Origin of the sequence: Kitasatospora sp. NPDC059973 (assembly GCF_042737525.1) — a bacterium.
GTDB lineage: Bacteria > Actinomycetota > Actinomycetes > Streptomycetales > Streptomycetaceae > Kitasatospora.
Genome location: NZ_JBHWUI010000007.1, coordinates 1 through 99,721, shown reverse-complemented (window position 1 = coordinate 99,721; position 99,721 = coordinate 1). Strand labels below are relative to the sequence as shown.

The window sequence follows — 99,721 nt, the reverse complement described above, 5'->3', positions numbered from 1 at the left end:
ACCGGAGCCTCGTGGCCCGGCCGCGCCGCCGCCGTCGTGTTCCGCCCGGCCGCCCGGCCCCTGTCGTACGGTCGACACCGGACGAAAGGGGAGGACCGCCTTGACCACCGGACCGACCGACCTGCCGCCGCCCGGGCCGCGGCGGCTGCGGCTGCTCAGCTACAACATCCGCTCGCTCCGCGACGACCGGCACGCCCTCGTTCGGGTGATCCGGGCGTGTGAACCGGACGTGGTCTGCGTTCAGGAGTCGCCGCGTTACTGGCGCCCGCGGGGCCAGGCGGCCTGGCTGGCGCGGGCGACCGGCACCGAGGTGCTGGCCGGCGGCGGCCGGATCGCCGCGGGGCCGCTACTGCTCGGCGGCCCGGGCGTGGAGCTGCTCGCCGTCCACGACCGGCTGCTGCCCAAGACCCGCGGGCTGCACGCGCGCGGCTTCGCGAGCGCGCTGGTCCGGATCGCCGGCTCGGCGCCGTTCGGCGTCACCAGCTGCCACCTGAGCCTGGACGCCGAGGAGCGCCGCGGCCAGTTCGAGCTGCTGCTGGACCAGCTGAAGATCACCGAACTCGGCGTGGTGGCGGGGGACTTCAACGAACACCCGGACGGCGCCGGCTGGCAGCTGCTAGCCGGCCGGCTGCAGGACGGCCATCTCGCGGCACCCTGGGGCGGCACCTTCACGTCCGTCCCGGACAACCCCTACCAGCGGATCGACGCCGTCTTCGCGACCCCCGGCGTCCGGGTGCTCGCGTGCGGGGTGCCGCACGGCCTGCCCGGTGTCACCGAGGGCGATCTGCGGGCCGCCACCGACCATCTGCCGCTGCTCGCCGTCCTGGAGCTCCCGGCCGGCTGAACTCCGTGGCCGGGCCGGGGTGACCGGCTCGGCCCCGGGCCGCCGGTGCGCGGCCCTACACGACGGCGCCGCCGTGCGGGTCCTCCGGCTCGTCCTCGTCGCGCTCCTTCATCCGGACCACCAGGGTGACGAAGCCACCGAGGAAGGCGGTCACGCCGACCCAGGCCGGCCAGCCGGACACCTCGCGCCAGACCACCGCGTCGAACAGCAGCAGGGCCGGCCCGCCGAGCACGGCGAGCCAGGCGAACTTGGCGGTGACGTCGGCGGCGGGCAGCGGCGGCGGCTCCGGCGGGACGAAGTGGCCCTCGTCCGTCTCCTCGGTCAGCTCGAAGTCGCGCGGGCCCGATCCGGCGGCCGGCATCACCGGGCGGGTGGAGCGGGGCCGCGGCTGCGGTGCCAGGTCGGCGAGGTCGTCCGGGTCGGTGCCCTCCTTGAACCCGCCCTTGAGCTCGCCGCGCGCCCGGAGGTCCTCGACCTCCGGCCAGTCCGGGTTGTTGAGGTCGACGGGGTCGTCGAACTGGGCGACCAGCGCGGCGAAGATCTCGTCCTGCTCGGCCTGGCTGCGCTCGGGCGCGCGCCGCACCCGGGGCGCTTCGGGCGCCGGGGCGGCCTCACCCGAGGCGCCCTCGGTCTTCACGCCGTCGGTCTTGGCGCCCTCGGTCTTCGCGCCCTCGGTCTTCACGCCGTCGGTCTTGGCGCTCTCGGTCTTCGCGGCCTCGGTCTTCGCGCTCTCGGTCTTGGCGGCCTCGGTCCTCACGCCGTCGGCCTTGGCGGCCTCGGCCTTCGAGGCGTCCGCCTCGGTGTTCTCCGCGTCCTCGCGGGGCGCCTCGTCCCCGCCGCCCGCCGTGCTGCTCTCGTGCACTTCCGGCCCTTCAGCCTTGGTGATCGTCGGATTCTATCCGGGTGACGCCCGCCGCGTGCGCGGGAGCCAGCCGTCGGATGAAGTCCTGGCCGGCCGCGAATATTTCCGCCGCGTCGTGGTCCAGCGTCGCGACGTGGTAGCTGCGCTGGCACAACCGCTCCGTCACGTCGGTCGAGGATATCCGGGCCAGCACCAGTTCCGAGTTGGCCGCCGAGACCACGTGGTCCTGCGGGCTGTGGAAGAGCAGGACCGGCTGGGTCACCTGCGGCAGCCGGCGCTGCACGTCCTTCCAGAGCCGGGCCAGCGACCAGGCGGCGTGCAGCGGCGTCCGGTCGTAGCCGACCTCGACGGAGCCCGGGCGGGCGATGTCGTTGGCGATCCCGGGCAGGCTCGGCACCACGTGGCGCAGCACCGGAAGCAGCACACTCGCGGGGTTGTCGGAACGCACCGACGGGTTGACCAGCACCAGTCCGGAGACCACCGGGCCGTGCAGCGCGGCCAGCCGCAGCGCCAGCCCGCCGCCCATCGACAGCCCGAGGACGAAGACCCGCTCGCACTCGGCGGCCAGCGCCAGCAACTCCCGCTCGACCTCCGCGTACCAGTCCTCCCAGCGGGTCACCTGCATGTCCTGCCAGCGGCTGCCGTGGCCGGGCAGCAGCGGCAGCGAGACGGTGTACCCGGCCGCCGCCAGCTCCTCGGCCCACGGGCGCAGCGACTGCGGCGAGCCGGTGAACCCGTGGCAGAGCAGTACGCCCACCGGCCCGCCCCGGTGGCGGTACGGTTCGGCACCGGGCAGCAGCGGCATGACGGGCTCCTTCGCGGGCGGCGGCGCGTTGGGACGGGGGAGGGCGGAACGGCGGGCTGCGGAAACCGCATCGTCCCACGCGCCCGCACGCGTCGTACACCCCTGCCGGACACCCCGGCGGGGCGGGGCGGGGCGCGGGCGGTGGCCGCGGGGCATTAGGATCGACCGGTCCGCATAACAGGAGGCCCGGCGTTGTTCTACCGACTGATGAAGATGATCGTCGCGCCACTGCTACGGATCTTCTTCCGGCCGTGGATCGAGGGTGAGGAGAACATCCCCGCCGAGGGTGCCGCGATCATCGCGAGCAACCACCTCTCCTTCTCGGACTCCTTCTTCTTCCCCGCGCTGATCAGGCGTCGGGTGACCTTCATCGCCAAGGCGGAGTACTTCAACACGCCGGGCCTGAAGGGCAAGCTGACGGCCGCCTTCTTCAAGGGCGTCGGCCAGCTGCCGGTGGACCGCTCCGGCGTGCGCGGCGCGGGCGAGGCGGCGATCCGCAGCGCGATCGCCGTGCTGGACCGCGGCGAGCTGTTCGGCGTCTACCCGGAGGGCACCCGTTCGCCCGACGGCAAGCTGTACCGCGGCAAGGTCGGCGGCCTGGCCCGCGTCGCGCTGGCCACCGGCGCGCCGGTGATCCCGGTCGCGATGATCGACACCGAGAAGGTGCAGCCGCCCGGCCAGGTCGTCCCCAACTTCGGCATCCGTCCGGGCATCCGGATCGGCCGGCCGCTGGACTTCTCCCGCTACCACGGCATGGAGAACGACCGCTTCATCCTCCGTTCGGTGACGGACGAGGTGATGTACGAGATCATGCGGCTCTCCGGCCAGGAGTACGTGGACGTCTACGCGACCGCCGCCAAGCGGCAGATCGCCGACGACAAGAAGCGTGCCGACGCCGAGCGCAAGGCCGTCCAGAAGGCCGAGCAGGCCGCCGCCAAGGCCGAGAAGGCGGAGGCGGAGAAGGCGCAGAAGGCCGCCGAGCAGGAGCAGAAGGAGAGCGGGTCGGCCTAGGCCGGGAGGCCGGAGTCCGCCCGCAGGGGGAGGGGCACGGAGATGTCGGACGGGAACAGACCCGGATCGGTCGGCGCGGCGGTGGCGGCCGGCGGCATGTCCGTCGAACTGCCGCTCTGGCGGGCCATCTCGTTCTTCCGGGTGCTGGCGCTCTGTTACGCGGTGCTGCGCTACCTCGACTCGTACCTGGAGTTCCTGCACCCCGTCGCCGGCTGGATCTACCTCGGCGCGCTGACGCTCTGGACGCTCGCCAGCACCCGCGCCTTCGCCGGGCCGCTGCGCTGCACCTGGTACGTGCTCGGCACCGACCTCACCCTGGTCGTGACCGGCATCGTGATGAGCGGGATGACCGACGACCCGGCCCGGATCGCCCACGGCGCGCCCACGCTGCCCACCATCTGGGCGGCCGGCACCGTCCTGGGCTTCGCGGGCCGGGGCGGCTGGCGCTGGGCGGCGGCGGCCGGATCGGTGATCGGGGTGGCGAACATCCTCGGCCACGGCGGTCCGACCGGCGACAACATCCACAACATCGTGCTGCTGATGGTGGCCGGCTGCGCGATCGGCTACGTGATCGAACTGGCCCGCGCCAGCGAGGCGACGCTGACCCGGGCGCTCCAGGTCGAGGCCGCGAACCGGGAGCGCGAGCGGCTCTCCCGCGACATCCACGACGGGGTGCTCCAGGTGCTCGCCCTGGTCCAGCGCCGGGGCGGCGAGCAGGGCCCCGGCCGGGGCGCGGACTTCGCCGAACTCGGCCGGCTGGCCGGCGAGCAGGAGCGCGCGCTGCGGGCCCTGATGAGCGGCGGACCGCTGCCCGCGCAGCGCGCGCCGCTGGAGCCGCAGGACCTGCGCACCCTGCTCGGCCCCTACACGGACGAGCGGATCACCCTCTCCGCCCCCGGCACCCCGGTGCTGCTGCCCGGCCCGGCGGCCGGCGAGCTGGCGGCGGCCGTGGGCGCCGCGGTCGACAACGTCCGCCGGCACGCCGGGCCCGGGGCGCACGCCTGGATCCTGCTGGAGGACGAGCCGGAGGCCGTCACGGTCAGCGTCCGCGACGACGGTCCGGGCTTCGCGGCCGGGCGGCTCGGTGAGGCGGAACAGGCCGGCCGGCTGGGCGTCTCCCAGTCGATCCGCGGCCGGCTGCTGGACCTCGGCGGTACGGCCGAGCTGTACTCGGTGCCCGGGGAGGGCGTCGAGGTCGAACTGCGCGTCCCGAGGAGGGGTTCCGATGGCTGACCAGCCGATGACCGACCGGCCGCCGGTGCGGGTGATGGTCGTGGACGACCACCCGATGTGGCGCGACGCCGTGTCGCGCGACCTCGCCGAGGCGGGGCTGGACGTGGTGGCCACCGCCGGGGACGGCGAGGAGGCCGTCCGCCGGGCCCGTGCCTGCGCCCCGCAGGTGGTGGTGCTGGACCTCAACCTGCCCGGCCTGTCCGGCGCCGAGGCCTGCCGCCAGGTGGTCGCCCAGGATCCCTCGGTGCGCGTCCTGGTGCTCTCCGCCAGCGGTGAGCACACGGACGTGCTGGAGGCGGTGAAGTCCGGGGCGACCGGCTACCTGGTGAAGTCGGCCGGCCGTGACGAGCTGCTGGACGCGGTGCGCCGCACCGCCGTCGGCGACGCGGTCTTCACCCCGGGCCTGGCCGGGCTGGTGCTCGGCGAGTTCCGCCGGCTGGCCGCCGAGCCGGCCGCCCCGACGGCCCCCGCCGCGCCGCAGCTGACGGCCCGGGAGACCGAGGTGCTGCGGCTGGTCGCGAAGGGCCTGTCGTACCGGCAGATCGCCGACCGGCTGGTGCTCTCCCACCGCACGGTGCAGAACCACGTCCAGAACACCCTCGGCAAGCTCCAGCTGCACAACCGGGTGGAGCTGGTCCGGTACGCGATCCAGCAGGGCCTGGACGACGAGGCCTGACGCCCCGGGGCGGGGGCGCGCCGGACGGACGCGCGCACCCCGTCCGGGGTCTCAGCCGTGGACGGCGGCGGCCGACCGCAGCAGCCCGGCGACGATCCCGACGCCGTCCCGGGTGAGCACCGACTCCGGGTGGAACTGCAGCCCGGCGAACCCGGCGCCGCGCAGCGCGTGGACGTCGCCGGTCAGCCGGTCCCGGGAGACCTCGACGCCCTCGGCGGCGAGCCGGGCGGCGTCCTGGTCCGAGCAGCGCGCGGTGAAGGTGTTGTAGAAGCCCACCGTGTGCCGGGCGCCGAAGAGTTCGACCGTCTCCTGGGCGCCCTGGTGGGGCACGGCCTTGCGGGCCAGCGGCAGTCCGAGCCGCTCCGCGAGCAGCTGGTGGCTCAGGCAGACGGCGAGCAGCGGCGCGGTGCGGGCACCGGAGCGGACGGCGGCCAGCGCGTCGGCGACGATCGGGCGCAGGACGGCCATCTTGGGGTCGTCGGCGGCGGCCGGGTCGCCCGGGCCGGGGCCGAGCACCAGCGGGCCGGGGTGGGCGGCGACCCGCTCGCGCAGGCCGGCTTCGTCGAAGCGCGCCACGGTGACCCGGTGGCCGAGCGAGGTCAGCAGGTGGGCGAGCATCGAGGTGAAGGTGTCCTCGCCGTCCACCACCAGGGTCTCCTCGCTCCGGGTGACCGGGGCCGGCTCCTGCATCCGGAGCCAGAACGGCGCGAGGTCGGCCCGCCGGGCGTCCAGCGCGGCCTGGACCCGGTGGTCCTCGGCGAGCCGCGGGCCGGACGGGTTGGGGAGTCGGGCGGGGGCCGGGCGGGCGCCGATCGCGGTGAGCACCCCGGCGGCCTTGGCGTGGGTCTCGGCGACCTCGGAGTCCGGGTCGGAGTGGCGGACCAGGGTCGCGCCGACCCGGACGACCAGCCGACCGGTGGCCGGGTCGATGTCGGCGGTGCGGATGCAGATCGGGGAGTCCATCTGCTGGCCCCCGCTGGCCGAGCGGCCGATCAGGGCGAGCGCGCCGGCGTAGTAGCCGCGCCCGCCGCGCTCGTACCGGCTGATCACCCGGGTGGCGTTCTGGACCGGGCTGCCGGTGACGGTGGCGGCGAACATGGTCTCCTTCAGCACCTCGCGGACGTCCAGCGAGGTGCGCCCGCGCAGCTCGTACTCGGTGTGCGCGAGGTGGGACATCTCCTTGAGCCGGGGGCCGAGCACCTGGCCGCCGAGGTCGCCGACGGTGCACATCATCTTGAGTTCCTCGTCGACCACCATGGTCAGCTCCTCCAGCTCCTTGGGGTCGCGGAGGAAGGCGAGCAGGGAGTCGATGTCGGAGCCGCCCGCCGGATAGCGGTAGGTGCCGGAGATCGGGTTCATCACGACCGTGCCGCCGCTCTGGCGGACGTGCACCTCGGGGGAGGCGCCGACCAGGACCCGCTCCCCGGTGTGCACCAGGAAGGTCCAGTAGGCGCCGCGCTCCTGTTCGAGCAGCCGGCGGAAGAGCGTCAGCGCGAGCGCGGGGGAGTAGTCCTCCAGGGTGGCGGTGAAGTCCCGCCGGATGACGAAGTTGGCGCCCTCGCCCCGGCCGATCTCGTCCGCGATCACCCGGCGGACGATCCCGGCGTACTCCTGGTCGTCGATGTCGAACGCGCCGCCGGTCAGGGCGACCGGCCGCCGGGGGAGCGCCGGGAGCAGCTCGGCCAGCGGGAGGGCGTACTGCTCGGTGACCGAGAGCGCCTGCAGCGGGGTGGCGTCGTCGACGGCCTCGAAGCCGCGCTCGCGGATCTGCCGGAACGGGACGAGGGCGAGCAGGTCGTGCACCGGGCCGTCGGCCGGGACGCCCGCGCGGACCGGCAGGTCGGCCAGCCGTTCGTAGCTGTCGACGGTGCCCAGCAGGACCTCGACGGTGTCCGGCGCGAGCCGGGGGGCGCGGCGGTGCAGCAGGGCGAACGCCGGGGCGTCGGGGCCGGTGAGGCGGGCGAGCAGGTCGGCTGCGAGGTTCACGGTGCGGCTTCCTTCCGGGAGGGCGGGTGCGGTGGTTCGGGGTTCCGCTCCCGGGAGGGCCGTCTGCGCCGAAACGCCGACGGCCGCCCCGAGGGGCGGCCGTCGTGTTCGTCTAGGAACGCGCGATCGGTGGGCCACCCGAGGGGTCGGCCCACCACCAGGAAAAGGTGTGCGGCGCGTTCATGCGTCGAGCGTAGCGGATCCGGCGGGCGCCGTGAGCCGCCTCACACGATTGTCCACCTGGTGTCTCACCCAGCGAGCGGCGGTCACAATTCGGTTGTCCCACCCCGTAGCCTTGCCGTGTGACCGTGACGAATCCCCACCCCTGGCAGTCCCTGCCCGCGGCGCAGCAGCCTGAATGGCCGGACCACGAGGCTCTGCGCAAGACCCTTGCGGAGCTCGCCTCCTATCCGCCGCTCGTCTTCGCGGGCGAGTGCGACCAGCTGCGCGCCCGGCTCGGTGCCGTGGCGCGTGGTGAGGCGTTCCTCCTGCAGGGCGGTGACTGCGCCGAGGCCTTCGACGGTGTCTCGGCCGAGCACATCCGGAACAAGCTGAAGACCCTGCTGCAGATGGCGGCCGTGCTGACGTACGCCGCCTCCGTCCCCGTGGTGAAGGTCGGCCGGATCGCCGGCCAGTACTCCAAGCCGCGCTCCAAGTCGACCGAGACCCGCGACGGCGTGACGCTGCCGGTCTACCGGGGCGACTCGGTGAACGGCTTCGACTTCACTCCCGAGTCCCGGAACCCGGACCCGGAGCGCCTGAAGCGGATGTACAACGCCTCCGCCGCGACGCTCAACCTGGTCCGCGCCTTCACCACCGGCGGGTACGCCGACCTGCGCCAGGTGCACGCCTGGAACCAGGACTTCGTGCGCAACTCGCCGGCCGGCCAGCGCTACGAGCAGCTCGCCCGCGAGATCGACAACGCGCTGGCGTTCATGAACGCCTGCGGCGTGGCGCCGGAGGAGTTCAAGACCGTCGAGTTCTACTCCTCGCACGAGGCGCTGATCCTCGACTACGAGACCGCGCTGACCCGCGTGGACTCGCGGACCGGCGAGCTGTACGACGTCTCCGGCCACATGGTCTGGATCGGCGAGCGCACCCGCCAGCTGGACCACGCGCACATCGAGTTCGCGTCCAGGATCCGCAACCCGATCGGGGTGAAGCTCGGCCCGACCACCTCGGTCGACGAGGCGCTCACCCTGATCGAGAAGCTGGACCCGGAGCGCGAGCCCGGCCGGCTCACCTTCATCACCCGGATGGGCGCGGGCAAGATCCGCGAGCACCTGCCCACCCTGGTGGAGAAGGTCACCGCCTCCGGCGCCCAGCCGGTCTGGATCTGCGACCCGATGCACGGCAACACCTTCGAGGCCTCCAGCGGCCACAAGACCCGCCGCTTCGACGACGTGCTCGACGAGGTCAAGGGCTTCTTCGAGGTGCACCGCGGCCTCGGCACCCACCCGGGCGGCATCCACGTGGAGCTGACCGGCGACGACGTCACCGAGTGCGTCGGCGGCGGCGACGAGGTCCTGGTGGACGACCTGCACCAGCGCTACGAGACGGCCTGCGACCCGCGGCTCAACCGCAGCCAGTCGCTGGACCTGGCCTTCCTGGTGGCCGAGATGTACCGCGGCGGCAACTGAGCCGTCGCCCCCGGGCGGGCCCTGCGGCCGGCCCCGATGTGACGAAAGCCCCTCCGGATTCGGGATTTCCGAACCCGGAGGGGCTTTTTCATGCCCGGATCCCCGGGTAAGGTGAGGCTTAGTGAACTAAGGCATGCCTTAGTCAAGATCGATTTCGAGCCAGTCGCCTTCGCAGGGAGAGACCGCGATGTACGTGTGCATGTGCCATGCGGTCACCGAGGCCCAGGTGAAGAAGGAGATCGACGCGGGTGCCAACACCCCGCGCCAGATAGCCCGGGGCTGCAAGGCCGGTACCGACTGCGGCTCCTGCGTCCGACGGATCCAGGCGCTGCTCGGTGAGCACGGCGCACGGCCCTGCCCGACCGCCCGGCTGGCGGCCAAGCTGGGGCTGGCCGACGACCAGGAGGCCGAACCGCGGGACGGGGCCCAGGCGCCGGCCGTCCTGCCGGCCCGGCCGCTGCGCGCGGCCTGAGGGTACGGCCGGGGGTTCAGGACTCCGGCTGCTCGATCAGCTGGGCGAGGTAGAGCGCCTCCCCGAGCTTCTCCAGCAGTTCCAGCTGGGTGTCGAGGTAGTCGATGTGGTGCTCCTCGTCGGCCAGGATGTCCTCGAAGATGTTCGCCGAGGTGACGTCGTTCTTGGCCCGCATGACCACGATCCCGCGCTTCAGTCGGTCGATCGCCTCGACCTCGACCTGGCGGTCCGCCTCGAACATCTCCTTGACGGTCTGGCCGATCCGGACGTGGAAGAGCCGCTGGTAGTTGGGCAGCCCGTCCAGGAAGAGGATCCGGTCGGTGAGCACCTCGGCGTGCTTCATCTCGTCGAAGGACTCGTGCCGGGTGTACTTGGCGAGCTTCGTCCAGCCGTTGTTCTCCTGCATCTTCGCGTGCAGGAAGTACTGGTTGATGGCGGTCAGCTCGGCGGTGAGCTGCTCGTTGAGGAATTCGATGACCTCGGTGTCGCCCTTCATGGCGGTGCCTTCCTGCTTCGCGTCCGGGACTCACGGCCGTACCCTCCGGCTGCACGCATCCTGGCACCGCGCCGGGGCCGAATTCCAGTAAGTTCACACTCACTAGGACATGTGTCGGAATATCCGATTTGGTGGCCCAATGGGCCGTACGGGCGGGGCGCACGGCACCCGAAAGGGGCGCGCGCCAGGCGTTGTCCGCCGTCTGTCACCATGGAGCCATGGGTCAGTCCGAGCAAGAACCACCTCCGCCGTCTGACCCGAGACTCCCGCCGGGCCAGCGGACGCAACGCGGCTGGCCCGCCCTGCACTACGGCCCCGTGCCCCGCTTCAAGCCGCTGACCTGGGACTTCCAGGTGTTCGGCGCCACCGCCTCGGCGGCGAAGCACCGCTGGGACTTCGCCGGCTTCAACGACCTGCCCCGGGCGACCGTCCGCGCCGACTTCCACTGCGTGACCAAGTTCTCCGTGCTCGGCAGCGAGTGGACCGGCGTGTCGGCCTCCGAAGTGCTGGCCCGGGTGCCTCCGGCGCCCGGTGTCACCCATGTGATGGTCTGGGCCGAGTACGGCTACAGCGCCAACCTCCGGCTGGCCGACTTCGCCGACCCCGGGACGCTCTTCGCCACCCACCGCAACGGCGAGCCGCTCACCGCCGAGCACGGCTTCCCCGTCCGGCTGGTCATCCCGCACCTCTACGCCTGGAAGGGGCCCAAGTGGGTGCGGGCGGTGGAGTACATGCGGGCGGACCGGCGCGGCTTCTGGGAGGAGCGCGGGTACCACAACCTGGCCGACCCGTGGCGGGAGCAGCGCTACTCCTACCAGGAGGAGCCGGGCGACGGGCCGCTGCGGTAGCGGCCCCTCAGGGCCGGATGTTCTGGTTCAGCCGGAACAGGTTGCCCGGGTCGTACCGCCGCTTCAGTTCGGTCAGACGGGCGTAGTTGCCCCGGTAGTTGGCCTCGATCCGGTGCTGGTCGTCGTGGTCCATGAAGCCGATGTAGCCGCCCTCGTCGGAGTGCGGGGCGAGCGCGTCGTAGTAGCCGCGCACCCAGGCGGTGTCGGCCGCGTCGTCGGCCGGGTCGGTCCAGGCCGCGAGGATCACGGTGGCGAAGGTCGCCTCCCGGTGCGCGAAGGCCGTCGCGTCGGCGGGCACCCGGTGGCAGGCGCCGTTGATCGGGTAGATGTGCACCGCCGAGTGGACCGTCGGCACCCGTGGGCCGTGCTCGGTGTGCGCGGCGATCGCCGCGTCCGTCAGCTCGGTCGCGAAGGCGCCCTTCCAGTACTGCCGCAGGCCGGGCGGCAGCAGCGGGTCGAAGGCGGCGGCGAAGGCCGGGTACGGCACCGTGTCCACGCCCTCGGCGACCACCGGCGCGGCGTCCCGCAGCGGGGCCAGCACCGCCTCGGCCCGCTCCGGCGGCCCGGACCAGCACGGCACCAGCAGGATGAAGGAGTCGCCGACCCGGTCCTCGGGGAGGAACGGCAGCGGCGGCGCGACGTGGAAGCCGGGGAAGATGCCCAGCTCCTCGGGGGCCTCCCGGACGTACTCGCGGTAGAACCGCAGCACCTCGGCCGCGTGCTCCAGCTCGTAGACGAACGGCCCGGCGACCACGTCCTTGACCGGGCTCAGCCGGTACTCGAAGGACGTCACCACGCCGAAGTTGCCGCCACCGCCGCGCAGCGCCCAGAGGAGGTCCGGCTCCTGCTCCTCGCTCACCGTCCGGAACCGCCCGTCCGCGGTGACCACATCGGCCGAGACCAGGTTGTCGCAGCTCAGCCCCAGCCCCCGGGCGAGGTGGCCGAAGCCGCCGTTGAGGGTCAGCCCGGCGATGCCGGTGGTGGAGATGATCCCGCCGGTCACCCCGAGCCCGAAGGCGTACCCGGCGTCGTTGAGGTCGCCCCAGGTGACGCCGCCCTCGCAGCGCGCCGTCCGGCCCACCGGGTCGATCCGGACGCCGTGCCGGTCGGAGAAGTCGATCACCAGGCCGCCGTCGCAGGTCCCGTAGCCGGGCGCGCTGTGGGCGCCGCCGCGCACCGCGAGCTCCAGGCCGCTCTCCCGGGCGAAGTCGACGGCGGCCATCACGTCCCCGGCGTTGGCCACCCGGACGACCGCCGCCGGCCGGCGGTCCACCGTGCCGTTGTAGACCCGGCGGGCCTGCTCGTAGCCCTCGTCGGCGGGCGTGATCACCGCGCCCCGTACACGCTCCCTCAAGCCGTCGACGGCGGGTCCGCCCATGACGACCACATCCTCGGGTACCGGCCGCCGCGCAGCCCCGTCCGGAGATCCCGGCGCCGCAGCCCTCCTGGCCGTGGCAGGCGGGGCCGGGCAGGCCTGGTTCCACGCTACGTCGCGTGACCCCAAGGCTGGGCAAAATCCTTAGATGAACGGGAAGTTGACCGTGACCACGGTGCGCTGCGGGCGGCGCTCGCCCGGGGCCGGGGACTGGCTGGAGACCTTGCCGGTGCCGAACAGGTTGACCCCGCTGCTCTGCATGGCGAACCCGGCGGCCTGCAGTGCCTTGGCGGCGTCGTCCTTGGACATCCCGGTGACGTCCGGGACGGCCACCATGCCCTTGCTGACCACCAGCGAGACCGGGGTGTTCTCCGGCACCTGCTGGCCGGCCACCGGCGAGCTGCTGATCACCGAGCCCTCCGGCACGGTGTCGTTGTACGTCTCGGTGACGCCGCCGCGCGCCAGCTGGACGCCGCTCAGGGCGGCGGCGGCCTGCTCGGCGGGCCGGCCGACCAGCTCGGGCACGGCGATCCGCTTCGGCCCCCGGGAGACGGTGACCCCGACCGCGTCGCTCTTGCGCGCCCGCGCCCCGACGCCGGGGTCGGTGGAGATCACCTGACCGGCCGGGACGCTCTCGCTGTACACCTCGGTGAACCGCCCGTGCATCCCGGCGCCGTCGAGGATCCGCTGCGCCTCGCCGCGGTCCTTGCCGATCACGCCCGGTACCGACGTGTACAGCGCGCCGGAGAGCGCGTACGTGGTGCCGCCGACCAGCAGCACCAGCGCGGCCAGGACGGAGGTCCAGATCAGCGGCTTGCGCGGGAGCCGGCGCCACGGGCCGGGGCGGCGCCGGGTGCGCACCGGCGCGGGCTCGTCGTACGGGCGCGGTTCGGTGAGCAGCTGCTCCATCACCTCCGGCGGCACGTCCAGCACGCTGGTGCGCTCGACCGGGGGCGCGACCACGGCCGGCCGGATCACCGAGGTCGGCTCGTTGGTGGGGTACCGCGGGCTCGGCCGGGTGGAGGCCGGGGGCTCGGCGTCGAGCTGGGCGGGGGTGAGCGCGCGGCGGACCCGTTGCAGGGCGGCCAGCAGCTCGACCGCGTCGTACGGGCGGTCCCGCGGGTCGCGCGCGCAGGCCGCGGCGACTATCGCGTCCAGCTCGGGACCGACGCCCGGCACGGTCAGCGAGGGCGCCGGGACGTCCTCGTGCAGGTGGCGGTACATGACCTGGACGGGGTTCTCGCCGGTGTGCGGACGGTGGCCGGTGAGCAGCTCGTAGAGCAGGATGCCGGCGGCGTAGACGTCCACCCGCTGGTCGGTCCCGGCGCCGGGGCGGATCTGTTCGGGGGCCAGGTAGGAGACGGTGCCGAGGACGGTGCCGGTGGTCGCGGTGCCGGAGCTCGCCGCGCCGTCGGCGGCGTTCAGCAGCCGGACCAGGCCGAAGTCGGCGACCTTCACCAGGCCGCCGTCGGTGATCAGCACGTTCTCGGGCTTGACGTCGCGGTGGACGAGACCGGCCCGGTGGGCGGCGCCGAGCGCGGCGAGCACCGGCTCCAGGACGTCCAGGGCGGCCCGGATGGAGAGCGCGCCCCGGTCGCGCAGCAGGTCGCGCAAGGTCCGGCCGGGCACGTACTCCATCGCGAGGAACACGTGGGCGCCGTCCGCGCCCTGGTCGAAGACGTTGACGACGTTGGGGTGCGCGAGCCGGGCGACCGCCTTGGCCTCGCGGATGAACCGGCCGGTGAAGTCCTCGTCGCCGGCGAGCGAGGGGTGCATCACCTTGACCGCCACGACCCGGTCGAGCCGGGTGTCGGTGCCCCGGTAGACGGTGGACATCCCGCCGGCCGCGATGCGCTGCTCGACCCGGTACCGGCCGTCGAGCAGGGTACCGATCAGCGGGTCGTCCAGTGCCATGTCCACCCGGCGAGTGTAGTGGGGGCGCCCGGCACCGGCCCCGGGAGACACCGCTCCCGGGGCGCTCTGTGCCCGGCTTGTGACACCGCCTAGAACGCCGGGCGCTCGCGGGTGTCCAGCGCGGCCCGGCCGGCCATCGCCGAGGAGGCCTCGGCGTGGAAGCGGCGCGGGATCCGGCCCGCCCGGTGGGCGAGCCGGCCGGCCTCCACGGCGTGCCGCATCGCGTCGGCCATCAGTACCGGCTCCTGGGCCCGGGTCACCGCCGAGGCGAGCATCACCGCGGCGCAGCCCAGCTCCATCGCCAGGGCCACGTCCGAGGCGGTGCCGGCGCCCGCGTCCAGGATCACCGGGACGGTCGCGCTCTCCACGATCAACTGGAAGTTGTGCGGGTTGCGGATGCCCAGACCGGAGCCGATCGGCGAGCCCAGCGGCATGATCGCCGCACAGCCGACGTCCTCCAGCTTCCGGGCCAGCACCGGGTCGTCGTTGGTGTAGGGCAGGACGGTGAAGCCGTCGTCGACCAGTGTCTCGGCCGCGTCCAGCAGCTCGATCGGGTCGGGCAGCAGGGTCCGCTCGTCGGCGATCACCTCCAGCTTCACCCAGTCGGTGCCGAGCGCCTCACGGGCCAGCCGGGCCGTCAGCACGGCCTCGCCGGCGGTGAAGCAGCCGGCGGTGTTGGGCAGCACGCGGATGCCGTTGCGGGTCAGCACGTCCAGGACGGAGCCCTGGGTGGTGGCGTCGACCCGGCGCATCGCCACGGTGGTCAGCTCGGTGCCGGAGACCCGCAGCGCCTGTTCCAGGACGTCCAGGCTGGGGGCGCCGCCGGTGCCCATGATCAGGCGTGAGCCGAAGGCCGTCCCGGCGATGGTGAACACGTCGTCGGCCATGGTCAGCCTCCCTGGACGGCGGTGAGGATCTCGACCCGGTCGCCCGCGGCCAGTCGCGTCAGCGGCCACGAGCCGCGCGGCACCACGGCCTCGTTGAGGGCGGCGGCGACGCCGGAGTTGGCCCGGCTGAGGGTGGTCACCACCTCGGCCAGGGTGGTGGCGGCGGGCACCCGGCGGGGCTCGCCGTTGACGGTGAGTTCGATCTCGCTCATGCGGGGACCTTCGTGGTGAAGCGGGTGGGGGAGAACGGCTCGGCGAGCGCGGGCGTCGTGCCGGTGACCAGGTACTCGGCGAGCAGGTCGGCCGTCACCGGGGTGAGCAGCACGCCGTTGCGGTAGTGGCCGGTGGCGGCGACCAGGCCGGGCAGGGCGGTCGGCCCGAGCAGCGGCGCGTTGTCCGGCGAGCCCGGCCGCAGCCCGGCGGAGGTCTCCACCAGCGGCAGCTCGGTGATGCCGGGGACCAGCTCGTGGGCGTCGCGCAGCAGCTCGTACACCCCGCCGGCGGTGACGGTGGTGTCGTAGCCCTGCTCCTCGCTGGTGGCGCCGATCACCAGCTCGCCGTCCTCGCGCGGCACCAGGTAGAGGTGCTGGCCGCGCACCACCGCGCGGACGTTGCGGGAGAGGAACGGCCGGTAGGCCGGCGGGATCCGCAGCCGCAGGATCTGGCCCTTCACCGGGCGGATCGCCGGCAGCACACCGGCGGGCAGGCCGGGCAGCAGATGGCTGCGGGAGCCGGCGGCGAGCACGACCCGGTCGGCGGTCAGGGTCTCCCCGGTGCCCAGCCGGACGCCGACGGCCCGGTCGCCCTCGAGCAGCAGCTCGGTGGCCTCGGTGCGGTGCAGCCGCACGTCGGCCCGCTCGCAGGCGAGGACCAGCGCCGCGGCCAGCCGGCGGCCGTCCACCTGGTGGTCGTCGGTGACGTGCAGGCCGCCGCGGACGCCGGGGGCGAGCATCGGCTCCAGCTTGCGGGCCTCCCGGCCGGTCAGCCACTGCGAGTCGAGGCCGAGCCGCCCGTGGAAGGCGTGCAGCTCGCGCAGCTCCTCGCGGTCGTCGGAGTCGAGGGCGACGGCGACGGCGCCGCACCGGCGGTAGCCGGTGTCCCGGCCGCCGGAGGCCTCGGTGAGCTCGTCGGCGAAGGCCGCGTACCGCTCGTTGGAAGCCATCCCGAGGCGCAGCAACGGCTCCTCGCCGTACTGGAGTTCGGTGACGGGGGCCAGCATGCCCGCGGCCACCCGGGCGGCCCCGCCGCCCGGGTCGGGGTCGACCACCGCGATGTCCGTCAGTCCGCGCCGGGCCGCCCGCCAGGCGACGGCGAGGCCGATGATGCCGCCGCCGACGACCAGCACGTGGGCATGGGTACCTGCTGCCAAGCGTGTCAAAGTCGCTGCTCTCCCTTCGCCGGTATGACCCGGATCAGGTTCGGACGGTCGCAGGCCGTGCAAGCCCGCCTCTCAGCCCGGTCCGCCGGGCTCCCGTGATGGTGCCCCCACCATAACTCCGGGGGTCGCCGCCACCGAAGGCGCGTACGAGGGGCGGACGCGGGGCGCCCGAGGCCCTCTGGTGCCCCGGGCGCCCGCCAGTACAGTGACGGGCGTGGCAGAGCTGAGCGGGACGGATCAGGTGGTCGTGGTGGGGGCCGGGCTGGCCGGGGCGCACTGCGCCGCGGGCCTGCGGCAGGGCGGCTGGCGGGGGCGGATCGTGGTGGTCGGCGAGGAGCCGCACACCCCGTACGACCGGCCGCCGCTCTCCAAGGAGGTGCTGCTCGGCAAGGCCGACGCCACCCCGCTCGACCTCGACCTCGCGCAGCTCGGCGTCGAACTGCTCACCGGCCGCCGCGCCACCGGCCTCACCCCCGGCGTGCTGCGCACCGACGGCGGCGACCTGCCGTACGACGCCCTGGTGATCGCCACCGGCGCCGCCCCGCGCGCCCTGCCCGGCGCCGAGCGCGCCCACCTGCTGCACACCCTGGACGACGCGCTGGCGCTGCGCGCCCTGCTCCGGCCCGGCCTGCGCCTGGTCCTGGTGGGCGCGGGCTGGATCGGCGCCGAGGTGGCCACCGCCGCCCGGGCGGCCGGCTGCGAGGTCACCGTCGTCGAGGCGGGCCGGGCGCCCGTGCCCGGCGCGCTGCCGGCCGTGATCGGCCGGGCGATGGCGGCCTGGTACGCCGAGGCCGGCGTGGAGCTGCGCTGCGGGGTGGGCGTCGCGGCGGTCGAGCCCGGCGCGGTGCTGCTGGCGGACGGCTCGCACCTGCCCGCCGACGAGGTGGTGGTCGGCATCGGCGCCCGCCCGGCGACCGGCTGGCTGGCCGGCTCCGGGGTCGCGCTGGACGCCGCCGGCGCGATCCTGGTCGACGAGCGGCTGCGCACCACGCTGCCCGGCGTCCACGCGGCCGGTGACTGCGTGAGCTACCCGTCGGCCCGCGCCGGCGCCCGGCTGACCGTCCAGCACTGGGACCACGCGCTGCAGTCCGGTGCGGCGGCGGCCGCCGCCGTGCTCGGCGCGGAGGTGGCGTACGACCCGGTGCCGTACTTCTGGTCGGAGCAGTTCGGCCGGACGGTGCAGTACGCCGGGCGGCACGGCGAGGGTGACGAACTGCTCTGGCGCGGCTCCCCGCAGGACCCGTCCTGGGCGGTGCTCTGGCTGCGGGACGGCGTGCTGCGGGCCCTGCTGACGGTGGACCGCCCGCGCGATCTCACCCAGGGCCGCCGGCTGGTCGAGCGCGCCGCGGTGCTCGATCCGGTGCGCGCGGCGGACCCGGCGGTGGCCCTGAAGTCGGCCGTCGCCGGGTAGTCCGCGGGGCCGGTTGGTGCGCGGCGGGCCCCGGAGGTGGCAGTCTGGTGACGTGAGTGAGATCGAAAGCAAGATTGAATCCCTGGTCACCGACTGGATGTACCTGCCCGACATCTCGGAGCAGTGGGGGGTCCGGGTCACCGAGGTGCGCGACCTGGTCAAGAACGGCGGGCTGATCGCCGTCCGCCGCGGCCCGAACAGGTCGCTCCAGGTGCCGGCCGCCTTCATCGACGGCCCGGGCCTGGTCAAGCACCTGTCCGGCACCCTGACGGTGCTGCGCGACTGCGGGTACAACGACGCGGAGATCCTGGAGTGGCTCTTCACCGAGGACCCGTCGCTGCCCGGCAGCCCGATCCAGGCGCTGCAGGAGAACCGCGGCACCGAGGTGAAGCGCCGCGCCCAGGCGATGCTGATCTGATGGCGGCGGACACACCGCGCCGGCGCCTTGCCGACGCCCGGCTCTACCTCTGCACCGACGCGCGCCGCGAGCAGGGCGACCTCGCCGCGTTCCTGGACGCGGCGCTGGCCGGCGGGGTGGACATCGTCCAGCTCCGCGACAAGGGCCTGGAGGCCAAGCAGGAACTGGCGGCCCTGGAGGTCTTCGCCGACGCCTGCCGCCGCCACGGCAAGCTGCTCGCCGTCAACGACCGCGCCGACGTCGCGCACGCGGCCCGGCCCGGTGTGCTGCACCTCGGGCAGGACGACCTGCCGGTGCCCGCCGCCCGGGCGATCCTCGGCGAGGACGTACTGATCGGCCGGTCCTGCCACGCCGAGTCCGAGGTGGACGCGGCGGTCGTCGAGCCCGGCGTCGACTACTTCTGCACCGGCCCGGTCTGGCCCACCCCGACCAAGCCGGGCCGCCACGCGCCCGGCCTCGGCCTGGTCTCGTACGCGGCGAAGCAGAGCACCGACCGGCCGTGGTTCGCGATCGGCGGCATCGACCTCGGCAACCTGGACGAGGTGCTGGCGGCCGGGGCGAGCCGGGTCGTGGTGGTCCGCGCGATCACCGCCGCGGACGACCCGCGGGCGGCGGCCGCCGCGTTCGCCCGGCGGCTGCGCGCGGTCTGACCCGGACGGCTGCCGCCGTTCCCGGTACGTCCGGGTGCCCCTTTTTCGGACACCCGGCTCAGTACTTGCGGACGGTGGCGGCCTCGGCCAGCGCCAGCAGCACCTCGCGGGCCCGCCGGTCGGCCAGCGGGGCCGCCTCCAGCGCGGCCAGCGACTGCCGCATCAGCTCCTCGATCCGCCGCTCCACCAGCTCGGGCGCGCCGCTGCGCCCGACCAGCTCGCGCAGCCGGGACACCTCCTCGGGCGCCAGGTCCGGCGCGCCGAGCCGGTCGTCCAGGTGGCGGGCGTCGGCGGCGGGCAGCCCCCGCATGGCGTGCGCGACCAGCAGCGTCCGCTTGCCCTCGCGCAGGTCGTCCCCGGCCGGCTTGCCGGTGACCGCCGGGTCCCCGAAGACGCCGAGCAGGTCGTCACGGAGCTGGAACGCCTCGCCCAGCGGCAGGCCGAACGCGCCGTACGCCTCGACCAGCTCCGGCCCGGCGCCCGCCAGCAGTGCGCCGACCTGCAGCGGCCGCTCGATCGTGTACTTGGCCGACTTGTAGTGCAGCACGGTCTGTGCCCGGTCCAGCGCGCCCTCGTCGGTGGAGTCCCCGGCGACCGGCTCCAGGACGTCCAGGTACTGGCCGACCATGACCTCGGTGCGCATCAGGTCGAACACCGGCTTGGCGGCCAGCACCGCGGCCGGGTCCAGGCCCGAGCGCAGGAACAGCTCGTCGCACCAGATCAGCAGCAGGTCGCCGAGGAGCACGGCCGCCGAGGCGCCGAACTGCTCGCGGTCGCCCCGCCAGCCGCTCGCGCGGTGCAGCGCCTCGAAGCGGCGGTGCACGGAGGGCAGGCCGCGCCGGGTGTCGCTGCGGTCCATCAGGTCGTCGTGGACCAGCGCGCTGGCCTGCAGCAGCTCCAGGGCGGCCGCGGCGTGCGCGATGGCCTCGCCGGCGGCCGGGCCGCCGGCGCCGCGCCAGCCCCAGTAGCAGAACGCCGGGCGCAGCCGCTTGCCGCCGTCCAGCAGGAAGTCGCGCAGGGCCTCGACGGCGGGCGCCAGCTGCGGGGAGATCTTCCCGAGCAGGGCCGACTGGCCGTCCATGAACCCGGCGAGCGCGGCGTTGACGCGCTCGCGGACGTCCTCCACGTCGATCGGGTTGGCCGGCCGGTTGCTGGACGAGGTCACGATGAGGCTCCGGAGGGTTCGCTGGGGGTCCGGCAAGCCTAGCCGGACGGCCGCGAACGGCCGTCGGGGAGGGCCGTGCACCCGTTCGGACGGAAAGCGGACGGTCGTCCACCAGTTGTCTCAATACCTGGAACCGGGTTGTCCGTGTCCTTCGGCCGACGGTTAACCTGCCCCCATGGCACTCGGCATCGCTTCCACCAGAACAGACCGCGCTTCGACGGTCCGCGAGCTTCTGGCGGCCGGCAAGCGGTCCTTCTCCTTCGAGTTCATGCCCCCGCGGACCGAGGTCGGTGAGCAGCGCCTCTGGGACGCCATCCGCCGCCTCGAACCGCTCGACCCCAACTTCGTCTGCATGACGTACGGAGCCGGCGGCTCCTCGCGCGAGCGCACGGTCAACATGGTCGGGCGGATCGCCACCGAGACCACCCTCACCCCGGTGGCCCACCTGACCGCGGTGGACCACTCGGTCGCCGAGCTGCGCAACATCATCGGCCAGTACGCCGACCAGGGCGTGCGCAACGTCCTCGCGGTGCGCGGCGACCCGCCCGGCGACCCGACGGGCGAGTGGGTCAGCCACCCGGACGGTGTCACCTACGCCTACGAGCTGGTGGAGCTGATCAAGGGGATCGGCGACTTCTGCGTGGGCGTCGCGGCCTCGCCGAACATGCACCCGCGCTCGACCGACTGGGACGAGGACATCCGGCACTTCGTGGCGAAGATCCGCTCCGGGGCCGACTACGCGATCACCCAGATGTTCTTCGAGGTCGACGACTACCTGCGGCTGCGCGACCGGGTCGCGGCCGCGGGCTGCGAGGCGCCGATCATCCCGGAGATCATGCCGGTCACCAACGCCAAGCAGCTGGAGCGCTTCCCCCAGCTGAGCGGCTCGGCCTTCCCGCCCGACCTGGAGGAGCGGCTGCGCGCCGCGATCGACGACCCGGCCGCGCTGCGCGCGATCGGCATGGAGCACGCCACCGCGATGTCCGAGCGACTGCTGGCGGAGGGCGCCCCCGGGCTGCACTTCATCACGCTCAACCACTCGACCGCGACGCTGGAGATCTACCAGAACCTCGGCCTGCACCAGCGCTGAGCGGGCCGCCGTTCCCGGCCGGCCGGGCCCGCCGTTCCGGCCGGGAACGCGATGCGGTACCCGGACCGTTCAACCGGTACAGTCGCCGAACACGCGCGGCGCGCGCGGGCACGCGACTGGAGGTAGCGGGCGGATGGGCATCGGATACCTGCTGCTGTACGGCGCGTTGGCGGTCGTGGCGCTCTGGCTGCTGGCCGAGCTGCTGCTGCAGAACCGCGCGCCGGTGCACTGGCGCGCCCTCGCCCTGACCGGCTTCCTCGGCGTGCCGGCCGGGATGGCGGCCGGGTCGGTCCCGCTGATCGGCGCGGGCGCGGCCCTCTTCGCGGTCGGCCAGACCCTCGTCACCCTCTCCGTGAAACGCGGCTACGCGGCCGGCTGGTCGCTGCGCCGGGCCGACGGCGGGCTGCCCGGCCCGCTGGCCAGGGTGCCCCTGCTGGGCGCGCTGACCGGTGGCGCGGTGGTGGCCACCGCGGTGGCGGCCGACCGGATCGGCACGGTCAGCGCGGTCGAGGAGAGCCCGGCCCCGGCCCCGGTGGCCGAGGACGTCCCGGCCGTCGAGCAGACCGCCGCCTTCGAGATGCAGGAGATCGCCGCCGACGGCGTCTACACCCCCGGCTACTACGAGCAGCAGCAGCAGCCCGTGCCGCAGGCCCAGCCCGACCCGTACGCCGAGGCCTACCAGGCCGGCTACGACACCTCGCAGCAGCAGCCCGGCTGGGACGCGAACGGCCAGCCGCAGTGGCAGGCCCAGCAGCAGCCGGCCTTCGCCTACGACCAGGGCTACGGCACCTACCAGCAGCAGCCGGACCCGTACGCGGGCTACCAGCAGCAGCCGCAGGTGGACGCGTACGGCGGTTACCAGCAGCAGCCCGACCAGTACGGCTACGACCAGGCCCAGCATGCGCAGCAGGCCCAGCAGCAGCAGTGGCAGCAGCAGGCCGACCAGCAGCAGCAGGCCGACCAGCAGCACCAGCCCTACCCGCAGCAGCAGGGCATCCCCCAGCAGCCGCAGTACGACCAGTACGGCTACCAGCAGCAGCCGACCTGGCAGCAGCAGGGCTGAACTCCCGTCCGCCGGTCCGGAGCGGCTCAGGCCGGGCCGATGAGGTTGGCCGCGATGCAGGCCGACATGCCGACCCGGGCCAGCCCGCCGCCGGGGTGGGCGGCGCCGCCCACCAGGTAGAAGCCGGGCGCCTCCTCGGTCGGCGCCTGGAGGTAGGCGCCGCGCGCGCCCGCCAGGGCGGGCAGCGGGACGGAGCCGAGGAAGGAACCGGTCTCCCGCGCGGTGTCCGCCGGGGTCCGCACCACCCGCCAGAGCACCCGCTCACCGAGGCCCAGACCGGCCGAGTCCGCCTGCGCGACCATCCGGTCGGCGAAGCGCTCGGCGACGCCCGGTCCGGTCCAGTCGAACCCCATCGCCGGCGTGGTCGCGGTGAGCACCACGGCCTCGTGGCCGGCGGGGTGCAGCGAGGCGTCGTCCGGGCGCAGCACCTGGACGGTCGGCCGCTGGGCGAGCGGGGCGCCGGCGCGGAAGATCCCGTCCAGTTCGGCGGCGCGGTCGGCGGCGTGCACCACCGTCCGGTGCGCCGTCCCGGCGGGGCGCTCCCCGCGCAGGGCGAGCAGCACCACGACGCGGCCGGGGGCGTCGTGCAGCCGTTCCATCGACGACGGCCAGGCGTCCTGGGAGCCGGCCGTGCCGAGGTACTCCGAGAAGACCACCCGGGCGTCCATCGCGGAGACCACCACGTCGGCGTCGATCCGGCCGGCCGCGGTGTCGACGCCGCAGGCCCGGCCGTCCTTCTCCAGCACCTCCTCGACCCGGGTGTCGAAGCGGAACTCCACCCCGCGCCGCTCGCACCGCCGGTACACCGCGTCGGCCAGCGCCCGGATGCCGCCCCGGACATACCAGACGCCGAAGGACTGCTCCATGTACGGCAGCACGGTGGCCCCGGCCGGCGCGGTGCGCGGGTCGAGGCCGAAGCGCAGGGCGTGCTCGTGCAGCAGGGCGGTCAGCCCGTCGTGGCCGCCGAGTCCACGGGCGGCCACGTCGGCGAGGGTCCACGCCCTGGCACCGAACAGGCGGGCGAGGCGACCGGGCCGCGGCGCCGGGTACGGATCGGTGCGCAGCGGCGCGGTGTCGGCCGGCAGCGGCTCCTCCAGCAGCGGGCGGCGGGTGGCCTCCCAGACCGTGCGGCCGTGGTTCATCACCTCGGCCCAGCGGGCGCCCGAGCCGGTGCCGAACGCCGTGTCCAGCGCCTGGATCACCCCGCCGCGGGAGGCGTTGGGCAGCAGCAGGTCGGTGCCGTCGGGGAGCAGGTGCCGGCTCTCCGGATCCACCGGCGCCAGCTCGACCAGCTGCTCCAGCGGCTCCCGGCCGGTCTTCAGCGCGAGGTCGCGGTAGACGGCCGGGAGGGTGAGCAGCCCGGGGCCGGTGTCGAAGGCGAAGCCGTCCCGCTCGTAGCGGCCGACCATGCCGCCGTACGTCCCGGTCGCCTCGCAGACCGTCACCCGGTGGCCGAGGGTCGCCAGCCGGGAGGCCGTCGCGAGCCCGCTCATTCCTGCGCCGATGATGACGATCCGTGCCATGGACCGCATCCTACGGCCGGGGGACGGGCACCTCCCGCGCCGGTCGCACGGCCGCCGCACGGGCGGCCCGGCGCTCGCGGCGGCGGTCCCGGAAGCGGCGGATCCGGCTGATCGCGAACCAGACCAGCAGCAGGCCGACGGCCAGCAGCACGGCGGAGATCGAGGCGGCCACCCACGGGTGGAAGATCGCCAGCGTGACGAGACCGGCGACCGAGAGGTCCTCGGCCAGGCTCACCACGATGTTGCTGGCCGGCTCGGGCGAGGTGTTGACCGCCATCCGCAGCGAGGCCTTCACCAGGTGGCTGACCAGCGCCGTGGTCCCGCCCATCGCCCCCGCCGCGACCTCGCCCAGCGAGCCCGGGTCGGCACTGGCCAGCAGCGCGCCGACGGTGGCGCCCGCGATCGGGCGGATCACGGTGTGGACGCCGTCCCAGACGCTGTCCACGTACGGGATCTTGTCGGCCACCGCCTCCAGCAGGAACAGCACCGCGGCGGCGGCCAGCACATCGGTGCGCTCCAGCGCGGCCGGCACCGACTCGGCGCCGCCGAACCGGCCGAGCAGCCCGAGCAGCAGCACCACCGCGTACGCGTTGATCCCGCTCGCCAGCCCGCTGGTGAAGATCAGCGGAACGATCGTCATCCGTTCCTCCTCGTGGCGCCCGCCGGGATCCGCCCGGCTCGCCGTACCGTACCGGGACGCCGCCCGGGCGGCCTGCGGTTCCCGCCCCGGACGGACTGAGTACGGATACTCAGAAACCCGGTTGAGTACCTGAGCGGATGGCCCCCGACCTGCGGAGACGGGACAGTAGGGGCACCGGGACGACGGCGCGTCGGGCGCTGAGGTCCCGGGACGGCGGACAGGTGCCTCCAGCGGGCACGGGGGCCGCGGACGTCACCGGAAGGTCCGTACGGGAGCCGGTCGCAGGCCGCGCACCGCCGACACGGGGCGGCGGAGCGCGGTCAGGGGGGAACCGGTGACCGGGAGGGGGCTCCGGAGCGGCGACCGTGGGGGGCGGCGCTCCGGCGGGGTGCGGGGCGGTGGGGCGCGGGGCCGACGGGGGCGGCCGGCGGGCCGCCGCCCGCACGCGGACCCGCCGCGCGGCCGCGTTGTCAGTGGCCCCGGTCACGATGGAGGAGCACGGACCACCCGGTCCGCGCGCTGCCTCGGACCGGGGGAGACCATGACCATCAGCCGTCCTGAGCCCGTCACCACCCGCCTCCACTCCGCCGCCCACCGCCCGGACGCCCACCGCCCCGCCACCGGGGACGTCCACCCGGTGGTGCGCCGGATCGCCGCTCCGCCCGCCGCCCTCGACCTGCTCGCCGACGCGCACCGCACCCTCGCCGGAGCCCGCGCCCGGGAGGACCCGCTGGAGCGGTACGCCGCCGCCCACCTCGCCGCGCTGCGCACCGTCGCCGCGGTGCTCGCCGCGCGCGGCCGGCCGGAGAAGAACGCGCGGCGCCGCCAGGCCATCCGCAGCGCCTGGGAGGTGCTGCCCGAGATCGCCCCGGAGCTCGCCGAATGGGCGGTGTACTACGCGGCCGGCGCCCGCCGCCGGGCCGCCGCCGAGGCCGGGATCCGGGGCGCCGCCTCGGCCCGCGACGCCGACGACCTGATCCGCAACTCCGCGCTCTTCCTGCGGCTGGTCGAACGGCTGCTCGGCCTGCACCCGGTGCCGCCCGCCCCGCGGCTGCCCCTGGACGTCGGCCCGGGCGACGGCCGCGACCCGGGTCCGCGGCGGTGACCGGCGGCACGGTCCGGCTCCCGGCCCGGTCTAAGGTGGAGGCATCCTGATCCATCTGCACGTGCCAAGGAGCCCGACCTTGTACCCGACGCGTCCCCGCAGCGCCCTGCGTACCGCCGTGGTGTGGGAGGTGGTGCGGGCAGCCCTGGAGAAGCGGGCGGCCGAGCTGGACCAGCCCGTGCTCGACGTGGTCGACACCGGCGGCGGCACCGGCAACTTCGCGGTGCCGGTCGCCCGGCTCGGCCACCGGGTGACCGTGGTCGACCCGAGCCCCGACGCGCTGTTCGCGCTGGAGCGCCGGGCCGCCGAGGCCGGTGTCACCGACCTCGTCCGCGCCGTCCAGGGCGACACCCAGACGCTGCCCGAGCTGGTCGCCCCCGGCACCGTCGACGCGGTGCTCTGCCACGGGGTGCTGGAGGTCGTGGACGACCCGGCCGAGGCGCTCGGCAGCCTGGCCGCCGCCCTGCGCCGCGGCGGCTTCGTCAGCCTGCTCGCCGCCAACCGCAACGGCGCGGTGCTGGCCCGCGCCCTGGCCGGCCACTTCACCGACGCCCGTACCGTCCTGGAGGCCGACGACGGCCGCTGGGGCGCGAGCGACCCGATGCCGCGCCGCTTCAGCGGCGAGGAGCTCGGCCGGCTGGCCGCCGGCGCCGGCCTGCGGGTGGACTCGGTGCACGGCGTCCGGGTCTTCGCCGACCTGGTGCCCGGCGTCCTGGTGGACACCGAGCCGGGCGCGCTGGAGGCGCTGCTCAAGCTGGAGGAGGCCGCCGCCGAGCAGCCGGCCTTCCACGCCGTGGCGACCCAGCTCCACCTGCTGGCCACGCTGGCCTGACCCCGGTTCCTCCCGCCGTTCTCCGGCGGGTCTCCTCGCGATCCGCGCGGAAGCTCCCCAGGTCCCGGCCGATTCCACGCCGTCGGGCACTTGTCCGGTGTCGGCCGCGTTGAGCCCTGTGCGGCCGGGTACGGCCCGGTACGGCCCTGCCCACGCGTGGCCGACCGCCCCGCAACGAGCCCGTGGACCGTATGATCTGGGTAAAGCCGGAAAGCATGACAGCCGGATGCATGGGGCATATGGACGACACGGGCCTGGGCCCCCGTACAGGCGTCCGACCGCGTGTTCTGAAGGCTGATTGGACTTTGCCTCCCCGACCGGGGCGGCGGACCGGTCGCACCGGCGACCGACGAGTAGGAGGACTCCGTGCCGCTCTCGGAGCACGAGCAGCGACTGCTCGACCAGATGGAGCGAGCGCTGTATGCCGAAGATCCCAAATTCGCGACGGCGCTTGAGGGAACCGGGCTGCGCACCTACACCCGTCGGCGGGTCTACCTGGCTGTCGGCGGCTTCGTGGTGGGCATCGGGCTGCTGATGGGCGGCATGGTCGTGCCGGACCAGATCTGGGTCAGTGTGGTCGGGTTCCTGGTAATGCTGGGGTGCGCCGTCTTCGCCGTCACCGGCTGGCGGCGCGGGCCCGCGGGACAGGCCTCCGGCCCGCGGCCGGCCGCGGCACCGCGCCGCAAGGCGGGGGTGATGGACCGGGTGGAGCAGCGCTGGCAGCGCCGCCGGGACGAACAGACCGGCGGCTTCTGAGCCACCGGCCGAACCGTAACGCCACGAGGGCGGGCAGTCGATCCGACTGCCCGCCCTCGGCGTTCCCCTCGTGTGCCCGGTGTCGGCGTTCCGTGTGCGTCCGGTGTCAGGACGGCGTCCGGTCGCCCCCGCCGCGGCGGCGCAGCCGGCCGAGCACCCGCCGCGACGGCGCGGCCGCCCGGGAGGCCAGGCCGCGCGTCGCGAGCCGGGCGGCCACGACCGCGTCCGAGAACCGCCACCAGAGCGTGGCGGCGGACGGCGGCAGCAGCGCCGCCTTCGTCCGGCCGACCCTGCCGACGCCGGCCCGCAGGCCGTCCCGGGCGGTCCGGACGTCCGCCGCCAGGGGCTCGGACACCTCGGCGGAGCGGGCGTAGAGCACCCGTTCGGTGGCCAGCGCCACCCGCCCGGCGGCGGCCGCCGAGGCCTCGTCCAGCTCGGCGGCCTCGGCGATCCGGCGGGCGGCGGCGCGCGGGGTCTGCGAATCGACCGGCGGGATGCCGAGGTCCCAGGCGGAGTCGATCAGCTCGTCCCAGGCGGCGAGCACCTGGGCGTCGGTCGGCCCGGCCGGGCCGACCTCGCCGGGCCGGCGCCGTCCGCCCGTGCCGAGCCGGCGGCGGCGCAGCCGCTCCCGCCAGATCATCGGGGTGAACAGCAGGGCGAGCAGCGCCAGCACGGCGGCCAGGGTGGTCAGCACCTGCCAGGACAGCAGCCAGGAGTCCTGCTGGGCGCCGGCCGCGGCCTTGCCGTCGTTCCCGCACTCGCCCATCCGGCGCAGCTTGGGGTCGCAGTCGCTGCTGCTGGAGGGCGCCGCGACCGGAGCGGTGCTCTGCGCGGCGGCGGTCGGCTGCTGGGTCGGCGCGGTGGCGGGTGCGGCGACCGGCGCGGTGTAGCGGGGCTGCACGCCGCGGGTCGGCGTGGGCTCGAAGCGCAGCCAGCCGAAGCCCTGGAAGTAGAGCTCGGGCCAGGCGTGGTACATCAGCCCGTTCACCGAGTACCGGTCGTTGCCCTTGGCGTCGCCCGGGGTGAAGCCGACCGCGACCCGGGCGGGGATGCCCAGGGTGCGGGACATCGCCGCCATCGTGGAGGCGAAGTGCACGCAGAAGCCCTTGCGGTCGCGCAGGAAGGTCTCGATCGCGGTGCTGCCGGTACCGGCCTTGATCTTGGTGCTGTAGGTGAACTCGGAGCTGGTGAACCAGTCCTGCAGCGCGAGCGCGCGGTCGTACGCGGTGGACGCGTTCCGGGTGACCTCCTGCGCCTTCTCCCGGACCGAGGCGGGCAGGTCCTTGGGCAGCTGGGTGTAGTGGTCGGAGATCTTCGGCGGTACCGGTCCCACGCTGCGCAGCTCGGCCGCGGTGGGCCGGATGTCGAGTGCGGTGGCCTGGTAGCGCAGGCCCTTGATGGCCTTGTCCCGGTCCGGGAGCACGGTGCCGGTGAGGGTGTCCACCCGCCAGTCGCCGGGGTTGGGGACGCTGACGCCGGCGGCCGGGTACGGCAGCGGCAGCCAGCCCGACTCCAGCTTGTCGGAGGCCTGGAAGTCGCCCGACTCCGACGGGACGTTGGTGCTCGCCAGGCCTTCCGGCGGGGCGAAGGTGGTCTTGAGCTCGGTCACCCCGGGGTTGCTGAGCTTCCACGCGGTGCCGTCGAACTCGTCCAGCGAGCCGGTGCGCAGGTAGGCGGTGTCGGCGAGGCTGCTGTCCATCCGGTAGGTGAGCAGCTCGACGTTGCTGGGGGTGGCCAGGGCCGCCTCCAGGGTCACCAGCGGGTCGAGGGTGGTGATGCCGCCGCCGGCGCCGCCGGCGGCCGTGCCGCCGGACGGACCGGTGTGGATCAGTCCGCCCTCCCAGCGCGGCAGGAAGGCCGGGACCAGCAGGGCCACCGCGAGGGCCAGGACGCCGATCCGCCGGCCGCCCTGGCTGAGCGCGCCGGAGTCCTCGCCCTGGCGCGAGGTGCCGCGGAAGATCCGGCCCCAGCGGGAGACCCGGTCCTGGCCCTCCGCGAAGAGCAGCACCAGGTAGCCGGCGGCGGCGAGGCCGAACCAGGCCCAGCTGCCGCCGTCGCCGGCCAGCCCGTTGCCCACCGAGTAGAGCGCCAGCAGCGGCAGCCCGGCCAGTGCGGAGCGGCGGTAGGTGACCGCGACGGTGTCCACCGCGATGGCGATCAGACCGACGGAGGCGACCAGGATCAGCCGCAGGCCCGGGTTGGGCGGCGCGGGGATGCTGTACTCCCGGATGTCGTCCAGCCCCTGGCCGAGGACCTGCGCCAGGGTGTGCACCGACTGGGTGCCGGGCAGCACGCCGCCCCAGAGCGCGGTCGAGCTGGCGAAGCCGACCAGCAGCAGGACGGTCAGCACGAGCAGCTGCCCGAGCGGCACCGTCCAGCGGTAGAACGGGGTCCGGCGCAGGCCCGCGCCGGCCGCCGCGACCACGGCGACGACCAGGTAGGCGTGGGTGATCCAGCCCTTGGTGGTGAGCAGCGGGAGCAGGCAGAGCGAGGCCAGGGCGGTGGCCAGCGCCGAGTAGACGGTCAGTTTGGCCCGGGTGGTCACGCGCCGGCCTCATCTCGGTAGGGGGAGGGCGACTCGGTCCGGTCGGCGGCCTGCCAGAGCTCCGGCGCGGAGTCCCCGGCGCGGACCGGCAGGACGGTCCAGCCGGCCTCGCGCAGCTGCCGCACCCGGGCACGGAACTCGTCCCCGCCGGTGTCGGGCGCGAGCATCCGCAGGCCGGACCAGGTGCCGGTGTCGAGCAGGAAGACGACGGCGCCGCCGGTCCGGCCCCGCAACCGGGCCAGCCTGGCGGTCTGGGCCTCGTCCAGCTCGCCGAGCACGGCGACCAGCAGGCCCTCGCCGGAGCTGCGCAGGGGCTCCTCGGCCCGGGAGAGCCCGCCGCCGTCGGAGAGGTCGACCACGGCGAGCGCGTCCAGGATCAGGCCGGAGGCGTCGGCGGCGGTGTTGCCGCCGCCGGCGTCCGGGCCGGGCACGCAGTGGCCGGTGTCGGTGAGCAGCCGGGTCTGGTAGCCGCGCTCCAGCAGGTGCGCGGCGACCGAGGCCGCGCAGCCGACCGCCCATTCGAAGGAGGACGCCGGGCCGCTGCCCCGGTGGCCGGACTCCCGGGTGTCCAGCAGGACGGTGGCCCGGGCCTTCTTCGGCTGCTCCTCGCGGCGGACCATCAGCTCGCCGTACCGGGCGGTGGACTTCCAGTGCACCCGGCGCAGGTCGTCGCCGTGCCGGTACTCGCGCAGGATGACGTCGTCGTCACCGGCCAGCGCCAGGGTGCGGGTGCGGCTCTCGCCCTGGCCGACCCACTCGCCGCTGAGCCGCACCTGCGGCAGCTGCTGCACCTGCGGCACGACGGTGAGGACGTCCGAGGCGGTGAAGGAACGATTGACCTCGCACATCCCGAACGGGTCGGAGAGCCGCAGCTGGAGCGGGCCGAGCGGGTAGCGGCCGCGCAGGTCGGAGCGGACCCGGTAGGACACCTCGCGGTGGCCGTGCGGCTCCACCCGGTCCAGGACGAAGCGCGGGCGCGGCCCGAGCACGTACGGGACCTTGTCCTCCAGCAGCAGCAGGCCGGTGGGGACCCGGGAGACGTTGTCCACCCGCAGGTGGACGCGGGCCTCGTGGCCGGCGACGGCCCGGCGCGGGTTGAGCCGGCGTCCACTGGCCACCCGGTAGCGGGTGTTGGCCAGCAGCAGCGCGGCGGCCAGCGGCAGCGCCGCGAGCAGGACGCCGACGCGCAGCAGCGCGTCCTGGTCGAGCACGTAGGCGCAGACCACCGAGGTGGCCCCGGCGGCGAGGAAGGAGCGACCCCGGGTGGTGAGGCCGTTCAGGCCGGCGCGCAGGCCCGACGGTGCGTCGGACGGTCCCACCTCAGCCCCTCCGCAGCGCCGGGCCGGCCTGGCCCTGCGGGCGCGGCAGCGGCAGCCGGGCGACCAGGTCGGTCACGATCTGCTCGGCGGTGCGCCGGCTCAGCTGGGTCTCGGCGGTCGGCATCAGGCGGTGCGCGAGCACCGGGACGGCCAGGCGCTGGATGTCGTCCGGGGTGACGTAGTCGCGGCCGTCCAGCGCGGCGGCGGCGCGGGCGGCCCGCACCAGGTGCAGGGTGGCGCGCGGCGAGGCGCCGAGCCGCAGCTCGTGGCTGTTCCGGGTGGCGCCGACCAGGTCGACGGCGTAGCGGCGGACCGGGTCGGCGACGTGCACGGTGCGCACCAGGTCGATCAGCTTGAGGATGTCGGCGGCGTGCGCGACCGGCTGGAGGTCGTCCAGCGGGCTGGCGCCGCCGTGCACGTCGAGCATCGCGAACTCGGCCTCGGGGCTCGGGTAGCCGATCGAGATCCGGGCCATGAAGCGGTCCCGCTGGGCCTCCGGGAGGGGGTAGGTGCCCTCCATCTCGACCGGGTTCTGGGTGGCGACCACCATGAATGGCGACGGCAGCTCGTAGCTGGTGCCGTCGATGGTGACCTGGCGCTCCTCCATCGACTCCAGCAGCGCGGACTGGGTCTTCGGCGAGGCCCGGTTGATCTCGTCGCCGACCACGATCTGCGCGAAGATCGCGCCCGGGCGGAACTCGAAGTCGCGCTGGTGCTGGTCGAAGATGTTGGTGCCGGTGACGTCGGAGGGCAGCAGGTCCGGCGTGAACTGGATGCGGCGCACCGTGCAGTCGACGGACCGGGCGAGTGCCTTGGCCAGCATGGTCTTGCCGACGCCGGGCACGTCCTCCAGCAGCAGGTGGCCCTCGGCGAGCAGCACCGTCAGCGCGATCCGGACGGCCTCCGGCTTGCCCTCGATCACGCTCTCGATGTTGGCCCGGACCCGTTCCACCACGGCGGCGAGCTCGGGCAGGCCGACCGGGTGGTACCCCTTCGTCCCCCGGTCGCCCCCCGGACGACCTTCGAGACCGGCCTGATCGTTGTAGCTCGTCACCCGTACGCTCCCTGGCACACTGCGCCCGCCTCACCCCGAGGCGGGCCCCCACCCCATGCTGGACGCGGCTCCTCGGGAAGCGGTTCCGTGGCGGGAGCCGGTGCCGTCGTGGGGGCCTGCGGCCGGCCGCCCCAGGTGGTTCGGGGTCCGACCGGCAGGCGCATTCTCCCCCGGGTGGTGACCAGAAGTCACCACCCGGCCGAAAGCGCCCGGGACGCCGCGGGGAGGCGGGGCGCCCGCGCGGGGGCGGCGGGACGGGTGCGAAGGCCGTCGGCGGGAGTGCCGGCGGGGGCCCGGACGACGTTGGCCGGGCCGGAGACGGCCGGTGGACGGGGTGGGTCAGTCGATCTCGCGGAGCAGACCGGTGTGGACGTCGAAGACGAAGCCCCGGACGTCGTCGGTGTGCAGCAGGAAGGGCGAGGTACGGACCCGCTGCATGGACTGCCGGACGTCGCCGTCGAGGTCGATGAAGGACTCCACCGCCCACTGCGGGCGCTGGCCGACCTCCAGCTCCAGCTCGCGCCGGAAGTCCTCGGTGAGGCCGAGCAGACCGCAGCCGGTGTGGTGGATCAGCGCGACCGAGCGGGTGCCGAGGGCACGCTGGCTGATGGTGAGCGAGCGGATGGTGTCGTCGGTGACGACACCGCCCGCGTTGCGGATGACGTGGGCGTCGCCCAGTTCGAGGCCGAGCGCGGCGAACAGGTCGAGTCGGGCGTCCATGCACGCCACCACGGCGATGCGCTGGACGGGGCGGGCGTCCATGCCGCCGTCGCGGAAGGTCACCGCGTACTCGCGGTTGGCCGCCACGAAGCGGTCGATGATCTTCGGTTCGGTGGTGTCGGCAGCGGCTGTCGGCGTGGGCCGGTCGGGGGTCACTGTCATGGTGAAGACGTTAGTGCGAATCCGGCTTCCGTGGTGGGGCGGAGGGCTACAGACCGGGCGGCTGTGACCGAGTGCATATCGACAACCCGGTGGAGCGGCGTGCCGGTGGCCGAGGTGTGCCGAGCGGGTGTGTCCGGCCTCGTCGGGGTCGGGGCGCGCGGCCGTGCCGCGCGACCCCCGGACGGTGCCCCCGGCAGCCCGCCGGACGGCCGCGACCTGCGGTGATCCGTACCGCCGCCCGGGTGGTGCGCCGGAGCGGACCGTTGACTGACGGGGTGTCCGCGATAGAGTTGCGGCGCAGTGGAGAAGCACACCCGCCGGCGCCCGTCAACCGGGCGGTTCCGGCCGGTGCGTCGGCCGACGCGGCCGGTGGCCTCCACCCGCTCCCGTGCCACCTGGCGCACCTTCCCCGGCGCCGGGCGGTCACGATCTTCCCCCTGAGCGGGCGGGGACCACGGGCCGCGTCCCGGCCGCCGGCGGCTGCCACCCGCCGCCCCACGCGGCGACTCCGGCGCACAGTGGGCCAAAATAGGTCGGAGCTCCCGGACGTCGGGCTGCTCCGCACCGAAGAAGGGCGCCACCGCGCATGAGCACCAACGATCCGGCCCCCAAGCACGTCCCCGTGATGCTGCAGCGGTGCATGGACGCGCTGGCCCCGGCGATCTCGCAGCCCGGCGCGGTGGTGGTGGACGCCACCCTCGGCCTGGGCGGGCACAGCGAGGCCCTGCTGACCCAGTTCCCGGAGGTCCGGCTGGTCGCGGTGGACCGTGACCCGGCGGCCCTGAAGCTCTCCGCGGAGCGGCTCGCCCCGTTCGGGGACCGGGCCACCCTGGTGCACGCCGTCTACGACGAGATCCCCGAGGTGCTGGAGCGCCTGGAGATCCCCCGGGTGCAGGGCGTCCTGTTCGACCTCGGGGTCTCCTCGATGCAGCTGGACGAGGCCGAGCGCGGTTTCGCCTACTCCCAGGACGCCCCGCTGGACATGCGGATGGACCAGACCCGGGGCCTCAGCGCGGCCGAGGTGCTCAACACCTACACCCACGGGCAGCTGGCCCGGATCCTCAAGGTGTACGGCGAGGAGCGGTTCGCCGGGAAGATCGCCTCGGTGATCCTGCGCGAGCGGGAGAAGGAACCGTTCACCAACAGCGCGCGTCTGGTCGATCTGGTGCGCAACGCCATTCCGGCCGCGACCCGCCGCACCGGCGGGAACCCGGCCAAGCGCACCTTCCAGGCGCTGCGGATCGAGGTCAACGGCGAGCTGGAGGTGCTGGACCGGGCGATCCCGGGCGCCCTGGACGCGCTGGCGCTGGGCGGGCGGATCGTGGTGATGTCCTACCAGTCGCTGGAGGACCGCCTGGTCAAGCAGTACCTGGCGGCGGGCGCGACCACCACCGCCCCGCCCGGGCTGCCGTTCGTCCCGGAGGAGCACCAGCCCTGGCTGAAGCTGATCACCCGCGGTGCCGAGCTGGCCACCGAGCAGGAGATCGAGGAGAACCGGCGCGCCGCGCCCGTGCGACTGCGGGTGGCGGAGAGGATCAGGGACCGAAGCACCCGGGGCTGACCAGGTTCACGGGGCGGTCCGAAGGGCGGAGGGAACAGCGTGGGGCCGGTGGCCGGAGGCGGGGCGGGGAGCGCGGTGCTCCCCGGGCAGGGCGGCAGGGCGCGGATCACGGTGCGGCCCGGGCGACGCCCGGTACGGGGGAGGACACCGTTCGCGGTCCTGGTCGTGGTGCTGCTCGCGGCCGGGCTGCTCGGCCTGCTGGCGTTGAACACCGCCCTCAACGAGGGCTCCTTCGAGCTGTCCAGACTGCAGCGGCAGACCACCGTGCTCACCGACGAGCAGCAGGGCCTGCAGCACCAGATCGACCAGAACTCCGCACCGGACGCGCTCGCCCGCCGGGCCACCGAGCTGGGCATGGTGCCCGCCGGGGGGATGGCCTTCCTGGACGTCCCGAACGGCGGCAAGGTGCTCGGCACGCCCGGACCGGCCCAGGACAGCCCCCCGGTGAAACGGTCCACCGCCGAGCCGTGGCCCGGGAAGCAGCCGTCGCCGAGTGCCCAGCCGGGTGGGCCGGCCGCGCCGGCGCCCGGCGGTGACACCACCGTCCAGATCAACCCGGCCGCTCCGGCCGCCCCCGCCCCCGCCGGTTCGCCGGCCGCGCCCCAGCCGGCGCCGACCGCGACCGGAGGTGCGGGCCGATGAGCACGCCCCGACAGCCCACCGGCGGGACCGGCGGCGCCGGTGGCCGCCGATTCGTCGCCAAGGGCGCCGCACCGCGGCAGACCCCGCGCGGCCAGGCCGGCCGGGCCGAGCCCGGCAAGGCGCAGCCCGCGAAGGCCCAGCCGGCCAAGCCGCAGCCCGCCCGGGCGAAGCAGCCCCCGAAGGCCCAGCCGCCGAAGGCGCAGTCCCCGAAGGCGGCAGGACCCCGGAAGGCCCAGTCCGTCAAGGCCCAGTCGGCCATGCCGCGGCCCCCGCGGGCGCAGTCGGCCGGGACCGGCGACCCCACGGCCGCCCGCCGACCGCTCCGCACCCCGGGCCAGCGCCGCCCGGAGGGCCGACTGCCCGGCCGCCCGCGCCCGAAGTCCCGCCCGCCGCAGCGCCCCCAGGCCAGGGCGATCCGGCTGGCCGACCCGCGCCGCCGGCTGCGGGTGGTCACCGTCGCGCTGTTCCTGGTGTTCTCGGTCTTCGCCGGCCGCCTCGTCCAGCTCCAGCTGCTGGACTCCGACGCACTGGCCGCCGACGCCAACACCAACCGCTACCTGAGCATCCCGATCACCGCCGAGCGCGGCTCGATAACGTCCGCCGACGGCGTCGCCCTCGCCACCACCGTCGACGCCTACGACATCACCGCGGACCCGGCCATGTTCACCCCGGAGGCCGCGGGCGTCCCGGACGCCCCCGAGCAGGCGGCCGCGCTGCTCGCGCCGATCCTCGGCCTGTCCAAGGAGAAGCTCGCCGCCGACCTGCACACCCCCAAGACCCGCTACAAGCGGCTCGCCGCCCAGCAGAGCCCGGACGTCAAGAACCAGATCAGCGACCTCAAGTCGGGCCTGGAGAAGCAGGCGAACTCCAAGGCCTGCCTGGCCCAGAAGCGCCTGCTGACCAAGTCGGCCGAGGAGGGCGGCCGGACCAGGGTGGACAACGAGTGCGCCAACCCGCTGGCCGGCGTCTTCAACCGGGACACCCAGAAGCGCGTCTACCCCTCGGACGGGCTGGCCTCCAACCTGGTCGGCTTCGTCAACGCCGAGGGCGAGGGCGCCGGCGGCCTGGAGCAGCAGTACCAGAAGCAGCTCGCCGGCAAGGACGGCCGCAGCAGCTACGCCCAGGCGGGCGGCCGGCTGGTGCCCACCGCCGGGGGCTCGCTGGACCAGGCCGTGCCCGGCACCGACCTGCGGCTGACCGTCAACCGGGACATCCAGTGGGCCGCCCAGCGCGCCATCACCGACCAGGTCGCCAACGCCGGGGCGGAGAAGGGCTACGTCGTCGTCCAGGACGTGAAGACCGGTCAGGTCCTGGCGATGGCCACCTCGCCCGGCTTCAACCCCAACGACCTGAGCACGGCCAAGTCCTCCCAGCTCGGCAACCCGGCCCTGCAGGACTCCTACGAGCCGGGCAGCACGGCGAAGCTGATGACGATGGCCGCGGTGCTGGACAGCGGCAAGGCCACCTGGGACACCAAGGTGACGGTGCCCGGGCGGCTCCAGCGGGCCGACGTCAACTTCCAGGACGACGTCGACCACGGCACCTGGTACCTGACCCTGGCCGGGGTGCTGGCCAAGTCCTCCAACATCGGCACCATCGAGGCCTTCGAGACGCTCGGCGCCGACCAGCCGGAGGCCAACCGGGTGCTCGACGGCTACCTGCGCAAGTTCGGGGTGGCGCAGCCCACCGGGCTGGGATTCCCGGGCGAGGCCGCCGGAAAGCTGAAGAAGCCGGAGGACCTCGTGGCCTCGGAGAAGTACAACATCACCTTCGGGCAGGGCCCGATGACCCTCAGCGCCCTCCAGGCCACCTCGGTCTACTCCACGATCGCCAACGGGGGCGTGCGCGTGGCGCCGAGCGTGGTCCAGGGCACCACCTCGCCGGACGGCAGGTACACCCCGGCCGCGCCGGGGGCCCAGACCCGGGTGGTCAGCGAGCAGACCGCGAAGACGCTCACCGAGATGCTGGAGTCGGTCGTCACCGACGAGCAGGGCACCGGCGGCAAGGCCGCCGTCCCCGGCTACCGGGTGGCCGGCAAGACCGGCACCGCCAACCGGGTGGACCCGAAGACCGGCGGATACCGCGGGTACACCGCCTCGTTCATCGGCTTCGCGCCGGCCGACGCGCCCCGGGTCACCGTCTCCTGCGTGATCCAGGACCCGGTCAACGGCCACTTCGGCGGCCAGCTCTGCGGTCCGGTGTTCAAGCAGGTGATGGAGTTCACCCTGAAGACCCTGCAGGTGCCGCCGAGCGGCAGCGAGGCACCCAACCTGCCCGTCGAGTGGAAGCCGTGATCGACCATGAGCAACGAGCGGGCCGGGCGGGACGACGGCACGGCGAGGGCCCGGTTTGGCCCTGGACGCCCTTCGGCGGATAGCCTGCCCGCCGTGCCGAAACCCGATCAAATCACCGTGAGCCCGCCCCGCCCCGCCGGGGTGAAGGCCCTGCCGCTCGCCGAGCTGGCCCGTCTGCTCGGCCTCGCGCCGGTCGAGGGGGGCCCGGTCACCGGCGTCACCCACGACTCCCGCGCGGTGCGCCCCGGCGACGTCTACGTGGCCTTCCCGGGCGCCAACCACCACGGCGCGGCCTTCGCGGCCCAGGCCGCGGCCGCCGGCGCGGTGGCCCTGCTCACCGACCCGGCCGGTGCCGAACAGGCGGCCGGCAGCGGTCTGCCCTCGCTGGTGGTCGACCGGCCGCGGGCCCGGATGGGCGAACTGGCCGCCGCGGTCTACGGCCGCCCCGCCGACCGGCTGCTGATGATCGGGCTGACCGGCACCAACGGCAAGACCACCACCTCCTACCTGGTCGAGGGCGGTCTGCGCGGCGCCGGGCACAGCCCCGGCGTGATCGGCACCGTCGAGATGCGGGTCGGCGACGAGCGGATCAAGAGCGAGCGCACCACCCCCGAGGCCACCGACCTGCACGCGATCCTCGGCGTGATGGGGGAGCGCGGCGCGGACGCGGTGACCATGGAGGTCTCCAGCCACGCGCTGGTCTTCGGCCGGACCGACGGCGTCGTCTACGACGTCGCGCTGTTCAACAACCTCACGCCGGAGCACCTCGACTTCCACCCGGACATGGAGGACTACTTCCAGGCGAAGGCCCGGCTCTTCCAGCCCGGCAAGTCCCGGCTCGGCGTGGCCAACCTGGACGACGCCTACGGGCGCCGGCTGGTCGCCGAGGCGAAGATCCCGGTCACCTCGTTCTCCGCGACCGGCGCGGCCGAGGCCGACTGGCGCGCGGTGGACGTCCAGCTCGGCCCGATCGGCTCGACCTTCCGGGTGCTCGGCCCGGACGGCGCCGAGGCCGACGCGGCCGTCCCGCTGCCGGGGCCGTTCAACGTCGCCAACGCGCTGGCCGCGATCACCGTGCTGGTGACCGCCGGGCTGCCGCTGGAGCAGGTCGTCGCCGGGATCGCCGAGGTGCCCGGCGTGCCGGGCCGGCTGGAGCGGGTGGACGCCGGGCAGCCGTTCGTCGCGGTGGTCGACTACGCCCACAAGCCGGACGCCCTGCGCGCCGTCCTCGCCTCACTGCGCGAGGTCACCAAGGGCCGGCTGCACGTCGTGGTGGGCTGCGGCGGCGACCGCGACCCGCACAAGCGCGCCCCGATGGGCGCCATCGCCGCCGAGCTCGCCGACACCGCCCTGCTGACCAGCGACAACCCGCGCAGCGAGGACCCGTTGGCGATCCTCGCCACCATGCTCACGGGCGCCGCCTCGGTGCCCGAGGCCGAGCGCGGCGCCGTCCTGGTCGTGCCCGACCGGGCCGAGGCGGTCCACCTCGCGGTGGCCCGCGCCCAGGCCGGTGACACCGTGCTGGTGGCCGGCAAGGGCCATGAGCTCGGCCAGTACGTAAGAGACGAGATCCGCCCCTTCGACGACCGGGAGGTACTGCGGGACTCGATCACGCGGACCACGGCCGCCCGGGGCACCGGAGGAGTAGAGCAGCCGTGATCGCACTGACCCTCGCCGAGGTGGCCGCAGCCGTCGGAGGCACCCTGGACGGCGCCGACCCCGACACCCCGGTCACCGGCCCGGTCGAGGTCGACTCCCGCAAGGTGCGCCCCGGCTGCCTGTTCGCGGCCTTCGCCGGCGAACACGTGGACGGCCACGACTATGCCGAGAAGGCGGTCGCCGCCGGCGCCGTCGCGGTGCTGGCCGCCCGCCCGGTCGGGGTGCCCGCCGTCCTGGTCGACAGCGTGGTGGACGCACTCGGCAAGCTGGCCCGGGCGGTGGTGGCCCGCGCCGAATCCACCACCGTGGTCGCGCTGACCGGCTCGGCCGGCAAGACCAGCACCAAGGACCTGATCGCCCAGCTGCTCCAGCGGCTCGGCGACACCGTCTACCCGCCCGGCTCGCTCAACAACGAGATCGGGCACCCGATGACGGCGCTGCGGGTCGAGGCCGGCACCCGGCACCTGGTGATGGAGATGGGCGCCCGGCACAAGGGCGACATCGAGTACCTCACCTCGATCACCCCGCCGCGGATCGGCCTGGTGCTGAACGTCGGCACCGCCCACGTCGGCGAGTTCGGCTCCCAGCAGGCGATCGCCGAGGCGAAGGGCGAGCTGGTCGAGGCGCTGCCGGCGGACGGTGCGGCGATCCTCAACGCCGACGACCCGCTGGTGCGCGCGATGGCCTCCCGCACCAGGGCCCGGGTGGTGTACTTCGGGGAGTCCCGCGAGGCGCACGTCCGGGCACAGGATGTTCGCCTGGACTCCACCGGACGGCCATCGTTCACGCTGACCACCCCGGCCGGTTCCGCACCCGTGCAGCTGCGCCTGTACGGTGAGCACCACGTCTCGAACGCCCTCGCCGCCGCAGCGGTGGCGGTGGAGCTCGGGATGTCCGTCGATGACACCGCCGAAGCGCTGAGCGAGGCGGGTGCGCTGTCCCGCTGGCGCATGGAGGTCGTCGACCGGGCCGATGGTCTCACCGTCGTGAACGACGCCTACAACGCGAACCCCGACTCGATGCGGGCCGCGCTGCGGGCGCTGGTCTCGATCGGAGGGCGCGGCCCGGAGCGCCGCCGCACCTGGGCGGTGCTCGGCGAGATGCGGGAGCTCGGCGAGGACAGCCTGGCCGAGCACGACGCCATCGGGCGGCTCGCGGTACGGCTGGACGTCACCAAGCTGGTGGCGGTCGGCGGACGCGAGGCGGCCTGCATGGAACTGGGCGCTAGGAACGAAGGTTCGTGGGGTGAGGAGTCGGTGCTGGTGTCCGACGCGGACGCGGCGGTCGAACTGCTGCGCAGTCAGCTTCGGCCGGGGGATGTGGTCCTGGTGAAGGCTTCCCGTTCGGTGGGGCTCGAGAAGGTGGCCGAGGCACTGCTCGCGGACGGTGCGGCCGAGTAATGAAGCAGATCCTCTTCTCCGGCATGATCGGCCTCGTCCTCTCGCTGCTCGGGACCCCGGCCCTGATCAAGCTGCTCGCCAAGCGCGGCTACGGCCAGTACATCCGCGACGACGGCCCCAAGGCGCACCACAGCAAGAAGGGCACGCCCACCATGGGCGGCATCGCCTTCATCCTGGCGACGCTGATCGCCTACTTCGCGACCAAGGCGATAACGGGCGACTCGCCGACCGCCTCCGGTCTGCTGGTGCTGTTCCTGACGGTCGGTCTGGGCCTGGTCGGCTTCCTGGACGACTACATCAAGGTCGTCAAGCGCCGTTCGCTCGGCCTGCGGGCGAAGGCCAAGCTCTTCGGCCAGTCGTTCGTGGGCCTCGCCTTCGCGATCCTCGCGCTGCAGTTCAGCGACGACCGCGGGCTCTCCCCGGCCTCCCAGCACCTCTCCTTCGTCCGGGACTTCGGCTGGTCGATCGGCCCGGTGCTGTTCGTCATCTTCGCGTACTTCATGATCGCCGCGATGTCGAACGGCGTGAACCTGACGGACGGCCTCGACGGCCTGGCCACCGGCGCCTCGGTGATGGTCTTCGGCGCCTACACCTTCATCGGCGTCTGGGAGTACGGCCAGAGCTGCGCCTACGCGATCTCGGCCACCTCCAGCTGCTACGACGTCCGCGACCCGCTGGACCTCGCGGTGGTCGCCGCCGCCCTGATGGGCTCCTGCTTCGGCTTCCTCTGGTGGAACACCTCGCCCGCCAAGATCTTCATGGGTGACACCGGCTCGCTCGCCCTCGGCGGCGCCCTGGCCGGTCTGGCGATCTGCTCGCGCACCGAGCTGCTGCTCGCGCTGCTCGGCGGCCTCTACGTGATCATCACCCTCTCGGTGATCATCCAGGTCGGCTCCTTCCGGATGACCGGCAAGCGGGTCTTCAAGATGGCCCCGCTGCAGCACCACTTCGAACTCAAGGGCTGGACCGAAGTCCTGATCGTGGTCCGGTTCTGGATCATCCAGGGCCTCTGCGTGGCCGTCGGTCTCGGCCTCTTCTACGCGGGATGGGTGACGGGATGACCGGACCGGTGTGGACCGGACTGCCGGTCGCCGTCGCCGGCCTGGGCGTCTCCGGCATCAGCGCCGCCCGGGTGCTGCACGGCCTCGGCGCGCTGGTCACGGTCGTGGACGGCGGCTCCGGTCCGGGCCTGGAGGCCCGCGCCGCCGAGCTGCGGGCACTGGGCGTCACCGTCCGCCTCGGCGACGGCGACAGCCTGCCCGAGGGCACCCGGCTGGTCGTCACCTCGCCGGGCTGGCCGCCCAGCAGCCCGTTGTTCGCCGCCGCCGAGGCGGCCGGCGTCGAGGTCTGGGGCGACGTCGAACTGGCCTGGCGCCTGCGCGCGCCGCTGGCTTCCACCGGCGAGCCGGCCCCCTGGCTGGCCGTCACCGGCACCAACGGCAAGACCACCACCGTCCAGATGCTCGCCTCGATCCTCACCGCCGCCGGCCGGCGCACCGCCGCCGTCGGCAACGTCGGGGTCTCGGTGCTGGACGCGGTGCTCGCCGAGGAGCCGTACGACGTGCTCGCCGTCGAGCTCTCCAGCTACCAGCTGCACTGGGCGCCCTCGCTGCGCCCGTACGCGGCGGCCGTGCTCAACCTGGCACCCGACCACCTCGACTGGCACGGCTCGATGGAGGCGTACGCCGCCGACAAGGGCCGGATCTACGAGGGCAACGTCGTCGCCTGCGTGTACAACCTGGCCGACCCGGCCACCGAGGCGCTGGTCCGCGAGGCCGACGTCGAGGAGGGCTGCCGGGCGATCGGCTTCGGCCTCGGCTCGCCCGGCCTGTCGAACCTCGGTGTCGTCGACGGCCTGCTGGTGGACCGCGCCTTCGTGCCGGACCGGGACAAGAACGCCGCCGAGCTGGGCTCGGTCGCCGACGTCCACCCGCCGGCCCCGCACAACATCGCCAACGCGCTCGCCGCCGCCGCCCTCGCCCGGGCGTACGGGGTGGACGCCGCGGCCGTCCGGGAGGGGCTGCGGGCCTTCCGCCCGGACGCCCACCGGATCGCCGAGGTCGGCGTGGTCGCCGGGGTCACGTACATCGACGACTCCAAGGCCACCAACACCCATGCCGCCGCGGCCTCGCTGGCCGCGTACCGGCCGGTGGTCTGGATCGCCGGCGGGCTGGCCAAGGGCGCCGCGTTCGACGACCTGGTCCAGGGCGCGGCCGAGCGGCTGCGCGCCGTGGTGCTGATCGGCGAGGACCGCGGGGTGATCCGGGACGCGCTGGCGCGACACGCGCCGGATGTCCCGGTGATCGAGGCGGCCGAGGGCCAGACTGGCGCGGTGGCGATGACCGAGGTGGTCCGTACGGCCGCGTCACTCGCCCGATCGGGTGACACGGTGCTGCTGGCCCCGGCCTGCGCCTCGATGGACATGTTCACCAACTACGGCGAGCGCGGCGACCTCTTCGCCGCGGCGGTCCGGGAGCTCGCGGACAGCTGACGGCCGGCCGGCCGGTTCGCCCGGACGTCCGACTCGGCTCATCCGCCCGTGCACGGCGGCCCGTCCCGTTCGCCCGGACGTCCGACTCGGCCGCCGACCGGTGCACGGGTCGCCCGGCCTGGCTCGCACAGACGTCCGGCTCGGCCCGCCGACCAGTGCACGGGCGAGCGAGCCGAAGGGGCGCGCCGGTGCCGAAAGGGAGGAGCGAGGACGCCCCGAGGAACGAGGGGCGTTGGAGCGACGAGTGTCGGCGCCGGGTCAAAGCGCCCCGGAGGCGAGCCGAGCCTCAAAAGGAATGAGGGGCAGCGTGGTGGCGGGGCAGGGCAGGGAGGGCGGTTCCGGTACGCCGGGAAAGGGCTCCGGCGATCCGTGGCGGGTGCTCTCGGCCACCACGACCGCCTACAAGTCGGCCGGCCCGTTGGCCCGTCTGCAGGCCTTCCGGGCCCGTCTGCGGTACACCCTGGACCGGCCGCTCACGCCCTATCTGCTGATCATCGGCGCGACGCTGCTGCTCGTGGTGCTCGGCCTGATGATGGTCTTCTCGGCCTCGCAGATCCTCGCGCTGGGCCAGCACCGGTCCACCCAGTTCTACTTCTTCAAGCAATTGGTCGCGGTGCTGCTCGGCTTCTCGCTGCTGGTCGGCTTCGCGCTGGTCCCGGTGGCGGTGCTCCGGGTGATCGTCTACCCCGTGATGTTCGGCGTGATCGGTGCGCTCGCGCTGGTCGCGATCCCCGGGGTCGGGGTGGAGGTCAACGGCAACCGGAACTGGCTGGATCTGGGCTTCTTCCAGTTCCAGCCGTCCGAGTTCGCCAAGCTCGCGCTGGTGCTCTGGGGGGCCGACCTGCTCGCCCGCAAGCAGCGGACCGGCACCCTCGACCAGTGGAAGCACCTGCTGGTCCCGCTGGTGCCGGGCGCGCTGCTGCTGCTCGCGATGATCATGCTCGGCGGCGACATGGGCACCTCGATGATCCTGGTCGCCATGCTGTTCGGCCTGCTCTGGATGGTCGGTGCCCCGATGCGGCTGTTCGTCGCCACCCTCGGCGTCGCCGTCGTGGTCTGCACCGCCCTGGTGGTCACCGTCCCGCACCGGGCCGAACGGCTCTCCTGCATCGGGGTGACCAAGCTCGACCCGGCCGGCGCGTGCTTCCAGGCGCTGCACGGGGTGTACTCGTTCGGACTGGGCGGTCTGTTCGGTTCCGGCCTCGGCGCCGGCGTCGAGAAATGGGGCCAGCTCCCGGAGGCGCACACCGACTTCATCTTCGCCACGACGGGCGAGGAACTGGGTCTGGTGGGGACGCTGTCGGTGATCGGTCTCTTCGCGGCACTAGGCTACGCGGGTATCCGTGTGGCCATCGGTACGAAGGACCCCTTCGTCAGGTACGCCGCGGGGGCCGCCACCACGTGGATCATGGCGCAGGCCGTGATCAACCTGGGGTCGGCACTGGGACTGCTGCCCATCGCGGGCGTCCCGCTCCCGCTGTTCTCCTACGGCGGTTCCGCCATGCTGTCGGCCATGTCCGTGATCGGTGTGCTGCTGTGCCTCGCGCGCAGCACCTCGGGCGCGAAGGCGGCCCTGGCCGCCCGGAGCAAGAACTCCCGGATCAGGAGACGACTGGCCCGGGTGCTGCCACGACGACGAACCACAGCGCGCCCGGCCCCGGTGCCGGCACGCAGGGAGCGGTGAATTTCGGTGCATGTCGTACTCGCCGGCGGGGGGACCGCCGGTCACATCGAGCCGGCCCTCGCCCTCGCGGACGCCCTCCGCAGGCACGACCCGTCCATCGGGATCACCGCCCTGGGCACCGAGCGCGGCCTGGAGACCCGGCTGGTGCCCGAGCGGGGCTACCACCTGGAGCTGATCCCGGCCGTTCCGCTGCCCCGCAAGCCCACCCCCGAGCTGATCACCGTCCCGGGCCGGCTGCGCGGCACCGTCCGGGCCGCCCAGGAGATCATCGAGCGGGTCAAGGCGGACGTCGTGGTCGGCTTCGGCGGCTACGTCGCGATGCCGGCCTACCTGGCCGCCAAGCGGGCCGGGGTGCCGATCGTGGTCCACGAGGCCAACGCCCGGCCCGGCCTGGCCAACAAGATCGGTGCCCGGTACAGCGACTTCGTCGCCGTCTCCACGCCGGACAGCAAGCTGCGCGACTCCCGGTACATCGGCATCCCGCTGCGCCGGACCATCGCCACCCTGGACCGCAACGCGGCCCGGCCGGAGGCCCGGCACTACTTCGGCCTCGACCAGCGGCTGCCCACGCTGCTGGTCTCCGGCGGCTCGCAGGGCGCCCGCCGGCTCAACGAGACCGTCACCGCCATCGCGCCCCGGCTCCAGCAGTACGGCGTGCAGATCCTGCACGCGGTCGGGCCGAAGAACGAGCTGCCGCAGGTGGACGACATCCCCGGGATGCCGCCCTACCGCGCCGTGCCGTACGTGGACCGGATGGACCTCGCGTACGCCGCCGCCGACCTGATGCTCTGCCGGGCCGGCGCCATGACGGTGGCCGAGCTGGCGGCGGTGGGCCTGCCGGCCGCCTTCGTCCCGCTGCCGATCGGCAACGGCGAGCAGCGGCTGAACGCCCAGCCGATGGTCAAGGCCGGCGGCGGGCTGCTGGTCGACGACGCGGAACTGACCCCGGAGTGGGTCCTGCAGAACGTCCTGCCGGTGCTCACCGACCCGCAGCGGCTCTGGGACATGAGCCGGGCCGCCGCCGAGTTCGGCCGCCGGGACGCCGACGACCTGCTGGTCGGCATGGTCTACGAAGCGATCGAGGCCGCCAGGGGTGGCCGCCGCCGTGGCTGACGGTCGGCCCGCCGATCAGCCCCCGGCCTCCGGCCGGGGGTACCCGCGGGAGGAGGTGGAGTTCGGGGACGAGGAGTACTCGCCCCGGCTCCGGCTCTCCCGGCGGGGCATCGCGGTGCTGGCCGCGCTCGGCGCCTCGGTGCTGGGCGGGCTGGCCTGGCTGGTCTTCCTCTCCTCGGCCCTGGACGTGCGCAGCGTCGCGGTGCAGGGGGTGCAGGACGACCGGCTGACGGTCGACCAGGTTCGCGCGGCGATCGGCACGGTCGGCGCCGGCCCGCTGGCCCGGGTCGACCTGGACGCCGCCACCCGGCGGGTGGAGGCGATCCCGCGGGTGGCCCGGGCCGAGGTCTGGCGGGGCTGGCCGCACACCCTGCGGGTGAAGATCACCCAGCGCACCGCGGTGGCCGCCGTCAAGGGGGACGACGGCAGATTCACCCAGGTGGACGCAGGTGGCGTGAGCTTCGCCACCGAGGACGCCGCCCCGGCCGGAGTGCCGGTGGTCGAACTGCGGCTCAGTCAGCAGGCGAACGACGCGGCCGGGGTGATGTCCCGTCCGCAGTTGGTCCAGGGGGCGGTGGCGGTCGCCGCCGGGCTGCCCGCCGAGGTCCGGCAGCGGGCCGGGGCGGTGCTGGTGCACTCCTACGACGACATCCAGCTGCAGCTCAGCGGGGGTGCCACGGTCCGCTGGGGGAGTCCGGACCAGATCGATCGAAAAGCCCGGGTGCTGGTGGCACTGATGAGTCAGAAGGGTACGAACTTCGACGTCAGTGCGCCGGACGCGCCGGCGGTGTCGGGATGATCCGGTAGGTTCTCTCCCTGGGGGAGGGGTTGACGCCTTTCGGTGACGGCCCGACCCTTGGTGGTCACCCCGGTTTCATAAGCTGCTTGATGATCACATAGGCTCAAAAGAAAAAGGGAAGCTCGGCGTGTTCGTTGAAACACGTGCCCGGGGCCACCTAGTGTCCTGTGTCACCAGACTGTGCTTCCTGGTGATGTGACGGAGGCACAGCACTAACCCTAAACGTCAAGTTTAGGGTTGGGGTCGGCGGTCGGCATTTCGGACATTCAGTCAGAAACCAGGCTCCCTACCCATCGACATCCGTCGGTACGGCACCCCACAGGGGGCCGGCCGACCCGGAAATTCGAGGCGAGAGGCCTTCGACGTGGCAGCACCGCAGAACTACCTCGCAGTCATCAAGGTTGTCGGCATCGGCGGCGGTGGTGTCAACGCCATCAACCGGATGATCGAGGTCGGTCTCAAGGGCGTCGAGTTCATCGCGATCAACACCGATGCGCAGGCCCTCCTGATGAGCGACGCCGACGTCAAGCTCGATGTGGGCCGTGAACTCACCCGGGGCCTCGGCGCCGGCGCCAACCCCGAGGTCGGCCGCAAGGCCGCCGAGGACCACCGCGAGGAGATCGAGGAGGTCCTCAAGGGGGCCGACATGGTCTTCGTGACCGCGGGCGAGGGCGGTGGTACCGGCACGGGCGGCGCGCCGGTCGTCGCCAACATCGCCCGCTCGCTCGGCGCGCTGACCATCGGCGTGGTCACCCGCCCCTTCACCTTCGAGGGCCGTCGCCGCGCGAACCAGGCCGAGGACGGCATCGCCGGCCTGCGCGAAGAGGTCGACACCCTCATCGTGATCCCCAACGACCGCCTGCTGTCCATCTCGGACCGCCAGGTCAGCGTGCTGGACGCGTTCCGCTCCGCCGACCAGGTGCTGCTCTCCGGCGTCCAGGGCATCACCGACCTGATCACCACCCCCGGTCTGATCAACCTCGACTTCGCGGACGTCAAGTCCGTCATGTCGGAGGCCGGTTCGGCGCTCATGGGCATCGGTTCGGCCCGGGGCGAGGACCGCGCCAAGGCGGCCGCCGTGATGGCGATCTCCTCGCCGCTGCTGGAGGCCTCGATCGACGGCGCCCGCGGCGTGCTGCTCTCCATCTCCGGCGGCTCCGACCTCGGCCTGTTCGAGATCAACGAGTCCGCCCAGCTGGTCAGCGAGGCCGCGCACCCCGAGGCCAACATCATCTTCGGTGCGGTGATCGACGACGCGCTCGGCGACGAGGTGCGGGTCACCGTGATCGCGGCCGGCTTCGACGGCGGCCAGCCCCCGGCGATCGTCCGCGACCCGGTGGTCAAGGCCACCCCGGCCACGCCGCCGCCGGCCGCCCCCGAGCGTCCGGCGACCCGGCCCTCGTACGGGAGCATCGGGTCGGTGACGGCCCGCTCCGAGGGCGACGCCCCGGCGCGTTCGACGGAGAGCCCGGCCACCACGACCGCCGCTCCGGTGCCGCCGCAGGTGCAGCCGGCCCGCCAGCCGTACGTGGAGAGCCCCGCCGAGGAGCTCGACGTGCCGGACTTCCTGAAGTAAGCAGTGGTCGATCACGCAGTACGCAACGGTGCTCACTTCGCCTTCACCGACCGGTGGGGCGGGGTGAGCACTTCGCCGTACGGGGAGCTGAACCTCGGCGGCGCGGTGGGGGACGACCCGGCCGCCGTCCGGCGCAACCGGGCGATCGCGGCCGGCGCGCTGGGCCTCGACCCGGCGGACGTGGTCTGGATGAACCAGGTCCACGGCGCGGAGGTGGCCGTGGTGACGCGGCGCCAGTCCGCGGGGGAGGCGCCGACCGTCGACGCGGTGGTCACCGACCGGCCGCTGGCGCTGGCGGTGCTGACCGCGGACTGCACGCCCGTCCTGCTGGCCGATCCGGTGGCGGGCGTGGTGGGCGCGGCCCACGCGGGCCGGCCCGGGCTCGCGGCCGGGGTGGTGCCGGCGGCGGTCCGGGCGATGGTGGAGCTGGGCGCCGAGCCGGGGCGGATCACCGCCGCGACCGGGCCCGCGGTCTGCGGCCGCTGCTACGAGGTGCCGGCGGAACTGCGTGCGGAGGTGGCCCGGCTGGTGCCGGCCGCGCACGCCGAGACCTCCTGGGGCACCCCGGCCCTGGACGTGCCGGAGGGAGTGGCGGCGCAGCTGACCGCTGCGGGCGTCACCGAGTTGGTGCGATCATCGGTCTGCACCCTCGAATCCGCCGATCACTACTCCTATCGCCGCGAGCAGCGCACGGGCCGGCTCGCGAGCTACGTCTGGTTGGGCTCTGATCACTCATGACGAACGACATCTACGGACCGTTCCCGGGCGGTGCGGATTTCCTCGCCGCCCTGACGCCGGGCCAGCGGGCCCGGTACGAGGAACTCGGGACCAACCTCGACGTGGTCGAACGCCGGATCGCCGACGCCTGCGCGGCCGCGGGGCGGGCGCGTGACGAGGTGCGGCTGATCGTCGTCACCAAGACCTACCCGGCGCAGGACAGCGCACTGCTGGCCGCACTGGGCGTCACCGACGTCGCGGAGAACCGCGACCAGGACGCGGCGCCCAAGGCGGAGCAGTGCAGAAACCTTCCGCTGGACTGGCACTTCGTCGGCCAGCTGCAGACCAACAAGGTCCGCTCGGTGGTCCGGTACGCGAACCACGTGCACTCGGTGGACCGGCCGCGGCTGGTGGAGTCGCTCTCCGCGGCGGTGCTCAAGGCCGAGCGGCCTGAGCTCGGCTGCCTGGTGCAGGTCGCGCTGGAGAAGGAGCACGGCGAGGGCGAGGGCCGGGCCGGGGCGACCCCGTCGGAGGTCGAGGCGCTGGCCGACGCGATCGCCGACGCGCCCGGGCTGCGACTGGACGGTGTGATGACCGTCGCTCCGCTCTCCGGTCCGCTCGCCGGCGATCCGGCCCGGGCCTTCGAGCGGTTGACGGAAATCGCAACCGCCGTACGGGCGGCCCATCCTGCTGCCACCATGGTTTCCGCAGGAATGAGCGGTGACCTGGAGCAGGCCGTTGCCGCCGGGGCGACACACGTGCGCGTCGGAACGGCGGTACTCGGAGTGCGGTCACCCCTCGGGTAACGTCACCGGGTAGTAGATCAGACTGCAGGACAAAATAGGACAGAAGCTAGCAGCTTTCCAGAGCGCTGGCGAACCGTGGATCGTAGCTCCGCGGCCCCCACCCACGAGTTCTGACCGGCCGTCGGCCCGTCGGCTCGTCGTGGGCGGACCGCGGAATCCGCAGTCGGGGCCGGACGGCCCGGCCGTCGGTACGGAGCCGGTCCACCACGGAGCGGGCAGGGCGAGCGACCATCGAGAGGCGCGCGTTCGCGAAGCGACCACCGAGCGGACAGCGAGGTGGGCATGAGCGGAGGAGACAGGAGCATGGCCGGCGCAATGCGCAAGATGGCGGTCTACCTCGGCCTCGTGGAGGACGAGACGTACGACGGCCAGGGGTACGACCCCGACGACGACTACGACGCGGACCCCGAGCCGATCCGAACGGGGCGGACGGAGGACATCCCCCGGCCCGCCGCGGCACCCGCCCCGGTCTCCTCGATCACGCCGCAGCCGGTGCCGGCCGCGGTCCCGATCCGCCAGGAGACCCCGAGGATGGCCCCAGTGTCGTCCATCACACCCGAACGCCGCCACAACCTGGAGAAGAGCGCCCCGGTGATCATGCCCAAGGTAGTGAACGAACGAGAGCCCTACCGCATCACCACGCTGCACCCCCGGACCTACAACGAGGCCCGTACGATCGGGGAACAGTTCCGTGGCGGGACCCCGGTGATCATGAATCTCACCGAGATGGACGACACCGATGCCAAGCGGCTCGTAGACTTCGCCGCTGGACTCGTCTTCGGTCTGCACGGCAGTATCGAGCGCGTGACACAGAAGGTGTTCCTGCTGTCGCCTGCTAACGTCGATGTCACGGCGGAGGACAAGGCTCGGATCGCCGAGGGTGGGTTCTTCAACCAGAGCTGACCCGGCCACGACTCTACGTGTGGATCTGATCGACAGTGAGTTAGTGACAGGCGGCACGGCCGAAGGGCCGAGAACCGGGGAGAGGGAAGCGCGATGGGGATCGTGTGGGCGGTGCTCTATTACGCGCTGACCGTCTTCCTGGTGTTCCTGCTTGTGCGGCTGGTGATGGACTGGGTCTTCCAGTTCGCACGTTCGTGGCGGCCCGGCAAGGCCATGGTCCTGGTCCTGGAGGCCACGTACACTGTCACGGATCCGCCGCTCAAGCTTCTTCGGCGGTTCATTCCGCCGTTGCGTCTCGGGGGCGTGGCGCTCGACCTGTCCTTCTTCGTACTGATGATCATTGTGTATGTCCTGATCTCGCTTGTGCGGCCCTAGTCGTAGGTGAGCGATGCGACAGGATGCCGGTGTGCCGACGATCACGTTGAGGTGAAGAGATGCCATTGACCCCCGAGGACGTTCGGAACAAGCAGTTCACGACCGTCCGCCTGCGCGAAGGCTATGACGAGGACGAGGTCGATGCCTTCCTCGACGAGGTCGAGGCGGAGCTGACCCGCCTCCTCCGCGAGAACGAGGACCTGCGCGCCAAGCTGGCCGCCGCGACCCGTGCCGCCGCGCAGAACCAGGCCAACATGCGCAAGGAGCCGCCGCAGGACTCGCGTCCCGGCGCCCCGGTGCCGGCCGCCATATCCGGCCCGCCGGTGCCCGGGCAGCAGCAGGGCCCCGGTCCGCAGCAGATGGGCGGTCCGCAGCAGATGGGCGGCCCGCAGCAGCAGCAGCAGATGGGCAACCAGCCCCTCGGCCTGCCGTCCGGTGCCCCGCAGCTCCCGTCCGGCCAGGGCGGCCCGATGGGCGGCCAGCAGCAGCAGATGAACCAGACCATGGGCGGCCAGCAGCAGCTGGTGCAGCCGATGGGCGGTCAGATGCTCCAGCCCATGGGCGGTCCGGGTGGCCCGCAGCAGATGGGCAACCCGATGGGCCAGGGCATGGGCCAGCAGCAGATGCAGCAGATGGGCGGCCCGATGGGCCAGCCGCAGCAGATGGGCGGCCCGATGGGCGCTCCGATGCAGCAGCAGCAGGGCCCCGGCGGCGACAGCGCGGCCCGCGTGCTGGCGCTCGCCCAGCAGACCGCGGACCAGGCGATCTCGGAGGCCCGTTCCGAGGCCAACAAGATCGTCGGCGAGGCGCGCAGCCGGGCCGAGGGTCTGGAGCGCGACGCCCGTGCCAAGGCCGACGCCCTGGAGCGGGACGCGCAGGAGAAGCACCGCGTCGCGATGGGCTCCCTGGAGTCCGCGCGGGCCACGCTGGAGCGCAAGGTCGAGGACCTGCGGGCGTTCGAGCGTGAGTACCGCACGCGTCTGAAGTCCTACCTGGAGACCCAGCTGCGCCAGCTGGAGTCGCAGGCGGACGACTCGCTCGCTCCGCCGCGCATCCCGGCCACCGCCTCGCTGCCGCCGGCCGCGTCGTCGATGGCTCCGGCCGGTGCGTCCGCGATGAGCGGGGGTGCTCCGAGCTTCGGTGGCAACCAGCCGTCCTTCGGCGGGAACCAGCCCTCGTTCGGCGGCCAGAGCTCCTTCGGCGGCAACAACGGTGCGCCGAGCTTCGGCGGGCAGTCCTCCGGTGGCAACTCCGGTGCCTCGCAGATGCAGCCGGCCGGGATGACGCAGCCGATGGCCGCCGTCCGCCCGCAGCCGCCGCAGCCGATGCAGCAGGCGCCGGCGCCGATGCGCGGTTTCCTGATCGACGAGGACGGCGACAACTGAGGTTGTAGCCAGGCATTTCGAGGGCGCCCCTGCCGTGACTTCCGGGTCATGACGGGGGCGCCCTCGTCTGTGCGCCCGCCCCCGGGTGAGCGCCGGTGCGACCGGGCGCCGGGGCGCGGGCTCCGGAGACGGCGAAGCCGCCGCCACCCCGGGTGGGGCGGCGGCGGCTTCGCCGTGCGGGTCGGGCCCGACGGGTCGGGCCTTGCTGGTCAGGCCGTGCGGGTCAGGCCTTGCGGAGCCGGAAGGTCAGGCCGAGGCCCTCGTCCGAGAAGGTCTCGGACTCCCAGTCGGCGGCGCCCGCCGCGAAGTCGGTGGCCAGCACCTCCTCGGCGACCAGCGGGCCGTGCTCGGTGATCGCCTCGGTGGTCTCGTCGGAGGCGGCCTGCCAGCGCAGCACGATCCGGTCGGAGACCTCCAGGCCGGAGTTCTTCCGGGCCTCCTGGATCTGCCGGATCGCGTCGCGGGCGATGCCGAGGCGCTTGAGCTCCGGGGTGATGGCCAGGTCGAGGGCGACGGTGGCACCGGACTCGTTGGCGACCGCCCAGCCCTCGCGCGGGGTCTCGGTGATGATCACCTCGTCCGGGCCCAGCTCGATCCGCTCGCCGTTCAGCTCCACCCCGGTGCTGCCGGTGGCGCGCAGCTCGGCGGCGAGCACCGCGGCGTCGGCGGCCGCGACCACCTTGGCCACGTCCTGCACGCCCTTGCCGAAGCGCTTGCCGAGCGCCCGGAAGTTCGCCTTGGCGGTGGTGTCGACCAGCGAGCCGCCGACCTCGGCCAGCGACTCCAGGGTGGAGACGTTGAGCTCCTCGGCGATCTGCGCGCGCAGGTCGGCCGGCAGCTCCTCCCAGCCCTGGGCGGCGATCAGCGCGCGGGAGAGCGGCTGACGGGTCTTCACACCGGACTCGGCGCGGGTGGCCCGGCCCAGCTCGACCAGCCGGCGCACCAGCGCCATGTGGCGCGAGAGGTCGGCGTCGATCAGCGCCTCGTCCGCCTCCGGCCAGCCCGCCAGGTGGACCGAGGCCGGGGCCTGCGGGGCGACCGGGACGACGAGGTCCTGCCAGACCCGCTCGGTGATGAACGGCGTCAGCGGGGCCATCAGCCGGGTGACCGTCTCCAGCGCCTCGTGCAGGGTGGCGAGCGCGGCGGCGTCGCCCTGCCAGAAGCGGCGGCGGCCGCGGCGGACGTACCAGTTGGAGAGGTCGTCGACGAAGCCGGAGAGCAGCTTGCCGGCGCGCTGGGTGTCGTACGCCTCGAAGGCCGCGTCGACCTCGCGGACCAGGGTGTTCAGTTCGGAGAGCACCCAGCGGTCCAGCTGCGGCCGCGCCGCCGGGGCCGGGTCGCTCGCGGACGGCGCCCAGCCGGAGGTGCGGGCGTACAGGGCCTGGAAGGCGACGGTGTTCCAGTAGGTGAGGAGGGTCTTGCGGACCACCTCCTGGATGGTGCCGTGGCCGACCCGGCGGGCCGACCAGGGCGAACCGCCGGCCGCCATGAACCAGCGCACCGCGTCCGCGCCGTGCTGGTCCATGAGCGGGATCGGCTGCAGGATGTTGCCCAGGTGCTTGGACATCTTGCGGCCGTCCTCGGCCAGGATGTGGCCCAGGCAGACGACGTTCTGGTAGCTGCTCCGGTCGAACACCAGGGTGCCGACGGCCATCAGCGTGTAGAACCAGCCGCGGGTCTGGTCGATCGCCTCCGAGATGAACTGCGCCGGGTAGCGCTTCTCGAAGAGCTCCTTGTTCTGGTACGGGTAGCCGTACTGGGCGAAGGGCATCGAGCCGGAGTCGTACCAGGCGTCGATCACCTCGGGCACCCGGGTGGCGGTGCCGGAGCACTCGCGGCAGGCGAAGGTGACGTCGTCGATGTACGGGCGGTGCGGGTCCAGGCCGCTCTGGTCGGTGCCGGTCAGCTCGGAGAGCTCGGCCAGCGAGCCGACGCAGGTGAGGTGGTTCTCCTCGCAGCGCCAGATCGGCAGCGGGGTGCCCCAGTAGCGGTTGCGGCTGAGCGCCCAGTCGATGTTGTTGTTCAGCCAGTCGCCGAAGCGGCCGTGCTTGACCGTCTCCGGGAACCAGTTGGTGGACTCGTTCTCGCGGATCATCGCGTCCTTGACGGCGGTGGTCCGGATGTACCAGGACGGCTGCGCGTAGTAGAGCAGCGCGGTGTGGCAGCGCCAGCAGTGCGGGTAGCTGTGCTCGTACGGCAGGTGGCGGAAGAGCAGGCCGCGCTCCTGGAGGTCCGCGACCAGGGCCTCGTCGGCCTTCTTGAAGAACTGGCCGCCGACCAGCGGGACCTCGGGCGCGAAGGTGCCGTCGGCGAGCACCGGGTTGACCACCGGCAGGCCGTAGCGGCGGCAGGTCGCGAGGTCGTCCGCGCCGAAGGCGGGGGACTGGTGGACGATGCCGGTGCCGTCCTCGGTGGTGACGTAGTCGGCGTTGAGGACGTAGTGCGCGTCCTCGATCTCGACCAGGTCGAAGGGGCGGCGGTACGCCCAGCGCTCCATCTCGGCGCCGGTGAACGACTCGCCGGTGGCCTCCCAGCCCTCACCGAGCGCCTTGGCCAGCAGCGGCTCCGCGACGACCAGCCGCTCGGTGCCGTCGGTGGCCACCACGTAGGTGACCTCGGGGTGGACGGCGGCGGCGGTGTTCGAGACCAGGGTCCACGGCGTGGTCGTCCAGACCAGCAGCGCGGCCCCGCCGGCCAGCGGGCCGGAGGTGAGCGGGAAGCGGACGAAGACCGAGGGGTCGACGACGGTCTCGTAGCCCTGGGCCAGCTCGTGGTCGGACAGGCCGGTGCCGCAGCGCGGGCACCAGGGGGCGACCCGGTGGTCCTGGACCAGCAGGCCCTTGTCGAAGATCTGCTTGAGCGACCACCAGACCGATTGGACGTAGGACGGGTCCATCGTCCGGTAGGCGTCGTCGAGGTCGACCCAGTAGCCCATCCGGGTGGTGAGCTCGGTGAAGGCGTCGGTGTGGCGGGTCACCGACTCGCGGCACTTGGCGTTGAACTCGGCGATGCCGTACGCCTCGATGTCCTGCTTGCCGGAGAAGCCCAGCTCCTTCTCGACGGCCAGCTCGACGGGGAGGCCGTGGCAGTCCCAGCCGGCCTTGCGGGCGACGTGGTAGCCCTTCATCGTCCGGTAGCGGGGGAAGACGTCCTTGAAGACGCGGGCCTCGATGTGGTGGGCGCCGGGCATGCCGTTGGCGGTCGGCGGGCCCTCGTAGAACACCCACTCGGGGCGGCCCTCGGACTGCTCCAGGCTGCGCTGGAAGATCTTGCTGTCCTGCCAGAACGAGAGGATCTGGTGTTCGAGGGCAGGCAGGTCCACCTGCGCGGGGACGGCGTTGTAGGTGGTCATCGCGGTGTCAAACCTCCGGCGGATATCGGCTGGATCCGACGGAGGGACGAGACGGCGAGCCGCCCCGCGGTACCACCCTCCTTGGCCGCGGTGCTGCTGCGACCCTCTTGTTTGGGCTTGCTGCCGGTTCTACCGGGCCGCTGGGCTGACCAGCGGCCGTTCTTCCGGCGGCTCCGGGGTGATCTTCCCGCCGCGCACACCCCCGGGCTCGCACCGTCCCCGGGTCGCTGGTGGCTGCGTACGTCGGTACTCGTCCCATCTGCGCCTTGCCGGCCCAGTCTATCGGCAGCCGCAAGTCGGTTTGTCCGCCGCCGCGACGGCGCGCGGAGGCGGTTAGGCGGGGGTGTTCTGGGCACAACTCAGGTCAGCGCGCGGGGCGGGGCGGTTGTGACGGCTGCCTGGGTGGGATCATGGTGAGGCGTCGGTATGTCATGTTGTGACCGGTTTTGATGGGGATTATCGTTCCGGCACTGGAGGCCGCCGGGAACCGGCGGCTCGATTCGTTCGTAGATGGGGTCGAAGCCATGGCTGATGAGGCAACCGGCGCGGGTACCGCCACCAAGCGGGCCCGCAAGGCCGTGGCAGGCGAACCAGGGGAGGGGACCGTGACCACTACCGCACGGCACAAGACCAGCAACGATTCCGCGCTCGTGGCCCCCGGCCGCACCCGCACCCCCGCCGCGGCGGTCCGCGGCGGCGGCGCGGAGGCCGTGGACCCGGCCGAGCTTCCCGTCCGCCCGGGCGAGGACCCGTGGACCTCGCAGGAGGTGCACGAACTGCACGCCGAGCTGATCAGTGAGCTGGACCGGCTGCAGAACGAGATCGGCGCCGCCGAGGCCGCGATCACCGGGCTGATGCGGGACTCCAACGACGGAGCCGGCGACGACCAGGTCGACGCCGGTACGAAGAACATCTCGCGGGAGAGCGAGCTGGCGCTGGCGAACAACGCCAGGGACAGCCTCGCGCAGGTCGAGCGGGCCCTGGGCCGGCTGGAGGGCGTCGGCTTCGGGACCTGCGAGTCCTGCGGCCAGGCCATCGGCAAGGCCCGCATGCAGGCCTTCCCCCGGGCGACGCTCTGCGTCCAGTGCAAGGCCAAGCAGGAACGCCGCTGACCGGGGCGACGCGGGGGGTCGGGCTTGCCGTACGCTCGACCCCGTAACGTCGCCTGACTCGTCGAGGTCGGCGACCACCGGCCCACTCTCCCCCGGTCTTCGGCCCCGGGGGACCCTCATCGGCAGCGGAGCGGATCATCAGTACGCAAGGTTCCCCCCAGACGCGGGACGAGTCCGTCCCGACCCCCGCCGAAGCCCTGGAGGAGGCCGTGGCCGAGCCCGGTGAGGTGACCGCTCCGGTCGAGCAGGAGGCACCGAAGGGGCGCCGGCGGATCGGTGTCCTGCTGGGCGTCGCGCTGGTCGCCTTCCTGATCGACCTGGGGACCAAGCTGCTGGTGGTCGCCCGCCTGGAGAACCACGCGGCGATCAAGGTGATCGGCGACGTGGTGACCTTCCAGGTGATCCGCAACTCCGGCGCCGCGTTCGGCATGGGCCAGGCGCTGACCATCGTCTTCACCGTGATCGCGGCGTCGGTCATCGTGGTCATCTGGCGGATCGCCCGCCGGCTGTACAGCCTCCCCTGGGCGATCGCGCTCGGGCTGCTGCTCGGCGGGGCGCTGGGCAACCTGACCGACCGGCTGTTCCGCTCGCCGAGCGCCTTCCGCGGCCACGTCGTGGACTTCATCTCCGTCCAGCACTTCGCCGTCTTCAACCTCGCCGACTCGGCGATCGTCTGCGGCGGCATCCTGGTGGTGCTGCTCTCCTTCCGCGGCAGCAACCCGGACGGCACCGTCCACCAGCCGGCCGGCAAGGGCGCGGGCGGCAAGGACGGGGCGGCCGGGGGCGACGCCGACGGGGACCGGCCCGGCCCGACCGCGTAAGGGGCGGCTCCCGCGTCCGGCATACTCGTACGGGTGAGTACCGCAGCGCAGATCCGCAGCCTCCCCGTACCCGACGGCCTGGAGGGCGAGCGTCTCGACGCCGCCCTCGCCCGGATGTTCGGTTTCTCCCGGACGAAGGCCGCCGAGTTGGCAGCCGACGGCAAGGTGACGCTCGACGGCGCCCTGGCCGGCAAGTCGGACCGGGTCACCGCCGGCTCCTGGCTGGAGGTCGAGATCCCGGCCCCCGCCGCGCCCGTGCGGATCGTCGCCGAGCATGTCGAGGGCATGCGCATCGTCCACGACGACGAGGACATCGTGCTCGTCGACAAGCCGGTCGGCGTCGCCGCCCACCCCAGCCCCGGCTGGACCGGTCCGACCGTGATCGGCGGCCTAGCCGCGGCCGGCTACCGGATCTCCACCTCGGGCGCCGCCGAGCGCCAGGGCGTCGTGCACCGGCTCGACGTGGGCACCTCCGGTTTGATGGTGGTCGCCAAGTCCGAGCGCGCCTACACCGACCTCAAGCGCCAGTTCCACGACCGGGTGACCGAGAAGAAGTACCACACGCTGGTGCAGGGCCACCCGGACCCGATGAGCGGCACCGTGGACGCGCCGATCGGGCGCCACCCCAGCTCCGACTGGAAGTGGGCGGTCATCCAGGAGGGCAAGCCCTCCGTCACCCACTACGACCTCATCGAGGCCTACCGGGCCGCCTCGCTGCTGGACATCAAGCTGGAGACCGGCCGGACCCACCAGATCCGGGTGCACATGTCGGCGCTGCGCCACCCCTGCGTGGGCGACCTGACCTACGGCGCCGACCCGACGCTGGCCAAGCGGCTCGGGCTGACCCGGCAGTGGCTGCACGCGGTCTCGCTCGCCTTCGAGCACCCGGCCGACGGCGAGTGGGTGCAGTTCGGCAGCGAGTACCCCGAGGACCTGCGCAGGGCGCTGGACATCATCTCGGCGGAGAGCTGACATGAGCTCCTTCGCGGCGCGGATCCGGGTGGCCGAGGGCGCGGACGACCTGGCACTGGTGCGGGGCGTCCGGCACGAGGTGTTCATCGCCGAGCAGGGCGTGCCCGAGGAACTGGAGTACGACGACCTCGACGCGACCTCCGAGCACCTGCTGGCGGTCGGACCGGAGGGCGAGCCGCTCGGCACCGCCCGGCTGATCCACGGCCCGCAGGCGCTCGCCCTCACCGGCGGGACGGCGGGCCGGGTGCTGCTCGGCCGGCTCGCGGTGGTGAAGGCGGCGCGCGGTACCGGGCTGGGCGCCGAGCTGGTCCGCGCCGTCGAGGCGGCCGGACGCGGGCGGGGCGCCCGTGAGGTCGAGCTGCACGCGCAGGTGCAGGCGCTGGGCTTCTACGAGCGGCTCGGCTACACGGCGGAGGGGCCGGTCTACGACGACGCCGGGATCCCGCACCGGACCATGACCCGGGTGCTCTAGGGCCGGTCCGGTCCCGGGTCGCGCCGGGACCGGGGTGCTCCTCCGTGCGCAGTCGTCGGCGCCGGCTCGTCGCGGCTGAACGCCGCCTCCAGGCCGGCCGCCACCACCCGGACGGTGAGCCGGCCGACGGAGCCGAGCAGGAACAGCGGCACCAGGTGGTGCGGGCCGTCGTCGTGCCGGTGGATCCGCTCCCGCGGGGCGGCGGCGAGCAGGGCGATCAGCGGCCGGAGCGCAGGCACCTCGTCGTCGGGCAGTGGGGCGGGACGGGGCGGGACGGGCGGACGATACCCGGGCATAGCCGGATGAATCGGGCGTCTCGGCGCGGCCCGGCCCGGGCGGCCTTATCGGACGCCTACCGGCACGGCGGATACGATCACCGACCATGGAGCTCGGTGGGGCGTGGCGTCGGTGGCGCGGCCGCGGAACGGCTGTCGGACGAAGAGTGCTGGCCGCGGCGGTGGCCCTGGTGGTGGTGGCCGGAGTCGGCACGGCGGTGGCGGTGGCCGCCGGCGGGGACGAGCCCGTCCGGCAGGAGGATCGTTTCCTCAGCATGCCGGAGACGCCCGGCAGCGACGCCTCGGTCCAGCTGGACACCTCGTTCTTCACGACCGGGACGGGTCCCCGCCCGGCGGTCCTGCTCGCCCACGGCTTCGGCGGTTCCAAGGAGGGTGAGCGCGAGCGCGCCCAGCAGCTCGCCCGGCAGGGCTACGCGGTGCTGACCTGGTCGGCGCGCGGCTTCGGCCGCTCCGGCGGCCGGATCGGCCTCAACGCCCCCGACCGCGAGGTCGAGGACGTCCGGCACCTGGTCGACTGGCTGGCCCAGCGGCCCGAGGTGCGCCTCGACGGGCCGGGCGACCCGCGGGTCGGCATCACCGGTGCCTCGTACGGCGGGGCGGTGTCGCTGCTCGGCTCCGCGTACGACAGCCGGATCGACGCGGTGGCCAGCCAGATCACCTGGTGGAACCTGGCCGACGCGCTGTTCCCGCAGGGCGTGCGGGGCTCGGGCGCGGTGGACGGCGTGTTCAAGAAGCTCTGGGCCGGCATCTTCTTCACCACCGGCTCGGCGGGGGACCTCGGCCCCTCGGGCGAGGCCCCGCGCGGTGGCACCGGGCCGCAGCAGGCCCCGGGCGATTCGGCGGACGCGACGGTCGGCTGCGGCCGCTTCCTGGACGAGCTCTGCCGGATGTACGACCGGGTGGCGACCGCCGGTCACGCCGATCCGGAGGCCGTGGCCCTGCTGGACCGCTCCAGCCCGTCCTCGGTGGCCGGGCGGCTCAAGGCGCCCACCCTGGTCGTCCAGGGCCAGCAGGACTCGCTGTTCCCGCTCGACCAGGGCGATGCGATCGCCCGGGCGGTCGCGGCCAACGGCGCGCCGGTCGCGGTGGACTGGTTCGCCGGCGGGCACGACGGCGGCACCGACACCAGCGCCCGGGTGGACGACCGGGTCGGGGCCTGGTTCGACCGGTACCTGAAGGAGCCGGCCGGGCAGGACCCGGCCGGCTCCACCGGGCCGGCGTTCCGGGTGACCCGCACCGGCGGGGTGGACTCCACCGGCTTCCAGGCCGTGCTGCGCGGCGCCTCCGCCGACGCCTACCCCGGCCTGGCGGGCACCGGCTCGCGGCAGGTGGAGCTGACCGGCGGCAAGGCGGGCGCCGAGCAGACCTTCGCCAACCCGCCCGGCGGCGCGCCGCCCAACATCTCCGCGCTGCCCGGCATCGGCGCGCTCAGCCAGGCCGCCTCGCTCGGGGCCGGGCTCTCGCTCGACTTCCCCGGTCAGTACGCCGGGTTCGACTCGGCGCCGCTGGACGGGCAACTGCACCTGACCGGGCAGCCGACGGTCACGGTGAAGGTCGCGGCCGACCGGCCGGACGCGGTGCTCTTCGCCAAGCTGTACGACGTCGCGCCGGACGGCAAGCAGACCCTGCCGCAGCAGCTGTCCGCCCCGCTCCGGGTGACCGGCGCGGACGCGCCCGGCGGCCGGACCGTCACGGTGGCGCTGCCCACCGTCGACCACACCTTCGCCGCCGGGCACCGGCTGCGGCTGGTGCTCGCCGCGACCGACCTGGCGTACGCCTCGCCGGCCGAGCCGGCCACCTACCGGGTCTCCCTGGTCGGCCCGGTCACCGCGCCGACCGTCGCCGAGCTGGTCACCGAGGCCGCCCCGCTGCCGGCCCGGACCTGGGTGCTGCCGCTGATCGCCGTCGCGGTGGCGGCCGCGCTGCTGCTCCTGCCGCGGCTGCGCCGGCGCGGCCGGACCGCCCGCGGGCCGGCCTACGACCCGGCGCTGGCCGAGGTGCCGCTGCAGATCACCGGCCTCGGCAAGCGCTACAAGGGCGCCACCGACCGGTACGCCGTCCGGGACGTGGGCTTCCGGGTGGAGCAGGGCCAGGTGCTCGGGCTGCTCGGGCCCAACGGCGCCGGCAAGACCACCACGCTGCGGATGCTGATGGGCCTGATCCGGCCCGACGCCGGCGAGATCAGGATCTTCGGCCACCTGGTGCGGCCCGGCGCGCCGGTGCTGTCGCGGGTCGGCGCCTTCGTCGAGGGCGCCGGGTTCCTGCCGCACCTGAGCGGCCGGGCCAACCTGCGGCTGTACTGGCAGGCCACCGGCCGCCCGGAGGCGGACGCGCACCTGGCGGAGGCGCTCGCCATCGCCGGGCTCGGCGAGGCGCTGGACCGGGCGGTGCGGACCTACTCGCAGGGCATGCGGCAGCGCCTGGCCATCGCGCAGGCCATGCTCGGCCTGCCGGACCTGCTGATCCTGGACGAGCCGACCAACGGGCTCGACCCGCCGCAGATCCGCGAGATGCGCGAGGTGATGGTGCGCTACGCCGCCGCCGGCCGGACCGTCATCGTCTCCAGCCACCTGCTGGCGGAGGTCGAGCAGAGCTGCACCGACCTGGTGGTGATGGACCGCGGCCGGCTGGTCACGGCGGGCGCCGTCGCCGAGATCATCGGCGCGGGCGAGCACCTGCTGATCGGCACACCCGACTCGTTCGGGCCGTCGGAGCTGGCGGTGGCCGCCGACAAGGCGGGCGCCGTGGTCGGCGTGGGCTCGGTGGAGGTGGTCGAGGGCGGGCTGCTGGTGCGGCTGGACGGCATGGCGGCCAGCCAACTGCTGGCCGAGCTGGTGCGCCTGGGAGTGCCGGTGGAGCGGGCCGGACCGCACCGCCGGCTGGAGGACGCGTTCCTGTCGCTGATCGGAGGTGCGGCGTGAGCGCCGTTGTGTCACCGGACCACGTCTCACCGGACCACGCGCCCGGGTACCGGCCCGGGCGGACGCTTCCGCTGCGGATCGAGGCCCTGCGCCAGCTGCGGCGCCGGCGCACCCTGGTGATCGGCGGGGTGCTGGCCGCGATGCCGTTCGTGATCCTGGCGGCGTTCCAGATCGGCGGCACGCCGGGGCGGGCCGACCGGACCAGCTTCATCGAGCTGGCCACCGCCTCCGGCCCGAACTTCGCGACCACCCTGCTCTTCATGGGCACCGGCTTCCTGCTGGTGATCCCGGTGGCGCTGTTCTGCGGGGACACCGTGGCCTCGGAGGCCAGCTGGTCCTCGCTGCGCTACCTGCTGGCCGCGCCGGTGCCCCGGGCCCGACTGCTGGCCCGCAAGTTCGTGGTGGGGCTGGCCTTCTCGGCGGCGGCCGTGGTGCTGCTGCCGACGATCGGGCTGCTGGTCGGCACCGCCGCGTACGGCTGGGGGGACCTGAAGCTGCCCACCGGCGCGACCCTGTCGGCGACGGAGGCACTGCCGCGGTTGGCGCTCGCGGTGGCGTTCGTGTTCCTGAGCGAGGTCGTGATCGCGGCGCTGGCGTTCTGGCTCTCCACCGCGACCGACGCGCCGCTGGGCGCGGTCGGCGGGGCGGTGTTCGCCTCGATCGTCACCGGGGTGCTGGACGCCGTCACCGCCCTCGGTGACCTGCGGGAATGGCTTCCCGCGCACTGGCAGTACGCCTGGGCGGACGCCCTGCAGCCGCAGTTGGAGTGGGGCGGCATGGTGCAGGGCGTCTCGCTGTCGCTCTCCTACGCGGTGGTGCTGCTGGCGCTGGCGTTCCGCAGGTTCGCGCGCAAGGACGTGGTGTCCTGAGGAGCCTGCGTCTGCGGAGGGGGTACGCCTGGGTGGCGTACCCCCTCCGGGGCGCGGCCTACTTGACGGGGGAGTAGACCCGCTCGATCTGCTGGGTGCCGGACCGGGTGCGGTAGGAGCGCGTCCACTTGGTGGTGGCGTCCTTGCGGGTGCGGTCGGAGAGGACGTAGTAGTCCATCTGGGTCTGGCTCGGGGTGATGTCCAGGACGCCGTAGCCGTGCGAGTCCAGGTCGACCCACTTGACGTGCGGGTTGGCCGACTTGATCGCCGCGGCCGCCACCAGCGAGAGGGTCTGCGGGGCGACCTTGAGGACGTCGTCGATGTTGTCCGAGGTCACCGAGGTCACCACGAACTCGGTGGCCGCGCTGCCCGAGAGCGGGTAGGTGGCGGCCTCGTTGGGGACGTCCGACGCCCAGGCGGAGTGGATGTCACCGGTCAGGAAGACGGTGTTGGTGATGCCGTTCGTCTTGAGGTGGCCGAGCAGCTCGCGGCGGTCGTGGGTGTAGCCGTCCCACTGGTCGGTGTTGACCGCGAGGCCCTCGCCCGGCAGGCCGAGCAGCTTGGCCAGCGGGCGCAGCAGGTAGTCCGGCAGCGAGAAGAAGGCGACCGGGGAGATCATCACCTCGTTGCCGATCAGCCGCCAGGTGGTGTCGGAGGCGGTGAGCCCGGCCTTCAGCCAGTCCATCTGGGCGCGACCGGTGATGCTGCGGTCGGCCGAGTCGACGTCGCCGTTGCCGACCTTGACCTGCTCCGAGCGGAACGAGCGCTGGTCCATCAGGTGGAAGTCGGCGAGCTTGCCGTAGCGCAGGCGGCGGTAGGTGGTGCCGGCGATCGACGGGCGGACCGGCATCCACTCGAAGTAGGCCTGCTTGGCGGCGGCCATCCGGTCGGCCCAGTTGCCCTCGGTGCCGGGGGTGTGGTTCTCGGCGCCGCCGGACCAGGCGTCGTTGGCGAACTCGTGGTCGTCCCAGATCGCGATGGTCGGGACCTGCGCGTGCAGCCCCTGGAGGTCCTCGTCGGTCTTGTAGCGGCCGTGCCTGGTCCGGTAGTCGGCGAGGGTGAGGATCTCGTGGGCGGGGGCGTGCGGGCGCACGACCGAGCCGCGGGCGCAGAACTCGCCGGTCTTGTACTCGTAGATGTAGTCGCCGAGGAAGAGGAAGGCGTCCAGGTCGCCGCGGGCGGCGAGGTGGCGGTAGGCGGAGAAGTAGCCGGCCTCCCAGTTGGCGCAGGACGCGACGCCCAGGCGCAGACGCGAGAGGGCGGCGTCGGCGGCCGGGGTGGTGTGGGTGCGGCCGACCGGGGAGACGGCGGCGCCGGCGGTGAAGCGGTACCAGTAGAGGGTGTCCGGGGTCAGGCCGCGGACGTCGGCCTTGACGGTGTGGTCGGAGGCGGCGGTGGCGGTCACCGTGCCGCTCGCCGCGATCCGGGTGAAGCCCTTGTCGGTGGCGAGCTCCCAGCGGACCTCGGTGGCCGGGCCCGTGGCGGAGCCGGGAACGGCGTCGGGGGTCGGGGTGACCCGGGTCCAGAGCAGGATGCCGTCGGGGAGCGGGTCGCCGGAGGCGACGCCGTGCAGGAACTGCGGGGCGGTCGCGGCCGAGGCCGCGGAGCCGAGGGCGAGCGGCAGGGCGGCGGCGCCCGCCACGATCGCGGTGGCCTTCAGCACCTGGCGGCGGTGCGGGCGGGCAGCGGTCATGTCATCGACAAGGTCAGTCACGGCGGACAGGCTACCGGTCGGTAACGCGCCACTCCATAGGACGGACTGACTGTTCGTCGCCGCTTCACCGACGCGTGGCCTCCGCCACCGCCGCGCGGGCGCGAGGCCACCCGGTGGCCATGAGCGATGATGGGGGGAGTCTCCGCCCGCCCTGCAAGGAAGTCCGACCGTGGCCCAGATCCTGCTCCTCCACTCCGTCTACGGACTGCGCCCCGCGGTCCACGCCGCCGCCGACCGGCTGCGCGCCGCCGGGCACACCGTGCACACCCCGGACCTGTTCGACGGGAAGACCTTCGACGACGTCGAGGAGGGCATGGCGTACAAGGAGGAGCTCGGCAGTGACGAGCTGCTGCGCCGGGCCGTCGGCGCCGCCGCCCCGCTGCTGGGGTCGGGAGCCGCGCTCGTCTACGCCGGCCTCTCGCTCGGCGGCTCGCTCGCCCAGAACCTCGCGCTGGCCGACGAGAAGGCGCTCGGCCTGCTCCTGCTGCACGGCACCTCGGACATCCGGGAGGACGCGGCGACCTCGATCCCCGTCCAGCTGCACGTGGCCGAGCCGGACCCGTTCGAGTCCGAGGACTGGCTGAACGCCTGGTACCTGCAGCTGCGCCGGGCCGGCGCCGACGTCGAGGTCCACCGCTACCGGGGCGCCGGTCACGTCTACACCGACCCCGAGCTGCCCGACTACGACGCCGAGGCGGCCGAGCGGACCTGGGCGGTGGCCCTGGACTTCCTCGCCGAGCTGGACGACCAGGCGGCCTGAGACGCGCCCCGTGCACAGGAAGTCGGCCCGGCCGACTTCCTGTGCACGGCTGTTCCGGCCCGGCCCCACTCTGTTCGGCGCCTCGATGCCCCGGTCAGGCGTGGGGGCCGGTGGTGACCTGGCCGATGGTCACGGTGGGGGTGGCCTCCAGGATCTCGCCGATTCGGGTGGCCTGGGCGTCGAGGTCGTGGCGGTGCCGGCGGGTGAGTCCGGTCAGGGGCTCGACGGTGATGTCGACGCGGCGGCCGGTGCGGCGTTGGTGCCAGACACCGGCGACCGTGCCGTCGATCAGCAGGACCGGGTCGTTGCCGGCCTGGCCGCGGTTCAGGGCGCGGGTGGCGGCCGGGCCGGGGAACAGCAGGTCGCGGGGGTGGCAGCCCACGGTGTAGGCGTCGAAGTAGGGGAGCAGGCGCGGGCCGGTCGGCTCGGCGGGCGGGAAGTCGGTGTCGTCGGCGGGCAGCCACGCGGTGCCGCCTTCGAGCCGGACGGGCACCAGGTCGTCGGTGAAGAGCCGCTCGGCCCAGCGGGTGGGGGCGGCCAGCCAGTGGGCGAAGTGCTCCGGGGTGGCCGGGCCGTAGGCGTGCGGGTAGCGGCGGAGCAGCCAGTCCAGGGCGGTCCGCGGCTCGGCCGGAGTGAAGGCGGGGAGCAGCCGGTGCGGGTTGGTGTAGGTGACCTGGCGGCCGCGGTCCGGGCCGAAGCAGAGCGCGCCGCGGACCGCCGCCAATGGCAGGGCCTGGCGCCAGCGCGGCAGACCGCCCCGGCGACGGCGGCCGGTCCGCCCGGCAGCGGAGCGGTCAGTCCATGCCGGGCGAGACGGCGGGCGCTGACCTGCGGCCAGGTGAGGTTCATGTCGGTCTCCGCATCGCATGTCCGGGAAGGCCGACGCTAGCGGGGACGTAGGTCGGAAACCGTCCTCGACGGGGGCTGGGGGAGGATGGCGGGGTGACACAGCGGAGATACGAGTACGCCCCGGCGGCGACGCTGCCGGGGCTGTTGCAGCGGGGCCGGGGGCTCGGGGCGCGGATGGCCGAGGAGGACCCGGCGGCGGCCGCCGAGCTGGTGTACGGGTGCGTGCGGTGGGACTGGCGGTGGGAGTCCGTCGATCAGCGGGCGCTCTATCTGGCGCGGCTGGTCAGGGACCTCGCGCTGCCGGTCGGGCCGGTGGTCGAGCTGCTGGCGGGGGACGAGGACACCTGTGAGCGGGCCGGCGCGGTGCTGGTGCTGCTGGCGCTCGACGGTTCGGCGCAGGCCCGGGAGGCGCTGCGGGCGCATGTGGGGGTGGGGCGGCACTGGGCGCGGGTGCTGGAGGCGATGGCGGACCGGTGGCCGGTGCAGTGGTGGGAGGACCTGGCGGAGACGGCCGGGGAACGGGCGCGACGGGATCCGGCGGACCGGTGGGGCGAGCCGTGGACGCGTTGGGGGTGGGTCAGGCCGGGGCCGGTGCACGGGCCCCCGGAGGCGAAGCCGTTGGCGAGGACGGGGAACGCGGAGCTGCTGGAGCTGCTGGCGGATCCGGCCGAGTCGCAGGAGCGCCGGACCGCCGCGCTGGACGTGCTCGACGACCGGGGGCCGGAGCCCGGGGTGCTTCCGCTGGTGCCGTCGCTGGGGACGGCGGACGGCAGGTACGTGCTGTGGCCACTGATCGGGGTGCTGGAGAAGCTCGGCGCCCGGGCGGTGCCCGCCGCGCGGGAGTGGGCCGCGGTCACGGAGCCGGACTGGCTGCGGGCGCGGGGGCAGTGGGTACTGGCCGAGTACGGGGCGGTCGAGGACGTCCCGGTGCTGGTGGCGGAGCTGGAACGGCACTGGGTGCGGCGGCACTGGTGCGGGCCGAGGAGGCAGGCCAAGGCGCTCGCCCGGTTCGGGCCGGCGGAGGCCGGGGACGCCGTCTCGCTGCTGCGCCGGTTCTGGCTGTGGACGCCGCACTCGTACGAGCGGGCCGCCTACCTGGAGGCGCTGGCCGCGATCGGCCCGGCCGGGCTGGGCGCGGTGTACACCGAGTCGCTCCGGGACTGCGAGGCGGCGGCGCGGCTGCTGGCCGTCGGGCAGGCGCCGGACGGGCCGGAGGTGCGGGAGCGGCTGGCCTACCTGCGGGACGACCCGATGGAGGAGGCGGAGGTCAGGGCCGCCGCCGGGGAGCGGCTGGCGGCCCTGACCGGGTAGCCCTACAGGCCGGGGATGCGGCCGTTGCGGTAGAGGTCGACGAAGAGCTGGTGGTCCTGGCGGGCCTGCGCCCCGTAGGCGTGCGCGAAGTCGACCAGCATCGCCGTGAAGCCGGCCTCGTCGCGGGTGATGGCGGCGTCGATGGCGTGCTCGGTGGAGAACGGCACCAGGGTGTGGCCGCTGGAGGACTCGTCGGCGGCCGCGTGCATGGTGGCGGTGGCGCGGCCGAGGTACTCGGTGACGGCGAGCAGGTCGGACAGCTCGTTGAGGTCGGTCCAGTCGAGGTCGGTGGTGTAGGGGGAGACCTCGGCGACCAGCTGGCCGCGCCCGCGCAGGGTGGTGTGGCCGAGCCACGGGTCGCTGTGCGCCTGGAGGGCGCGCTGGGAGATGACCGTGCGGTGGCCCTCGTGCTCGAAGTACCCGGCGATCGCCGGGTCGGTGACGTGCCGCGACACGGCCGGGGTCTGGCCCTGCTTCATGTAGATGACGACGTCGTTCTCCAGCGCGTCGGTGTGCCCCTCCAGCAGCAGGTTGTAGGAGGGCAGGCCGGCGCTGCCGATGCCGATGCCGCGGCGGCCGACGACGTCCTTGACCTTCAGCGACTCCGGCCGGGTGCGGGAGGCGGGCGGCAGGGTGGCGACGTACGCCTCGAAGGCGGCGAGCACCTCGGCGCGGGTCGCTTCGTCCAGCTCGATCGCGCCGCCGCCGAGGCGGAAGCGGCGCTCGTAGCCCTCGACGACGGTGTCGCCGTCGAGCAGCGCGACCCGGGTCTGCAGCCGGGCCCGGCGCAGGGTGTCCAGGATCGGGCCGGTGGCGGTGTCCAGGGTGAAGGGGTCGGCGTCGCCGGAGGAGACGTGGGCGGCGATCTGGGCCCGGTAGGCGGTGGCGAAGGCGGTGACCAGCTGGGTGATCGTGGTGTCGGACAGTGCCTTGGCGTAGCCGATCAGGGCCAGCGAGGCGGCGAGGCGCTGGACGTCCCAGGTGAAGGCGCCGACGTAGGCCTCGTCGAAGTCGTTGACGTTGAAGACCAGCCGGCCCTCGGCGTTCAGGTAGGTGCCGAAGTTCTCGGCGTGCAGGTCCCCGTGGATCCAGACCCGGCTGGTGCGCTCGTCCAGGAAGGTGGCGCCGTACCCGGCGAACGGGCCGTCGGCGAGGTCGGCGTAGTAGAGCCCGGCGGTGCCGCGGTAGAAGGCGAACGCCGAGGCGGCCATCTTCCGGAACTTCACCCGGAACGCCGCCGGGTCCTTGGCGAGCAGGTCGCCGAAGGCCGTGTCGAAGACGCTCAGGACGGTCTCGGCGCGGTGGTCGGCGATGGGCTGCGGGTGGGACATGGAGGGGTCCTTTGCGGCGTGGTGGGCGGCCGGGCACTTCTGGGGCCGGAGGCTAGAGTAGGACCGTGAACGTGTGAGAGCTGGTCCGGGCCCCGATGGCGGCTCGGACCACAGCTGTTTCCAGGCACCTCCGTGACCTGTGCGTTCGCCGGCCAGCCAGACAGCACCAGCCTCCGGAGGCCCCGCCTTGAGCGACCAGCCGTACGCGCACCTGCACGTCCACACCGAGTACTCGATGCTGGACGGTGCCGCCCGGCTGAAGCAGCTCTTCAAGGAGGTCGAGCGGCTGGGCCAGACCCATGTCGCGATGACCGACCACGGCAACATGTACGGCGCGGCGGAGTTCCACAAGCAGGCCACCGCCGCCGGGATCACGCCGGTGATCGGCATCGAGGCGTACGTCGCGCCCGAGTCGCGCACCAACACCAAGCGCGTCCTCTGGGGCCAGCCGCACCAGAAGCGGGACGACGTCTCGGCGTCCGGGGCCTACACCCACAAGACCATCTGGGCCCGCGACAAGCAGGGCCTGCACAACCTCTTCAAGCTGACCTCGCGCTCCTACGCCGAGGGCTGGCTGGTGAAGTGGCCCCGGATGGACAAGGAGATCATCGCCGAGCACGCGGCCGGCCTGATGGCCACCACCGGCTGCCCCTCCGGCGAGGTGCAGACCAGGCTGCGGCTCGGCCAGTTCGACGAGGCGCTCCGGTCCGCCGCCGACTACCGGGAGATCTTCGGCCGGGAGAACTACTTCCTGGAGCTGATGGACCACGGCCTGGACATCGAGAAGCGGGTCCGCGACGGGCTGCTGGAGATCGGCCGGAAGCTGGACATCCCGCCGGTGGTCACCAACGACTCGCACTACACCACCGAGTCCGACGCCGCCGCGCACGACCTGCTGCTCTGCGTCCAGACCGGCAAGAACCTCTCGGACCCGGACCGCTTCCGCTTCGACGGCACCGGCTACTACATCAAGTCGGCCGCCGAGATGTACGCGCTGGACTCCTCGGACGCCTGGCAGGAGGGCTGCCGCAACAGCCAGCTGCTGGTCGCCTCGCGGGTCGACACCGAGGGCATGTTCGAGTTCAAGAACCTGATGCCGCGCTTCCCGATCCCGGCGGGCTTCGCGTCGGAGGCGGACTTCTTCAAGGCCCAGGTCTGGCAGGGCATGGACCGGCGCTTCCCGGGCGGGTACGACGAGGAGCACAAGAAGCTCGCCGAGTACGAGATGGACACCATCATCCAGATGGGGTTCCCGGCGTACTTCCTGGTGGTCGCCGACTTCATCATGTGGGCCAAGGAGCAGGGCATCGCGGTGGGGCCGGGCCGCGGCTCGGCGGCCGGCTCGCTGGTCGCCTACGCGATGGGCATCACCGACCTCGACCCGATCCCGCACGGCCTGATCTTCGAGCGCTTCCTCAACCCCGAGCGCGTCTCCATGCCCGACGTCGACATCGACTTCGACGAGCGCCGGCGCGGTGACGTGATCCGGTACGTGACGGACAAGTGGGGCTCCGACAAGGTCGCCATGATCGTCACGTACGGCACCATCAAGGCGAAGGCCGCCATCAAGGACTCCTCGCGCGTCCTCGGCTACCCGTACGCGATGGGCGACCGGATCACCAAGGCGATGCCGCCGGACGTCATGGGCAAGGGCATCCCGCTCTCGGGCATCACCGACCCCTCGCACCCGCGCTACGGCGAGGCCGGCGAGATCCGCGGGCTGTACGAGAACGACCCGGACGTCCGCAAGGTGATCGACACCGCGCGCGGCATCGAGGGCCTGATCCGCCAGCCCGGGGTGCACGCGGCCGGCGTCATCATGTCCGCCGAGCCGCTCACCGACCACATCCCGGTCTGGACCCGGCACACCGACGGCGTCACCATCACGCAGTTCGACTACCCCACCTGCGAGGGCCTCGGCCTTCTCAAGATGGACTTCCTCGGCCTGCGCAACCTGACGATCATGGACGATGCCGTCAAGGCGATCGAGCGGAACAAGGGCGTCAGGATCAACCTGCTCGACCTGCCCCTGGACGACAAGCCCGCCTACGAGCTGCTGGCCCGCGGCGACACGCTCGGCGTCTTCCAGCTCGACGGCGGGCCGATGCGCTCGCTGCTGCGCCTGATGAAGCCCGACAACTTCGAGGACATCTCCGCCGTCCTCGCGCTGTACCGACCGGGCCCGATGGGCGTCAACTCGCACACCAACTACGCGCTGCGCAAGAACGGCCAGCAGGAGATCACCCCGATCCACCCGGAGCTGGAGAAGCCCCTGGAGGAGATCCTCAAGCCGACGTACGGCCTGATCGTCTACCAGGAGCAGGTGCAGAAGGCCGCCCAGATCCTGGCCGGCTACTCGCTCGGCCAGGCCGACCTGCTGCGCCGCGCGATGGGCAAGAAGAAGAAGGAGATCCTGGAGGCCGAGTTCGTCCCGTTCCAGCGGGGCTGCCGCGAGCGCGGATACTCGGACGCGGCGATCCAGGCGGTGTGGGACGTCCTCGTCCCCTTCTCCGGCTACGCCTTCAACAAGGCGCACACCGCCGGGTACGGGCTGGTCTCGTACTGGACGGCGTACCTCAAGGCCAACTACCCGGCCGAGTACATGTCCGGGCTGCTGACCTCGGTGAAGGACGACAAGGACAAGTCGGCGGTCTACCTCAACGAGTGCCGGAAGATGGGCATCCAGGTGCTCCCGCCGGACGTCAACGAGTCCGACTCCGACTTCACCCCGCACGGGGACACCCTCGTCCGGTTCGGCCTCACCGCCATCCGCAACGTCGGCGGGCCGGTGGTGGAGTCGATGATCCGCACCCGGAAGGCGAAGGGGAAGTTCACCTCCTTCCCCGACTTCCTGGAGAAGGTGGAGTCGGTGGTCTGCAACAAGCGGACCGTCGAATCGCTCATCAAGGCGGGCGCGTTCGACTCGCTCGGGCACACCCGCAAGGGGCTGACCGCGGAGTTCGAGCCGATGATCGACAACGTGGTCGGGGTCAAGCGCAAGGAGGCGGAGGGCCAGTTCGACCTGTTCGGAGGCGACGCGGTCGCCGACGAGCCGAGCTTCGGGCTGGACGTGGTCTTCTCCGAGGAGGAGTGGGACAAGGCCTTCCTGCTCACCCAGGAGCGGGAGATGCTCGGCCTCTACGTCTCCTCGCATCCGCTGCACGGCATCGAGCACCTCCTCGCCGACAGGGCGGACTGCGCGGTGGCCGACCTCGCGGAGCGGCCGGACGGCTCGATCGTCACCATCGGCGGCATCATCTCGGGCCTCCAGCGGAAGATGACCAAGCAGGGCAACGCCTGGGCGATCGCCACCGTCGAGGACCTGGCGGGCTCGATCGACTGCATGTTCTTCCCCGCCAGCTACCAGCTGGTCTCCTCGCAACTCGTCGAGGACTCCGTGGTGTTCGTCCGCGGCAAGCTGGACAAGCGGGAGGACGTGCCGCGGCTGATGGGCATGGAGCTGTCGGTGCCGGACCTGTCGAACGTCGCCGCCCAGCTGCCGATCACCCTCACCATCGCGGAGAGCCGGCTCAACCCGCAGGTGGTGACCCGGCTCGGCGAGGTACTGGCCCACCACAAGGGGACCACCGAGGTGCACGTCCACCTCCGGCGCGGCGGCACCACCACGGTGCTGCGGCTGGACCGGCACCGGGTGAAGTCCGACCCGGCGCTGTTCGGGGACCTCAAGCAGCTGCTCGGGCCGAGCTGCCTGGCGAACTGAGACCGGCCCCGGGAGACGCCCCGGGGCGGGCTCAGAGCACCGCGCCGCCGAGGGCGGGCGGGACGGCGGTGTGCAGGGCCGAGACGAAGGCCGAGATCGCCGGGTGCGAGCCCGCGCCCGCCCGGAAGGCGGCGCGGGTCCGGCGGTACATCGGCAGGCGGGTCAGCACTACCCCGGGCGGGGTCCGCTCCGTGCCCAGCTGCGGGACCAGCGCCACCCCCTGACCGGCCGCCACCAGGGCCAGCACCGTCGCGAAGTCGTCGATCTGGTGCCGGATCCGGGGGGCGAAGCCGGCGCTCTCGCAGGCCCGGACGGCCATGCTGTGGCAGAGCGTGCCGCGCGGCGCCATGATCCAGGGCGCGGCGCGCTGCTCGGCGACGGTGCCGGCCGCCCGGGCCGCCAGGTACATCGGCTCGGTGAACACCGGGCGGGTCACCGCGAGGCCGGGCTCCGGGTCGGTCGGCACCAGGTCGTACTCGTGCACCAGCGCGACGTCCAGCTCGCCCGCGCGCAGCGCCGCCGCCACGTCCGCCGGGTCCACCTCCGCCACCATCGGTTCCAGCCCCGGGTGCCAGCCGGACAGCTCGGCGAGCACCGCCGGGATCACCGCCCGGGCCGCCGAAGGATAGGTGCCGATCCGCAGGGGACCGGCCAGCCCCTCCCTGGCGTGGGCGAGTTCGGCGCCGGCCTGTTCCAGCCGTGCCAGCACCGCCTCGGCGTGCCGGACCAGGCCCAGCCCGGCCGGGGTCAGCGCGACCCGCCGCCCGGTGCGCTCCAGCAGCGGGACACCGGCCTCCTTCTCCAGGACGGACAGCTGCTGGGAGACCGCCGAAGGGCTGAACGAGAGCGACTCGGCGACGGCGGCGATGGTGCCGAGGTGGGCGAGTTCGCGCAGCAGGCGCAGGCGTCGGACATCGAGCATCGGCCCAGCTTACGAGAAGCGTCAGAAATGTGAACTGGACCTGAGTGATGACCGGGCCGCAGGATCGTGGGCATGGAACACACGGTTCTCAAGGGCATCTACGTCCCGCTGGTCACCCCGTTCGCCGAGGACGGCTCGGTGGCGCTGGACGCGCTGGAGAAGCTGGCCGGTTCGCTGCTGGACGACGGCGCGGCCGGGCTGGTCGCGCTCGGCACCACCGGCGAACCGGCCACGCTGGACGCGGCCGAGCGGCGCGCGGTGGTCGACGTCTGCGCGGCCGTCTGCGCCGACCGCGGCGCCCAGCTGGTGGTCGGCGCGGGCGGGGCCGACACCCGGGCCGCCGCCGAGGAGCTGGCCGGGCTGGGCGCGCGGGTGCCGGGGGCGGCCGCCGCGCTGGTCACCGTCCCGGCCTTCGTCCGCCCGGGCGAGGCCGGGACGGTCGCGCACTTCCGGGCGCTGGCCGCGGCGAGCGCGGTGCCGCTGGTCGTCTACCACATCCCGTACCGGACCGGGCAGCGGCTGTCGGCCGGCGCGCTGCTCGAACTCGCCGCGATCGACGGCGTGGTCGGCGTCAAGTACGCGACCGGCGGGCTGGACCAGGCGGCCGTCGAGCTGCTCGCGCAGGCCCCGGACGGGTTCGCGGTGCTGTCCGGCGAGGACGCCTTCCTCGCGCCGGTGCTGGCGCTCGGCGGCGCCGGCGGCATCCCGGCCTCGGCCCACCTGGCCACCGCCCGGTTCGTCGAGCTGACCGACGCCTGGGAGCGCGGGGACGTACCGCGGGCACGGGCCCTGGGGCACCGGCTGACCGCGCTGGCGACGGCCGCCTTCGCCGCGCCCAACCCCGCCGTGGTCAAGGGCGTGCTGCACGCGCAGGGCCGGATCCCCACCCCGGACGTCCGGCTGCCGCTGCTGCCGGCGGGGGCGGACGAGGTGGCGGTGGCGCTCGCACTCGCCACCGGTCTGGACCACTAGTCCGGCCCGGGCCGATCCGGCCGGATCGGCGCCCGGCGGGACCGGCCGGACCGGGGCCGGGCTCTCACACCGTGGAATACCAGGTCGCCCCGCCCGGGTCACAAGGCATGATGGGCGGAGGGCGGCTGTGACCAGCACCATCAAGAGGAGTAGTCGGAATGAAGATCGGCATTGTCGGGGCCACCGGCCAGGTCGGCGGCGTGGTCCGCGAGATCCTGGCGGAGCGCGCAGGACTTCCCGGAGGTGTGGGTCCGGTGGAGCAGCTGCGGCTGTTCGCCTCGGCCCGTTCGGCCGGGCGCACGCTGCCCTGGCAGGGCACCGACATCACCGTCGAGGACGCGGCCACGGCCGACTACACCGGCCTGGACATCGTGATCTTCTCGGCGGGCGGCTCCACCTCCAGGGAACTCGCCCCCAAGGCGGCCGCGGCCGGCGCCGTCGTGATCGACAACTCCTCGGCCTGGCGCCGTGACCCCGACGTCCCGCTGGTCGTCTCCGAGGTCAACCCCGACGCCATCGCGAACCGCCCCAAGGGCATCATCGCCAACCCGAACTGCACCACCATGGCGGCCATGCCGGTGCTGCGCCCGCTGCACGACGAGGCCGGCCTCGCCGCGCTGGTCGTCTCCACCTACCAGGCCGTCTCGGGCAGCGGCGTGGCCGGGGTGGCCGAGCTCCAGGACCAGGCCGCCAAGGTCGTCGACGGCGCCTCGGCGCTCGCCCACGACGGCTCCGCGGTCGAGTTCCCCGAGCCCAAGGTCTACAAGCGCCCGATCGCCTTCAACGTGCTGCCGCTGGCCGGCTCCATCGTCGAGGACGGCTCCAACGAGACCGACGAGGAGCAGAAGCTCCGCCACGAGAGCCGCAAGATCCTCGGCATCCCCGGGCTGAAGGTGGCCGGCACCTGCGTGCGCGTCCCGGTCTTCTCCGGCCACTCGCTGCAGATCAACGCCCGATTCGAGCGCCCGATCAGCCCCGAGCGCGCCGTCGAGCTGCTCGCCGCCGCCCCCGGCGTCGAGCTGAGCGAGATCCCCACCCCGCTCCAGGCCGCGGGCAAGGACCCGAGCTTCGTCGGCCGCATCCGCGTCGACGAGACGGTGGAGAACGGGCTGTCGCTGTTCGTCTCCAACGACAACCTGCGCAAGGGCGCCGCGCTCAACGCCGTCCAGCTGGCCGAACTCGTCGCCGCCGAGCTCAAGGGCTGAGCACGCGGTCGCACCCGGCGGGCCCCGTCCTCGCTGGGGGCCCGCCGCGCGTTCCCGGCCCTCGCCCGCGCCCCGGCCGCACCGCCGCCGGATGTTGCCGGACCGCGACATCCGCCGAGATTCGGCGGGCGAACCAGGGGTAAAGGTGACCCAACGATCGGGCGGCCACGGGCACCCTCACCCCACGGGCCCGAGCGCCGGGCCGACCGCGCCCACCCGGCAGCGCCGCACACCGGCGCCGCCGGATCCCCGAGGGCGAGCGAAAAGAGGTGCGCGATGGACCGCTGTGTCGTCCTGGTGGACGCCGGTTACCTGCTGGGCGCCGCCGCCAGCCTGCTCGCCGGCGACCCGAGCCGTTCCCGGGTCAGTGTCGACCACACCGCGCTCATCACCGCGCTGCGCGAGCGCGCCGAGGCCGAGACCGGGCTGCCGCTGCTGCGGATCTACTGGTTCGACGCCGCCCCCGACCGCCGCCCGATGCCCGAGCACCGCCGGCTCCGGGTCCTGCCGCGGGTCACCGTCCGGCTGGGCGCCCTGACCAGGGCGGAGGGCCGCTGGGTGCAGAAGGGCGTGGACGCCGCGATGCACGCCGAGCTCTCCGAGCTCGCCCGCAACCGGGCCTGCGCGGACGTCGTGCTGATCACCGGCGACGGGGACCTGCTGCCCGGCATGATGTCCGCCAAGGAGCACGGCGTGGTCGTGCACCTCTGGGCGCTGCAGGCCGCCGACGGCGACTTCAACCAGTCCGAGGACCTGGTCGGCGAGGCGGACGAGCGGCGGGTGCTCGACCGGGAGTGGATCGAGGGCTCGTTCACCCTGCGCGACACCGCCACCGCCTTCCCCGCCCCCGGGCCGCGCCACGAGATCGCCAAGATCCTGGCCGCCCCGCCCGCCGCCGTCGCGTCCGCGGCCCGGCCCGCCGCCGTTCCCGCGGCCGAGCAGGTGCCGGTGGCGAACGGGCGCGCCACCGGGACGGCCACCGCGCTGAAGGTCGTGCCGACGCCCAAGGACCTCGCCGGGCGCACCCCCCAGCTGCCGGCGGCGGCGCACCCCACCGGCCCGGTGCTGCGCTGGTCGTCGGACCGGGGCTGGGTCGAGCGGCCCGCCGCCGAACAGGCCGTCACCGCCGGGGACGGCCTGCCCACGCTGGCCCAGCTGACCACCGCCGAGCAGCGCTGGGCCGACCGCGAGGAGGACATCACCACCATCGGCGGGGACGCCCATGAGGTCGGCCAGGTGTTCGCCCGCCGCTGGACGGAGCGGCTCGGCGACGTCGAACGGCTCACCGTGCTCTGGCCCGACTACCCGCGCATCCCGCACCGGGTCGACGGCGAGCTGCTCCGCTACGCGGCCCGGTTCGGGCTGCTCGCGCACAAGGACGACCAGATCGACGAGCACGACCGGTACGCCATCCGGGCGGGATTCTGGAAGGAGCTCGCCGGCCGGGTGCCGGGCGGGGACCTCGTCGTCGACGACTGACCCGCCCCGCCGCCCCGGGCGGCCAGGCCCCCTTGTCCGGCCGACCGCGTCCACCGCGTAGAGTCTTCGCTCGTGAGCGAGGGCAAGGAGCGGAGCGTCGACAGGGACGCGATCCGTGGTGCGACCGCTCGGTGGAGCGAGGCGGGCGGATGAGCGAGACGGCCGGGCGGGCACCCGGGGAGGCCTCGCCGTGCTGTGCCGTACGCGACCTGGTCAAGACCTACCGCGCCGGACGCGGCGCCGGGGCCGCCGGTGAGATCCGGGCCAACGACGGCATCAGCCTGACCGTCCGGCAGGGCGAGATCTTCGGGCTGCTGGGGCCGAACGGAGCCGGCAAGTCCACGCTGGTCCGCCAGCTCACCGGCCTGCTGCGGCCCGACTCGGGCTCCATCGAGCTGCTCGGCCACGACGTCGTCCGCCACCCCGAGCGGGCCGCCCGCCTGCTGGGCTACCTCGGCCAGGAGTCCAGCGCGCTGGACGAGCTGACCGTCGCGCTCGCCGCCGAGACCACCGGCCGGCTGCGCGGCCTCAGCCGGGCCCGGGCCCGGGCCGAGGCCGCCGACGTGCTGACCGAACTCGCCCTGGAACCGCTCGCCCACCGGCCGCTCGCCAAGCTCTCCGGCGGCCAGCGCCGCCTCGCCTGCTTCGCCGCCGCGCTGGTGGGGGAGCGGCCGCTGCTGGTGCTGGACGAGCCGACCACCGGCATGGACCCGGTCGCCCGCCGCGCGGTCTGGAGCGCCGTCGACCGCCGGCGCGCCGAACGGCGGACCACCGTGCTGCTGGTCACCCACAACGTCATCGAGGCCGAGACCGTGCTGGACCGCGTCGCGGTCGTGGACGAGGGCCGGGTGATCGCCTGCGACACCCCCGGCGGACTCAAGGCCCTGGTGGACGGTGACGTCCGGCTGGACCTGGTCTGGCGGGACGAGGCACCGATGGCGGTGCCCGCCGTCGCCGCGCTCGCCGAGCGGGCCGAGCGCACCGGCCGGCGCTGGACCGTGCGCACCAGCCCCGAGCGGGCCCGCGAGCTGGTCGCCGCCGTCACCACCGGCCCGGCCTTCGCCGCGCTGGACGACTTCACCCTGGCCACCCCGAGCCTTGAGGACGCCTACCTCAAGCTGGGCGGCCGCCATGGAGGACTGGCCAAGTGACGCTGCTCTCGGTGCCGCCGCAGACCGCCGGGGCCCTGGCCGGCGGGCCCGCCCCGCTGGCCCCCGCCGCCCGGCTGCTGCCCGCGCTGGCCGCCGTCTACCGGGCGCAGCTGGCCCGGGCCAAGGTGGCCCGCATCCCGCTGCTGTTCGTGGCGACCTTCCAGTCGCTCGGCATCCTGGTGATGATGCGGGGCGTCGTCGACCCTGGGCAGACCTCGGCCGCGCGGTCGGTAGTGGCCGGCTCCAGCGTGCTGGTGGTGGCCTTCGTCGCGCTCAACCTGCTGGCCCAGTACTTCGGCCGGCTGCGGGCCACCGGCGGCCTCGACCACTACGCGACGCTGCCCGTCCCGGCGGCCTCGGTGGTCCTCGGCGCGGCCGCCGCGTACGCCTCCTTCACGCTCCCGGGCACCGTGGTGACGGCCGTCGCCGGGGCCTGGATGTTCGGGCTGCCGATGGGGCAGCTCTGGGTGCTGCTCGCGGTGGTGCCGCTGGCCGGGGCGGCGCTCTCCGGGCTGGGCGCGGCCTGCGGGCTGCTGGCGCCCAAGCAGGAGATCGCCACCATGCTGGGGCAGCTCGGCATGTCGGCGGCGCTGCTGCTGGGCGTGCTCCCGGTGGACAACCTGCCGCAGCCGGTGCTCTGGCTGCGCGAGCTACTGCCCTCCACGTACGGCGTGGAGGCGTTCGCCCGGACCTTCGCGGCCGACCCGGACTGGGCGGCGGTGGCGGGCGACCTGGCGGTCTGCGCCGGGGTCGGCGTGGCGTCGCTCGCGGTGGCCACCTGGGCGTACCGGCGGGCCACCACCCGCTAGGGCCTGCCCGATGATCCGCCGTACCGGCGGGCGGCGGGAGGTGTCGGGCGAGCCCCGGGCAACCGTGCGGCGGTCCCGCCGCGCGAGGCCGGGCGGGCTCCGGGCGCGGGCCGGTACGGGTGGCGGGTCCGTTCGGGCGGCGGTCGTGAAACGATGGGGCCCGTGACCGTACCGAACACACCTCCGGACCCCCTGCGTGCCGCCGCGGGCACCGACGCGGACGCCACCGCCCCTGGTCCGGCCGCCGGCCGGGACCCGTACGGGCCGCCGCCCGTGGACCAGGCCGTCCTGCGGGCCGCGGACCGGCGGGCGCCGCTGGAGCGGCTGCTGCCCGAGCTGAAGGTCGGTGCGGTCACGGTGCTGGCCTGTCTGGCGCTGGGTCTGCTGATGGCGGTGCTCTGGGCCTGGCTGGCGCCGAAGGTGCCGCTGGTGGTCGACGGCAACAAGATCCTCTACGGCGACCCGGAGGGCGAGCAGCGGGCCGGGGCGGACAGCGTCTTCGTGCTGATCGGGCTGGGCATGGGCATCGTGACCGCGCTCGGCGCCTTCCTGTTCACCCGGCGGCGCGGCGGCGGGATCGCGGTGGCGACCGGCCTCGCGGTCGGCGGCCTGCTGGCCTCGGTGGGCGCCTGGGGCCTGGGCCGGCGGCTCGGCCCGGCGAGCGACCTCGTCGCCGAGGCGCGGCGGGTCGGCAACGGCGGCCACTTCGACGCGGACATCGACCTCGGGGCCTACGGCGCGCTGCTGGCCTGGCCGATGGCCGCGATGGTGGTGCTGCTGGCGCTCTCGGCCGCCTTCGGCAAGCGCGAGGAGGACCCGCCGCCGTACTGGGCGGGCCCGTACGACCCGCAGCGGCCGGTGGCCGGGCCGTCCGGCGCGGCCGGTCCGCTGCCCGGCGGGCCGTTCCACCCGGGCCCGGCGGGGGAGCACCCGGGCGACCGCCCGCCGCAGGACCAGCCGTCGCAGGACCAGCCGCCGCAGGGCCGCACGCCGTGACGGCACACCGGGCGGGGGCGGCCTTCGCCGGACCCGCCCGGTGCGCCCCGGCGGTCAGCGGCCGATCGGGGCGGTCAGCGCGCCGGTGACGCCGACCAGGTCGGCCGGGGCCAGCTCGACCTCCAGCCCGCGCCGGCCGGCCGAGACGTACACCGTGGCGTGGGCGAGCGCGCTGTCGTCCACCACGGTGCGCAGCGGGCGGCGCTGACCGAGCGGGGAGATCCCGCCGAGGACGTAGCCGCTGCTGCGCTCGGCGGCCGCCGGGTCCGCCATCGCGGCCCGCTTGCCGCCGACGGCGGTGGCGAGCGCCTTGAGGTCCAGCCGGCCCGCGACCGGGACGACGCCCACCGTGAGCACCCCGTCGACATCGGCGACCAGGGTCTTGAAGACCCGCTCGGGCGGTACGCCGAGCACCTCGGCGGCCTCGCCGCCGTAGGAGGCGGCGGCCGGATCGTGCGGGTAGGAGTGCACGGTGAACGCCACCGCGGCGTTCTCCAGGGCGACGGTGGCGGGCGTTCCCCCGCCGCCCTTCTTCGGCTTCCTGGCCATCGGGACCTCTTCGAACGCGTGAGTGGGCGCGGTCAGTTGGGACTGAACGACTGCCGGGTCAGATCGACCGCGGGCAGCGACGGCAGCCAGCTGAGCACCGCCGTCTCGCGGCGCAGCAACTCCAGCTCGGAGGTCAGCCGCCGGGCGGTGTCGGGGCAGGCCAGCAGCTCCTGCTTGACCGGCGTCCCGAACACCGAGGCCGCGGCCACCAGGTAGGAGAGCACCTGCGGGTCGTCCGGCAGCTCCTGGCGGCCGACCGTGCTGGCCTCGCGGGCGCCGGCCAGCCGCTTCTGGTACGCCCGGAACGCCCGCTCCACGCCGGAGGCCAGTGCCCCGGCGCCCTCGCCGGGCAGCTCCTCGAGCGTCTCGATCTCGCCGTTCAGGTACGCGCCGCCGGTGTCCACCGAGCGCAGCCGGAACCGGGTGGTCCCGGTGACCAGCAGCTCGTACCGGCCGTCCGGCTGCTCCTGGGCCGAGGCGACGTCGGCCACGCAGCCGACGTGGTACAGCGCCTCCAGAGGGTCCCCGGTGACGGTGCCCAGGCCGTCCAGCGGACCGGCCGGGCCCTCCTCGGGCCGGACCGGCGCGACCTCGCGGCCGTCCTTGATGGCGAGCACGCCGAACCGCCGCGGCTGATCCTCGGGGAGGGCGAGCAGGTCGGCGACCAGACGGCGGTAACGCTCCTCGAAGATGTTCAGGGGCATCACCAGGCCCGGGTAGAGCACGGTGTTCAGCGGGAAGAGCGGCAGCCGTTCTGTCACGGCCGACAGCGTAGTTCCCCGGACGGCCGCCTCGCGCCCGGGTTATCCGCGCTGGAGCATCCGGGTCGCGCCCGCGGCGACCGTGGTGGCGAGGATCCAGCCGACGATCACCAGCCCGGAGGCCACCCACTGGCTGAACCCGCCGGGGTTCCAGCCCTGCTGGCCGAGGTCGACGACCGGCAGCAGCTGGCCGAGCGCGTACAGCACCGGGTTCCAGTGCGGGCTCTCGTCGGCCTTGAGCGGCTGGAGCCGGTGGGCGGCGAAGTAGCCGCTGCCGAGCGCCCAGGCGAGCAGCAGCCAGAGCGCGGCCCGGCCGGGGCGGAAGCCGTAGCCGACGGTGACGTCCTGGACCCGGCCCCAGAGCCGGGCCGGCAGCGGCAGGGTCTGCCGGCGGCGGCGCTGCTTGGCGTACAGCACCTCGCGGGCGTCGTCGTCGGCGCCGTCGCGGCGCAGGGCGGCGGCCAGCTGCTCGTAGGACTCGGGCTGGAACTCCACCGAGGAGCCCTCCAGCCAGGCGATCCGCTGCGGGACGCTGAAGGGTGCGGCCGGGCGCAGGCACTCGTAGGTGAAGCCGGTGAGGCCGAGGTGCCTGCCGTGCGGCCAGGAGTCCGGGGCGTCGACCAGGTTCCCCACCCGGGCGCGCGAGAGCGAGACCTTGCCGGTGGGCGCCGTGCGGCAGGTGAAGCGCAGCTCGGGGGTCTGGATCCGGCGCAGCGCCAGCTCGTCGTCCGTGCCCAGGTGGAACTCGGCGTCGGAGATCAGGCAGGCGTTGTCGAAGCGGCTGTCCGAGAGCCGGACGGCGCCGTGCGCGCGGAACGGCGTGCCGGCCACGCCGGCCGTGACGACCTGGCCGTAGCCGGAGCCGTAGTACGAGCCGGAGGAGGACCAGCCGCCGTCCGCCGAGCCGCTGAGGTACAGGGTGTGGCCGACGGTGAGCCGGACGGCGTTGAGGGCGTTCGGGTTCTCCGGGACGGCGTACAGCTGGGCACCGCGCAGCGAGAGCCGGCCGCCGATCCGGGCGGAGCGCAGGCTGACCTCGCCGCGCGACTCCAGCCGGTCCGCCTCGAAGTCCTGGCTGACGGCCAGGCCGTCGGCGGACAGCGCCCGGCCGAACCGGTCGCCGCCGAGGACGGCCTGGTTGAGCAGCAGGTCGGTGCCGATCCGGGAGTCGGTGAGCCGGACGCCGCCCGGTATTCGGCAGCGGGCCAGGTGCAGGTCGCCGGAGGTGGTCAGGCGGGAGGCCTCCAGGCGGGGGATCGCGCAGCTGACGAAGCGCAGGGTGCCGGCGTCGGCCTCGGACACCAGGACCTTCCGCTCGAAGCGGCAGTCGTGCACCTCGACGTAGTGGCCGATGGTGCCGCCGGCCAGCACCAGCGGGCCGGTGACCCGGGCGCCGGTCAGCTTGAGCGAGGCGACCCGGCCGGGGGCGGCCGGCGGGCCGTCCAGCAGCAGGTGGGCCAGGACCTCGGCGCGGACGGTGCGCCCGGGGCCCCAGGGCGCGCCGCCGAAGGGGTCGTCCAGCGGGGTGCCGGTCCGGCCGCCGGCGCCGTTCGCCGGTTCGGCGCCGCCGGCCCGCAGGTCGTACACCTCGCCCTGGCGGAACGCCTCCCAGAGCCCCTGCTCGGTCCGCGTCCAGCCGTCCGGCGCACGCTCCGCCATCGTTCCCCCGTCTCCCCCGGTCGTCTCGCCTTTCGTATCACGGACTGAAATGCGGGGCCGCCGGTTCCGGCCACTCCTTACACTGGGTGGCGTGATCTCTCGAATCGACCTGCGCGGATCCCTCGACGACCCGCGCGACCTGCTGCCCCGTGCCGACTTCGACGTCGCGGCCGCCCTGGAGACGGTGCGCCCGATCGCCGAGGACGTGCATCATCGCGGGGTCGCGGCGCTGATCGACATCACCGAGCGTTTCGACGGCGTGCGGCTGGAGTCCACCCGGGTGCCCGCCGAGCAGCTCGCCGAGGCCCTGGAGACGCTGGACCCGAAGGTCCGCGCCGCGCTGGAGGAGTCGATCCGCCGCGCCCGCCTCGTCCACGCCGACCAGCGCCGCACCGGGCACACCACCCAGGTCGTGCCGGGTGGCACGGTCACCCAGCGCTGGGTGCCGGTGGACCGGGTCGGCCTGTACGTGCCGGGCGGCCTCGCCGTCTACCCGTCCTCCGTCGTGATGAACGTGGTGCCCGCGCAGGAGGCCGGGGTGACCGGCATCGCGGTGACCTCGCCGCCGCAGAAGGCCTTCGGCGGCCGGGTGCACCCGACGATCCTGGCGGCCTGCGCGCTGCTCGGCGTCACCGAGGTGTACGCGGTCGGCGGCGCCCAGGCGGTCGCCATGTTCGCGCTCGGCACCGAGGAGTGCGAGCCGGTCAACATGGTCACCGGGCCGGGCAACATCTACGTGGCCGCGGCCAAGCGGTACTTCGCGGGCCGGATCGGCATCGACTCCGAGGCCGGTCCGACCGAGATCGCCGTCCTCGCCGACGACAGCGCCGACCCGGCGGAGGTCGCGGCCGACCTGATCAGCCAGGCCGAGCACGGCCCGACCTCCGGCTCGGTGCTGGTCACCGACTCGCCCGAGCTGGCCGAGGCGGTCGAGGCCGAGCTGAAGACGCAGGTCGCCCGGACGAAGCACAGCGCGCGGGTGGCCGAGGCGCTGGGCGGCCGGCAGTCCGGCGTCATCCTGGTCGACGACCTGACGCAGGGCCTGGCGGTGGTGAACGCCTACGCCGCCGAGCACCTGGAGATCCAGACCCGGGACGCCCACGCGGTCGCCGACCGGGTCCGCAACGCCGGCGCGATCTTCATCGGCCGCTACACCCCGGTCTCGCTGGGCGACTACGCGGCCGGCTCCAACCACGTGCTGCCGACCGGCGGCTGCGCCTGCCACTCCTCCGGACTCTCCGTGCAGACCTTCCTGCGCGGCGTCCAGGTCGTCGAGTACGACCGGGAGGCGCTGGCCGGCATCGCCGCGCACGTCGTCAACCTCGCGGACGCCGAGGACCTCCCCGGTCACGGCGACGCCGTCAAGGCACGTTTCGTGGGAGACGAACAGAACTGGCACAGCGACTGGACGGTTCCCCGCTCGTGAAGATCGACGACCTCCCCATCCGCGACGAACTGCGCGGACAGTCCCCGTACGGCGCACCGCAGTTGGACGTCCCCGTCCAGCTGAACACCAACGAGAACCCGTACCCGCTGCCCGCGGAGCTGGTGGCCCGGATCGCCGAGCGGGTGGCCGAGGCCGCCCGCGGCCTCAACCGCTACCCCGACCGGGACGCGGTCGAGCTGCGCGAGGGCCTGGCCGCCTACCTGACCACGACGACCGGTTTCGCGCGCACCCGCGAGCAGGTCTGGGCCGCCAACGGCTCCAACGAGATCCTGCAGCAGCTGCTCCAGACCTTCGGCGGCCCCGGCCGCACGGCGCTGGGCTTCGAGCCCTCCTACTCGATGCACGCGCTGATCTCCCGGGGCACCGGCACCGGCTGGCTCTCCGGGCCGCGCAACGCGGACTTCACCATCGACGTGGACGCCGCCGTCGCGGCGATCGCCGAGCACCGGCCGAACGTCGTCTTCGTCTGCTCGCCGAACAACCCGACCGGCACCGCCGTCGCCGCCGACGTGGTGCTGCGGCTCTACGACGCCGCGCAGGCCGCCCGGCCCAGCCTGGTGGTCGTGGACGAGGCCTACGTCGAGTTCTCGCACCGCGCCTCGCTGCTGCCGCTGCTGGAGGGCCGCCCCAACCTGGTGGTCACCCGCACCATGTCCAAGGCCTTCGGCGCGGCGGGCCTGCGGCTGGGCTACCTGGCCGCCGACGCGGCCGTGGTGGACGCGGTGCAGCTGGTCCGGCTGCCGTACCACCTGTCGGCCGTCACCCAGGCCACCGCGCTGGCCTGCCTGGAGCACACCGACACCCTGCTCGGGTACGTGGGCCGGCTCAAGGCCGAGCGGGACCGGCTGGTCGACGCGCTGCGCGGGCTGGGCCTGGAGGTGACCGAGTCGGACGCCAACTTCGTCCAGTTCGGCCGCTTCGCGGACACCCACGCCGTCTGGCAGGCGATCCTCGACCGGGGCGTCCTGGTCCGGGACAACGGCGTGCCCGGGTGGCTGCGCGTCACCGCCGGCACCCCGGCCGAGAACGACGCCTTCCTGGACGCCGTCCGCTCCGCCCTCCCGTCGCCCGCCCCCATCCCCGCAGCGGCGCGCTCCGCGCGCGCGGCCAGTCAGGAGCTGTAACCCGCATGTCCCGCATCGGACGCGTTGAACGCACCACCAAGGAGACCTCGGTCCTGGTCGAGATCGATCTCGACGGCACCGGCCGGACCGAGATCTCCACGGGCGTCGGGTTCTACGACCACATGCTCGACCAGCTCGGCCGCCACGGCCTCTTCGACCTCACCGTGAAGACCGACGGCGACCTGCACATCGACACCCACCACACCATCGAGGACACCGCCCTCGCGCTGGGCGCCGCCTTCAAGCAGGCGCTCGGCGACAAGGTCGGCATCTACCGGTTCGGCAACTGCACGGTGCCGCTGGACGAGTCGCTCGCCCAGGTCACGGTGGACCTCTCCGGCCGCCCCTACCTGGTGCACACCGAGCCGGAGTCGATGGCGCCGATGATCGGCAGCTACGACACCACCATGACCCGGCACATCCTGGAGTCCTTCGTGGCCCAGGCGCAGGTCGCCCTGCACGTCCACGTGCCGTACGGGCGCAACGCGCACCACATCGTGGAGTGCCAGTTCAAGGCGCTGGCCCGGGCCCTGCGCTACGCCTCCGAGCGCGACCCGCGCGCGGTCGGCATCCTCCCCTCGACCAAGGGTGCGCTGTGAGCAAGTCCGCGATCGTCCTCCTCTTCGTCGGCCTGTTCCTGGCCGGCGGCGTCATCTCGTTCTGGAAGCAGAAGATCCCGAAGGGCGTCATCGCCGTGCTCGCCATAGGTTCGGTGCTCTGCCTGGCCTCCGGCCTCATGCGGCTGTAGACCCGCCCCCGGCGCCGCCCCGCGGGACGGCGCCGCACAGAGCCGCTTCGGAACAGCCGAGAGACTTGGACACCTGAACATGGGCAAGAACGTCGTCGTACTCGACTACGGGTCGGGCAACCTCCGCTCGGCCCAGCGCGCCGTCGAGCGCACCGGCGCGACCGTCACCGTCACGTCGGACTTCCAGGCCGCGATGGACGCGGACGGCCTGCTCGTCCCCGGCGTCGGGGCCTTCGAGGCCTGCATGCGCGGGCTGAAGGCCGTCCGCGGCGAGCAGATCATCGGCCGCCGCCTCGCCGGCGGCCGCCCGGTGCTGGGCATCTGCGTCGGCATGCAGATCCTCTTCGAGAAGGGGGTCGAGCACGGCGTGGAGACGCCCGGCTGCGACGAGTGGCCGGGCACCGTCGAGCCGCTGGACGCGCCGGTCGTCCCGCACATGGGCTGGAACACCGTCGACGCCCCCGAGGGCAGCCGGCTCTTCGCCGGCCTGGACGCCGACACCCGCTTCTACTTCGTGCACTCCTACGCGGTGCGCCGCTGGGAGCTGGAGGTCCACAGCGCGCGGCTGCACGCCCCGCTGGTGACCTGGGCCACGCACGGGCAGCCGTTCGTCGCGGCCGTCGAGAACGGCCCGCTCTGGGCCACCCAGTTCCACCCCGAGAAGTCCGGCGACGCCGGCGCCGCCCTCCTGACCAACTGGGTCAACACCCTCTGACGATCTGAGAGTTGCCACCATCATGAGCCGCCTCGAACTGCTCCCCGCCGTCGACGTCCGGGACGGCCAGGCCGTCCGCCTGGTCAAGGGAGCCTCCGGCACCGAGACCTCCTTCGGCGAGCCGCTCGCCGCCGCCCTCGCCTGGCAGAACGCCGGCGCGGAGTGGCTCCACCTGGTCGACCTGGACGCCGCGTTCGGCACCGGCAGCAACCGCGACCTGCTCCGTGAGGTGACCGCCGCGCTGGACATCAAGGTCGAGCTGTCCGGCGGCATCCGCGACGACGAGTCGCTGGCCGCGGCCCTCGCCACCGGCTGCACCCGGGTCAACCTGGGCACCGCCGCCCTGGAGAGCCCCGAGTGGGTCGCCAAGGTCATCGCCGAGCACGGCGACAAGATCGCGGTCGGCCTGGACGTGGTCGGCACCACCCTGCGCGGCCGCGGCTGGACCCGCGACGGCGGCCAGCTCTTCGACGTGCTGGCCCGCCTGGACGCCGAGGGCTGCGCCCGCTACGTGGTCACCGACGTCAACCGGGACGGCACCCTGACCGGCCCCAACCTGCGGCTGCTGCGCGACGTCTGCGCCGCCACCGACAAGCCGGTGGTCGCCTCCGGCGGCGTCTCCTCGCTGGACGACCTGCGCGCCATCGCCACTCTCGTCGGCGAGGGTGTCGAGGGAGCCATCGTGGGCAAGGCACTCTACGAGCAGAAGTTCACCCTCGAAGAGGCCCTGGAGGCGGTTTCAGGATGACGGAACGTCAGGTCGTACGCGGTCGGGTGGCCGGGTTCTCCCCCACGGAGGACGAGTTCGGCTACTCGCGGGCGGTCGCCGCGGGAGACCACGTGCACGTGGCCGGCTCCACCGCCTGGGTGGACGGGAAGATCGAGCACGAGGGCGACCCGTACCTGCAGACCCTCGCCGCGTTCGGCGTGGGCCTCAAGGCCCTGGCCGCGTACGGCCTGACGACGGACGACGTGGTCCGTACCCGGATGTACATCACCCACTCCCGCGACGCCGACGAGGTGGGCCGCGCCCACCGCGCGCTCTTCGACGCCGCCCGCCCGGCGGCCACCATGGTGGTGGTCGACGGCCTGATCGACTCCCGGATGATGGTCGAGGTCGAACTCGACGCCTACCGCGCCGGGCTCGCACGCACTCTGGAAGGCCAACAGCCGTGACCCTCGCCGTACGTGTCATCCCCTGCCTGGACGTCGACGCCGGCCGGGTGGTGAAGGGCGTCAACTTCCAGAACCTGCGCGACGCCGGTGACCCGGTCGAGATGGCCAAGCTCTACGACGCCGAGGGTGCCGACGAGCTGACCTTCCTCGACATCACCGCCTCCTCCGGCGACCGCGAGACCACCTACGACGTGGTCCGCCGCACCGCCGAGCAGGTCTTCATCCCGCTCACCGTCGGCGGCGGCATCCGGGCCGTCGACGACGTCGACAGGCTGCTGCGGGCCGGGGCGGACAAGGTGGGCGTCAACACCGCGGCCATCGCCCGCCCGGAGCTGGTCCGGGAGATCGCCCAGCGCTTCGGCCGGCAGGTGCTGGTGCTATCGGTGGACGCCCGGCGCTGCCCCGAGGGCACCGAGACCGCCTCGGGCTTCGAGGTCACCACGCACGGCGGGCGGCGCGGCACCGGCCTGGACGCCGTCGAGTGGGCGGGCCGCGCGGCCGAGCTGGGCGCGGGCGAGATCCTGCTCAACTCGATGGACGCGGACGGCACCAAGGACGGCTACGACCTGGAGCTGGTCCGGGCCGTCCGCAAGACCGTGGCCGTCCCGGTGATCGCCTCCGGCGGCGCCGGCAAGCTCGCCGACTTCGCCCCGGCGGTGGAGGCCGGCGCGGACGCCGTCCTGGCCGCCAGCGTCTTCCACTTCGGCGACCTGCGGATCGGCGAGGTCAAGGACGCGCTGCGGGCGGCCGGGCACCCCGTCCGCTGAGGCCGCGCCGCCCGGGCCGCCCGCGTGCGCGGCCGGCCCGGGCGGCTCCGCTCAGGAGTCCTGCCGCGGTTCGCCCTTGATCAGGGCGAACGGCGCGCCGAACGGGTCCGCCAGCCAGGCGATCCGGCCGACCTCCGGGACGTCCTCGGCGGGCATCAGCACCGTGCCGCCGGCCGACTGGGCACGGCGCACCAGCTCGTCCACCGTCTCGGTGGCGAAGTACGGCGTCCAGGACGGCGGCTGCCCCTCGCCCATCACCGGGGCGACGCCGCCGAAGCTGGTGGCCCGCAGGTCGCCCTCGGCGGGGGAGAGCACCAGGTACGTCATCCCCGGGGCCGGGAACTTCTCGTTGCGCCAGCCGAAGACCTTCTCGTAGAAGCCGAATCCGGCCTCCGTGTCGGTGGTGTGCAGCTCGGACCAGACCAGCGCGTTGTCCGCGGACACCGCGTCCAGGCCCTTGGTGGTGCCGGCCTGCCAGATCGCGAACCGCGCGCCCTGCGGGTCGGTCAGCTGGGCCATCCGCCCGGCGTCCATGACGTCGAACGGCGCGGCCCGGACGGTGCCGCCGGCCTGCTCGACGGCCTTGGCGGTGGCGTCCGCGTCCGCGGTCTTGAAGTACGTCGTCCAGGCGGACTTCGCACCCTCCTCGGTGAGCGGCCCGATCGCGCCCACGGTCTTGCCGTCGGCCTGCAGGAAGCCGTAGCCGCCCGTCTCCGGGCCGAGGTCCTGGAACGTCCAGCCGAACACCGCCCCGTAGAAGGCGGCGGCCGCGGCCGGGTCCGGACTGCCGAGGTCGATCCAGCAGGGCGAGCCGGTGGGAAAGTCGGTGGTGAGCATGAGGTGGTGCTCCTTCGACGGAAAGACGGCCGGGCGGCGTTCCGGAGGCGCGGCCGCGCCTCTTCCCGGCCCGTTGCGAGTCTGCACCCCGCCACTGACATCCGCAGCCGGGGCGGCCGCGGGCACGTCCCCGCAGCCGCCCGCCCGGGCCCTACCCCCGGGCCGCCGGCAGCGGGAACAGGTGGTGCAGCGCGGCGAGCGCGTCCGGCGGGCCGTCCACCGACAGCTCGGTGCGGGCACCCCGGCCGTGGACGAACAGCACCAGCTCGCCCGGCTCGCCGGTGATCCGCACCGTCGGCGCCCCCGCGGGGCCGGCCGTCAGGCTCCGCCCGTCCGGGTGGCACAGCTCCAGCCGGGCGGGGGAGCGGCGGCCCTCCAGCCGGGCGAGCAGCGGCAGGCGGCGCCAGAGCGCCTCGGCCCGCCCGGGCGGCACCGGCCGCGCCTGCCAGGGGTCGCCCGCCCGCAGGACGTCCTCGGCGTGCACGAAGTACTCCACGGTGTTCGCCGCCTCGTCGGCGCCGGGCAGCGCGAAGGGGGAGAGCAGGGGCGGGCCGGCGCGGAACGTCCGCAGCAACTCCTCGTACGGGCGCTCGGCGTAGCCGGTGCGCACCCGCTCGGTCCAGCCGGCCAGCGGGCCGATCCGGATGCCGGCCGCGGCGTCCGGCCGGTGCTCGCGCAGGACCAGGTGGGCGGCGAGGTCGCGGGTGGTCCACCCGGCGCAGAGGGTGGGGGCGTCCGGTCCGGCGGCGGCGAGGAGTCCGGCCAGCCGGTGGCGCTCGGCGAGGGCGTGGTTCGACATGCGGACAGCCTAGGGGCCCGGCCCCGGGCCCGGCCGTCAGCGCAGGTGTCCGGAGAGCCGGACGCCGCCCGGGCGGTTGCTCGCCGTCAGGGTGCAGGTGAAGTCCCGCCAGCCCTGCTGGTAGTAGGTCATGGACGGACCGAACGGGTACCCGTAGTAGGGGCCGCCGCCGCCCTGGCGGGCTTCGGCGGCGGCCTGCGCCGGCTGGCAGCCCTCCCGCATCGCCTTGCCGATCTGGCTGTCGCCGGTCAGCCCGTCCGGCAGCAGCAGGTCGGCGATCGCCTCGCCGTCGTGCTCGCCCTCGCAGGGGCGGGCCTCCGGCTTGGTGACCGTCTTGTTCAGCTGCGGGTGGTCGAAGCAGGAGCCCACCGGGAGGAAGGTGTACGGCACCGTCCTGGTCGGTGTCGGTGTCGGGGTGGGCGTGGGCGTGGGCGTCGGGGTGGCCGTGCTGGGAGCGGGCGGCGGCGCCGGCGCGACGGGCTTCTTCTCGGGCCAGAGCAGCACGGTGGCCACCACCGCGAGCAGGACGGCCAGCACCGCCGAGACGGCGAGGACCAGGCCCCGCGACGGACGGGAGGCGGCTGCGGGGGGCTGCTCGGAGGTCATGGCCACGAGAATGGCCCACTCCGGGGCCCGGTGACAGGCGGTTGGCACAACTCGTACGAGCAGACCGGTCCGGTGCGGCCGAGCGGAGCCCGGCGGCGGACGGAGGTCGGTTAGGCTCGCCCCGGCACGACACGATCCCAGGAGTTTCGGATGCGCGTCGGAATCACCGGTCACCACGGCCTGTCGGGTGGCATCACCGAGATGCTGGTCCGCGGGGACCTCTGGAACCTCGTCACCACCTTCGGCTCCTACGACCTGGTCGGCGTCACCTGCGCCGGCGAGGGCCCGGAGAGCTGGTTCGCCCGGTCCGTGCTGGACCACGGCGGCAAGCTGGAGGTGATCGTCCCCGCCGGGGCGGCGCCGGTGGGCCGCGCCGAGGACCGGCACCGGGGCACCCGGCTGCGGCTGATGAACGAGGCCGGCGCCGTCCACCGGCTCGCCGCCGTCGAGCACGGCGGCCTCGGCGACGACACCGCCCGCGCCCTGGTCGGCATGGTCGACGAGGTGATCGCGGTCTGGGACGGCGAGCCCGGCAGCGAGCCCGCCCACGTCGCCGAACTGGCCCGGCGGGCCGGGCTGTTCGTCCACCGGATCTGGCCGCAGGGCTGCGAGCGGCCCGCCTGAGCCGCGGCCGGGGGCGGACCGGGCCCGCCGCCGCGCGGGCCGGGCCGCGATCCGGACGGCGGCCCGGCGGCCGGGGCCGGGCTGACACAATGGCCCCATGTCCACCACACCCGCCGCCCCCGGCTCCACCGCCCTGGCCCCCGAGATCGCCGCCCGGCTCAAGCGCACCGACGACGGCCTGCTCCCGGCCGTCGCGCAGCAGTACGACACCGGCGAGGTGCTGATGCTGGGCTGGATGGACGACGAGGCGCTGCACCGCACCCTCACCACCGGCCGCTGCACCTACTGGAGCCGCAGCCGCCGGGAGTACTGGGTCAAGGGCGACACCTCGGGCCACGTCCAGCGGGTCGTCTCGGTGGCGCTGGACTGCGACGGCGACACCCTGCTCGTCAAGGTCGACCAGAGCGGCGCGGCCTGCCACACCGGCGACCGCACCTGCTTCGACGCCGACGTGCTCCCGCTCGCCTGATCCCCCAGCCCACCACGACCAGAAGGTGCCGCCCGCCATGGACCTCGAAGCCTTCCGCAAGCTCGCCGTCGACACCCGGGTCATCCCGGTCACCCGCAGGCTCCTCGCGGACGGCCTCACCCCGATCGGCCTCTACCGCAGCCTCGCCGGCGAGCGCCCCGGCACCTTCCTGCTGGAGTCCGCGGAACAGGGCCGCAGCTGGTCCCGCTACTCCTTCGTGGGCGTGCGCAGCGCCGCCACGCTGACCGCCGGCGCCGACGGCAACGCCCGCTGGCTCGGCGCCCCGCCGGTCGGCATCCCCACCACCGGCGACCCGCTCCAGGTGCTGCGCGCCGCGCTGGAGGCGCTGCACACCCCACGCCGCACCGACGACGGCCTGCCCCCGCTGACCGGCGGCCTGGTCGGCTACCTCGGCTACGACGTCGTCCGCCGGCTGGAGAAGCTGCCCGACCTCAACCCGGACGACCTGCGGCTCCCCGAGCTGACCATGCTGCTCGCCACCGACCTCGCCGTGCTCGACCACGCCGACGGCACGGTGCTGCTGATCGCCAACGCGGTCAACCACAACGACCTGGCCAGCGGCGTCGACGAGGCCTACGCGGACGCGGTGGCCCGCCTCGACGCGATGGAGGCCGACCTGCTGAAGCCGGTCGACCCCGGCCTCGCCACCTTCACCCCGGCCGGCCCCGGGGAGGTCCGCTCGCCGTTCGGCGGCGCGCCGTACCGGGCGGCCGTGGAGGAGATCAAGGAGCGGATCCGGGCCGGCGAGGCCTTCCAGGTGGTGCCCTCGCAGCGGTTCGAGGCGCCCTGCCCGGCCTCCGCGCTGGACGTCTACCGGGTGCTGCGCACCACCAACCCCAGCCCCTACATGTACCTGTTCCGCTTCCCCGGTCCGGACGGCGCCGCCGAGGGCGGCTTCGACGTGGTCGGCTCCAGCCCCGAGGCGCTGGTCAAGGTCACCGAGGGCGAGGCGATGCTGCACCCGATCGCCGGCACCCGGCACCGCGGCGCCACCCCGCACGAGGACGCCGAGCTGGCCGCCGAGCTGCTCGCCGACCCCAAGGAGCGGGCCGAGCACCTGATGCTGGTCGACCTCGGCCGCAACGACCTCGGGCGGGTCTGCGAGCCGGGCAGCGTCGAGGTGGTCGACTTCATGCAGATCGAGCGGTACAGCCACGTCATGCACATCGTCTCGACGGTCACCGGGCGGGTGGCGCCCGGCCGGACCGCGTTCGACGTGCTGACCGCCTGCTTCCCGGCCGGGACGCTCTCCGGCGCGCCGAAGCCGCGCGCGATGCGCATCATCGAGGAGCTGGAGCCCACCCGCCGGGGCCTGTACGGCGGCTGCGTCGGCTACCTGGACTTCGCCGGGGACTCCGACACCGCGATCGCGATCCGCACCGCAGTCCTGCGCGACGGCACCGCCTACGTGCAGGCGGGCGCGGGAGTGGTCGCCGACTCGGACCCGCACGGCGAGGACACCGAGTGCCGCAACAAGGCCGCCGCCGTCCTGCGCGCCGTGGCGACCGCCAACACCCTGCGCACGCCGACGCTCTAGCGACGCCCAGCAGCGAGGAGGCCACGATGTCGGACGACCGGCAGCCCACCGGATCGGCCTGGGACGTCCTGGCGGGCACCCGGCTGCCGCCCGGCCACCGGGTGGAGATCACCGCCGGGAAGGTCACCATGACGCCGCGCACGGCCGCCTCGGCGGCGATCGCGCGGGCCGTCGCCGCGCAGGCCGGGGAGCAGTCGGCCGGGCGCGGCACGGTGCTGGCCCAGGCCGTCGTGGACTTCCCGTCCGCGCGGTACGGCTATGCGCCGGACGTGGCCCTGGTCGCCCCGGGCGCGCGCCCCGGGGCCGGGGGCCGGTACGGCTGGCGCGACCTGGAGGCGGTGCTGGAGGCCGTCCCGCGCGGTCAGCAGGACGAGGACTTCGTGCGCAAGCACCGCTTCTACGCGGAGTGCGGGATCCCGCTGTACGTGCTGGTGGACCCGGCGGAGGCGGTCTGCACGGTGTACAGCGCGCCGCAGCCGGCCGGGACGTACCGGGAGGCGGAGCGGGTGCCGTTCGGCAACGACCTGTTCCTGCCGCTGGCGGGGCGGACCCTGGTGCTGCGGACCGACGACTTTCCGGTCGAGTCGCCGACCCCGGGTGCGGAGCCGGGCGGCGGCCGGGGGATAGTGGACGGGTGAGCGTTCCTACCCAGTCGCGTGCCGAAGCCGTATCCGCCGCCCCCGCCAGGTCCGGGCGCCGCACGCTCGGCCTGATGCTGCTGCTGACCGTGCTGGGCGCGGTGCTGGTGCTGACCGCCGTCGGCCGGGTCTGGGCCGACGGCGTGGCCGGCACCCTGGAGGTGTCCGTCACCGGCAGCCGGATCTCCGAACTGCCCGGCGGGCTGGCCCTGGTGGCGATGGCGGCGGCGCTGGCGGTGTTCGCGGTGCGCGGCGCCGGCCGGATCGCCGTCGGCCTGCTCACCCTGCTGGCCGGCCTCGGCGCGGCGGCGACCGCGGCCGCGGGGGCGGGCGACAGCGCCGCCCTGGACGGCGAGGCGGCCCGCAAGCTGGCGCTCTCCGGCACCACCGCCACCGAGGTCGGCCACACCGGCTGGCCCTGGGCGGCCCTGGTCGGCGGGCTGCTGCTGGCCCTGGCCGGGCTGCTGGTCGTCCGGTACGGGCGGAGCTGGCCGGCCATGGGCAGCCGCTACGACGCCCCCACCCGGACGGCGCCGGCGAAGGCGGCCGAGACGCCGGCGGACCTCTGGAAGGCGCTGGACCGCGGCGAGGACCCGACCGCGGGCTGACCCGGCCCCGCCCCGCCCCCGATGTGACCCGATAGACGAGCACCCCCTTTGGGTCGACGGTGTGTGGCCCGGCACAATGGAACCGTCAACCCGCCAAGGGCCCGCCGGGGCCCGGCCGGGCCCCGGAGAACCAAGGAGCACCGCAGATGTCGGCAGCAGCACATGGCCACAACCCCGCCGCCTGGACCGGCGTGACCATCTCCTTCGTCGGCTTCGCGATCGCGGGCGTGGCGATGATCCTCCCGTCGGTGCCGGTCGTCTGGGGCGGCCTGGCGGTCGTCGTGCTGGGCGGCGTGATCGGCAAGGCCATGTCGATGGCCGGCATGGGCAAGCAGCCCAGCCCGCACGTCGAGACCGTGGAGGACCGCGCCGCGGCCGCCGCCGTCGTCGCCGCCGCCTGACGAAGCCCCGCGCGGTACCGAACGGCGGGCGCCACGCCCGCCGTTTCGTCGTCCCGGCCGGAACGTTTCGCCGCCGGAGGCCGTTTCGTGCCCCCGGCGGGCGCGTCGTACCGGCACAATCGTGGGCGTGAACGCCGCCCCCCTCGTCTCCGCCCGGCCGTCCGTCCTGCGCCGGCTCGGTCCGCCGCTGGCCGCCCTGGCCGCGGCGGCCGTCCCCACCGTGTACCTCGCGGTGGTCGACCCGAACGCCCCCGGCCACTACCCGACCTGCCCGTTCCTGGCGGCCACCGGCTGGTGGTGCCCGGGCTGCGGCGGCCTGCGCTGCGTCCACGCCCTCGCCCACGGCGACCTCAGCGGCGCGCTGCACGACAACGCGGCCGCGGTGCTGCTCTTCGCGGTGCTGGCGCTGCTCTGGGTGCGCTGGGTGTGGGCGGCGCTGACCGGGGGACCGGCGCCCCGGGTCGCGCTGGGCGCCCGCCGCTGGGCGCTGGTCGCGCTGCTGGTCCTGGTGTTCACGGTGGTGCGCAACCTGTCGGTGGGCGTGGGGCTGGCGCCGCCGCTGATCTGACCCCGGCGCGGTGTGGACGGTGTGAAGCCGCAGTTGGGAGGCGTGTCGGGAGGCATGCCGGGGGGCGTCCGTTCCGCGAGACGCGCGCCGGGTGGATGCGCCTCGCGCTCCCCGGTGCCGATACCATCGAAGGGCCGGCGGGCCCATTGGCCGTCCGGCTCCTCGCTAGCAGAACTAGCAGAACTGATGGGGGCGCTCGCGTGAGTGTGCTCGACACGATCATCGAAGGGGTCCGCGAGGACCTCGCCGAGCGGCAGGCCGAGGTCTCACTGGACCAGCTCAAGGAGCTCGCCGCCAAGGCCCCGGACGCCAAGGACGGCGTCGCCGCCCTCAAGGGCGACGGGGTGCGGGTGATCTGCGAGGTCAAGCGCTCCAGCCCGTCCAAGGGAGCGCTGGCCGCCATCGCCGATCCGGCCGCCCTGGCGACCGACTACGCGGCGGGCGGTGCCGCGGCGATCAGCGTGCTGACCGAGCAGCGCCGCTTCGGCGGCTCGCTGGCGGACCTGGACGCCGTCCGCGCCGCGGTGGACACCCCGCTGCTGCGCAAGGACTTCATCGTCACCGCCTACCAGCTCTGGGAGGCCCGCGCGCACGGCGCCGACCTCGCGCTGCTGATCGTCGCCGCGCTCGACCAGCCGGCCCTGGTGTCGCTGATCGAGCGTGCCGAGTCGATCGGCCTCACCCCGCTGGTCGAGGTGCACGACGAGGAGGAGATCGCCCGCGCGGTGGACGCCGGTGCGAAGATCATCGGCGTGAACGCCCGCAACCTTAAGACCCTTGAGGTGGACCGCAACACCTTCGGCAACATCGTGCACGCGATCCCGTCCCACGTGGTCAAGATCGCCGAGTCCGGTGTGCGCGGCCCGCTGGACGTCATCTCCTACGCCAACCTGGGCGCCGACGCGGTGCTGGTCGGCGAGACCCTGGTGACCGGCCGGGACCCGCGCGCCGCGGTGGCCGACCTGGTCGCCGCCGGTGCGCACCCCGCCCTGCGGCACAAGGACTGACCCCGCCGCCATGAAACTCGCCTCCCGTCTCGCTCCCGGTTGCCGCCCGCGCGGCTGCCGCGCGCCCGCACGCCGGGTGCTGGGCAGGCGGGTGCGCTACGTGATCGGCTGCGAGCCCGGGCAGGTGCAGGGCCGCCGATGGCGCAGGACGCACGGCCGCTAGGCCGTTCCGACGTCACTGCCGTCATCTGCGAGAAGGACTCCACCATGTCCGAGAAGGACTACCTGCCCGGCGCCGAGGTGCCGGACGCCCGCGGTTACTTCGGCGCCTACGGGGGCCGTTTCATCCCGGAGGCGCTGGTCGCCGCCGTCGAACAGGTCGCCGACGAGTACGAGAAGGCCAAGGCCGACCCGGCCTTCGCGGCCGAGCTGGACGGGCTGCTGAAGGACTACACCGGCCGCCCCTCCCCGCTGACCGATGTGCACCGCTTCTCCGCCGAGGCGGGCGGCGCGCGCGTCCTGCTCAAGCGCGAGGACCTCAACCACACCGGCTCGCACAAGATCAACAACGTGCTGGGCCAGGCCCTGCTGACCCGGCGGATGGGCAAGACCCGGATCATCGCCGAGACCGGCGCCGGCCAGCACGGCGTGGCCACCGCCACCGCCTGCGCGCTGTTCGGCTTCGACTGCACCATCTACATGGGCGAGGTCGACACCCAGCGCCAGGCGCTGAACGTGGCGCGGATGCGGATGCTCGGCGCCGAGGTGGTGTCCGTGACGTCCGGCAGCCGCACCCTCAAGGACGCCATCAACGAGGCGTTCCGCGACTGGGTCGCCAACGTGGACTCCACCCACTACCTGTTCGGCACGGTGGCCGGCCCGCACCCGTTCCCGATGATGGTCCGCGACTTCCACCGGGTCATCGGCGTCGAGGCCCGCGAGCAGGTGCTGGAGCGGACCGGACGGCTGCCGGACGCCGTGGTCGCCTGCGTCGGCGGCGGCTCCAACGCGATGGGCATCTTCCACGAGTTCATCCCGGACGCCGGGGTGCGCCTGATCGGCTGCGAGGCGGCCGGCGAGGGCGCCGAGACCCCGAAGCACGCCGCCACCCTCACCAAGGGCGACCCCGGGGTGCTGCACGGCTCGCGCACCTACGTGCTGCAGGACGAGGACGGCCAGACCATCGAGTCGCACTCCATCTCGGCCGGTCTGGACTACCCGGGCGTCGGCCCGGAGCACGCCTGGCTGAAGGACACCGGCCGGGCCGAGTACCGCCCGGTCACCGACGACGCCGCCATGCAGGCCCTGCGGCTGCTGTCCCGCACCGAGGGCATCATCCCGGCCATCGAGAGCGCCCACGCGCTGGCCGGCGCCCTGGAGCTGGGCCGCGAGCTCGGACCGGAGGCCACCATCCTGGTCTCGCTCTCCGGGCGCGGCGACAAGGACATGCACACCGCGGCCGAGTACTTCGGCCTGTACGACGAGGCCGGCGGCAAGGCGGCCGGCAACGCCGGCGACGGCACCGGCAACGGGGGTAAGTGACCATGGCTTCGAAGCTCAGTGACGTCCTGGCCGGGGCCAAGGCGGAGAACCGCGCCGCGCTGATCGGCTACCTGCCGGCCGGCTTCCCGACCGTCGACGGCGGTGTGCGCGCCGTCAACGCGCTGATCGAGGGCGGCTGCGACGTCGTCGAGATCGGCCTGCCGCACTCCGACCCGGTCCTGGACGGCCCGACCATCCAGACCGCCGACGACATCGCGCTGCGGGCCGGGGTGAAGATCAAGGACGTGCTGCGCACCGTCCAGGAGGTGGCCACCGCCCACCCCGCGGCGGCGGTGCTGGTCATGACCTACTGGAACCCGGTCGACCGCTACGGCACGGCGCGCTTCGCCGCCGACCTGGCCGCCGCCGGCGGCGCCGGCTGCATCCTGCCGGACCTGCCGGTCGAGGAGTCCGAGGAGTGGCGCAAGGCGGCGGGCGAGCACGGCCTCGACACCGTCTTCGTGGTCGCCCCCAGCAGCAGGGACAAGCGCCTCGCCGAGGTCACCGCGGCGGGCTCCGGCTTCGTCTACGCGGCCGCGGTGATGGGGGTGACCGGTACCCGGGCCCAGGTCGGCAACCTCGCCGAGGACCTGGTCGCCCGGACCAGGGCCACCACCGACCTGCCGGTCTGCGTCGGCCTCGGCGTCTCGACCGCCGCCCAGGCCGCCGAGGTGGCGGGCTTCGCGGACGGCGTGATCGTCGGCTCGGCCTTCGTCCAGCGGATCCTGGACGCCGACGGGGACGAGCCGGCCGCGCTGGCCGCCGTCCGCGAGCTGGCCGGCGAGCTCGCCCAGGGCGTCCGCCGCCGGTAGGCACCCGCGTCCGACACCGACGGCCCGTCGCCCCCTCCGGTGGGGG

At 74.0% G+C, this 99,721-nt stretch carries 93 protein-coding genes and 1 riboswitch; of the genes, 65 read left to right on the top strand and 28 right to left on the bottom strand.

The features are described 5' to 3' along the window. Nucleotides 1–100: 100 nt before the first annotated feature. A complete protein-coding gene (locus tag ACFWA9_RS03800; protein ID WP_380382806.1) occupies nt 101–844 on the top strand; it encodes an endonuclease/exonuclease/phosphatase family protein in 744 nt (247 codons plus the stop codon). A gap of 55 nt (nt 845–899) precedes the next feature. Here ACFWA9_RS03800 and ACFWA9_RS03795 read toward each other — a convergent pair whose 3' ends face one another. After that, nucleotides 900–1,706 (bottom strand): hypothetical protein, encoded by an 807-nt coding sequence (locus ACFWA9_RS03795; protein ID WP_380382804.1) that lies wholly within the window; start codon nt 1,704–1,706, stop codon nt 900–902. A 10-nt stretch (nt 1,707–1,716) separates the two neighbouring features. Then, nucleotides 1,717–2,511, bottom strand: coding sequence for an alpha/beta fold hydrolase (locus ACFWA9_RS03790; RefSeq protein ID WP_352287078.1), 795 nt, complete (start codon nt 2,509–2,511; stop codon nt 1,717–1,719). Between the two features lie 192 nt (nt 2,512–2,703). On the opposite strand from ACFWA9_RS03790, the gene ACFWA9_RS03785 reads away from it, so the two are divergent. The 3 genes from ACFWA9_RS03785 to ACFWA9_RS03775 are packed head-to-tail and all read left to right on the top strand — an operon-like array spanning nt 2,704 to nt 5,431. Further along, nucleotides 2,704–3,522, top strand: a complete 819-nt coding sequence (locus ACFWA9_RS03785; RefSeq protein WP_329487287.1) for a lysophospholipid acyltransferase family protein — start codon at nt 2,704–2,706, stop codon at nt 3,520–3,522. Nucleotides 3,523–3,564: 42 nt separating this feature from the next. Further along, nucleotides 3,565–4,755, top strand: a complete 1,191-nt coding sequence (gene macS, locus ACFWA9_RS03780) for a MacS family sensor histidine kinase (RefSeq protein WP_380382801.1) — start codon at nt 3,565–3,567, stop codon at nt 4,753–4,755. Continuing rightward, nucleotides 4,748–5,431 (top strand): response regulator, encoded by a 684-nt coding sequence (locus ACFWA9_RS03775; protein ID WP_380382799.1) that lies wholly within the window; start codon nt 4,748–4,750, stop codon nt 5,429–5,431. Before macS ends, ACFWA9_RS03775 begins: the two co-directional genes overlap by 8 nt. 51 nt (nt 5,432–5,482) lie before the next feature. On the opposite strand, the gene ACFWA9_RS03770 is transcribed toward ACFWA9_RS03775, so the two are convergent. Next, entirely contained in the window at nt 5,483–7,417 is a 1,935-nt protein-coding gene (locus tag ACFWA9_RS03770; RefSeq protein ID WP_380382797.1) for an anthranilate synthase family protein, read from the bottom strand. 302 nt (nt 7,418–7,719) lie between these two features. On the opposite strand from ACFWA9_RS03770, the gene ACFWA9_RS03765 reads away from it, so the two are divergent. Continuing rightward, on the top strand, nt 7,720–9,057 hold the full coding sequence (locus tag ACFWA9_RS03765) for a class II 3-deoxy-7-phosphoheptulonate synthase (protein ID WP_329487284.1): 1,338 nt from the start codon (nt 7,720–7,722) through the stop codon (nt 9,055–9,057). Between the two features lie 187 nt (nt 9,058–9,244). Continuing rightward, the gene (locus ACFWA9_RS03760) at nt 9,245–9,529 is read left to right on the top strand and encodes a (2Fe-2S)-binding protein (protein ID WP_329487283.1); all 285 of its coding nucleotides are present in this window, start codon (nt 9,245–9,247) and stop codon (nt 9,527–9,529) included. 16 nt (nt 9,530–9,545) lie between these two features. Here ACFWA9_RS03760 and bfr read toward each other — a convergent pair whose 3' ends face one another. Further along, nucleotides 9,546–10,025: a bacterioferritin gene (gene bfr / locus ACFWA9_RS03755; protein WP_329487282.1), complete on the bottom strand. Its 480-nt coding sequence runs from the start codon at nt 10,023–10,025 to the stop codon at nt 9,546–9,548. A gap of 218 nt (nt 10,026–10,243) precedes the next feature. Between bfr and ACFWA9_RS03750 the strand changes: the two genes are divergently transcribed. Then, nucleotides 10,244–10,873 carry a molybdopterin-dependent oxidoreductase gene (locus tag ACFWA9_RS03750; RefSeq protein ID WP_380382795.1) on the top strand — a complete coding sequence of 210 codons (630 nt, stop codon included), beginning with the start codon at nt 10,244–10,246 and terminating at the stop codon, nt 10,871–10,873. A 7-nt stretch (nt 10,874–10,880) separates the two neighbouring features. Here ACFWA9_RS03750 and ACFWA9_RS03745 read toward each other — a convergent pair whose 3' ends face one another. The 5 genes from ACFWA9_RS03745 to thiO all read right to left on the bottom strand — a co-directional run bounded on the left by ACFWA9_RS03745 (nt 10,881) and on the right by thiO (nt 16,418). Continuing rightward, on the bottom strand, nt 10,881–12,251 hold the full coding sequence (locus ACFWA9_RS03745; RefSeq protein ID WP_380382793.1) for an FAD-binding oxidoreductase: 1,371 nt from the start codon (nt 12,249–12,251) through the stop codon (nt 10,881–10,883). 141 nt (nt 12,252–12,392) lie between these two features. Continuing rightward, on the bottom strand, nt 12,393–14,162 hold the full coding sequence (gene pknB / locus ACFWA9_RS03740) for a Stk1 family PASTA domain-containing Ser/Thr kinase (RefSeq protein ID WP_380382810.1): 1,770 nt from the start codon (nt 14,160–14,162) through the stop codon (nt 12,393–12,395). 89 nt (nt 14,163–14,251) lie between these two features. Further along, nucleotides 14,252–15,049, bottom strand: coding sequence for a thiazole synthase (locus tag ACFWA9_RS03735; protein ID WP_352287088.1), 798 nt, complete (start codon nt 15,047–15,049; stop codon nt 14,252–14,254). 2 nt (nt 15,050–15,051) lie between these two features. After that, on the bottom strand, nt 15,052–15,261 hold the full coding sequence (gene thiS, locus ACFWA9_RS03730) for a sulfur carrier protein ThiS (protein WP_329487278.1): 210 nt from the start codon (nt 15,259–15,261) through the stop codon (nt 15,052–15,054). After that, entirely contained in the window at nt 15,258–16,418 is a 1,161-nt protein-coding gene (gene thiO, locus ACFWA9_RS03725; protein ID WP_380382790.1) for a glycine oxidase ThiO, read from the bottom strand. The genes thiS and thiO overlap by 4 nt, the downstream gene beginning before the upstream one ends. A gap of 3 nt (nt 16,419–16,421) precedes the next feature. Beyond that, nucleotides 16,422–16,534, bottom strand: a riboswitch (TPP riboswitch). Between the two features lie 98 nt (nt 16,535–16,632). Between thiO and ACFWA9_RS03720 the strand changes: the two genes are divergently transcribed. Genes ACFWA9_RS03720 through thiE form a run of 3 tightly spaced genes read left to right on the top strand, consistent with a single transcriptional unit; the run spans nt 16,633 to nt 18,906 of the window. Further along, the gene (locus ACFWA9_RS03720) at nt 16,633–17,838 is read left to right on the top strand and encodes an NAD(P)/FAD-dependent oxidoreductase (protein ID WP_380382788.1); all 1,206 of its coding nucleotides are present in this window, start codon (nt 16,633–16,635) and stop codon (nt 17,836–17,838) included. A gap of 52 nt (nt 17,839–17,890) precedes the next feature. Continuing rightward, nucleotides 17,891–18,256 (top strand): Rv2175c family DNA-binding protein, encoded by a 366-nt coding sequence (locus tag ACFWA9_RS03715; protein ID WP_329487275.1) that lies wholly within the window; start codon nt 17,891–17,893, stop codon nt 18,254–18,256. Next, on the top strand, nt 18,256–18,906 hold the full coding sequence (gene thiE, locus ACFWA9_RS03710; RefSeq protein ID WP_380382786.1) for a thiamine phosphate synthase: 651 nt from the start codon (nt 18,256–18,258) through the stop codon (nt 18,904–18,906). The genes ACFWA9_RS03715 and thiE overlap by 1 nt, the downstream gene beginning before the upstream one ends. Before the next feature lie 58 nt (nt 18,907–18,964). Here thiE and ACFWA9_RS03705 read toward each other — a convergent pair whose 3' ends face one another. After that, nucleotides 18,965–20,071, bottom strand: coding sequence for a polyprenyl synthetase family protein (locus ACFWA9_RS03705; protein ID WP_359834342.1), 1,107 nt, complete (start codon nt 20,069–20,071; stop codon nt 18,965–18,967). Between the two features lie 175 nt (nt 20,072–20,246). Between ACFWA9_RS03705 and metF the strand changes: the two genes are divergently transcribed. Both metF and ACFWA9_RS03695 read left to right on the top strand, forming a co-directional pair. Next, nucleotides 20,247–21,161, top strand: a complete 915-nt coding sequence (gene metF / locus ACFWA9_RS03700) for a methylenetetrahydrofolate reductase [NAD(P)H] (protein WP_329487272.1) — start codon at nt 20,247–20,249, stop codon at nt 21,159–21,161. Between the two features lie 133 nt (nt 21,162–21,294). Beyond that, the gene (locus ACFWA9_RS03695; RefSeq protein ID WP_380382784.1) at nt 21,295–22,224 is read left to right on the top strand and encodes a hypothetical protein; all 930 of its coding nucleotides are present in this window, start codon (nt 21,295–21,297) and stop codon (nt 22,222–22,224) included. 26 nt (nt 22,225–22,250) lie between these two features. Here ACFWA9_RS03695 and ACFWA9_RS03690 read toward each other — a convergent pair whose 3' ends face one another. Next, nucleotides 22,251–23,747 (bottom strand): phytoene desaturase family protein, encoded by a 1,497-nt coding sequence (locus tag ACFWA9_RS03690; RefSeq protein WP_380382782.1) that lies wholly within the window; start codon nt 23,745–23,747, stop codon nt 22,251–22,253. 10 nt (nt 23,748–23,757) lie between these two features. Beyond that, nucleotides 23,758–24,387: a DUF4126 domain-containing protein gene (locus ACFWA9_RS03685; protein ID WP_380382780.1), complete on the bottom strand. Its 630-nt coding sequence runs from the start codon at nt 24,385–24,387 to the stop codon at nt 23,758–23,760. 541 nt (nt 24,388–24,928) lie between these two features. Here ACFWA9_RS03685 and ACFWA9_RS03680 point away from each other — a divergent pair. The 3 genes from ACFWA9_RS03680 (at nt 24,929) to ACFWA9_RS03670 (ending at nt 27,080) form a co-directional block, all read left to right on the top strand. Beyond that, nucleotides 24,929–25,492 carry an SAV_6107 family HEPN domain-containing protein gene (locus tag ACFWA9_RS03680; protein WP_380382778.1) on the top strand — a complete coding sequence of 188 codons (564 nt, stop codon included), beginning with the start codon at nt 24,929–24,931 and terminating at the stop codon, nt 25,490–25,492. A 79-nt stretch (nt 25,493–25,571) separates the two neighbouring features. Beyond that, nucleotides 25,572–26,324, top strand: coding sequence for a methyltransferase domain-containing protein (locus ACFWA9_RS03675; protein WP_329487267.1), 753 nt, complete (start codon nt 25,572–25,574; stop codon nt 26,322–26,324). A gap of 366 nt (nt 26,325–26,690) precedes the next feature. Beyond that, on the top strand, nt 26,691–27,080 hold the full coding sequence (locus ACFWA9_RS03670) for a DUF3040 domain-containing protein (protein WP_329487266.1): 390 nt from the start codon (nt 26,691–26,693) through the stop codon (nt 27,078–27,080). A gap of 106 nt (nt 27,081–27,186) precedes the next feature. On the opposite strand, the gene ACFWA9_RS03665 is transcribed toward ACFWA9_RS03670, so the two are convergent. The 4 genes from ACFWA9_RS03665 to ACFWA9_RS03650 form a co-directional block, all read right to left on the bottom strand. Continuing rightward, complete coding sequence (locus ACFWA9_RS03665; RefSeq protein ID WP_380382776.1) at nt 27,187–29,625, bottom strand: transglutaminaseTgpA domain-containing protein; 2,439 nt, start codon at nt 29,623–29,625, stop codon at nt 27,187–27,189. After that, nucleotides 29,622–30,944: a DUF58 domain-containing protein gene (locus tag ACFWA9_RS03660; RefSeq protein ID WP_352287109.1), complete on the bottom strand. Its 1,323-nt coding sequence runs from the start codon at nt 30,942–30,944 to the stop codon at nt 29,622–29,624. The genes ACFWA9_RS03665 and ACFWA9_RS03660 overlap by 4 nt, the downstream gene beginning before the upstream one ends. A gap of 1 nt (nt 30,945) precedes the next feature. Continuing rightward, nucleotides 30,946–31,998, bottom strand: coding sequence for an AAA family ATPase (locus ACFWA9_RS03655; protein ID WP_380382775.1), 1,053 nt, complete (start codon nt 31,996–31,998; stop codon nt 30,946–30,948). 339 nt (nt 31,999–32,337) lie between these two features. After that, nucleotides 32,338–32,880 (bottom strand): carbonic anhydrase, encoded by a 543-nt coding sequence (locus ACFWA9_RS03650; RefSeq protein WP_329487263.1) that lies wholly within the window; start codon nt 32,878–32,880, stop codon nt 32,338–32,340. 586 nt (nt 32,881–33,466) lie between these two features. Between ACFWA9_RS03650 and rsmH the strand changes: the two genes are divergently transcribed. The 16 genes from rsmH (at nt 33,467) to ACFWA9_RS03570 (ending at nt 52,285) form a co-directional block, all read left to right on the top strand. Continuing rightward, a complete protein-coding gene (gene rsmH, locus ACFWA9_RS03645) occupies nt 33,467–34,441 on the top strand; it encodes a 16S rRNA (cytosine(1402)-N(4))-methyltransferase RsmH (RefSeq protein WP_352287112.1) in 975 nt (324 codons plus the stop codon). Nucleotides 34,442–34,489: 48 nt separating this feature from the next. After that, nucleotides 34,490–35,083, top strand: a complete 594-nt coding sequence (locus tag ACFWA9_RS03640) for a cell division protein FtsL (RefSeq protein ID WP_352287115.1) — start codon at nt 34,490–34,492, stop codon at nt 35,081–35,083. Then, a complete protein-coding gene (locus ACFWA9_RS03635) occupies nt 35,080–37,377 on the top strand; it encodes a penicillin-binding transpeptidase domain-containing protein (RefSeq protein ID WP_380382772.1) in 2,298 nt (765 codons plus the stop codon). The genes ACFWA9_RS03640 and ACFWA9_RS03635 overlap by 4 nt, the downstream gene beginning before the upstream one ends. Nucleotides 37,378–37,383: 6 nt before the next feature. Next, nucleotides 37,384–39,036 carry a UDP-N-acetylmuramoyl-L-alanyl-D-glutamate--2,6-diaminopimelate ligase gene (locus ACFWA9_RS03630; RefSeq protein ID WP_380382770.1) on the top strand — a complete coding sequence of 551 codons (1,653 nt, stop codon included), beginning with the start codon at nt 37,384–37,386 and terminating at the stop codon, nt 39,034–39,036. After that, entirely contained in the window at nt 39,033–40,436 is a 1,404-nt protein-coding gene (gene murF, locus ACFWA9_RS03625) for a UDP-N-acetylmuramoyl-tripeptide--D-alanyl-D-alanine ligase (RefSeq protein WP_329487258.1), read from the top strand. The genes ACFWA9_RS03630 and murF overlap by 4 nt, the downstream gene beginning before the upstream one ends. After that, nucleotides 40,436–41,497 (top strand): phospho-N-acetylmuramoyl-pentapeptide-transferase, encoded by a 1,062-nt coding sequence (gene mraY, locus ACFWA9_RS03620; protein WP_329487257.1) that lies wholly within the window; start codon nt 40,436–40,438, stop codon nt 41,495–41,497. Before murF ends, mraY begins: the two co-directional genes overlap by 1 nt. Then, entirely contained in the window at nt 41,494–42,927 is a 1,434-nt protein-coding gene (murD, locus tag ACFWA9_RS03615) for a UDP-N-acetylmuramoyl-L-alanine--D-glutamate ligase (RefSeq protein ID WP_359834332.1), read from the top strand. Before mraY ends, murD begins: the two co-directional genes overlap by 4 nt. 295 nt (nt 42,928–43,222) lie before the next feature. Then, nucleotides 43,223–44,611 carry a putative lipid II flippase FtsW gene (ftsW, locus tag ACFWA9_RS03610; protein WP_352287125.1) on the top strand — a complete coding sequence of 463 codons (1,389 nt, stop codon included), beginning with the start codon at nt 43,223–43,225 and terminating at the stop codon, nt 44,609–44,611. Between the two features lie 6 nt (nt 44,612–44,617). Beyond that, nucleotides 44,618–45,724, top strand: a complete 1,107-nt coding sequence (gene murG, locus ACFWA9_RS03605) for an undecaprenyldiphospho-muramoylpentapeptide beta-N-acetylglucosaminyltransferase (protein WP_329487255.1) — start codon at nt 44,618–44,620, stop codon at nt 45,722–45,724. Further along, nucleotides 45,717–46,523: a cell division protein FtsQ/DivIB gene (locus tag ACFWA9_RS03600; RefSeq protein WP_380382767.1), complete on the top strand. Its 807-nt coding sequence runs from the start codon at nt 45,717–45,719 to the stop codon at nt 46,521–46,523. Before murG ends, ACFWA9_RS03600 begins: the two co-directional genes overlap by 8 nt. A gap of 364 nt (nt 46,524–46,887) precedes the next feature. After that, nucleotides 46,888–48,099 carry a cell division protein FtsZ gene (gene ftsZ / locus ACFWA9_RS03595; protein WP_329487253.1) on the top strand — a complete coding sequence of 404 codons (1,212 nt, stop codon included), beginning with the start codon at nt 46,888–46,890 and terminating at the stop codon, nt 48,097–48,099. A gap of 3 nt (nt 48,100–48,102) precedes the next feature. After that, nucleotides 48,103–48,837, top strand: a complete 735-nt coding sequence (gene pgeF / locus ACFWA9_RS03590; protein WP_380382765.1) for a peptidoglycan editing factor PgeF — start codon at nt 48,103–48,105, stop codon at nt 48,835–48,837. Further along, a complete protein-coding gene (locus ACFWA9_RS03585; protein ID WP_329487251.1) occupies nt 48,834–49,622 on the top strand; it encodes a YggS family pyridoxal phosphate-dependent enzyme in 789 nt (262 codons plus the stop codon). The genes pgeF and ACFWA9_RS03585 overlap by 4 nt, the downstream gene beginning before the upstream one ends. A gap of 303 nt (nt 49,623–49,925) precedes the next feature. Further along, nucleotides 49,926–50,525 (top strand): cell division protein SepF, encoded by a 600-nt coding sequence (locus ACFWA9_RS03580; RefSeq protein WP_329487250.1) that lies wholly within the window; start codon nt 49,926–49,928, stop codon nt 50,523–50,525. A gap of 93 nt (nt 50,526–50,618) precedes the next feature. Beyond that, nucleotides 50,619–50,900, top strand: a complete 282-nt coding sequence (locus ACFWA9_RS03575; RefSeq protein ID WP_148645520.1) for a YggT family protein — start codon at nt 50,619–50,621, stop codon at nt 50,898–50,900. Between the two features lie 59 nt (nt 50,901–50,959). Beyond that, nucleotides 50,960–52,285 carry a DivIVA domain-containing protein gene (locus tag ACFWA9_RS03570; RefSeq protein WP_380382763.1) on the top strand — a complete coding sequence of 442 codons (1,326 nt, stop codon included), beginning with the start codon at nt 50,960–50,962 and terminating at the stop codon, nt 52,283–52,285. 223 nt (nt 52,286–52,508) lie between these two features. On the opposite strand, the gene ileS is transcribed toward ACFWA9_RS03570, so the two are convergent. After that, nucleotides 52,509–55,637, bottom strand: a complete 3,129-nt coding sequence (gene ileS / locus ACFWA9_RS03565; protein ID WP_380382761.1) for an isoleucine--tRNA ligase — start codon at nt 55,635–55,637, stop codon at nt 52,509–52,511. A gap of 605 nt (nt 55,638–56,242) precedes the next feature. Between ileS and ACFWA9_RS03560 the strand changes: the two genes are divergently transcribed. The 4 genes from ACFWA9_RS03560 to ACFWA9_RS03545 all read left to right on the top strand — a co-directional run bounded on the left by ACFWA9_RS03560 (nt 56,243) and on the right by ACFWA9_RS03545 (nt 59,014). Beyond that, on the top strand, nt 56,243–56,749 hold the full coding sequence (locus ACFWA9_RS03560; RefSeq protein WP_359834327.1) for a TraR/DksA family transcriptional regulator: 507 nt from the start codon (nt 56,243–56,245) through the stop codon (nt 56,747–56,749). Nucleotides 56,750–56,958: 209 nt separating this feature from the next. Then, nucleotides 56,959–57,570, top strand: coding sequence for a signal peptidase II (gene lspA, locus ACFWA9_RS03555; protein WP_352287138.1), 612 nt, complete (start codon nt 56,959–56,961; stop codon nt 57,568–57,570). 33 nt (nt 57,571–57,603) lie between these two features. Then, nucleotides 57,604–58,542, top strand: coding sequence for an RluA family pseudouridine synthase (locus ACFWA9_RS03550; RefSeq protein ID WP_329487246.1), 939 nt, complete (start codon nt 57,604–57,606; stop codon nt 58,540–58,542). 1 nt (nt 58,543) lies between these two features. Further along, nucleotides 58,544–59,014 (top strand): GNAT family N-acetyltransferase, encoded by a 471-nt coding sequence (locus tag ACFWA9_RS03545; protein ID WP_329487245.1) that lies wholly within the window; start codon nt 58,544–58,546, stop codon nt 59,012–59,014. On the opposite strand, the gene ACFWA9_RS03540 is transcribed toward ACFWA9_RS03545, so the two are convergent. Next, a complete protein-coding gene (locus ACFWA9_RS03540; protein ID WP_380382758.1) occupies nt 59,011–59,310 on the bottom strand; it encodes a hypothetical protein in 300 nt (99 codons plus the stop codon). The two genes, ACFWA9_RS03545 and ACFWA9_RS03540, sit on opposite strands and share 4 nt — an antisense overlap. Before the next feature lie 86 nt (nt 59,311–59,396). Here ACFWA9_RS03540 and ACFWA9_RS03535 point away from each other — a divergent pair, with 86 nt between their 5' ends. Both ACFWA9_RS03535 and ACFWA9_RS03530 read left to right on the top strand, forming a co-directional pair. Then, nucleotides 59,397–62,231: an alpha/beta fold hydrolase gene (locus tag ACFWA9_RS03535; RefSeq protein WP_380382756.1), complete on the top strand. Its 2,835-nt coding sequence runs from the start codon at nt 59,397–59,399 to the stop codon at nt 62,229–62,231. Then, nucleotides 62,228–63,100, top strand: a complete 873-nt coding sequence (locus tag ACFWA9_RS03530) for an ABC transporter permease (protein WP_380382754.1) — start codon at nt 62,228–62,230, stop codon at nt 63,098–63,100. The genes ACFWA9_RS03535 and ACFWA9_RS03530 overlap by 4 nt, the downstream gene beginning before the upstream one ends. Nucleotides 63,101–63,158: 58 nt before the next feature. Here the strand turns inward: ACFWA9_RS03530 and ACFWA9_RS03525 are convergent, their stop codons facing one another. Continuing rightward, nucleotides 63,159–64,793, bottom strand: coding sequence for an alkaline phosphatase D family protein (locus ACFWA9_RS03525; protein WP_380382808.1), 1,635 nt, complete (start codon nt 64,791–64,793; stop codon nt 63,159–63,161). Nucleotides 64,794–64,983: 190 nt separating this feature from the next. On the opposite strand from ACFWA9_RS03525, the gene ACFWA9_RS03520 reads away from it, so the two are divergent. Next, nucleotides 64,984–65,574: a dienelactone hydrolase family protein gene (locus ACFWA9_RS03520; RefSeq protein WP_352287149.1), complete on the top strand. Its 591-nt coding sequence runs from the start codon at nt 64,984–64,986 to the stop codon at nt 65,572–65,574. 94 nt (nt 65,575–65,668) lie between these two features. Here the strand turns inward: ACFWA9_RS03520 and ACFWA9_RS03515 are convergent, their stop codons facing one another. Next, nucleotides 65,669–66,442, bottom strand: a complete 774-nt coding sequence (locus tag ACFWA9_RS03515; RefSeq protein ID WP_380382752.1) for a DNA glycosylase AlkZ-like family protein — start codon at nt 66,440–66,442, stop codon at nt 65,669–65,671. A gap of 74 nt (nt 66,443–66,516) precedes the next feature. On the opposite strand from ACFWA9_RS03515, the gene ACFWA9_RS03510 reads away from it, so the two are divergent. Then, nucleotides 66,517–67,734, top strand: a complete 1,218-nt coding sequence (locus ACFWA9_RS03510; RefSeq protein ID WP_380382750.1) for a hypothetical protein — start codon at nt 66,517–66,519, stop codon at nt 67,732–67,734. A 2-nt stretch (nt 67,735–67,736) separates the two neighbouring features. Here ACFWA9_RS03510 and ACFWA9_RS03505 read toward each other — a convergent pair whose 3' ends face one another. Then, complete coding sequence (locus ACFWA9_RS03505; RefSeq protein ID WP_352287155.1) at nt 67,737–69,065, bottom strand: DUF2252 domain-containing protein; 1,329 nt, start codon at nt 69,063–69,065, stop codon at nt 67,737–67,739. A 187-nt stretch (nt 69,066–69,252) separates the two neighbouring features. On the opposite strand from ACFWA9_RS03505, the gene dnaE reads away from it, so the two are divergent. After that, entirely contained in the window at nt 69,253–72,786 is a 3,534-nt protein-coding gene (dnaE, locus tag ACFWA9_RS03500) for a DNA polymerase III subunit alpha (protein WP_380382748.1), read from the top strand. A gap of 31 nt (nt 72,787–72,817) precedes the next feature. Here the strand turns inward: dnaE and ACFWA9_RS03495 are convergent, their stop codons facing one another. After that, nucleotides 72,818–73,708 carry a LysR substrate-binding domain-containing protein gene (locus ACFWA9_RS03495; RefSeq protein WP_352287160.1) on the bottom strand — a complete coding sequence of 297 codons (891 nt, stop codon included), beginning with the start codon at nt 73,706–73,708 and terminating at the stop codon, nt 72,818–72,820. A 72-nt stretch (nt 73,709–73,780) separates the two neighbouring features. On the opposite strand from ACFWA9_RS03495, the gene ACFWA9_RS03490 reads away from it, so the two are divergent. The 6 genes from ACFWA9_RS03490 (at nt 73,781) to ACFWA9_RS03465 (ending at nt 80,320) form a co-directional block, all read left to right on the top strand. Further along, nucleotides 73,781–74,680 carry a dihydrodipicolinate synthase family protein gene (locus ACFWA9_RS03490; RefSeq protein WP_380382746.1) on the top strand — a complete coding sequence of 300 codons (900 nt, stop codon included), beginning with the start codon at nt 73,781–73,783 and terminating at the stop codon, nt 74,678–74,680. Between the two features lie 158 nt (nt 74,681–74,838). After that, entirely contained in the window at nt 74,839–75,885 is a 1,047-nt protein-coding gene (locus ACFWA9_RS03485) for an aspartate-semialdehyde dehydrogenase (protein ID WP_329487236.1), read from the top strand. A gap of 276 nt (nt 75,886–76,161) precedes the next feature. Then, the gene (locus ACFWA9_RS03480; protein WP_380382744.1) at nt 76,162–77,364 is read left to right on the top strand and encodes an NYN domain-containing protein; all 1,203 of its coding nucleotides are present in this window, start codon (nt 76,162–76,164) and stop codon (nt 77,362–77,364) included. 149 nt (nt 77,365–77,513) lie between these two features. After that, on the top strand, nt 77,514–78,515 hold the full coding sequence (locus tag ACFWA9_RS03475; protein WP_380382742.1) for an ABC transporter ATP-binding protein: 1,002 nt from the start codon (nt 77,514–77,516) through the stop codon (nt 78,513–78,515). Continuing rightward, a complete protein-coding gene (locus ACFWA9_RS03470; protein ID WP_352287170.1) occupies nt 78,512–79,324 on the top strand; it encodes an ABC transporter permease in 813 nt (270 codons plus the stop codon). The genes ACFWA9_RS03475 and ACFWA9_RS03470 overlap by 4 nt, the downstream gene beginning before the upstream one ends. A gap of 162 nt (nt 79,325–79,486) precedes the next feature. Continuing rightward, the gene (locus ACFWA9_RS03465) at nt 79,487–80,320 is read left to right on the top strand and encodes a hypothetical protein (protein WP_380382740.1); all 834 of its coding nucleotides are present in this window, start codon (nt 79,487–79,489) and stop codon (nt 80,318–80,320) included. A gap of 54 nt (nt 80,321–80,374) precedes the next feature. Here ACFWA9_RS03465 and ybaK read toward each other — a convergent pair whose 3' ends face one another. From ybaK to ACFWA9_RS03450, 3 genes are read right to left on the bottom strand one after another with little or no spacing between them, the layout of a single operon-like run. Further along, nucleotides 80,375–80,869 carry a Cys-tRNA(Pro) deacylase gene (ybaK, locus tag ACFWA9_RS03460; protein ID WP_352287176.1) on the bottom strand — a complete coding sequence of 165 codons (495 nt, stop codon included), beginning with the start codon at nt 80,867–80,869 and terminating at the stop codon, nt 80,375–80,377. A 32-nt stretch (nt 80,870–80,901) separates the two neighbouring features. Then, complete coding sequence (locus tag ACFWA9_RS03455) at nt 80,902–81,630, bottom strand: LON peptidase substrate-binding domain-containing protein (protein ID WP_329487230.1); 729 nt, start codon at nt 81,628–81,630, stop codon at nt 80,902–80,904. Nucleotides 81,631–81,672: 42 nt separating this feature from the next. After that, nucleotides 81,673–83,289 carry an oxidoreductase gene (locus ACFWA9_RS03450; protein ID WP_380382738.1) on the bottom strand — a complete coding sequence of 539 codons (1,617 nt, stop codon included), beginning with the start codon at nt 83,287–83,289 and terminating at the stop codon, nt 81,673–81,675. Nucleotides 83,290–83,380: 91 nt separating this feature from the next. Here ACFWA9_RS03450 and hisD point away from each other — a divergent pair, with 91 nt between their 5' ends. The 8 genes from hisD (at nt 83,381) to hisF (ending at nt 89,266) form a co-directional block, all read left to right on the top strand. Beyond that, nucleotides 83,381–84,715: a histidinol dehydrogenase gene (gene hisD / locus ACFWA9_RS03445; RefSeq protein ID WP_352287180.1), complete on the top strand. Its 1,335-nt coding sequence runs from the start codon at nt 83,381–83,383 to the stop codon at nt 84,713–84,715. Beyond that, a complete protein-coding gene (locus tag ACFWA9_RS03440; RefSeq protein ID WP_380382736.1) occupies nt 84,712–85,860 on the top strand; it encodes a histidinol-phosphate transaminase in 1,149 nt (382 codons plus the stop codon). The genes hisD and ACFWA9_RS03440 overlap by 4 nt, the downstream gene beginning before the upstream one ends. Before the next feature lie 5 nt (nt 85,861–85,865). Then, nucleotides 85,866–86,459 (top strand): imidazoleglycerol-phosphate dehydratase HisB, encoded by a 594-nt coding sequence (hisB, locus tag ACFWA9_RS03435; protein ID WP_329487226.1) that lies wholly within the window; start codon nt 85,866–85,868, stop codon nt 86,457–86,459. Then, on the top strand, nt 86,456–86,608 hold the full coding sequence (locus ACFWA9_RS03430) for a hypothetical protein (protein WP_329487225.1): 153 nt from the start codon (nt 86,456–86,458) through the stop codon (nt 86,606–86,608). Before hisB ends, ACFWA9_RS03430 begins: the two co-directional genes overlap by 4 nt. Before the next feature lie 79 nt (nt 86,609–86,687). After that, the gene (hisH, locus tag ACFWA9_RS03425; RefSeq protein ID WP_329487224.1) at nt 86,688–87,323 is read left to right on the top strand and encodes an imidazole glycerol phosphate synthase subunit HisH; all 636 of its coding nucleotides are present in this window, start codon (nt 86,688–86,690) and stop codon (nt 87,321–87,323) included. Nucleotides 87,324–87,345: 22 nt separating this feature from the next. After that, the gene (gene priA, locus ACFWA9_RS03420) at nt 87,346–88,071 is read left to right on the top strand and encodes a bifunctional 1-(5-phosphoribosyl)-5-((5-phosphoribosylamino)methylideneamino)imidazole-4-carboxamide isomerase/phosphoribosylanthranilate isomerase PriA (RefSeq protein ID WP_329487223.1); all 726 of its coding nucleotides are present in this window, start codon (nt 87,346–87,348) and stop codon (nt 88,069–88,071) included. Next, nucleotides 88,068–88,499 (top strand): Rid family hydrolase, encoded by a 432-nt coding sequence (locus ACFWA9_RS03415; RefSeq protein ID WP_380382734.1) that lies wholly within the window; start codon nt 88,068–88,070, stop codon nt 88,497–88,499. Before priA ends, ACFWA9_RS03415 begins: the two co-directional genes overlap by 4 nt. Further along, the gene (gene hisF, locus ACFWA9_RS03410; RefSeq protein WP_329487221.1) at nt 88,496–89,266 is read left to right on the top strand and encodes an imidazole glycerol phosphate synthase subunit HisF; all 771 of its coding nucleotides are present in this window, start codon (nt 88,496–88,498) and stop codon (nt 89,264–89,266) included. The genes ACFWA9_RS03415 and hisF overlap by 4 nt, the downstream gene beginning before the upstream one ends. Nucleotides 89,267–89,317: 51 nt before the next feature. On the opposite strand, the gene ACFWA9_RS03405 is transcribed toward hisF, so the two are convergent. The 3 genes from ACFWA9_RS03405 to ACFWA9_RS03395 all read right to left on the bottom strand — a co-directional run bounded on the left by ACFWA9_RS03405 (nt 89,318) and on the right by ACFWA9_RS03395 (nt 91,508). Then, nucleotides 89,318–90,103: a VOC family protein gene (locus ACFWA9_RS03405; protein WP_380382732.1), complete on the bottom strand. Its 786-nt coding sequence runs from the start codon at nt 90,101–90,103 to the stop codon at nt 89,318–89,320. Nucleotides 90,104–90,254: 151 nt separating this feature from the next. Further along, nucleotides 90,255–90,902: a TIGR03085 family metal-binding protein gene (locus ACFWA9_RS03400; protein ID WP_329487219.1), complete on the bottom strand. Its 648-nt coding sequence runs from the start codon at nt 90,900–90,902 to the stop codon at nt 90,255–90,257. A gap of 36 nt (nt 90,903–90,938) precedes the next feature. Next, the gene (locus ACFWA9_RS03395; protein ID WP_380382730.1) at nt 90,939–91,508 is read right to left on the bottom strand and encodes a hypothetical protein; all 570 of its coding nucleotides are present in this window, start codon (nt 91,506–91,508) and stop codon (nt 90,939–90,941) included. 150 nt (nt 91,509–91,658) lie between these two features. On the opposite strand from ACFWA9_RS03395, the gene ACFWA9_RS03390 reads away from it, so the two are divergent. The 11 genes from ACFWA9_RS03390 to trpA all read left to right on the top strand — a co-directional run bounded on the left by ACFWA9_RS03390 (nt 91,659) and on the right by trpA (nt 99,675). Next, the gene (locus ACFWA9_RS03390; RefSeq protein WP_329487217.1) at nt 91,659–92,132 is read left to right on the top strand and encodes a hypothetical protein; all 474 of its coding nucleotides are present in this window, start codon (nt 91,659–91,661) and stop codon (nt 92,130–92,132) included. 97 nt (nt 92,133–92,229) lie between these two features. Further along, the gene (gene hisI / locus ACFWA9_RS03385; protein ID WP_329487216.1) at nt 92,230–92,601 is read left to right on the top strand and encodes a phosphoribosyl-AMP cyclohydrolase; all 372 of its coding nucleotides are present in this window, start codon (nt 92,230–92,232) and stop codon (nt 92,599–92,601) included. Nucleotides 92,602–92,638: 37 nt separating this feature from the next. Beyond that, nucleotides 92,639–94,159: an anthranilate synthase component I gene (locus ACFWA9_RS03380; RefSeq protein ID WP_329487215.1), complete on the top strand. Its 1,521-nt coding sequence runs from the start codon at nt 92,639–92,641 to the stop codon at nt 94,157–94,159. Between the two features lie 26 nt (nt 94,160–94,185). Beyond that, the gene (locus ACFWA9_RS03375; RefSeq protein WP_359802469.1) at nt 94,186–94,797 is read left to right on the top strand and encodes a Uma2 family endonuclease; all 612 of its coding nucleotides are present in this window, start codon (nt 94,186–94,188) and stop codon (nt 94,795–94,797) included. Continuing rightward, nucleotides 94,794–95,405, top strand: a complete 612-nt coding sequence (locus ACFWA9_RS03370) for a TIGR02234 family membrane protein (protein ID WP_380382727.1) — start codon at nt 94,794–94,796, stop codon at nt 95,403–95,405. The genes ACFWA9_RS03375 and ACFWA9_RS03370 overlap by 4 nt, the downstream gene beginning before the upstream one ends. Nucleotides 95,406–95,551: 146 nt before the next feature. Then, on the top strand, nt 95,552–95,806 hold the full coding sequence (locus ACFWA9_RS03365) for an HGxxPAAW family protein (protein ID WP_352287201.1): 255 nt from the start codon (nt 95,552–95,554) through the stop codon (nt 95,804–95,806). A gap of 127 nt (nt 95,807–95,933) precedes the next feature. Next, the gene (locus tag ACFWA9_RS03360) at nt 95,934–96,374 is read left to right on the top strand and encodes a DUF2752 domain-containing protein (RefSeq protein WP_352287203.1); all 441 of its coding nucleotides are present in this window, start codon (nt 95,934–95,936) and stop codon (nt 96,372–96,374) included. A gap of 200 nt (nt 96,375–96,574) precedes the next feature. Then, the gene (gene trpC / locus ACFWA9_RS03355; RefSeq protein WP_329487210.1) at nt 96,575–97,381 is read left to right on the top strand and encodes an indole-3-glycerol phosphate synthase TrpC; all 807 of its coding nucleotides are present in this window, start codon (nt 96,575–96,577) and stop codon (nt 97,379–97,381) included. Between the two features lie 10 nt (nt 97,382–97,391). Then, entirely contained in the window at nt 97,392–97,544 is a 153-nt protein-coding gene (gene trpM, locus ACFWA9_RS03350) for a tryptophan biosynthesis modulator TrpM (RefSeq protein WP_380382725.1), read from the top strand. 44 nt (nt 97,545–97,588) lie between these two features. After that, a complete protein-coding gene (gene trpB / locus ACFWA9_RS03345) occupies nt 97,589–98,863 on the top strand; it encodes a tryptophan synthase subunit beta (RefSeq protein WP_380382723.1) in 1,275 nt (424 codons plus the stop codon). Nucleotides 98,864–98,865: 2 nt separating this feature from the next. After that, nucleotides 98,866–99,675, top strand: a complete 810-nt coding sequence (trpA, locus tag ACFWA9_RS03340) for a tryptophan synthase subunit alpha (protein ID WP_380382721.1) — start codon at nt 98,866–98,868, stop codon at nt 99,673–99,675. The last annotated feature ends 46 nt before the right edge of the window (nt 99,676–99,721 follow it).

Excerpts from the sequence above, each read along its gene's own strand:
- ACFWA9_RS03400 (WP_329487219.1), bottom strand. The coding sequence starts at position 90,902 with ATGTCGAACCACGCCCTCGCCGAGCGCCACCGGCTGGCCGGACTCCTC.
- ACFWA9_RS03535 (WP_380382756.1), top strand. The coding sequence starts at position 59,397 with ATGGAGCTCGGTGGGGCGTGGCGTCGGTGGCGCGGCCGCGGAACGGCT.
- pknB (WP_380382810.1), bottom strand. The coding sequence starts at position 14,162 with ATGGCACTGGACGACCCGCTGATCGGTACCCTGCTCGACGGCCGGTAC.
- ACFWA9_RS03790 (WP_352287078.1), bottom strand. The coding sequence starts at position 2,511 with ATGCCGCTGCTGCCCGGTGCCGAACCGTACCGCCACCGGGGCGGGCCG.
- ACFWA9_RS03630 (WP_380382770.1), top strand. The coding sequence starts at position 37,384 with ATGAGCAACGAGCGGGCCGGGCGGGACGACGGCACGGCGAGGGCCCGG.
- rsmH (WP_352287112.1), top strand. The coding sequence starts at position 33,467 with ATGAGCACCAACGATCCGGCCCCCAAGCACGTCCCCGTGATGCTGCAG.
- trpB (WP_380382723.1), top strand. The coding sequence starts at position 97,589 with ATGTCCGAGAAGGACTACCTGCCCGGCGCCGAGGTGCCGGACGCCCGC.
- ACFWA9_RS03580 (WP_329487250.1), top strand. The coding sequence starts at position 49,926 with ATGGCCGGCGCAATGCGCAAGATGGCGGTCTACCTCGGCCTCGTGGAG.
- ACFWA9_RS03405 (WP_380382732.1), bottom strand. The coding sequence starts at position 90,103 with ATGCTCACCACCGACTTTCCCACCGGCTCGCCCTGCTGGATCGACCTC.
- ACFWA9_RS03735 (WP_352287088.1), bottom strand. The coding sequence starts at position 15,049 with ATGGCCGACGACGTGTTCACCATCGCCGGGACGGCCTTCGGCTCACGC.
- mraY (WP_329487257.1), top strand. The coding sequence starts at position 40,436 with ATGAAGCAGATCCTCTTCTCCGGCATGATCGGCCTCGTCCTCTCGCTG.
- thiE (WP_380382786.1), top strand. The coding sequence starts at position 18,256 with ATGGCGGCGGACACACCGCGCCGGCGCCTTGCCGACGCCCGGCTCTAC.
- bfr (WP_329487282.1), bottom strand. The coding sequence starts at position 10,025 with ATGAAGGGCGACACCGAGGTCATCGAATTCCTCAACGAGCAGCTCACC.
- ACFWA9_RS03475 (WP_380382742.1), top strand. The coding sequence starts at position 77,514 with ATGAGCGAGACGGCCGGGCGGGCACCCGGGGAGGCCTCGCCGTGCTGT.
- ACFWA9_RS03545 (WP_329487245.1), top strand. The coding sequence starts at position 58,544 with ATGAGCTCCTTCGCGGCGCGGATCCGGGTGGCCGAGGGCGCGGACGAC.
- ACFWA9_RS03485 (WP_329487236.1), top strand. The coding sequence starts at position 74,839 with ATGAAGATCGGCATTGTCGGGGCCACCGGCCAGGTCGGCGGCGTGGTC.
- priA (WP_329487223.1), top strand. The coding sequence starts at position 87,346 with ATGAGCCGCCTCGAACTGCTCCCCGCCGTCGACGTCCGGGACGGCCAG.
- hisH (WP_329487224.1), top strand. The coding sequence starts at position 86,688 with ATGGGCAAGAACGTCGTCGTACTCGACTACGGGTCGGGCAACCTCCGC.
- ACFWA9_RS03515 (WP_380382752.1), bottom strand. The coding sequence starts at position 66,442 with ATGCGATGCGGAGACCGACATGAACCTCACCTGGCCGCAGGTCAGCGC.
- ACFWA9_RS03635 (WP_380382772.1), top strand. The coding sequence starts at position 35,080 with ATGAGCACGCCCCGACAGCCCACCGGCGGGACCGGCGGCGCCGGTGGC.
- ACFWA9_RS03760 (WP_329487283.1), top strand. The coding sequence starts at position 9,245 with ATGTACGTGTGCATGTGCCATGCGGTCACCGAGGCCCAGGTGAAGAAG.
- ACFWA9_RS03395 (WP_380382730.1), bottom strand. The coding sequence starts at position 91,508 with ATGACCTCCGAGCAGCCCCCCGCAGCCGCCTCCCGTCCGTCGCGGGGC.
- trpA (WP_380382721.1), top strand. The coding sequence starts at position 98,866 with ATGGCTTCGAAGCTCAGTGACGTCCTGGCCGGGGCCAAGGCGGAGAAC.
- metF (WP_329487272.1), top strand. The coding sequence starts at position 20,247 with ATGGCACTCGGCATCGCTTCCACCAGAACAGACCGCGCTTCGACGGTC.
- ACFWA9_RS03490 (WP_380382746.1), top strand. The coding sequence starts at position 73,781 with ATGGAACACACGGTTCTCAAGGGCATCTACGTCCCGCTGGTCACCCCG.
- ACFWA9_RS03570 (WP_380382763.1), top strand. The coding sequence starts at position 50,960 with ATGCCATTGACCCCCGAGGACGTTCGGAACAAGCAGTTCACGACCGTC.
- ACFWA9_RS03480 (WP_380382744.1), top strand. The coding sequence starts at position 76,162 with ATGGACCGCTGTGTCGTCCTGGTGGACGCCGGTTACCTGCTGGGCGCC.
- ACFWA9_RS03415 (WP_380382734.1), top strand. The coding sequence starts at position 88,068 with ATGACGGAACGTCAGGTCGTACGCGGTCGGGTGGCCGGGTTCTCCCCC.
- ACFWA9_RS03380 (WP_329487215.1), top strand. The coding sequence starts at position 92,639 with ATGGACCTCGAAGCCTTCCGCAAGCTCGCCGTCGACACCCGGGTCATC.
- ACFWA9_RS03680 (WP_380382778.1), top strand. The coding sequence starts at position 24,929 with ATGACCATCAGCCGTCCTGAGCCCGTCACCACCCGCCTCCACTCCGCC.
- thiS (WP_329487278.1), bottom strand. The coding sequence starts at position 15,261 with ATGAGCGAGATCGAACTCACCGTCAACGGCGAGCCCCGCCGGGTGCCC.
- ACFWA9_RS03650 (WP_329487263.1), bottom strand. The coding sequence starts at position 32,880 with ATGACAGTGACCCCCGACCGGCCCACGCCGACAGCCGCTGCCGACACC.
- ACFWA9_RS03495 (WP_352287160.1), bottom strand. The coding sequence starts at position 73,708 with ATGCTCGATGTCCGACGCCTGCGCCTGCTGCGCGAACTCGCCCACCTC.
- ACFWA9_RS03365 (WP_352287201.1), top strand. The coding sequence starts at position 95,552 with ATGTCGGCAGCAGCACATGGCCACAACCCCGCCGCCTGGACCGGCGTG.
- ACFWA9_RS03375 (WP_359802469.1), top strand. The coding sequence starts at position 94,186 with ATGTCGGACGACCGGCAGCCCACCGGATCGGCCTGGGACGTCCTGGCG.
- ACFWA9_RS03685 (WP_380382780.1), bottom strand. The coding sequence starts at position 24,387 with ATGACGATCGTTCCGCTGATCTTCACCAGCGGGCTGGCGAGCGGGATC.
- macS (WP_380382801.1), top strand. The coding sequence starts at position 3,565 with ATGTCGGACGGGAACAGACCCGGATCGGTCGGCGCGGCGGTGGCGGCC.
- murD (WP_359834332.1), top strand. The coding sequence starts at position 41,494 with ATGACCGGACCGGTGTGGACCGGACTGCCGGTCGCCGTCGCCGGCCTG.
- ACFWA9_RS03750 (WP_380382795.1), top strand. The coding sequence starts at position 10,244 with ATGGGTCAGTCCGAGCAAGAACCACCTCCGCCGTCTGACCCGAGACTC.
- ACFWA9_RS03450 (WP_380382738.1), bottom strand. The coding sequence starts at position 83,289 with ATGGCGGAGCGTGCGCCGGACGGCTGGACGCGGACCGAGCAGGGGCTC.
- ACFWA9_RS03585 (WP_329487251.1), top strand. The coding sequence starts at position 48,834 with ATGACGAACGACATCTACGGACCGTTCCCGGGCGGTGCGGATTTCCTC.
- ACFWA9_RS03390 (WP_329487217.1), top strand. The coding sequence starts at position 91,659 with ATGCGCGTCGGAATCACCGGTCACCACGGCCTGTCGGGTGGCATCACC.
- ACFWA9_RS03695 (WP_380382784.1), top strand. The coding sequence starts at position 21,295 with ATGGGCATCGGATACCTGCTGCTGTACGGCGCGTTGGCGGTCGTGGCG.
- ACFWA9_RS03540 (WP_380382758.1), bottom strand. The coding sequence starts at position 59,310 with ATGCCCGGGTATCGTCCGCCCGTCCCGCCCCGTCCCGCCCCACTGCCC.
- ACFWA9_RS03690 (WP_380382782.1), bottom strand. The coding sequence starts at position 23,747 with ATGGCACGGATCGTCATCATCGGCGCAGGAATGAGCGGGCTCGCGACG.
- ftsW (WP_352287125.1), top strand. The coding sequence starts at position 43,223 with ATGAGGGGCAGCGTGGTGGCGGGGCAGGGCAGGGAGGGCGGTTCCGGT.
- ACFWA9_RS03575 (WP_148645520.1), top strand. The coding sequence starts at position 50,619 with ATGGGGATCGTGTGGGCGGTGCTCTATTACGCGCTGACCGTCTTCCTG.
- ACFWA9_RS03775 (WP_380382799.1), top strand. The coding sequence starts at position 4,748 with ATGGCTGACCAGCCGATGACCGACCGGCCGCCGGTGCGGGTGATGGTC.
- ACFWA9_RS03745 (WP_380382793.1), bottom strand. The coding sequence starts at position 12,251 with ATGGGCGGACCCGCCGTCGACGGCTTGAGGGAGCGTGTACGGGGCGCG.
- hisI (WP_329487216.1), top strand. The coding sequence starts at position 92,230 with ATGTCCACCACACCCGCCGCCCCCGGCTCCACCGCCCTGGCCCCCGAG.
- ybaK (WP_352287176.1), bottom strand. The coding sequence starts at position 80,869 with ATGGCCAGGAAGCCGAAGAAGGGCGGCGGGGGAACGCCCGCCACCGTC.
- trpM (WP_380382725.1), top strand. The coding sequence starts at position 97,392 with ATGAAACTCGCCTCCCGTCTCGCTCCCGGTTGCCGCCCGCGCGGCTGC.
- ACFWA9_RS03505 (WP_352287155.1), bottom strand. The coding sequence starts at position 69,065 with ATGTCCCACCCGCAGCCCATCGCCGACCACCGCGCCGAGACCGTCCTG.
- hisB (WP_329487226.1), top strand. The coding sequence starts at position 85,866 with ATGTCCCGCATCGGACGCGTTGAACGCACCACCAAGGAGACCTCGGTC.
- ACFWA9_RS03525 (WP_380382808.1), bottom strand. The coding sequence starts at position 64,793 with ATGACCGCTGCCCGCCCGCACCGCCGCCAGGTGCTGAAGGCCACCGCG.
- ileS (WP_380382761.1), bottom strand. The coding sequence starts at position 55,637 with ATGACCACCTACAACGCCGTCCCCGCGCAGGTGGACCTGCCTGCCCTC.